At 64.7% G+C, this 115343-nt stretch carries 92 protein-coding genes, 1 tRNA gene and 1 pseudogene (1 of these 94 running past the window's edge); 50 read left to right on the forward strand and 44 right to left on the reverse strand.

Going from position 1 to position 115343, the window contains the following annotated elements:
- Positions 1-366: 366 nt before the first annotated feature.
- Positions 367-795, reverse strand: a complete 429-nt coding sequence (locus IPQ13_06855; protein ID MBL0210616.1) for a hypothetical protein — start codon at positions 793-795, stop codon at positions 367-369.
- Between the two features lie 154 nt (positions 796-949).
- Here IPQ13_06855 and IPQ13_06860 point away from each other — a divergent pair, with 154 nt between their 5' ends.
- On the forward strand, positions 950-1159 hold the full coding sequence (locus IPQ13_06860; GenBank protein ID MBL0210617.1) for a hypothetical protein: 210 nt from the start codon (positions 950-952) through the stop codon (positions 1157-1159).
- 578 nt (positions 1160-1737) lie between these two features.
- Here IPQ13_06860 and IPQ13_06865 read toward each other — a convergent pair.
- Positions 1738-2097 carry a hypothetical protein gene (locus tag IPQ13_06865; GenBank protein MBL0210618.1) on the reverse strand — a complete coding sequence of 120 codons (360 nt, stop codon included), beginning with the start codon at positions 2095-2097 and terminating at the stop codon, positions 1738-1740.
- Between the two features lie 275 nt (positions 2098-2372).
- Between IPQ13_06865 and IPQ13_06870 the strand changes: the two genes are divergently transcribed.
- Positions 2373-3521, forward strand: a complete 1149-nt coding sequence (locus IPQ13_06870) for an integron integrase (protein MBL0210619.1) — start codon at positions 2373-2375, stop codon at positions 3519-3521.
- Between the two features lie 290 nt (positions 3522-3811).
- Here IPQ13_06870 and folE read toward each other — a convergent pair whose 3' ends face one another.
- On the reverse strand, positions 3812-4354 hold the full coding sequence (folE, locus tag IPQ13_06875) for a GTP cyclohydrolase I FolE (protein ID MBL0210620.1): 543 nt from the start codon (positions 4352-4354) through the stop codon (positions 3812-3814).
- A gap of 64 nt (positions 4355-4418) precedes the next feature.
- On the opposite strand from folE, the gene IPQ13_06880 reads away from it, so the two are divergent.
- From IPQ13_06880 to IPQ13_06930, 11 genes are all read left to right on the forward strand, one after another.
- Positions 4419-5480 (forward strand): phosphoribosylformylglycinamidine cyclo-ligase, encoded by a 1062-nt coding sequence (locus IPQ13_06880; protein ID MBL0210621.1) that lies wholly within the window; start codon positions 4419-4421, stop codon positions 5478-5480.
- Positions 5481-5815: 335 nt separating this feature from the next.
- Complete coding sequence (creB, locus tag IPQ13_06885) at positions 5816-6493, forward strand: two-component system response regulator CreB (GenBank protein ID MBL0210622.1); 678 nt, start codon at positions 5816-5818, stop codon at positions 6491-6493.
- Positions 6494-6783: 290 nt separating this feature from the next.
- Positions 6784-8208, forward strand: coding sequence for a two-component system sensor histidine kinase CreC (creC, locus tag IPQ13_06890; GenBank protein ID MBL0210623.1), 1425 nt, complete (start codon positions 6784-6786; stop codon positions 8206-8208).
- A gap of 688 nt (positions 8209-8896) precedes the next feature.
- Positions 8897-10231, forward strand: a complete 1335-nt coding sequence (creD, locus tag IPQ13_06895) for a cell envelope integrity protein CreD (protein MBL0210624.1) — start codon at positions 8897-8899, stop codon at positions 10229-10231.
- 123 nt (positions 10232-10354) lie between these two features.
- Complete coding sequence (locus tag IPQ13_06900; protein MBL0210625.1) at positions 10355-11344, forward strand: acyltransferase; 990 nt, start codon at positions 10355-10357, stop codon at positions 11342-11344.
- Between the two features lie 148 nt (positions 11345-11492).
- Positions 11493-12059, forward strand: a complete 567-nt coding sequence (frr, locus tag IPQ13_06905; protein MBL0210626.1) for a ribosome recycling factor — start codon at positions 11493-11495, stop codon at positions 12057-12059.
- A 248-nt stretch (positions 12060-12307) separates the two neighbouring features.
- On the forward strand, positions 12308-13087 hold the full coding sequence (locus IPQ13_06910) for a TSUP family transporter (GenBank protein MBL0210627.1): 780 nt from the start codon (positions 12308-12310) through the stop codon (positions 13085-13087).
- Positions 13088-13108: 21 nt separating this feature from the next.
- Positions 13109-13405, forward strand: a complete 297-nt coding sequence (locus IPQ13_06915) for a hypothetical protein (GenBank protein MBL0210628.1) — start codon at positions 13109-13111, stop codon at positions 13403-13405.
- A 72-nt stretch (positions 13406-13477) separates the two neighbouring features.
- On the forward strand, positions 13478-14713 hold the full coding sequence (locus IPQ13_06920; protein MBL0210629.1) for an ABC transporter permease: 1236 nt from the start codon (positions 13478-13480) through the stop codon (positions 14711-14713).
- Positions 14710-15279 carry a 3'-5' exonuclease gene (locus IPQ13_06925; protein MBL0210630.1) on the forward strand — a complete coding sequence of 190 codons (570 nt, stop codon included), beginning with the start codon at positions 14710-14712 and terminating at the stop codon, positions 15277-15279. Before IPQ13_06920 ends, IPQ13_06925 begins: the two co-directional genes overlap by 4 nt.
- The gene (locus IPQ13_06930) at positions 15276-15932 is read left to right on the forward strand and encodes an ABC transporter ATP-binding protein (GenBank protein ID MBL0210631.1); all 657 of its coding nucleotides are present in this window, start codon (positions 15276-15278) and stop codon (positions 15930-15932) included. Before IPQ13_06925 ends, IPQ13_06930 begins: the two co-directional genes overlap by 4 nt.
- Positions 15933-16029: 97 nt before the next feature.
- Here IPQ13_06930 and IPQ13_06935 read toward each other — a convergent pair whose 3' ends face one another.
- Together IPQ13_06935 and ruvX are read right to left on the reverse strand one after the other, a co-directional pair.
- Positions 16030-16668, reverse strand: a complete 639-nt coding sequence (locus IPQ13_06935; GenBank protein ID MBL0210632.1) for a YceI family protein — start codon at positions 16666-16668, stop codon at positions 16030-16032.
- Between the two features lie 60 nt (positions 16669-16728).
- Positions 16729-17169 carry a Holliday junction resolvase RuvX gene (gene ruvX, locus IPQ13_06940; protein ID MBL0210633.1) on the reverse strand — a complete coding sequence of 147 codons (441 nt, stop codon included), beginning with the start codon at positions 17167-17169 and terminating at the stop codon, positions 16729-16731.
- Positions 17170-17190: 21 nt separating this feature from the next.
- Between ruvX and murB the strand changes: the two genes are divergently transcribed.
- The 4 genes from murB to ftsZ all read left to right on the forward strand — a co-directional run bounded on the left by murB (position 17191) and on the right by ftsZ (position 21890).
- The gene (murB, locus tag IPQ13_06945; protein MBL0210634.1) at positions 17191-18081 is read left to right on the forward strand and encodes a UDP-N-acetylmuramate dehydrogenase; all 891 of its coding nucleotides are present in this window, start codon (positions 17191-17193) and stop codon (positions 18079-18081) included.
- Positions 18082-18260: 179 nt separating this feature from the next.
- Positions 18261-19052: an FtsQ-type POTRA domain-containing protein gene (locus IPQ13_06950; protein ID MBL0210635.1), complete on the forward strand. Its 792-nt coding sequence runs from the start codon at positions 18261-18263 to the stop codon at positions 19050-19052.
- A gap of 369 nt (positions 19053-19421) precedes the next feature.
- Positions 19422-20633, forward strand: coding sequence for a cell division protein FtsA (ftsA, locus tag IPQ13_06955; protein ID MBL0210636.1), 1212 nt, complete (start codon positions 19422-19424; stop codon positions 20631-20633).
- 12 nt (positions 20634-20645) lie between these two features.
- Positions 20646-21890, forward strand: a complete 1245-nt coding sequence (gene ftsZ / locus IPQ13_06960) for a cell division protein FtsZ (protein MBL0210637.1) — start codon at positions 20646-20648, stop codon at positions 21888-21890.
- Positions 21891-21917: 27 nt separating this feature from the next.
- Here the strand turns inward: ftsZ and IPQ13_06965 are convergent, their stop codons facing one another.
- Together IPQ13_06965 and IPQ13_06970 are read right to left on the reverse strand one after the other, a co-directional pair.
- Positions 21918-22850, reverse strand: coding sequence for an NAD(P)H-binding protein (locus tag IPQ13_06965; GenBank protein MBL0210638.1), 933 nt, complete (start codon positions 22848-22850; stop codon positions 21918-21920).
- Between the two features lies 1 nt (position 22851).
- The gene (locus IPQ13_06970) at positions 22852-23427 is read right to left on the reverse strand and encodes a hypothetical protein (protein ID MBL0210639.1); all 576 of its coding nucleotides are present in this window, start codon (positions 23425-23427) and stop codon (positions 22852-22854) included.
- Positions 23428-23583: 156 nt separating this feature from the next.
- On the opposite strand from IPQ13_06970, the gene IPQ13_06975 reads away from it, so the two are divergent.
- From IPQ13_06975 to IPQ13_06990, 4 genes are all read left to right on the forward strand, one after another.
- Positions 23584-24762 (forward strand): hypothetical protein, encoded by a 1179-nt coding sequence (locus IPQ13_06975; protein MBL0210640.1) that lies wholly within the window; start codon positions 23584-23586, stop codon positions 24760-24762.
- A gap of 383 nt (positions 24763-25145) precedes the next feature.
- On the forward strand, positions 25146-28109 hold the full coding sequence (locus IPQ13_06980) for a DNA polymerase III subunit alpha (GenBank protein MBL0210641.1): 2964 nt from the start codon (positions 25146-25148) through the stop codon (positions 28107-28109).
- 95 nt (positions 28110-28204) lie between these two features.
- The gene (locus tag IPQ13_06985; protein MBL0210642.1) at positions 28205-28690 is read left to right on the forward strand and encodes a hypothetical protein; all 486 of its coding nucleotides are present in this window, start codon (positions 28205-28207) and stop codon (positions 28688-28690) included.
- Between the two features lie 167 nt (positions 28691-28857).
- Positions 28858-30351, forward strand: coding sequence for a DUF512 domain-containing protein (locus tag IPQ13_06990; GenBank protein ID MBL0210643.1), 1494 nt, complete (start codon positions 28858-28860; stop codon positions 30349-30351).
- Positions 30352-30645: 294 nt separating this feature from the next.
- Here IPQ13_06990 and IPQ13_06995 read toward each other — a convergent pair whose 3' ends face one another.
- From IPQ13_06995 to IPQ13_07020, 6 genes are all read right to left on the reverse strand, one after another.
- Positions 30646-31119, reverse strand: coding sequence for a biopolymer transporter ExbD (locus IPQ13_06995; GenBank protein MBL0210644.1), 474 nt, complete (start codon positions 31117-31119; stop codon positions 30646-30648).
- Positions 31120-31436: 317 nt separating this feature from the next.
- A complete protein-coding gene (locus IPQ13_07000; protein MBL0210645.1) occupies positions 31437-31910 on the reverse strand; it encodes a biopolymer transporter ExbD in 474 nt (157 codons plus the stop codon).
- Positions 31910-32407 carry a biopolymer transporter ExbD gene (locus IPQ13_07005; protein ID MBL0210646.1) on the reverse strand — a complete coding sequence of 166 codons (498 nt, stop codon included), beginning with the start codon at positions 32405-32407 and terminating at the stop codon, positions 31910-31912. Before IPQ13_07005 ends, IPQ13_07000 begins: the two co-directional genes overlap by 1 nt.
- 68 nt (positions 32408-32475) lie before the next feature.
- Positions 32476-33204: a MotA/TolQ/ExbB proton channel family protein gene (locus tag IPQ13_07010; protein MBL0210647.1), complete on the reverse strand. Its 729-nt coding sequence runs from the start codon at positions 33202-33204 to the stop codon at positions 32476-32478.
- 39 nt (positions 33205-33243) lie between these two features.
- Entirely contained in the window at positions 33244-33516 is a 273-nt protein-coding gene (locus tag IPQ13_07015) for a hypothetical protein (GenBank protein MBL0210648.1), read from the reverse strand.
- Positions 33517-33544: 28 nt separating this feature from the next.
- A complete protein-coding gene (locus tag IPQ13_07020; GenBank protein ID MBL0210649.1) occupies positions 33545-34327 on the reverse strand; it encodes a TonB family protein in 783 nt (260 codons plus the stop codon).
- Between the two features lie 266 nt (positions 34328-34593).
- On the opposite strand from IPQ13_07020, the gene tgt reads away from it, so the two are divergent.
- The 4 genes from tgt (at position 34594) to secF (ending at position 39032) form a co-directional block, all read left to right on the forward strand.
- Positions 34594-35745 (forward strand): tRNA guanosine(34) transglycosylase Tgt, encoded by a 1152-nt coding sequence (gene tgt / locus IPQ13_07025; GenBank protein ID MBL0210650.1) that lies wholly within the window; start codon positions 34594-34596, stop codon positions 35743-35745.
- Entirely contained in the window at positions 35745-36071 is a 327-nt protein-coding gene (gene yajC, locus IPQ13_07030) for a preprotein translocase subunit YajC (protein MBL0210651.1), read from the forward strand. Before tgt ends, yajC begins: the two co-directional genes overlap by 1 nt.
- A 97-nt stretch (positions 36072-36168) precedes the next feature.
- The gene (gene secD, locus IPQ13_07035; GenBank protein ID MBL0210652.1) at positions 36169-37806 is read left to right on the forward strand and encodes a protein translocase subunit SecD; all 1638 of its coding nucleotides are present in this window, start codon (positions 36169-36171) and stop codon (positions 37804-37806) included.
- Positions 37807-37832: 26 nt separating this feature from the next.
- Positions 37833-39032: a protein translocase subunit SecF gene (gene secF / locus IPQ13_07040; protein MBL0210653.1), complete on the forward strand. Its 1200-nt coding sequence runs from the start codon at positions 37833-37835 to the stop codon at positions 39030-39032.
- 100 nt (positions 39033-39132) lie between these two features.
- Here secF and IPQ13_07045 read toward each other — a convergent pair whose 3' ends face one another.
- The 5 genes from IPQ13_07045 to IPQ13_07065 all read right to left on the reverse strand — a co-directional run bounded on the left by IPQ13_07045 (position 39133) and on the right by IPQ13_07065 (position 44745).
- Positions 39133-40023: a 4-deoxy-4-formamido-L-arabinose-phosphoundecaprenol deformylase gene (locus tag IPQ13_07045; GenBank protein ID MBL0210654.1), complete on the reverse strand. Its 891-nt coding sequence runs from the start codon at positions 40021-40023 to the stop codon at positions 39133-39135.
- Between the two features lie 8 nt (positions 40024-40031).
- On the reverse strand, positions 40032-40751 hold the full coding sequence (locus IPQ13_07050) for a PilZ domain-containing protein (GenBank protein MBL0210655.1): 720 nt from the start codon (positions 40749-40751) through the stop codon (positions 40032-40034).
- A gap of 38 nt (positions 40752-40789) precedes the next feature.
- Positions 40790-41530: a metallophosphoesterase family protein gene (locus IPQ13_07055; protein ID MBL0210656.1), complete on the reverse strand. Its 741-nt coding sequence runs from the start codon at positions 41528-41530 to the stop codon at positions 40790-40792.
- Positions 41531-41541: 11 nt separating this feature from the next.
- Positions 41542-42693, reverse strand: a complete 1152-nt coding sequence (locus IPQ13_07060; protein ID MBL0210657.1) for a thiamine phosphate synthase — start codon at positions 42691-42693, stop codon at positions 41542-41544.
- Between the two features lie 261 nt (positions 42694-42954).
- On the reverse strand, positions 42955-44745 hold the full coding sequence (locus tag IPQ13_07065) for an ABC transporter ATP-binding protein (GenBank protein MBL0210658.1): 1791 nt from the start codon (positions 44743-44745) through the stop codon (positions 42955-42957).
- Positions 44746-44857: 112 nt separating this feature from the next.
- Between IPQ13_07065 and IPQ13_07070 the strand changes: the two genes are divergently transcribed.
- The 5 genes from IPQ13_07070 (at position 44858) to IPQ13_07090 (ending at position 52087) form a co-directional block, all read left to right on the forward strand.
- Complete coding sequence (locus IPQ13_07070; protein MBL0210659.1) at positions 44858-46627, forward strand: M28 family peptidase; 1770 nt, start codon at positions 44858-44860, stop codon at positions 46625-46627.
- Positions 46628-46631: 4 nt separating this feature from the next.
- Positions 46632-47669, forward strand: a complete 1038-nt coding sequence (locus IPQ13_07075) for a 3-dehydroquinate synthase (GenBank protein ID MBL0210660.1) — start codon at positions 46632-46634, stop codon at positions 47667-47669.
- Between the two features lie 8 nt (positions 47670-47677).
- Entirely contained in the window at positions 47678-49579 is a 1902-nt protein-coding gene (locus IPQ13_07080) for a tetratricopeptide repeat protein (GenBank protein ID MBL0210661.1), read from the forward strand.
- A complete protein-coding gene (locus IPQ13_07085; GenBank protein ID MBL0210662.1) occupies positions 49576-50094 on the forward strand; it encodes a hypothetical protein in 519 nt (172 codons plus the stop codon). The genes IPQ13_07080 and IPQ13_07085 overlap by 4 nt, the downstream gene beginning before the upstream one ends.
- A gap of 88 nt (positions 50095-50182) precedes the next feature.
- Positions 50183-52087 carry a TonB family protein gene (locus IPQ13_07090; protein MBL0210663.1) on the forward strand — a complete coding sequence of 635 codons (1905 nt, stop codon included), beginning with the start codon at positions 50183-50185 and terminating at the stop codon, positions 52085-52087.
- A 9-nt stretch (positions 52088-52096) separates the two neighbouring features.
- Here IPQ13_07090 and IPQ13_07095 read toward each other — a convergent pair whose 3' ends face one another.
- From IPQ13_07095 to IPQ13_07115, 5 genes are read right to left on the reverse strand one after another with little or no spacing between them, the layout of a single operon-like run.
- Positions 52097-52930, reverse strand: coding sequence for a hypothetical protein (locus tag IPQ13_07095; protein MBL0210664.1), 834 nt, complete (start codon positions 52928-52930; stop codon positions 52097-52099).
- 7 nt (positions 52931-52937) lie between these two features.
- On the reverse strand, positions 52938-53789 hold the full coding sequence (gene lepB, locus IPQ13_07100; GenBank protein ID MBL0210665.1) for a signal peptidase I: 852 nt from the start codon (positions 53787-53789) through the stop codon (positions 52938-52940).
- Position 53790: 1 nt separating this feature from the next.
- Positions 53791-54639 carry a signal peptidase I gene (gene lepB / locus IPQ13_07105; protein MBL0210666.1) on the reverse strand — a complete coding sequence of 283 codons (849 nt, stop codon included), beginning with the start codon at positions 54637-54639 and terminating at the stop codon, positions 53791-53793.
- Between the two features lie 8 nt (positions 54640-54647).
- The gene (locus IPQ13_07110) at positions 54648-55262 is read right to left on the reverse strand and encodes a hypothetical protein (GenBank protein ID MBL0210667.1); all 615 of its coding nucleotides are present in this window, start codon (positions 55260-55262) and stop codon (positions 54648-54650) included.
- Entirely contained in the window at positions 55259-57838 is a 2580-nt protein-coding gene (locus IPQ13_07115) for a helix-hairpin-helix domain-containing protein (protein MBL0210668.1), read from the reverse strand. The genes IPQ13_07110 and IPQ13_07115 overlap by 4 nt, the downstream gene beginning before the upstream one ends.
- A 219-nt stretch (positions 57839-58057) precedes the next feature.
- On the opposite strand from IPQ13_07115, the gene IPQ13_07120 reads away from it, so the two are divergent.
- The 6 genes from IPQ13_07120 (at position 58058) to IPQ13_07145 (ending at position 62873) form a co-directional block, all read left to right on the forward strand.
- Positions 58058-59167, forward strand: coding sequence for a CoA transferase (locus tag IPQ13_07120; protein ID MBL0210669.1), 1110 nt, complete (start codon positions 58058-58060; stop codon positions 59165-59167).
- Positions 59164-59556 carry a hypothetical protein gene (locus IPQ13_07125; GenBank protein ID MBL0210670.1) on the forward strand — a complete coding sequence of 131 codons (393 nt, stop codon included), beginning with the start codon at positions 59164-59166 and terminating at the stop codon, positions 59554-59556. Before IPQ13_07120 ends, IPQ13_07125 begins: the two co-directional genes overlap by 4 nt.
- 49 nt (positions 59557-59605) lie before the next feature.
- Positions 59606-59682, forward strand: a tRNA-Pro gene (locus tag IPQ13_07130).
- A gap of 1204 nt (positions 59683-60886) precedes the next feature.
- Positions 60887-61213, forward strand: a complete 327-nt coding sequence (locus IPQ13_07135; protein ID MBL0210671.1) for a divalent-cation tolerance protein CutA — start codon at positions 60887-60889, stop codon at positions 61211-61213.
- Between the two features lie 90 nt (positions 61214-61303).
- Positions 61304-62272 (forward strand): class II fructose-bisphosphatase, encoded by a 969-nt coding sequence (glpX, locus tag IPQ13_07140; protein ID MBL0210672.1) that lies wholly within the window; start codon positions 61304-61306, stop codon positions 62270-62272.
- A 139-nt stretch (positions 62273-62411) separates the two neighbouring features.
- Positions 62412-62873, forward strand: coding sequence for a DUF4442 domain-containing protein (locus IPQ13_07145; protein MBL0210673.1), 462 nt, complete (start codon positions 62412-62414; stop codon positions 62871-62873).
- Between the two features lie 5 nt (positions 62874-62878).
- Here the strand turns inward: IPQ13_07145 and IPQ13_07150 are convergent, their stop codons facing one another.
- The 3 genes from IPQ13_07150 to IPQ13_07160 all read right to left on the reverse strand — a co-directional run bounded on the left by IPQ13_07150 (position 62879) and on the right by IPQ13_07160 (position 66155).
- Entirely contained in the window at positions 62879-63781 is a 903-nt protein-coding gene (locus IPQ13_07150) for a divergent polysaccharide deacetylase family protein (GenBank protein MBL0210674.1), read from the reverse strand.
- A gap of 1 nt (position 63782) precedes the next feature.
- The gene (locus tag IPQ13_07155; protein ID MBL0210675.1) at positions 63783-64940 is read right to left on the reverse strand and encodes a PDZ domain-containing protein; all 1158 of its coding nucleotides are present in this window, start codon (positions 64938-64940) and stop codon (positions 63783-63785) included.
- 126 nt (positions 64941-65066) lie between these two features.
- Positions 65067-66155, reverse strand: coding sequence for a D-alanine--D-alanine ligase (locus tag IPQ13_07160; GenBank protein ID MBL0210676.1), 1089 nt, complete (start codon positions 66153-66155; stop codon positions 65067-65069).
- Between the two features lie 118 nt (positions 66156-66273).
- Between IPQ13_07160 and coaD the strand changes: the two genes are divergently transcribed.
- Positions 66274-66756 carry a pantetheine-phosphate adenylyltransferase gene (gene coaD, locus IPQ13_07165; protein MBL0210677.1) on the forward strand — a complete coding sequence of 161 codons (483 nt, stop codon included), beginning with the start codon at positions 66274-66276 and terminating at the stop codon, positions 66754-66756.
- A gap of 260 nt (positions 66757-67016) precedes the next feature.
- The gene (locus tag IPQ13_07170) at positions 67017-70043 is read left to right on the forward strand and encodes a DUF2135 domain-containing protein (protein ID MBL0210678.1); all 3027 of its coding nucleotides are present in this window, start codon (positions 67017-67019) and stop codon (positions 70041-70043) included.
- Between the two features lie 596 nt (positions 70044-70639).
- Here IPQ13_07170 and IPQ13_07175 read toward each other — a convergent pair.
- Positions 70640-71026 carry a nuclear transport factor 2 family protein gene (locus IPQ13_07175; GenBank protein ID MBL0210679.1) on the reverse strand — a complete coding sequence of 129 codons (387 nt, stop codon included), beginning with the start codon at positions 71024-71026 and terminating at the stop codon, positions 70640-70642.
- 98 nt (positions 71027-71124) lie between these two features.
- Positions 71125-73239: an ATP-dependent DNA helicase RecG gene (locus IPQ13_07180; protein ID MBL0210680.1), complete on the reverse strand. Its 2115-nt coding sequence runs from the start codon at positions 73237-73239 to the stop codon at positions 71125-71127.
- A 136-nt stretch (positions 73240-73375) separates the two neighbouring features.
- Between IPQ13_07180 and tadA the strand changes: the two genes are divergently transcribed.
- Positions 73376-74875: a Flp pilus assembly complex ATPase component TadA gene (gene tadA / locus IPQ13_07185; GenBank protein MBL0210681.1), complete on the forward strand. Its 1500-nt coding sequence runs from the start codon at positions 73376-73378 to the stop codon at positions 74873-74875.
- 422 nt (positions 74876-75297) lie between these two features.
- On the opposite strand, the gene IPQ13_07190 is transcribed toward tadA, so the two are convergent.
- The 8 genes from IPQ13_07190 to IPQ13_07225 form a co-directional block, all read right to left on the reverse strand.
- On the reverse strand, positions 75298-76392 hold the full coding sequence (locus tag IPQ13_07190) for an NAD(P)/FAD-dependent oxidoreductase (protein MBL0210682.1): 1095 nt from the start codon (positions 76390-76392) through the stop codon (positions 75298-75300).
- A 75-nt stretch (positions 76393-76467) separates the two neighbouring features.
- Positions 76468-77208, reverse strand: a complete 741-nt coding sequence (locus tag IPQ13_07195; GenBank protein ID MBL0210683.1) for an SIMPL domain-containing protein — start codon at positions 77206-77208, stop codon at positions 76468-76470.
- A 173-nt stretch (positions 77209-77381) separates the two neighbouring features.
- A complete protein-coding gene (locus tag IPQ13_07200; GenBank protein ID MBL0210684.1) occupies positions 77382-78737 on the reverse strand; it encodes a hypothetical protein in 1356 nt (451 codons plus the stop codon).
- 598 nt (positions 78738-79335) lie between these two features.
- Positions 79336-80025 (reverse strand): NAD(P)H-binding protein, encoded by a 690-nt coding sequence (locus IPQ13_07205; protein MBL0210685.1) that lies wholly within the window; start codon positions 80023-80025, stop codon positions 79336-79338.
- Between the two features lie 149 nt (positions 80026-80174).
- Complete coding sequence (locus IPQ13_07210; GenBank protein MBL0210686.1) at positions 80175-85565, reverse strand: PAS domain S-box protein; 5391 nt, start codon at positions 85563-85565, stop codon at positions 80175-80177.
- A gap of 140 nt (positions 85566-85705) precedes the next feature.
- Complete coding sequence (locus IPQ13_07215; GenBank protein ID MBL0210687.1) at positions 85706-87082, reverse strand: hypothetical protein; 1377 nt, start codon at positions 87080-87082, stop codon at positions 85706-85708.
- A 228-nt stretch (positions 87083-87310) separates the two neighbouring features.
- On the reverse strand, positions 87311-87916 hold the full coding sequence (locus tag IPQ13_07220) for a methyltransferase domain-containing protein (GenBank protein MBL0210688.1): 606 nt from the start codon (positions 87914-87916) through the stop codon (positions 87311-87313).
- Positions 87913-89010 carry a UDP-N-acetylglucosamine--N-acetylmuramyl-(pentapeptide) pyrophosphoryl-undecaprenol N-acetylglucosamine transferase gene (locus IPQ13_07225; protein MBL0210689.1) on the reverse strand — a complete coding sequence of 366 codons (1098 nt, stop codon included), beginning with the start codon at positions 89008-89010 and terminating at the stop codon, positions 87913-87915. The genes IPQ13_07220 and IPQ13_07225 overlap by 4 nt, the downstream gene beginning before the upstream one ends.
- Before the next feature lie 107 nt (positions 89011-89117).
- Here IPQ13_07225 and IPQ13_07230 point away from each other — a divergent pair, with 107 nt between their 5' ends.
- The 3 genes from IPQ13_07230 (at position 89118) to IPQ13_07240 (ending at position 92058) form a co-directional block, all read left to right on the forward strand.
- Positions 89118-90011 (forward strand): hypothetical protein, encoded by an 894-nt coding sequence (locus tag IPQ13_07230; protein MBL0210690.1) that lies wholly within the window; start codon positions 89118-89120, stop codon positions 90009-90011.
- A 276-nt stretch (positions 90012-90287) separates the two neighbouring features.
- Positions 90288-91034 carry an electron transfer flavoprotein subunit beta/FixA family protein gene (locus tag IPQ13_07235; protein MBL0210691.1) on the forward strand — a complete coding sequence of 249 codons (747 nt, stop codon included), beginning with the start codon at positions 90288-90290 and terminating at the stop codon, positions 91032-91034.
- A 46-nt stretch (positions 91035-91080) separates the two neighbouring features.
- The gene (locus IPQ13_07240) at positions 91081-92058 is read left to right on the forward strand and encodes an electron transfer flavoprotein subunit alpha/FixB family protein (GenBank protein MBL0210692.1); all 978 of its coding nucleotides are present in this window, start codon (positions 91081-91083) and stop codon (positions 92056-92058) included.
- A gap of 240 nt (positions 92059-92298) precedes the next feature.
- Here IPQ13_07240 and IPQ13_07245 read toward each other — a convergent pair whose 3' ends face one another.
- The 4 genes from IPQ13_07245 to IPQ13_07260 all read right to left on the reverse strand — a co-directional run bounded on the left by IPQ13_07245 (position 92299) and on the right by IPQ13_07260 (position 94902).
- Positions 92299-93231, reverse strand: a complete 933-nt coding sequence (locus tag IPQ13_07245) for a hypothetical protein (protein MBL0210693.1) — start codon at positions 93229-93231, stop codon at positions 92299-92301.
- 94 nt (positions 93232-93325) lie between these two features.
- Positions 93326-93559, reverse strand: a complete 234-nt coding sequence (locus IPQ13_07250) for a hypothetical protein (protein MBL0210694.1) — start codon at positions 93557-93559, stop codon at positions 93326-93328.
- On the reverse strand, positions 93556-94290 hold the full coding sequence (locus tag IPQ13_07255; GenBank protein MBL0210695.1) for a cyclic nucleotide-binding domain-containing protein: 735 nt from the start codon (positions 94288-94290) through the stop codon (positions 93556-93558). Before IPQ13_07255 ends, IPQ13_07250 begins: the two co-directional genes overlap by 4 nt.
- Before the next feature lie 78 nt (positions 94291-94368).
- Positions 94369-94902 carry a GAF domain-containing protein gene (locus IPQ13_07260; GenBank protein MBL0210696.1) on the reverse strand — a complete coding sequence of 178 codons (534 nt, stop codon included), beginning with the start codon at positions 94900-94902 and terminating at the stop codon, positions 94369-94371.
- Between the two features lie 121 nt (positions 94903-95023).
- Between IPQ13_07260 and lpxK the strand changes: the two genes are divergently transcribed.
- A complete protein-coding gene (gene lpxK, locus IPQ13_07265; GenBank protein MBL0210697.1) occupies positions 95024-96088 on the forward strand; it encodes a tetraacyldisaccharide 4'-kinase in 1065 nt (354 codons plus the stop codon).
- A gap of 77 nt (positions 96089-96165) precedes the next feature.
- Entirely contained in the window at positions 96166-96957 is a 792-nt protein-coding gene (locus tag IPQ13_07270; GenBank protein MBL0210698.1) for a class I SAM-dependent methyltransferase, read from the forward strand.
- 135 nt (positions 96958-97092) lie between these two features.
- Here the strand turns inward: IPQ13_07270 and IPQ13_07275 are convergent, their stop codons facing one another.
- The 3 genes and pseudogenes from IPQ13_07275 to IPQ13_07285 form a co-directional block, all read right to left on the reverse strand.
- Positions 97093-101412 carry a tandem-95 repeat protein gene (locus tag IPQ13_07275; protein MBL0210699.1) on the reverse strand — a complete coding sequence of 1440 codons (4320 nt, stop codon included), beginning with the start codon at positions 101410-101412 and terminating at the stop codon, positions 97093-97095.
- A gap of 226 nt (positions 101413-101638) precedes the next feature.
- Positions 101639-102925, reverse strand: a complete 1287-nt coding sequence (locus tag IPQ13_07280; GenBank protein ID MBL0210700.1) for a 4Fe-4S dicluster domain-containing protein — start codon at positions 102923-102925, stop codon at positions 101639-101641.
- A 14-nt stretch (positions 102926-102939) separates the two neighbouring features.
- Positions 102940-105428 (reverse strand): annotated as a pseudogene (locus IPQ13_07285) (glycogen/starch/alpha-glucan phosphorylase).
- Between the two features lie 112 nt (positions 105429-105540).
- Here IPQ13_07285 and IPQ13_07290 point away from each other — a divergent pair.
- From IPQ13_07290 to IPQ13_07300, 3 genes are all read left to right on the forward strand, one after another.
- On the forward strand, positions 105541-107115 hold the full coding sequence (locus tag IPQ13_07290; GenBank protein MBL0210701.1) for an AMP-binding protein: 1575 nt from the start codon (positions 105541-105543) through the stop codon (positions 107113-107115).
- A gap of 168 nt (positions 107116-107283) precedes the next feature.
- Positions 107284-108915, forward strand: a complete 1632-nt coding sequence (locus IPQ13_07295) for an ABC-F family ATP-binding cassette domain-containing protein (protein MBL0210702.1) — start codon at positions 107284-107286, stop codon at positions 108913-108915.
- A gap of 77 nt (positions 108916-108992) precedes the next feature.
- Complete coding sequence (locus IPQ13_07300; protein ID MBL0210703.1) at positions 108993-111170, forward strand: hypothetical protein; 2178 nt, start codon at positions 108993-108995, stop codon at positions 111168-111170.
- Between the two features lie 27 nt (positions 111171-111197).
- Here IPQ13_07300 and IPQ13_07305 read toward each other — a convergent pair whose 3' ends face one another.
- Positions 111198-111590, reverse strand: coding sequence for an AraC family transcriptional regulator (locus tag IPQ13_07305; GenBank protein ID MBL0210704.1), 393 nt, complete (start codon positions 111588-111590; stop codon positions 111198-111200).
- Positions 111591-111620: 30 nt separating this feature from the next.
- Between IPQ13_07305 and IPQ13_07310 the strand changes: the two genes are divergently transcribed.
- From IPQ13_07310 to IPQ13_07320, 3 genes are all read left to right on the forward strand, one after another.
- On the forward strand, positions 111621-112601 hold the full coding sequence (locus IPQ13_07310) for a 3-oxoacyl-ACP synthase (protein ID MBL0210705.1): 981 nt from the start codon (positions 111621-111623) through the stop codon (positions 112599-112601).
- Positions 112602-112690: 89 nt separating this feature from the next.
- The gene (locus IPQ13_07315) at positions 112691-114580 is read left to right on the forward strand and encodes an oligopeptide transporter, OPT family (protein MBL0210706.1); all 1890 of its coding nucleotides are present in this window, start codon (positions 112691-112693) and stop codon (positions 114578-114580) included.
- Between the two features lie 113 nt (positions 114581-114693).
- Positions 114694-115343: the 5' portion of a cation transporter gene (locus IPQ13_07320; GenBank protein MBL0210707.1), read on the forward strand. It continues 256 nt past the right edge of the window; only the first 650 of its 906 coding nucleotides appear in the window; the start codon lies at positions 114694-114696; the stop codon falls past the right edge of the window.

Raw genomic sequence — 115343 nt, forward strand, 5'->3', positions numbered from 1 at the left:
ATGATGGCGCTGCATTGAACAAAGGTCGTGCAGCATGATATCGCGCAATCAGCGAATGCCGACCGACGCCCGTGCGACGACTGATGAGGTAGGCCCTAACGTGGCCGCAGAACCGATTCTGAATTAAAGGAGAACCTGTCATATTATGACGCTCAGATAGAAAGAGACGAGACCGAGACCAAGAATGATGATCAGCAGGAACCTAAAAGGACCAATCAGAACGATCAATCTTTCAAGGTTACTCATGCCAGAACTCCGCCTTGGAACAGTGCAGCCTAACGAACAAAGTTAACCGGCCCAACCGAGAGCCGGAAATCTAAAGCATGAAGGTGGTCGCGCACGGTTGGGTCCGGGTTGAACGAGAGGTTAGGCGTCAATGTCGATTTGGCATAAGACAAAAATCAAATAATTCGGGGATCTCCATGGTCGCCTTAATATGATTTTTTTAAATCTCTTACCATTTCGATTTTTAAAGTAAGAGAGTTCTCCCTTAAGTTGATAAAGAGTCATTACATCTTCATGTCCAGTAAGCACTGTCATTGTAACGCTTCGACCAACCTTCTTTCCATTGATTTGATAGACTTGAGCATTACTGTCTTTTAGCTCACCGGAGATCGTTCCATTAGGTTTGAATTCGATGACGCCTGTTCCTTTAGGCCCAACGAGGTGTGATGTACCAAGCGATAACACAACAAACGACCAATTGTTCGATGTCTGGTTTTGTGCAATTGATTGTGGACCCGCCAATGCTAAGGTCATGCAAATTATGCTGCTGGGTAATTTTGTTGGATTCACCGCTGACGCCTAACGAACAAAGTTAACCGACCCGACCGTGAGCCGGGTGTTGAGTGGAGACGAGATATCCGAATGCCCGAAGGAGCTTGCAGCAACCCACGGTTGGGTCCGGTTGAACGAGAGGTTAGGCTGAGTACTGGACTGGTTTTGCGACATGTACCGACTCGATGAAATTTTTGACGCGACTACGGGAGAACGAATGATGGCCGACTTAAATGAAGATCGTGCCCACATGATACGACCAAAATACCAACTGACGACCGATGCCAGTGAGACGCCGGACGATGTTGGCCATGACGTGACCGCCGAAATTGGAAAGATCAAAGGAGCAGCTTTTGAAATTTGGACGCTACCAACCGCATGAATCGTATTGCCAGAGATCTGCCCGCTTGCAGCCTAACGAACAAAGTTAACCGGCCCGACCGTGAGCCGAGTGTTGAGTGGAGATGAGATATCCGAATGCCCATAGGAGCTTGCAGCAACCCACGGTTGGGTCCGGTTGAACGAGAGGTTAGGCAGAGATGGGGGCATTGGTTTTTGAACCATTGAACGAGAATACCGATCGAGCTTGACGAAACGATGCCAGAAACCCTGCCCCGTGCCTAGGAGCCGACGCGATGGCTGATGTACGGAAGAATGATCCCCTGCTTCCGAGCGGAACGGACCAATCGGGGCCTAGCGGAACCGCGGGAACCGAAACCGTGTACTGTGGCGGGCCCAATGACCATGTATGGCCAGGAGAAAGGTGCCTCGCTCCGCGATGGCCGAATGACCGCCGTTGAGCAAGAAGCTGGAACACAAAATCAATTTTGACAAAGATCCTGATCGTTGGCGCCTAACGAACAAAGTTAACCGGCCCGACCGTGAGCCGACTGTTTAAAGCATGATGGCAGCAACCCACGGTTGGGTCCGGGTTGAACGAGAGGTTAGGCCGAGGACAAATCATTGTTGGGCCTTTTGAACTCTTGACCAGATTGAGTCTGGGGTAGAGCTTTGCCAGACTCCTCGCAAAATCCGCTTGAAAGTCTCATTTCTTGCAGCTTCTCGTTCAACGGAGCTTATGAATTCAGCACCATGCATGGATAAAAGGGTTTCCAGCAGCCCAGCCCCAAGCATTGAGATCTGTTTATCTTTGAGGGTTCTGCCTGATATTTCGAGCAAGAAATCCCAAACGAGTTTTGGAGATTCTCTCACCCAATCGTCGAGTAGTTCGTCGGCGAAGAATCGACTTTCAGCTCTGCCCATTCCTGTACTTGGAAGACACAGCCAAAAATCAACCAATTGAGCAGGTGTCGGATCCATGGCGCCTAACTATGTATTGTGCGGAGGTGGAAAAGGGGGTGGTGGTTCGTATAAACCGGGAGGGGGGGCTCCGGGGAGGGAGGTGGTTGGGTACGGTGCGGTTGTGATGGGCGAACTCGGCGGGGGGCTTGACAGGCGAAAAAAAGGCGATAGATTGTGTTGTCCCTTATCTTTTGTGACTGTTGGAGCTGTCCGGAGTTTACCGCAATAGGTGAACTGCGGTGATTGGAGCGAGACCTGTGTTTGATCTGAATAGGCAGACGGGTGGAAAGCGGATGGAGACCCCTGAGCCGCAACCGCCAAGGCTCCTGGAGCAATTGCGGGAAAGCCTTCGCATCCGGCATTACAGCCTTCGGACTGAAAAAGCCTATTTCGACTGGGCGCGGCGCTACATCCTCTTCCACGGCAAGCGGCACCCCAGGGACATGGGGGCGCCGGAAGTGCAGGCCTTCCTGACCCACCTGGCGGTGGAACGGCAGGTGTCGGCTTCCACGCAGAACCAGGCCAAGGCCGCCCTGGTCTTCTTGTATCGGCATGTGTTGGACCTGGATCTGCCCTGGCTCGTCGAAGTCATCCATGCCCAGCGCCATCCGCGGCTGCCGGTGGTGCTCACGCCGAGCGAAGTGCGGGTGCTGCTGGACCAGCTGGAGGGCACCATGGCCCTGGTGGCGCAGCTGCTCTATGGAACGGGGATGCGGCTGATGGAGGGCCTGCGCCTGCGGGTGAAGGACGTGGAATTCGAGCGCCGGGAGATCGTCGTGCGGGACGGCAAGGGCGGCAAGGACCGCGTCACCATGCTGCCGGACCGCCTGGTGGAGCCGCTTCGGGCGCATCTCGAAAAAGTCCGCCTCCTGCACGAGAGCGACCTGGCGGAAGGCTTCGGCGAAGTCTTTCTGCCGGACGCGCTGGCGGAAAAATTCAAGATCGCGCCCCGGGCCTGGGGTTGGCAGTGGGTCTTCCCATCGAGCCTCCGCTCCGTGGACCCGCGCTCAGGGGCCGTCCGCCGCCACCACCTGCAGCCTGAAAGCGTGCAGAAAGCCATCCGGCTGGCCGCGCGCAGCGGCGAGATCGTCAAGCCCGTCACCCCGCACGTGCTGCGGCACTCCTTTGCCACGCACCTGCTCGCGGCGGGCCACGACATCCGCACGGTCCAGGAGCTGCTGGGGCACAAGGAGGTCGAAACCACCATGATTTATACCCATGTGCTGAACCGCGGCGGCAAGGGCGTGCCGAGCCCGCTGGACCAGATCTGCGAAACGCCGCTGCCCTACCAATGCCAACGGGAGCCCCGCTTCGGAAACGGTGAGCCCGGATCTCCCGGATCCCAGGAATTGCCTGGGCTCCCCTTCGCATCGATGGTGCATCCGATGTGGAGAGACACCCTCTTTCCAGATGCGCACGAACCCGTTTGCGTTCCCGGTTGATAGCAGGGGGGTTGGCGCTTTGGGGGGGGGGGGGGGAGGGGGGGGGGGGGGGGGGGGGAGGGGGGGTAGGTGGGGGGGGGGGGGGGGGGGGGGGGGGGGGGGGGGGGGGGGGGGGGGGGGGGGGGGGGGGGGGGGGGGGGGGGGGGGGGCTTCGTGTCTTGGTGGTGAATTTTATCTTTTCGAATGCAAATGCGTATGATTGCCATCCGCCAGGGAAGAGCGCGGACCAAAGGATTAACGAATTGAGCCTCGGGCCAGGCTCCCTGCCAAGGTGCCCCGGACCTTCCGGCCTACTGGAATTCCACCGGCGGATTGCCCTGCCAGGCGCCGCCCATCAGCATCGTCGTCACGGGGACTTCGGGGGTCTTGACGCCGCGGTGGCTCATGCAGGTGTGCTCGGCCACCACCTTCACGCCCCAGGCCGCGGGGCAGAGGTGGGTTTTCAGCGCATCGAAGATCTGCCGCGTCATGCGCTCCTGCACCTGCAGGCGCCAGGCGAAGGCCTGCACCACGCGCACGAGCTTGCTCAGGCCCACGGTGCCGCCCACGCCGGGCACATACCCCACCGTCGCGAGGCCCTGGAACGGCGCCAGGTGGTGCTCGCAGGTGGAGACGAAGGGGATGCGCGCCAGGATCACGGGCACCGGCGCCAGGGATCCGGGCAGCGCCTGCAGCTCCAAAGCCAGGTCAACTTCGTAGCCCGCGGTGCGCTCCGCCCAAAACTCCGCCACCCGCCGGGGCGTGGCCGCCAGTTCCGGCGCGTCCGGATCCAGGCCGAAACTTTCCAGCAGGGAGCGGATAGCGGCTTCGGCTTGGGATTCGTGGAGAGGCATGGGGGAATCCTATGCGAAAATCATAGTGCATTCGATCAACAAACCATCAGGTTCTGGGGACTTCATGAGCGACACCAAAGGCAATTCCAACGAAGTTCCAGGAGTCACCTATGCCGCGTCCGGCGTGGACATCAACCGCCAGGACGAGGCGTTGCGCCGCATCAAGTCCCATGTGAAGGCGACGAAAACGCCCGGCGTGCTGAGCGATCTGGGGTTGTTCGGCGGGCTGTTCGCGGCGAAGTTCGAGGAGGCCCGGCCCATCCTGGTGAGCTCCATGGATGGCGTGGGCACCAAGATGAAAGTCGCGCGGCTGGCGAACGTCTGGGACACGGTGGGCCAGGATCTGGTGAACCACTGCATCAACGACATCCTGGTGCAGGGCGCGCGGCCGCTGTTCTTCCTGGACTACGTCGCGGCGCAGAAACTCGAGCCGGAGATCATCGAGCAGATCGTCAAGGGCATGGCGGAAGCCTGCAAGGCCACGGGCTGCGCGCTCATCGGCGGCGAGATGGCGGAGATGCCGGGCGTCTACGAGGCCGGCGAAGTGGACGTGGCGGGCACCATCGTGGGCCTGGTGGATGAATCGGATCTGCTGCCCCGGCTCGGCCAGATGTTCGAAGGCGACGCGCTCATCGCCCTGCCCTCCAGCGGCCTGCACACCAACGGCTATTCCCTGGCGCGCAAGGTGCTGTTCGAGGTTGAAAAACGCACCGTGGATTCCCTGCTTCCAGCCACGGGAAAAACCGTCGGCGCCTCCCTGCTGGCGGTGCACCGCTGCTACCTGGACCAGCTCCTGCCCTTCGTGAAGGCCAAACGCATCCGCGGCATGGCCCACATCACCGGCGGCGGCCTGACGGACAACCTGCCCCGCGTCCTGCCCAAGCACCTGGATGCGGAGATCGACACAAATAGCTGGGAGATTCCTGGCTTATTCCGCCACCTCATCGAGGCGTCGAAAATGCCCATCGAAGACGCCCGGCGCAGCTTCAACCTGGGCGTGGGCATGGTGCTCATCGCCGGCGAGACCGAAGCCCAGAAGCTGGTGATCGAACTGCGGAACGGCGGCGAGCAGGCCTGGATCCTGGGCCGGCTGGCAAAAGGCGGCGGCAAGGTGGTCTATCGTTGAATAGGGGGAGATGAAAAGGGGGTGGGGGGGGGGGGGGGGGGGGGGGGGGGGGGGGGGGGGGGGGGGGGGGGGGGGGGGGGAGGGGGGGGGGGGGCGGGCGGGGGGCCGCCCGGGGCCGGGGGGGGGGGGGGGGGGGCTCCCTCCGGCCCGCCGGGGGGGGGGGGGGGGGGGGGGGGGGGGGGGGGGGGGGCCCCCCACCGGACCGGCGGGGCGGGGGGGGGGGGCGCGGCCCCCCCCTTCCCTCATCGCGAAATGGACGAGTACCTTCCGAAACCTAGTCCCAGATATGAATACGGGCTTTCAACCCCTAGCGGAGCAAACCAGCAACCGAGGAAGTGATGGAACCCAACATCCTGATCGTCGAGGACGAGCCCTCCATCGCGGACACCATCGCCTACGCCCTGAGCACCGAAGGGTTCCGGCCGAGCCGCACGGGTCTGGGGGAAGCGGCCCTGGCGCTGGTTCTGAAGGGCTCCTTCAAGCTGGTGATCCTGGATGTGGGGCTGCCGGACATCTCCGGATTCGAAGTCTGCCGCCGCCTGCGGACCTTCTCGGACCTGCCGGTGATCATGCTCACGGCGCGCTCCGAGGAAGTGGACCGCATCGTGGGTCTGGAGATCGGCGCCGACGACTACGTGGTGAAACCCTTCAGCCCCCGGGAGCTGGTGGCCCGGGTGCGCGTGATCCTGAGGCGGCTGGACCGCGCCCATCCGCAGGCTTCCTCCACGGCCTTCCGGGTGGACGAGGCCAGGCACCGCATCGAGTTCCGCGGCCTGGCCCTGGACCTCACGCGCTACGAATTCCGGCTGCTGAAGACGCTGCTGGCGCACCCGGAGCAGGTGTTCACGCGGAGCCAGCTCCTGGAGCGGGTCTGGCCCGAAGCCGAGGAGAGCGGGGACCGCACCGTGGACACCCACATCAAGACCCTGCGGGCGAAGCTGCGCACCGTGGACGCCGAAGCCGACCCAATCCAGACGCACCGGGGGCTGGGGTACAGCATTGGCAGGATGTGAGGGAAGCGATGGCGCGGGGTGAGTCAGGGGTTCAAGTCCCAAGTCTCAAGTCCCAAGTCCTGAGTTCAGAGTCGAGAGTCGAGAGTCGAGAGTCCAAAGACTTAAAACTAAAGCCCTAGCGATGAACCTGGACGCGGCCTTCGGCCGCGCGAACAGCAGGTGCGCCAAAGGCGCCGCAAAACCGCTTGAGACTTGAGACTTGGGACTTGAGACTCAGGGCTTGCGACCCGGGACTTGGGACTTGAGACTCCTGCGCGCAGCGTTCCCCGCGCTATCCTTCCGGAGCGCCCATGAGACTCAGCTACCGCATCTTCCTCGGCTTCTTCCTGCTGGTGGGGCTTGCCACCTACTTCGTGCTGCGCATCTTCATGCAGGAGGTCCGGCCCGGCGTGCGGCAGGGCATGGAGGTGGCGCTGGTGGAAACCGCCAACCTGCTTTCGGAAGTGGCCGCGCCGGAGCTGAAGGCTGGAACCCTGGACCGGGGCCACTTCGCGGAAGCCGTGCGCCGCGCTTCGGAGCGCACCTTCCGGGCGCGCATCTGGGACGTGGACCTGCGGAAGGCGGGGCTCCGCGTCCATGTGATGGATGGCAAGGGCATGGTGGTGTTCGATTCCGAGCGGCTCGACCAGGGGCTGGATTTCTCGAGGTGGAACGACGTCCGCCGCACCCTGCGGGGCGAGTACGGGGCCCGGAGCACCCGGAGCGATCCCGCCGACGCGGCCAGCTCGGTCATGCACGTGGCGGCACCCATCCTGGACGAGGGCCGGATCATCGGCGTCCTGAGCGTGGCCACGCCCACCGCCAGCGTGGTTCCCTTCGCCCAGCGCAGCCAGCAGCGGGTGCTGCGGGCCAGCCTGCTCATCATGGCGGTGGCGCTGCTGCTGGGCCTGGGGCTCGCCTTCGCCCTGACCCGTTCGGTGGAGAGGCTCCGGGACTACGCCATGGAGGTGTCCCGGGGCCGCCGGGCCGTCCTGCCGAAGCTGAGCGGGGGCGAGCTTTCGGACCTGGGCAAGGCCCTGGAGACCATGCGCGAAAAGCTCGAGGGCCGGCAGTACGTGGAGCGATACGTCCATACCCTGACCCACGAGCTGAAGAGCCCGCTCTCGGCCATCCATGGCGCGGCGGAACTGCTCCAGGAGGACATGCCCGAGGCGGACCGGCAGCGCTTTTTATCGAACATCCGCGAGCAGGAGGAACGGCTCCAGCGCCTGATCCAGCGCATGCTGGACCTAGCCTCCGTGGAGCAGCGACAGAGCCTGGAACATCCCGCGCGGATTTCGGTGTCGGCGCTCGTGGACGGCGTGCTGGAATCTCTGCATCCTCGCCTGGCCCTGCGAAACCTGAAAGCGGATGCGGATATCCCAGCCGATGCCTTCATCCTTGGAGAATCCTTTCTGCTGGAACAGGCGCTCACCAATCTGCTGGACAACGCCCTGGAATTCTCAGAAACCGGTGGCGTCCTTCGCCTCTCCTTGGAGTCTTCTAGTGGATTCCATACGCTGCTCATCCGCGATTCGGGGCCTGGAATTCCCGACTATGCGCTGGAGAAGATCTTCGATCCGTTCTATTCCCTGCCCCGCCCGGATAGCGGCAAGAAAAGCACCGGCCTAGGCTTGAGCTTCGTGCGCCAGGTGGCGGAATTGCACGGCGGCAGCGTCCGCGTGGGCAATGTGGAAGGCGGCTGCGAGGCGAGGCTGAGGCTGCATAAAGCGTGATTCGTCTAGAAAATCGGAACCGCGAATGACGCGAATCAACGCGAATAAAAGAAATAGGGGTGTCGGTTTGAGAGTAAAAAAAAAAACAAGAGGAAGAAAGGGGCGCGAAGCCGGGGCTAGAAGAGAGGCGGGCGGGCGGGCGCCCGCCCGGGGGCGGCGCGCCCGCCCCGGCCCCGGCCGCGGCCCCCCGCGCCCCCGCGCCCCCCGCGCACGGGCCGAACAGCCAGGGGGGGGGGGGCCCCCGCCTGGTGGTGGTTGGGGCCGCGGGGCATCCAAAGAAAGAGACCCCCGCGGCCCCAGGGGGCGCAGGGGGGGCCCGGCCGGGGGGGGGCCCCGCGGACGCAGGGGGGGGGGCCGGGGGGGGGGCCCCCCGGGGGGGGGGCCCCGCCGCCGGCCCCCCGGCGTCGGGGGGCCGGGGCCCCGGGGGCCCGGCCCGCGCCCGGCGACCCCCCTCGGGGCCCTGGGCGGCCGGGGGGGGGCGGGGCGCCTGGGGGGGGGGGGGGGGTTTGGTGGTTTATTTTTTTTTTCGAATGCAAACTCGTTTGAGAGACCATCGTATTTTTTTCGCGTTCATTCGCGACATTCGCGGTTCCAAAGCTATTTCAAGACTTCACGCTCCCTTCACACACCTTCATCTTCCCTTCGCGGAAGGCATCCAGCCTGGGCCCATTCCTGATGGAGGACATTTATGCGCTGGAACCTGTTCTTGAAAGCTTTCGCGGTGATGGCCATCGCGCTGGTGCTGGTGATCCCGCTCACCATGATCTACGGCCAAGTGGAGGACCGGCACAGGCGCCAGATGGAGGTGGAGGCCAACGTGGCCGGCAGTTCCGCGGGACCCCAGCAGATCATCGGCCCTCTGGTGGTGGTGGACTATTCCATCCGCCTGGAGAAACAGCGCAAGGACGAGAAGACGGGCCTCGTCGTGACCTACGTCGAGGATGAAGCCCGGCAGCGGATCTTCGTCCCAAAGGAGCTGGCCATCAAGGGGGACGCGAAGGTGGAGGAGCGCAACCGCGGCCTTTACAAGGCCCAGCTCTACCACCTGGATTCCAAGCTCTCGGGCCGTTTCGCCATTCCTGCGGACATGGGCCTGGGCGCGGAATGGAAGGCGGCCCGGGGCGCCAGGGCGCACCTGGTCCTGGGCATCTCGGACCTGCGCGGAATCCGCAACCGGCCCGTGCTCCAGTGGAATGCGCACCCTCTCGAATTCGAGCCGGGGGACCTGGCCACCCTGTCCCACGGCATCCAGGTGGCCTTCCCGGAGGCCGCTGCCCTGGAGGGCCGGGAATTCAGCTTTGAAATTCCGCTGGAGCTCACGGGCACCAAGCGATTTTCCGTGGCGCCGGTGGCGGAGCGCACGGAGATGTCGCTGCGGTCGGACTGGCCGGATCCAAGCTTCGGCGGGCGCTTCCTGCCCCTGTCCCATCAGGTCGGACCCGGCGGATTCGAAGCCCGCTGGCAGGTGTCCAGCCTCGCCCGGAACCTACCGAAAATCCTCGAAGGAGGCAAGGAGCGCTTCACCGAAGAAGCCTTTGAAGTCGCCTTCATCCGGCCCGTGAACCTCTACCTGCAATCCGAGCGGGCGGTGAAGTACGGCTTCCTGTTCGTGGGGCTCACCTTCGCGGCCTTCCTGATGTTCGAGCTGCTCAAGCGCCTCCGCATCCACCCCATGCAGTACCTGCTGGTGGGGCTGGGGCTGGCCATGTTCTTCCTGCTGCTCATCAGCCTGGCGGAGCACATCGGGTTCCTGAACGCCTACCTCGCCGCCAGTTCCGCCTGCATCCTGCTGCTGGGCTTCTACCTCGAACATGTGCTGCAAAACCGCCTCCGCGGCTGGGGCTTCGCCGGGGCGCTGGCCCTGCTCTACGGCGTGCTCTACGGCCTGCTGATTTCCGAGGACAATGCCTTGATCATGGGTTCGCTGCTGCTCTTCTGCGCCCTGGCGGCCGTGATGCTCGCCACCCGGAAATTGGATTGGTACGGGATCTCCCAGAAAGGCGAAGTGGCCGGGTCCGAATGAACCCGTGTGAAAATCAGGTTCCGGCCCCCCCGGCCGGGACCTGGTCCATGAGGGGTCCCCATCTCGCCAAGCACGCCCAACGCCACCGGCCGCATCCATGCCCTGGACATCCTCCGTGGATTAATGGCGCTGGCGGTGGTGGTCTACCACACGTCCCTCTGGACGGAGCTGTTCGCCCCGGCGGGTGGCGCCACGACGATGCTGGCGAAGCTGGGCATCTACGGCGTGCAGGGATTTTTCGTCATCAGCGGCTTCTGCTTCTTCCACCTCTACGGTGGAACGGTGTTCGATGGCCCCGCGCTGCGGAGGTTCTTCCTGAAGCGGTGGATGCGGCTGGCGCCGCTGTTCTTCGTGGTGGTGGGCCTGAACCTGCTGTTCCATCAAAAAGCGGGGCCTGATCCGAACCTCCGGATGATCGCGGAGAATCTGACCCTGGCTTTCGGATTCTTCCATCCCAACCACGCGCTCGTGGTGGGCGGATGGTCCATCGGCGTGGAGGCGGTGTTCTATGCGGCCCTGCCCTCGCTCATCCTGGCCACCCGCGCGCACAAGGGCTTCCTCTACGTGTTCGCGGCGCTCCTGCTCTGGGCCTCGACGCCCTGGAGCCTCCGCTGGGTCCTGGAGGCCGAGCCCTGGAACCGATTCCATGCCTATGTCCAGGTGTCCAACCATGCCTTCCTGTTCCTGCTCGGCGGGATTCTGGCGCACCTGCGGTCCAGGACCGCCTTCCGCCTGAAACCCTTGCCCTTCGCGATCTTGCTGGCGGCGCTGGCCGCGATCACCTTTGGCCTGCACCGCGGCTTCTACGATCACTTCGACATCATGGCGGGGCCCGCCCGCTACCAGTTCTCGGCCCTATGCGTGGCGGTGGTGGGTTGTTTCGCCTTTGCCGACGTGAAGGAATCCAAGGGTGTCCATCCCTTCGTGGTGCTGGGGGATCTGAGCTATGGCACCTACCTGCTGCATCCGTTGGCCAACGCCCTGCTTCTGTGGCTGGGCATGGCCAAGCAGGGCTGGACGACCTTCGGCCTGGGCCTGGGCCTGACGCTGCTGCTGGCTTATGTTTCGTACCGCTTCCTCGAGAAGCCCGCCATGGCCCTGGCGCGAAAGTAAGCGGCTATCAGCTATGAGCTCATGGCTCATAGCTCATAGCTCATGGCTCATAGCTGATAGCTCAAAGCTCATAGCTCTTCCCCGATCCTTGGGATCGAACTAACATTCGATGATTGCTCATTGATAAGGATCCCCCATGACCACGGCCATGACCCTCGACTCCATTTTCCAGGACGCCAGCAAACGCATGAGCGTCTCCATCGAGACGCTGCGCAAGGAGATGGCCACCATCCGGACGGGCCGGGCCAATGCCAGCATCCTGGACACGCTCCAGGTGGAATACTACGGCACCCTTTGCCCCCTCAGCCAGGTAGCCAGCATCAGCGTGCCGGAGTCGTCCATGCTGGTGCTGCAGCCCTTCGACAAGACTTCGATCAAGGCCATCGAGACCGCGATCCTGAAAAGCGATCTGGGCTTGAACCCGGGCAATGACGGCAATGTGATCCGCCTGCCCATCCCGCCGCTCAACGAGGAGCGCCGGCGGGATCTGGTGAAGGTCGTCCATCGCCTGGCCGAGGAGATCAAGACCGCCATCCGCAACGTGCGCCGCGATGCCAACGACCATGTGAAGAAGCTCGAAAAGGACAAGGCCCCCGGCGTGAGCGAGGACACCGCCAAGAAGCTCGCCGACGAGATCCAGAAGCTCACGGATGCCCGCGTGAAGGAAGTGGACGAGGCCGTGAAGCACAAGGAAGCGGAGATCATGAAGGTGTGAGGGCTGAGGGTGTGGGTTGAGAGTCGAAAGTTTAAAAGTTGAAAGTTTAAAAGTTGAATAGTTAAAAAGTTGAAAGTCGAGAGTTGAGAAACGCGGGCCGAGGTTCGCATAGGCCTTGATTGAAATAATGGCGCAGAGGACCTCTGGAAAATCGAGGCCTTCAACGCTTCGACTTTTCGACTCTTCAACTTTTCGACTCTTCGACTCTTCGACTTTTCAACAATGGATTCCGTGCTTAAACCCCACCCATGGCCGCCCCCACCCTAGCCCTGCTCGCTCTCGCCTCCCTCGCCGCCGGTTTCATGGACGCGGTGGTGGGCGGCGGCGGGCTCATCACCATGCCAGCGCTGATGTTGGGGCTGCCCGCGGGCACGCCCTTGCCGACCATCCTAGGCACCAACAAGGTGCTGGCCTGCACGGGCACCACCATGGCGGCGGGGAAGTTCCTCCGGAGCGGCGTGATGCGCTGGCAGGACATGGCGGGGCCGGTCTTCGCCTCCATGCTCGGCGCCTGCGGCGGCGTGGCCCTGGCGTATTTTCTTCAAGGCCGGTTCGAAGCGCTGCTGCGCCCGGTGATGCTCGCGGTCATGGTGGCGATGCTGGCCTTCACCCTGCTGAAACCCGGACTCGGCCATCTCCACGCGCCGAAATTCGGCCTGGGCCATCAACGGGGGCTGGCCATGGCCATCGCGCTCTGCCTGGGCTTCTACGATGGCTTGTTCGGCCCGGGCACGGGGTCGGTGCTGATTTTCCTGTTCGTGGCGGTGCTGGGCTTTGATTTCCTCCGCTCCTCGGCGCTGGCGAAATCCGTGAACTGGGCCTCCAACATCACCGCCATGACCCTGTTCCTGTGGCACGGCAGCTGGATTCCCGTGGTGGCGCTGAGCATGGCGGTGGCCAACGGCGTCGGCGGCTACCTGGGGGCCCATGTGGCGCTGGAGAAGGGCAGTTCCTGGGTCCGGGCCATGTTCATCGCGGTGGTGTCGGCCTTGATATTGAGACTGGGCTGGCAGGTCTGGTTCGGATGAAGGTGGGTTAGGCTTAACGGGATGCCTTCTCCGCGCCCCACTCCATTCCTGCTGGATGTCCTGATCTCCGGCGCGAGGTTTTTCTATCTGCTCTGGGGCGGCATGCTCCTGACGACGCTTTCTCTCTACAACCGCCTGCGCCCGCCAGCCTTCCTGTGGAGGTGGCCGGATGTGGCGCGTTTCTTCACGGGCTCCTGGGGGCGCGGGTTCTGCCTGGGCCTGGGCCTCGTCATGGCCGTCGCCGCGCTGCTGGAGGTGTGGACCCTGGTGGACAAGCTGCTGGTGCGGTTCCTGGCGGATCCGCACCGGGAGCAGTGAGGGATCTCGAATTATGAAGGATGAGCGGGCAACGATGATGGACTCCCGGCGCTGGGCTGAAAGGCGATACCCATGAGGTCCTTCGAGGCCTATGTGGCGAACCGCTACCTGACCACGCGCAAGAAGGGCGCTTTCGTGCGCGTGATGGTGCGCTTCGCGCGCTGGGGCATCGCGGTGGGCGTGTTCGCCATGGTCATCACCCTCGCCCTCATGAATGGGTTCCGGGAAGAAATCCAGGCCAATCTGTTTTCCGCCACTTCGCACTTCAGCGTGTTCCACCTGGCGGGCGACATTCCGGACACCGCCGCCGCGTTGAAGGCGGTGCGCGGCACCAAGGGCGTGCGGGCCGCCAGCCCCATCCGCCGCGAGAAAGGGCTGCTCAGGCTGCCGGGCGTGGATGGACCGCCGGCGGCGGTGGCGGTCAACGCCATCGATCCGGGTTCAGCCCGCTCCACGTCGAGCCTCCTGGATTCCGTGAAGCCAATCCGCATCGAAGACCTCCGGGAAGGCGAAATCGTGCTGGGCCGCGAACTGGCCAACAACCTGCAGCTGCGCGTGGGGGACACGGTCGCCATCGCGACGCTGCGGCTGCAGTTGGGCCTGTCGGGCCTCCAGCCCAAGCTGCAGGCCTTCAAGGTCGCGGGCATCTTCCAGAGCCACATCAGCGAATACGACACCAACTGGGTCTTCGTGCACATCCTCGACGCCGAGCGGCTGGCCCGCACGGACCAGGCGGAGACGATCGAGGTCCGCGCCGCGGATACCGAAGCCATCGGGGAAGCCAAGGCTGCGGTGCTCGCTGCCCTGAACCAGGAGGGCCGGGGCGGGTTCATGACCACGGACCTGCGGGACACCAACAAGGCCCTCTTCGAGGCGCTGAAAGTCGAGAAGTGGATCTTCACGGCCATCCTGTCCCTCATCGTGCTGGTGGCAGCCTTCAACATCGTGGCGAGCCTCGTGCTGTTCGTGACCGAGAAGCGCCGCGACCTGGGCGTGCTGCTGTCCTTGGGCGCCACGCCGCGCCAGATCCGGCGCCTGTTCGAATGGCAGGGCCTGCGCATCGGCGCGGTGGGGACCCTGTGGGGCCTGGGCCTGAGCGTGCCCTTCTGCCTGGTGGCGGACCGCTACAAGCTCGTGAAGCTGCCTAGCGCGGTCTACGATTTCATCACCTACATACCCTTCCGCCTGCACCTTTCAGATTTGCTTTTCGTCACCATCTTTCCGCTGCTGGTGGCCTGGTTGGCGTCCCGCTATCCCGCCAGGCGCGCAGCAGCCTTGAATCCCGTCGACGCGCTGAGGGCCGAATGACGCTCGCGAACTCCTATCTTTTCCTCGATACCGAAACCGGGGGCCTGGACCCGCGGAGCCACAGCCTGCTGAGCCTGGGACTCGTGGTGGGCGATGCGTCCGGCGTGGCGGACAGCTCGGAGATCCTGATCCGGCACGAGCCCTACGTGGTCACGGGCGGCGGCATGAAGGTGAACCGCATCGACCTGGCCGCGCACCACGAGGCCGCCCTGCCGCCCGCGGAGGCCATGGACCGGGTGGATGAATTCCTGAACCGCCATTTCCCTGAAAGGATGAGAGTCACGCTCGTGGGCCACAACATCGCCTTCGACCAGGCCTTCCTTTCGGAATTCCTGCTCTCGACGGGCCGCGACCCCGAAGGGCGCTTCCACCACCGCATCGTGGACACCCACAGCATCGCCTCGGCCCTGCGGGACGCGGGCAAACTGGACCTCCAGCGCCTCAGCAGCGACAGCCTGTTCGAGCATTTCGGCATCCTGGTCCCCGCGGAAAAGCGGCACACGGCCCTGGGGGATTCGCTGGCCACTTTCCACCTGTACTGGAAACTGGTGGAGCTGTGCCGATGATCGGCCGGGCGCTCTCCGTCCAGGGCCTGAAGAAGGCCTATGCCGACGCGGAGCATCCGGTCTTCGACGGGTTCTCCCTGGAGGTCGAGGCGGGCTGCCTCTGCGCGCTGGTGGGCGTGAGCGGCGTGGGGAAGACGACCCTGCTGAACTGCGTGGCGGGCCTGGACCGCTGGGAGGGCGGCAGCATCCGCATCGGCGGAACCCCGGTCCCGGAATCCGCCGGGGACCGCTCGCTGTACCGCCGGGAGCATGTGGGCCTGGCCTTCCAGCAGCCCCATCTGCTGCCGGAATTCACCGTCCGCGAGAACCTGGAAATGCCCTTCCGCATCGAGGGCGCGCTCACGGCGGGCCGTGAGGAGTGGATCCTGGAATTGCTTGAGATGGTGGGCATCCTCCATCTTTCCGAACGCCTCCCCAACCAGCTCAGCAGCGGGCAGGCGGCGCGGGTGGGCCTGGCCCGGGCGCTGGTGCGCAGGCCTTCCCTTTGGCTGCTGGACGAGCCCACGGGGAACCTGGATCCCGAAACGGCGGATGAGGCCTTCGCCTTGCTCCTGAAGCTCCATCGGGAGCTGCGCCCCACCACGCTCCTAGTCACCCACAACCCGGATCTGGCGGACCGCTGCGAACGGACGGTGCGGCTAGGGGGCCATTGAACAAAATGTAACCGTAGGGCCACGTCTGCCACGAAGGACCACACATAGATACCTTCGTGCCTTGTTCGTGTTCGTTCGTGGCCGGTCTTTTACTGGACTACTTGGCCTTCTTGCGCTTCTTGGCCGGAGCCTTTGCGGGGACAGGCTTGGCGGCTTCCGGTTCATGGAAGAATCCCACCAGCTGCAGATTCAATTCCACGGTGTCCTTGAGGCCGATCTTCGCGGCGATGCTGCCGGAACCGACGCCCCAGTTATTGCGGTCGATCTTGAGGCTGCCCTCGTAGCTCCAGGTGTCCGCGCCGGCGCCGTTCTTGCCGAAGGAGGGCTCGAAGGGGATGGTCAGCTCCTGCTTCACGCCGTGCATGTCCAGGGTGCCTTGCACCATCACCTGGCTGCCCTGCTTCCAGACCTTGGAGGACGTGAACAGGATCTTGGGGTACTTGGCGGCATCGAAGAAATCCGGTGACTTCAGATGCCCGTCCCGGCTCTTGTTCTCGGTGTTGATGGAGGCCACGTCGATTTCGAGCCTCACCTTCGCGTTCTCCAGGGTGTCCGGATCGCCGCTGATGTCCGTGGCGTATTTCCCGAAACTGCCTTCCACCTTGAAAAGGGTCTTGGCGCTGAAGCCGATGCGCGAATGGATGGTGTCCGGCGTGAAAGTCCTGTCCCCGGCGGTCAGGGCGAGGGACGGGGCGATCAGCAACAGCGCGGCGAGGACGATCGGGGTTCGGGACACAGGGCCTCCAAAGGGCAATGGGATTGGGATGGCCCGAGGCTATGTGTTGTGACACGTTTTTCAGGGGCCGGGTTCGGAGACGGGCGCCTTCGCCGCGCGGCGGCTTTCGATGAAATCGTTCAGGATGACAGCCGCCGCCGCCGCATCGAGCCTGGCTTTGCGGTCTTTGGGTTTCACGCCCCGCTGCGCCAGGAGCCTTTCGGCCTCCATGGAGCTCAAGTGCTCATCGCCGAAGCGCAGGGGCAGGCCCGTGAGCGAAGCCAACGCAGCGCCAAAACTCCTGGCCAGAGGAGCCGTCGCGCTCTCGGCGCCATCCTTGTGCCGCGGAAGACCCACCAGCAGGGCCTGGACTCCTTCCTCCCGGCACAGCCGCGCGAGTTTCCGCAGGGTGGCATCGCCTTCCTGGGGCCACACCTCGAAGGGGGAGGCGAGGATCTCCAGCTCGTCCGAAAAGGCGATGCCGATCCGCTTGGTGCCGTGGTCCAGGGCCATCCATCTCATTCTGCGATCATACTTGAACCGATGAGCCGCGCCCTTCCCGACGAGCTGCTGAAGCTCCCCCACCGCACCGATGTGCCCTTCCCCAGGCTCACCACGCTGGGCGTCGGCGGCCTTTGCCGTTGGCTGTTCGAGCCCACTACCGAGGGCGAAGCCCAGACCTTCGTCCGCGCCTGCGCCCGCGAAAACATCCCCTACCGCGTGCTGGGCGGCGGATCCAATCTCGTGGTCCTGGGCGATATCGGGATGCCGGTGTTGCGGCTGCGCTTTCCGGCGGAGCTGAAGCGGGAAGGCCTGAAACTCACGGCCCCAGCCAGCTTCGGCCACATCCGGATGGCCCAGGGCGCCGCCCAGGAAGGCCTCAGCGGCATGGAATACGCCAGCGGAATCCCCGGCACCACCGGCGGCGCCCTGCGCATGAATGCGGGCGCCTACGGCCGGGAGCTGGTGGACATCCTGGACACCTTCCGGTTCCTCACGCCCGAGGGCGAACTGGTGGAGAAGCGTCCCGACCCCGGCGAATTCAGGTACCGCTGGAGCTTCCTGTCCGGCGGCCATGTGGGGCTCGCCTACACCGTGAAATTGGCGGAAGGGGACCGCGACCGCATCCAGGCCCAGGTGCTGGAGAACATGGGCAAGCGCGGCAGCAGCCAGCCTTTGACCAAGCGCAACGCGGGCTGCATCTTCAAGAATCCGTCCGGAGCCAGCGCAGGGCGCCTCATCGACCAGGCTGGCTTGAAAGGATTCCGGATCGGGGATGCGGAAGTCAGCCCGGAACACGCCAATTTCCTCATCAACCACGGCCACGCCACCGCCGCGGAATTCGCGGAGCTGATGGACGTGGTGCGGAGCAAGGTGAAGGAGCTGCACGGCATCGAATTGGAGCCCGAAGTGGAGATCTGGCGGGATGTCTGAAACTGTGGGCGATTTTCATTCCGATGCCGCCGCGATCTTCGACTTCTTGACTCCTCGACTCTCGACTTTTTGACTCTTCGACTTTTTGACTCTTCGACTTTTTGACTCTTCGACTTTTCGACTCCTCGACTTCTCGACTCCTCGACTCTTGACTCTCGACGCCGCTAGACTTCATCCCAATGGCCTACCCCAACCACCTCCACGCGCATCGCCCCTGGCTCCCCTTCGCCAAGGCGGGCATCGTGCTGGTCGTGGTGGGCCTGGTGGCCTTCGGCCTCCTGGAAGTGGCGCAGCGCTACTTCGGATTGCAGAAGCTCACCATCGAACAGGTGAGCGTCAGCGGTTGCCGCGGCGACCGCCAGGCCAGGATCCTGGGCATCGTGGAGCCCATGACCCTGGGCAAGCCGCTGTTCTGGTTCGACGCGGACAAGCTGAGGACCAAGGTGGAGTCGGAACGGTGGGTGAAGGGCCTGATCATCCGCCGGGACCCGCCGGACCGCCTGAGCCTGGTCATCGAGGAGCGCAAGCCCCTGCTCTGGCTGGTGAAATCCTCCGGCGTCTTCCTCCTGTCCGATGATGGTGTGGTGCTGGACCGGATTAATGATGCGAATTCGACTCCTATTCCGGTGATTTACGATCCTTCGAGCCAGACCGACGAGAACCTCGTGAAGCTCATCCGCGCTGCGTCCGAGCTGCGGGACAAGCAGGCCGGTTTCTTCGGCCGGCTCACCGAACTGCGTTGGGCGGAACGCGGGCCCATTGCCTACATCGAGGGGCTCTCCGCCCCGCTTTACCTATCCAAAGTCGACATCCAGAAGAATATCCCCAATTTTCAGGGACTATTCCTGGACCAGTTGGCCAAAAGTCCGAATCTTTCGAAACTCCGGTACGTGGATCTGAGATGGGACGACGAGATCGCCGTGGGGGAGCCCCAGGAAACGGCCCCGCCCGCCCAGAAGGCGCTGCCCTAGAATCGAGGTTCCTCTTGGAACCACTGAAAAGAGGGTGATCCGGGCGATCTGCGGATTCCACGGAATTGCCCCGGGCCTGGTTCGGCCCCTGGTTTTATGGCCCTCGAGGTGCGGGCGGTAAAAGCCCGGCAACCGCACCTGGCGCAAAACCCCTTCGACCCTGTGGAACGCTCTGAAATGCGTGGAACACAAGATCCGTGTGATCAGAGGCCTTCCTAATCTCCTTTTCAATCGACAGCCTGCGCGCGGGTTTCCGTTCCCTGGCCATCGCAGGAATCAAAAAAATGCTCCATCCGGGTATTTTTTTCCGGCTGGCCCCTCCCGCAGGGCCGGACTGCGGCTATGCTTGGTTAACACAAGGGACAGTGCATGGTTCAACCTGCGGTACTTCTCGGACTCGATCTAGGTGCAAGCAAAGTCGTCTCAGTAATCGCAGTGCAGGATGAAAGCGGCGCCCTTCAAATCACGGGGGCGGCCCAGGCCAATGCCGAAGGCGGCATCCGCATGGGCGAGATCAACGACATGGAGCTCACCACGCGGGCCATCAACCGCGCGGTGGAGGAATCCATGCGTGCGGCCGGGCAGACCAAGCTGGAGGGCCTGCGCGTCTCCGTGGACGGGATCCAGTTCAAGGGCGAAAACCTGCGCGACTCCATCACGATCTCGAGCATGGACAAGATCATCACCGTTGCGGACCGGGACCGCGTGCTGGAGCAGGCTGCCAACGGCTGCAAGCTCGCGAAAGAGGAGACCGTCCTGCACCGCATCCCGCAAATGTTCCACATCAAAGGCCAGCGGGACATCCGCAACCCCGTGAACATGGTGGGCGAGACGCTCGAAGCGGAAGTGCGCATCATCGTCGCTCCCGGCTCGGTGCTGGGGAACATCAACCGCGCCCTCCAGCTTTCGGGCCTCCAGGGCGCCGACCTGCTCTATTCGCCCATGGCCTCCGCCGAGGCGGTGCTGACCCGCGAGGACAGCGAGAACGGCGCGGTGGTGGTGGACATCGGCGACGAGCTGACCCACCTCGGCGTATTCCTGCGCGGCGCGCTGTTCCACAGCGCGGTGATCCCCATCGGCGGCCGCCACTTCACCCGCGATCTCGAAATCACCAAGCACCTGGGCGGCATCAGCGTCGCGGAGCGCATCAAGCGGGTCTACGGCACGGCCCTGCCCACCCAGGTTCCTCCCGAAGAACACATCGAGCTGGAAGACGAGGGCCGCCAGGTCTCCCGCCGCGAACTGGCGGAAGTGCTGCATGCGAGGGCCGTGGAATTGCTCAACATGGTGCTCGCCGAGATCGGCCGCAGCGGCCTGATCCACGAGATCCACGGCGGCGTGCATCTCGTGGGCGGCGGCGCCCTGCTGCCGCACCTGCCCATCCTCGCCCAGAACATTCTCGGCCGCCCGCGGGTGGTGCTGGGCCGGGTCCACGGGCTCCAGGGCCTGCCCCAGGTGCTGTCCAATCCCCTCTACACCAACGCGCTGGGCGCCGTGAAAGCCCTCGCGCGCGAGCTCCAGGACAGCGGCCCCAAACGCGGCGGGGACGGCCTTCGCGGATTCTTCAAGAAACTCTTTTGACGGAGAACTTCCATGGCTGAAGTCCCCTTCCTGCCCAGCCCCGAACACCTGCCCGGCGCCAACATCAAGGTGGTGGGCGTGGGCGGCGCGGGCTGCAACGCCATCAACCGCATGCTCCAGAGCGGCATCGTCGGCGTGCAGTTCATCGCCATGAACACCGACCGGCAGAGCCTCGCCCAGAGCAAGGCCCACGTGCAGATGCCGCTGGGGCCCACCAGCTCCCGCGGCGGCCTGGGCGCCGGGGGCAACCCGGACCGCGGCGCGGTGGCGGCGGAAGAAAGCCGTGAAGAAATCCTCGCGGCGCTCTCCGGCGCGGACATGGTGTTCATCACCGCGGGCATGGGCGGCGGCACCGGCACCGGCGCCGCCCCGCTCATCGCCGCCTACGCGCGGGAACAGGGCGCGCTCACGGTTTCGGTGGTGCTCACGCCCTTCGCGTGGGAAGGCCCCCGCAAAGCGGAAAAGGCCTTGAACGGCCTGGCGAACCTGCGGGACACCTCAGATACGGTGATCGTCGTCTCCAATGAAAAGCTCATGAGCGTGTGCGAGCGCGGCACCAAGATGACCGACGCCTACCAGATGGCCGACGGCGTCCTGATCCAGGGCGTGCGCGGCATCGCGGACCTCATCCTGCGGCCGGGCCTCGTGAACCTGGATTTCGCGGACGTGGAATCGGTGCTCAAGGACGGCGGCGAAGCCTTCATCGGCACGGGCATGGGCCGTGGCGAGGAAGCCGTCATGGACGCTTTGCTGAAAGCCCTCGCGAGCCCCCTGCTGGACCGCGCCGCCGACGGCTTCGCCACCAACGTGATCGTGTCCGTCATGGCCCACCCGGACCAGGTGGGCTTCAGCGAATTCAGCACCGCCATGAACTACCTGCACGAACGCTTCGAGGGCCGCGCGGAGATCAAGCCCGGCCAGGTGCTGGCGCCGGAGATGGAGGACCGCGTCGTCGTCACGGTGCTGGCTTCGGGTTTCGAATCGGCCACGTCATCCACCAGCCTGAGCCTCTACCAGCGCACCGTGGCGCCGTCCATGGACAATGCTCCCCACAACACGCCCAGCGGCCGCGTCTACGGCGAAGTGCCGCCGGAGGCCCATCCCGGCCATCCGTCCAGCGGCCCGCTGCCTTCCGCCACGCCCACGCGCCTGATGCCCCAGGGCCCAACCCCCAGCGGCGAAATGGCCACCCAAGCCGAAGACCTGCACGTGCCGGCGATCATCAGGCTGAGCCAGGGAAGATTGCCGATCGAATAAAAGTGGCGGAAAGACTGGATTAATTGCTCAGTACGCCGCCCCGCGATCCACTCGCCGCGCCAGCTCGCTTGCATAGCTGCGGCCGAGCATGTCGGCATTCGCCTGGATCCATTCGCTCAGTCGGGTTTTGCCCGCAGGCGGCGACGGGGTGTACAGCAAGTCGGCCATCAGCCCTTCAATCTCTTCTTGCGTGATGGTCACGTCCCTGGCCAGCCAGCCGAGCGCCTGTCCGGCCAGCAGGCCCAGGCGCGGCGGCACGCTGAACACCGGGCAGCGCACATCGAGCAAACGGGCGATGGTCCGCACCAGTTCGCGGTAGGTGTAGGTCTCCGGTCCAATGGCGTCAATCACCTCATCCTCGCGCCCCGCGCCGCAGCGCACGGCCAGGTCCGCCAAGTCTTCGACGTAGATCGGCTGCAGGCGGTACCGCCCGTCGCCGAACACGCCGAACACCGGCAGGCGGCGCACCGCCCAGGCGATGTTGTTGATGAGGATGTCCTCCTTGCCGAAGATCACCGCCGGCCGCAGGATGGCGTAGGAAATCCCGCTTTCCGTCAATGCCCTTTCAAGCATCGCTTTGCCGCGGAAATACTCGAGCGGGGAGCTTTCGGAGGGGTTGGTGATGCTGACGTGGACGATGCGCCGCACCCCGGCCTGTTGGGCGGCTTTGAACAGCGCCAGAGTGTTCCGCACGGCCTCCTGGTGGCGGAACAGCTTGTGGTTGAAGCGCACCCAGTACGTGTTGTAGAGCACTTCGACCTTTTCCAGGGACCGCGCCAGCGCCGCCGGGTCTTCAAAGTTGAAGGGGACCGCGCGCACCTGCCCGCCGAATGGGTTTGGGCGCTGCCCCGAGTCGGTCAACGTGATCACCTGCTGGCCTTGGGCCAGCAGGCGGCTGGCGATGTATTTTCCGGAGTAGCCATACGCACCGGTGACGGCTTGAATCGTCTTGTCTGGCATCTCATTTCTCCTTGTCGCTGGTGCCGGGGCCGACTGCGGCGCCGCCCATCAGTTTCCGGAGCGCGCCGATGCGCAGGCTGTCGAAGGCCATCACCATCGCCACCAGCTGGTCCAGCGCCCGGAAGAAGGTTTGCATCGCATTCATTCGCTGGCGGTAAAATCCGGCCAACTCCATCTCTTCGCTAGAGAAGCCTTTGACGGCCTTGGGATCGAGCAGGGCCAAGCTGTCATCCACACTGCGCAGGGCCCGGTCGAATTCGCTCTTTTCGCGCTCCCGCAGGATGCCCTTGATCACCTTCCAGAAATCCGTTTCGGCAGTGTAGTAATCCTTGCGTTCGCCGATGCGCGCGATCTTGTGCACCATGCCCAGGCGCTCCAGGTGGCGCACGTTGGTGCTGACGGCGCCCTTGGTGACGTTGGCCTGCACCACCAGCTCATCCAGGGAGATCGCCTGGGACGAGAGGTATATGGCGCCGTAAATGGCGCCCATCGCCTTGGGAAAGCCCCAGAAGTGGCTGATCCGGGCCATGCCCAGGATGAAGTTGTCGCGGGATTGTTGGAGGGGAGTAGGGGTCATTATTTTCTTTCCGTACACTACATTTAGTTTCTACTAAATGTAGTGTACGTTTCGAACTATAATTGTCAAGATGCAGCGGAGACCCAGGATCCGTTTTTTTTCGCCTCTTGTTTTTCGTTTTTTATTCGCCATACTTGATACCCCCTGGAGGTATCCGTGCTGGCGATGTGGGTTCCCGAACTGCCGTTCCAACTGGCCTGCGCGCGGGATGCGGGCCTGCGGGACCGCCCCCTGGCCTTTTTGAATCCCGAAAGCCCGCGGAGCCCGGCGGTCTGGTTCGCCAACCGCCGGGCCCGGGCGGAGGGCCTGGCGGCCGGCGATCCCCTGGATCTCGCCCTGCGCCGCCTGCCCCAGTTGCGGGTGCTGGATGCCCAGCCCCAGACCTGGTGGGAGGCCCAGGCTTTCCTGGGGGATTTCCTGCAGCACTGGACGCCCCAGGGGATGCTTCTGCGCATGGGCGAGGCCCTGGTGGAGCTGGGCGGCACCGGCCGCCTCTTCGGACCGCCCCAGGACGCCGCGGCGCGCATCCGGCGGGAGCTGGACGAGCGCATGGGCTGGCTGAGCCACGGCGGGCTGTCCCGGAGCGCCACCGCCGCGCAGATGGCCGCGCACCTGGAACACCGCATCGAACAGGTGGCCGAAGGCTTCGAGGCCAGCTTCCTGGCGCCCCAGCCCCTGGCCCGCCTGCCGGATCTGGCGCCGCGCGTCCGCAGCCGCTTCCGCCGCCTCGGCCTGCGGCTCTTCCAGGACCTCCAGCCCATGCCTTTGCCGCTGCTCTGCGAACTGGTGCCCGAGCGCCAGGCTCCCAAGCTCCTGGCCCAGGTGCGGGGCGAAGACCGTCCCCGCCTGCCCCTGCTGACGGAGCCCGTCGGCTCCACGCGCACGCCCTGGCGCCTGGATCCGCCCCGCCTGCCGGAAGACGTGGGCTTGGCTTCCTGGAGCCTGCACCGCCTCTGGTCCGACGCCCGCAGCCCCCGCAAGCTGGCCCTGCGCTGGTGGGATGTGGACGGCGAGCCGCACCACTGGAAGGCGGAGCCCGAACACCTGCTGCAGCCGCCGCTGGAACTGGCGCGCACCGTGGAACAGGCCTTCCGCCAGGGCGCCACGCGCCGCCTCCTGGTGCGCCAGGTGGAGCTGCGCATCCACTGGGGCCTGGGCCGGGCCCGGGCCCTGTTCCAGGATCCCCGCAGCCAGAAGGTGGAGAACCTGGAGCCCGCCCTGGCGCACCTCCGCAAGCGCTACCCCGGAAACCCTGTGCGGGCTGGCTGGGATCTGGCGGCCGAGCACATGGATCACATCGAGAACCTGGAGGACCTCTACGCCAAGAGCAGCTGAGGCCGGCGATCTCTAAAAAATTACATCGCCACAGATGAACACAGATGAACGCAGATGCGGCGAGGAAGGAGGGCAAAGTCTGGCCTGAAACGAAAAGCAGATTACAGGGATGAAGGGGATGAAAACGGATCGCGAAAAAACTGAAGACCACTCCCACATGGAGTATGGGCCCGCCCCGGCGCAGCCGGGGCCGCGCCGGGGCGTCGTGCGGGTTTTCAGGGCGGCGGCTATTCCGCACGCCAGCGCAAGGTCGCCGCCGCCCTGAAAACCGGTTGGCCCATGCGGTGCCGAATGGAGGATCAATTCCATCAAGAATGACGCCCCATCCGCGTTTATCAGCGTTTATCCGTGTTCATCTGTGGTTTATTTTTGAAGGCTCACGCATGAGCTTCGCCCTCGGCATCTCCGATTTCTCCATCGGGGAAGGCATCTACCGGCCTGAGCAGTTGCTGCGGGTGGCGCAGCGCCTGGGCTATAGCGATCTGGTCCTGTGGGACCGGGGGCTGCAGGGCTATCCCAAGCTGCGGGAGGAGCTGGAATGGATCCTGGAAACGCAGCGCCCCGCCGTCCTTTCCGGAGCCGGCGGCCAGGCTGCCGAAGAGATGGGCTCGGGCGGAGCAGGCTTCCGCATCCACATCGGCTGCCGCTTCCGCTGGCGGGATCACGACTATGGCGCCCTGCCCTTCACGGACGCGGGCTACGCGGCCCTGAACCGCCTGCTCACGACCCAGGCCCACGAGCCCCGGCGATTGAAGGGCGAACCCACCCCCGAGAGCTGCCGCGCCGAGGAGCCCCCCGGCGGCTGCGTGCTGCTGGCCGATGATCTGGCTGGCCTCGACGCGCTGCTGCGGGAAGGCCTCTACGCCTCGCTGCTGGCCCATCCGCGCCGGGCGGTGGAAGCGCGGCGGGCCCTGGAGGCGGGCCTCCCGGTGGTGGCGCCACAAGTCCTGCGCTTCCGCAGCGAGGCGGGGCTCGGCCTGCACCGCCTCAAGCGCGCCATCGCGCAGCAAAGCACCGTGCCGCGCACGGAGCCCCTGTGGGATCTGCGGGACGCCGCCGTGCCCCGCGGGGAATGGGAGGCCCGGTTTCCTTTCGCCGAACCCGCCGTGGGGCTGGCCACGGACGCGCTGCTGGAGCGGATCTCGGGCTGGAAGATCCATTGGGGGGCCTGGGTCACGGCGGGACCCCTGGGGCTCGACGGCGCGTCCCTGGACGCGGTTCTGCGGGAACGCGTGCAGGCGGGCATCCGCGTGCGCTATCCGGAGCTGCAAGGCATCCACGAAAGCCGCATGGAGCATGAACTCGCGCTCATCCGGGAGAAGGGGTTCGCCAGCTATTTCCTGCTGGTGCAGGACCTCGTGAATGCCCTGAAACCAAGGCTTCCCACGCGCACTTGCGGCCGGGGCAGCGGCGCGGCGAGCCTCGTGAGCTACGCCCTGGAACTGAGCAACGTGGATCCCGTGGGCACCAACCTGATGTTCGAGCGCTTCCTCACACGCGAGCGCACGGACCCGCCGGACATGGACATCGACTTCGCCTGGGACGAGCGGGACGAGGTCATCCTGCGGGTCTTCGAGCGCTACGGCCGCGACCGCGTGGCCATGGTGGCCAACCACGCCTTCTACAAGGACCGCTCCGCCCTGCGCGCCGTGGCCATGGCCCACGGGCGGCCTGAAGCTGAATTGAAGCAGCTGGCGCGCTATGTCCGCGGCTGGGAGGGCGGCCTGGACCACGCGGCGGAAAATCCGGCCTGGACCGAGATCCTGCGGCAGGCCGCGGCGCTGGAGGGCCACTTCTGCCAGTTCTCCGTGCATCCCGGCGGCATCGTGGTGAGCCCCGGCCCGCTGTGGGAGCACGCGGCCTTCCAGCCGGCCCCCGCGAAGGAGGGCGTCAGCACCACCTCCTGGGACAAGGATGGCGTGGAGAACTACGGCCTGGTGAAGATCGACCTGCTGGGGAACCGCAGCCTGGCGGTCATCCGCGACGCCTACAGCGTGCTTGGAAACCGCGTACCCGAGCACATCGGCCCCCACTCGCGGGAGGATCCGGAAACGCAGGCGCTGCTGGCCCGGGGCGACAGCATCGGCGTCTTCTACGTGGAGAGCCCCGCCATGCGCCAGCTCCAGCAGCGGGTGAAGAAGGGCGACTTCGAGACGCTGGTGATCCACAGCTCGCTCATCCGGCCGGCGGCCTACCGCTGGGTGGACCGCTACGTGAAGCGGGCCCGCGGCGAAGAGGAATTCATCCCTTCGGATCCAGTCTTCGAGCGCCTGCTGTCGGACAGTTTCGGCGTGCTCATCTACCAGGAGGACGTCATCAAGGTCTGCGTGGAGCTGGCGGGCTGGAGCCACTTCGAGGCGGACCAGCTCCGCAAGGCCCTGGGCAAGCCCGGCAGCGAGCGGAAGCTGCCGCGGTTCCAGCAGCGTTTCTTTGACGGCTGCGCGGCGCGGGGCGTGAAGCAGGCCGTGGCCCTTGAAGCCTGGGACATGATCAACACCTTCCGCGGCTACTCTTTCTGCAAGCCGCACTCCGCCAGCTATGCGCAGGTGAGCTTCGAGAGCGCCTGGCTGAAGGCCCACCACCCGGCGGTCTTCTTCGCCTCGGTCATCACCAACCAGGGCGGCTTCTATCCCGCCTGCGCCTACCTGGGGGACGCGCGGCGCCACCGCCTCGCCGTGCGCGGGCCCGATGCCAACGCCTCGCTGTGGCGCTTCAGCGCCGAAGGCGAACAGGGCCTGCGGGTGGGGCTCATGCAGGTGCAGGGCGCGCTGGAGCCGGAAGTGAAGGCGCTGCTGGAGGAGCGCGAGAGGAACGGCCCTTTCGCGGATCTCGACGATCTGCTGGGGCGTGCGCGCCTGTCCATCCCCACGGCGGAAGCCCTGGCCAGCGGCGGCGCCTTCGATCTGTGGGCAACCGACGGCGACCGCACACGGCTGCTCTGGGCGCGGCTCGGCGGCGTTCCGCCCGGCGTGCGGCCCCGGCCCACGGATCCCTTCGAGCGGGCGGAACTGGAGTGGGAAATCCTTGGCCTCAGCCTGGAAATCCACCCGGCGGTGCTGGCGCGGCTCCGCAAAGGCAGCGGCCAACACCGCGCCGCGGACGTCCAGAAGCCCGGCCGCACGCTGCATTTCTGGGCCCTGGTGGTGGCGGAAAAGCGGGTGTGGACCGAGAAGGGCGATTCCATGCAGTTCATCACCTTCGAGGACGAGACCGCCCTCTGCGAAGCCGTGGCCTTCCCCGACGTCTTCGCCCGCCGCAAGCGGCCCTTCCGGGTGGGCGACATCATCCCTGTGCGAGGCAGGAGCGTGCGGCAGGACGGGCTCCCGGTGCTGGAAGTGCTGCCGTGAGCCTTTCTGCATAGGCCAAGGCGTTCCCTTGCGCTGACAATTAAAACATTCCGTGTTGGATGGACTCGAAGTAGAGTGCACTGCGGAGGTGCAGAATGCGGATTCTTTACGTGGTCGCGACAGCCTTCGGCACAATGCTCCTGACTCTCTACTGCTTGCCGCGCTACGGGAAATGGTCCCTCTGGGTCATCTTCCCTGTCGGTTTGTTGTTCTTTCTTGGTGGTAAAGCATTGTTCGCGGCCCGCATCCGAAAGGATCCTCCAGCAGGAGAACCAGCCATGCCAGCCTCGGCCCAATCGCTCGATGGTCCGGCCACGATCGAAGATGCGCTCGCAAGGATTGCCATGGCCCTGAAAACAGGAGGGGGCCAGGCGGCGGAGGCCGAAGTCGACCGCCTCTGTGAACAGCGCGTCCAATGTCATGACTGCGGGAACGAGTTTCTGTTCAAGGACGGCCTCACCCTGGGCCAACCACTGGCCCATCGGGTCCCATCGCCTGTGGATCGGGAACGGCTGTTCGGATACACGGTCGAGTGCCCGGCATGTCAGAAGGGCGGGTTCGTCGGCAAGCCCATCGCATGAGCATCATTCCCGGTTGCGCAATGCGGCGTTTTCCCGCAGTTGGTCCGGGACAGGCGCTGTGTGCCACTTGGTCCCATCAATAATTCGACGTTGGGTCGACCCCACTATCCGCAGCGATTCCTTGATCCACCTGGCTTTCGCTTCCACACTGGAGGGTCGGGGTGGAAATGGCGCAGCGCGGCGTATTGGTGATTTCGGTGGAGCCGGGGAGCTTGGCCGAAGGCGCCGGGATCCGGGCCGGCGACACGCTGCTGGAGATCAACGGCGAAAAGGTGCTGGACCAGCTCAATTACCAATTCCTGATGAGCCAGAGGGACGACACGGAGCTGCGCCTGGAGCGGCCCGACAAGAGCATCTACCAGGTCTCCGCCGAGAACGGCGGCGACGGCATCGGCCTGGATCTCGCCCAGGACGAGGTGAAGATCTGCAAGCAGAACTGCGTGTTCTGCTTCGTGCATCAAATGCCCAAGGGCTACCGCAAGAGCCTCTACTTGAAGGACGAGGACATCCGCCTGTCCTTCCTCTACGGCCATTTCAGCACCCTTTCCAGCAGCGATGACGCGGAGCTTGCCCGCATCGTGCGGGAGCGGCTTTCGCCCATCCACGTATCGGTCCACTGCACGGATCCCGAGGTGCGCGTGAAGGTGGTGGGCAACCCGCGGGAAGGCGACATCCTGCGCAAGATCGACCGCCTGCTGGAGGGCGGCATTGACGTGCATACCCAGGCTGTCATCGCGCCGGGGCTCAATGACGAATGGGTGTGGGAAAAGACGCTCCGTGAATTGTGGGAGCGCCGAGCCTACCAGACCAATGGCCCGTGGGCGGGCAAGGGCGGCGTGCTGAGCCTTTCCTGCGTGCCTGTGGGGCTCACGGCCCACCGCGAGGGCCTGCCAGACGTGCAGAATGTGAGCGATGAATATGCGAAGGCCTGGGTGACGCGTTGGACGAAAGAAGCGCGGCGCTACGCGGACGCCAACGAAGGCGAACCCTGGCTCCTGTTGGCGGACGAGTGGTTCACGCGCGGAAAGGTCCAGGTGCCGGGGCGCGAATTCTACAGCCAGTCCTGGGCGCAGCTTGAGAATGGCGTCGGACTGGTCCGCAAATTCCTGGAACACACCCGGCGCTTCATCAAGAGCGATAAGGCGAAGCGGTTCCAAGGCCGCAAGGCGCTATTGCTCACGGGCTCCAGCTTCGCGCCCATCCTCAACCATGCGCTTGCGCAGTTGAACCGCGAAGTGGGCAGTCGGCTCCGGGCCGTGGCCGTGCGCAACAACGATTTCGGCGAAAGCGTCACTGTGGCGGGACTCTTGACTGGCCGCGACCTCATGTACGCCGCCCACGCGGATCGCGATGCCAAGGGCCCCGTGGAGGCCGTGGTGGTGCCCAGCGCCAGCCTGCGCACCCACACCGGCCCTACGGACCAGTACACGCTGCACGGCGTCAGCGTGTCACGGGTCGAAGGCACCTTCCTGGATGACATGACCCTGGACCAGTTGACAGCCGATCTGCAGACCCCGGTGGTGCCCAGCGGCGCCAACCTCTCGCAATTGCTGGACCACCTGGAGGCGGCCGAGCGGTCGGCCGGATTCAGCGGCAGGGATCTGCAAAAAGTCTTCCACCAGGCTGGCCTGAACCTCCCCCAGGGCGCCTACAACCCCTGAGGATCAGCGATCCAGTTCGCCTAAAGCCGATCCCCGCGAAGGGCCGCGAAATCGCTGCGCTCTTTAGCCAGGGCCGCGAAAAATCTGTTTGTCTCGTGCATCGGCCTGGCCGATACTGAGAGGAATACCCATGCCAAAGGCACCCTCGGCATCGATTCTCACAGCGCTCCAGTCTGGATCGAGATCGCTTAGTAGGGCCCTGGCCGTCAGTACGGCAAAAGAATTTTCGCGGCCCTTCCTCCTTTTCCCTTCGCGGCCCTTCGCGGGCTGAACGTTTGGATGCATTCCGGACGCTCAGCCCGGCCGCTTCATGGTCATGGCGATCTTGATGTCATCCTCGTGCCGTTTGTCGCCATCATGCGGTTCCGGGAGGTACCCAGGCGTGCTGCGCCGAGCCTCGTCTCCCGCCAGGCGGATCGAATCCAGGATCTCCGTGGTGCGGTGCATGGGCACGGCCCCATCCACCTTGAGCTGGACACGCCGGGCCAGCCTCGGCTGGCGCAGCACCTCCGGCACGAGGCGGGCCACGAGCTGCTCCGAAGTGACCGGCTCACCCTGGAAAGTGCAGCTCCCATTCCTGGCAATGGTGATGACGGGAAAGTTGGGGGACCTGGAACTCCCAGGCACGGTGGCCGGAACCGCCACGGGATGGTGCCGCCCGGTCATGGGGACCATCACGATGAAGACGATGAGCAGCACCAGCACGATGTCGATCAGGGGCGTGACGTTGATCTCGGCGACGCGCCGAACTTGGCTTGCAGCCTGCATTTGAGCCTCCTGGATGGGATGCCCAAGGCTGCGTCCATCGCCCGTCACGCGCCATCACGGCCCTGTGAAATGTTCGTCATGGATGGCGCGAAGGTCACGGGTAGATCATCCCGGCTGCCGGTTATCGATTGACGGGCTCAGGGCGGAAAAAAGACACTCGCAAAAGCCGGTAGAAAATACAGAAATCCACAGAGCGGTGCCTTTTCTCTGCGGCCCTCGATTTCTTCCGCTTGCTTCTGCGAATGTCTGTTTTGCGTCCTGAACGAAAAAGCCCCGCGGAAGCGGGGCGATTTTCTTGAATGGCCGGTGCCTTGGAATCAGGCGCGGCGCTTGATCGAAATAGACACTTTAATGTCCCCGCCATCGGTTCCATCCGCGAATTTCTTCACGGATTCGACCTTGAGCCGGTCACCGGCGAGGCGGATCTGGTCCATGGCGTCAACAGCTTTTCCGAAAGGCATCTCCTCATCGACTTTCAGGTAGACCTTCCGGGAATTGCGCTCCTGCAGCCCTGCGGCCGCCTGGATCTTGTCCGCCAGCTCATCGAGCTTGATCTTATCGCTCTGCAGCATGTAGTTCCCCTCCTTGTCGATGGAAACGACCAGGGGCGGATTCAAGGGCTGTGTCGTGGGGGGAGGCGCCACGACCACCTGGGGCACCGTGACGTTCTGGGCCTTGGTGAGGCCCGGCACCATGACGATGAACACGATCAGCAGCACCAGCACGATGTCGATGAGCGGGGTGACGTTGATATCGGATTTGGCTTGGCCTTTTGGTCCACCAGCGTCCATTACTTACCCCCTTCCTTGTTTTCTTTGCTCTCTTTTTCCTCGGCCGTGACGATGGACGCCTCGTCGGCCCCGCCCTCGCGGCAGGCCTGGAAGAGCTTGTCCACGGCCGCGTAGGGAAGATTGCGGTCCGCCTTCACGAAGACCCGGCGGTATGAAAGCGCGGAGGTGCTCTTGGTCACGTAATCCACCAGAAGCTGCCTTGAAGCCGCGTCGTTGATCTTGAAGACGGTGTCCTTGGCCGCGGAGTCATCGATGATGATGTTGCCCGGGCCGTAGTCGCCAGCCGCATCCTTCTTGGCCTGGAACGTGATCTGCAGGTACTTCTCGCCTGTGTTCTTCTCCACCTTTGGGCTGTGCTTGGCGAGCGGCAGGCTGACGCTGTCGTTCACCGCCGGCGTGATCACGATGAAGATGATCAACAGCACGAGCACGATGTCCACCAAGGGAGTGACGTTGATGTCGGATTTGACACCACCCTTCTTGCCACCTACATCCATGGTGACCTCCTTTTTTGAAGGGGCGCGGGAGGTTCAGACCCCCGCGCCCCGGGGTTGAGGTGGATGGATCAGGCCTGGCTCTCGCGGCGGATGAACTCGTCGATCATCTGGGATGCGGAGTTGTTGATGTGGGTGATGACCTGGTCCTGCTTGTTGGTCAGCAGGTTGTACATCCACACGGCCGGGATGGCGACGATGAGGCCCAGCGCAGTGGTGGCCAGGGCCTCGCCGATGGAACCGGCCAGGGCATTGATGTCGCCGGCGCCCTTGGTCTTCAGGTCGCTGAAGACCTTGATGATGCCGATGACGGTTCCCAGAAGGCCGATGAAGGGGGACAGCGCGCCGATGGTGGCCAGCGAGTTCATGCCCTTCTTGAGCAGTTCGTGGACTTCCGCGGTGCCGCGGGTGATGGCGCGCTCGACGGGCTGGATCACGTCGTGGTTGGAGTTCATGGCCTTAAGCTGCTTCTCGTACTGGAAGATGTCCAGGCCGTGCTTGAGCACCAGGGCGACATGGCTCTTGTTGTGGGTGGTGGCGGCGCGCTTGGCGGCCTCGAAGTCGCCGCGGCGGAGGGTGTCCATGAAGAGCTTGAGGAACTTGTCCGAAGCCGAGTTGCTCTGGCGGTACATCACGGCCCGCTCGATGGCGGTGTAGATCTGCAGGGCCAGCAGGAGGAACAGGATCACGATGATGACCTTGTTCGGGAAGGAGGCCGAGGCCCAGATGTCGGCGGGGCCGAAGCCACCTGCGTGGGCGGTTTCTTGGAGGCCGAAATTCAGGAAGTTGAGGAGGTTCATGGTCATCCCTTCGAGGTGGGTTGGATGGAAGGAGGATTACTAGTTTGGACTAGTGGTTGAGGGAGCTTCGGAGGCCGGTTTGGATTCGGCCTTCGCAGGGGTTGCTTCGGGTGTCTGGGTGGTTTGATTGGTCTTGGCCTCGTCCGGCTTGTTCACGCCGTCGAGCATCGGAAGCGCCGCTTCCCCCGTGGGAGCGGAGATCGGCGCCGGGGCTGGCCTGCGGCCGCCCGTAAGGACCAGGATGGCCACCACCAAGGCGGTGGCGAGGCTGGTTCCGAAGAGGATCGTGCGTCGGGCGGGTGTGTTGTTCATGGTCGCTTTATTTGAATTCAACAATTGGCTAACGGAGGCGGAAGACGATGTTCAACTTGAAACGGCTGAACTGCGCGACGCCGTTTTCCTTCTGGGGCTCGAACTTCCACTGCATGGCGTAGTCTTCTGCGGCCTTGCGGAGCTGGATGGGGCCTTCTTTCGCCACAGCCTCGTTGGGAGTGCCATCGGGCTTGATGGTTATCTCCACTACGACCGTTCCCTGGATCTTCGCCATCTTCGCCAAGGGCGGGTACTGGAGGATGGGTGGCTGGTACCTGACCTTCACGGAGCTGAAGTCCACCTCCATGACCTTGCCGGTGCCGCCCACGACGCCGCCGACCACACCGCCGACCACACCGCCGACCACACCGCCGGCTTGGCCCACGACCTGGCCGACCGTGCCGCTCACCTTGGAAGACCGATCTTCCTTCGGCAACTCCTTCGGAGTGTCAGGCACGACATCGAGCTTGGGATCCACCGGCTTTTCCTCTTTGGCTTCAGCCTTGGAGACGATCACGGCCGGAGGAGGAGGAGGAGGAGGAGGCGGAGGAGGAGGAGGCGCGTCCTCGGGGTCCAGCATCACGTCGGCGATGGACTTCTTGATGGCCTGCCCCGCTTTGGTCTGGGAAGCCAGATAGACCGCCCCACCACCGAAGAAAGCGTAGGTGACAAGGGTTAGGGGGATGGTCACCAGCGGGCTGGCTCGCTGGACTTCGGAATGGCCAGCGGACAGCGATGATTTGTAGACCGCATCCTCCAGCGTCTCCGGCTTGGCAGCCGGGGTGGACGCAGGTTTGGAATCTTTGCTCATGCGGCTCCCTGAAAAGGTCCCGAGTGAAAAGGAATGAAGCCGGATCCGCTGAAAAAGCAGATTCGGCTTCGTTTGAGAAGGATAAAGATCTGGGGCAGGCCCGAAGGCTAAGATGACAACTGGAGTTCTTCCCGTCAAGGGCGAAATTCTTCGGAATTCCGCGCCACTGTTACATCTGGCGATTGTTCAATTCTCATGACATGAGCCGCCCCGAACGTCACAAACTCGTGACTTTGGCGGTTCCACCCAAAGGTTGTGTCACCGCTATGTCACAAAGTGCGAATTTCACTTTTTCCATTGAAGCGCCTTCCGCGTCCGTCACCCGGTCGAAACCTCGGGCTGGAAGATTCCAGACGTCCCATGGCGAGGTCCTCACCCCGGCCTTCATGCCTGTGGGCACCCAGGGAACGGTGAAAAGCATCACGCCTGCGCAGCTCCGCGACATCGGGCCGCAGGTGATTCTCGGCAACACCTACCACCTGGGTCTGAGGCCCGGAGATGAGCTGGTGGCGCGGCTTGGCGGACTGCACCGATTCATGGGCTGGGATGGACCGATCCTGACGGACAGCGGCGGTTTTCAGGTTTTTTCGCTCTCCTCCATGAGGAAAATCAACGAGGAGGGCGTCGCCTTTCAAAGCCATATCGACGGGTCCAGCCATTTCCTCAGCCCCGAACGCGCCATGGAGATTCAAGCAAATCTGGGCTCCGACATCGTCATGGCCCTGGACGAATGCCCGCCGGGCGGCATGGAGCGTGGACCGCTGGAACTGAGCATGGCGCGCACCACCCGTTGGCTCCGCCGCTGCAGGGACTTTCCGCTTGGGGCGCATCAAGGCCTTTTCGCCATCAACCAGGGCAGCACCCACCTGGATCTGCGGCGGGATCACCTGCAGCAGATCCTGGAAATAGATGCCGACGCGCCCTTCCAGGGCTTCGCCGTGGGAGGGCTCAGCGTCGGCGAGCCCAAAATGGCGATGAATGAGACGCTCTCGGAGTTCGTCCATGAGCTTCCCGCGGACCGGCCCCGGTATCTCATGGGCGTGGGCACCCCGGAAGACCTGCTCTTCGGCATCGAGCAGGGCGTGGACCTCTTCGATTGCGTCCTGCCCACCCGCGAAGCCCGGCATGGCAGGCTGCTCACGTCCCGGGGCCGCCTCAACATCAAGAATGCGCGCCACCGCGAGGCGGACATCCCCGTGGATCCGGACTGCGGCTGCTACACCTGCCGCACTTTCTCCAGGGCCTACCTGCATCATCTTTTCAGGGCCGGGGAGCTGCTGGCATTCACGCTCAACACGATCCACAACCTGAGCTACACTGTAGGGCTCACCCGCGCCGCACGCCTGGCCCTGCTGGACGGCCGATTCCCGGCCTTTGCGTCCGCGGCGCGGGAGAGATGGATCACAGAGGAGCCCTGATGTTTGAATTCGCCCTGCTTCAAGCCGCCGCCGGAGGCACTCCCCCGGCCTACATGCAGTTCCTGTTGTTCGGCGGCATGGCCGCGCTTTTCTACTTCCTTCTGATCCGGCCCCAGCAGAAGGCCCGCAAGGAGATGGAAGCCCGCCTCTCCAAGCTGAAGTCAGGCGACGAAGTGATCCTGAGCTCCGGCCTCTACGCCACCATCGACCGGGTCGAAGAAAAGGTCCTCTGGCTGAAGCTGGGCAGCGTCACCGTGAAGGCCAAGCGCCACGCGGTGGTGGCCCTGGCCTCGGAGCCGGATTCCAAGTCGGATTCGCCGAGTTGATTCCACGCGCCGGATCCGGACGCTTTGTCCCTGGACCCGCGCCCCTCGTACCGATTCGCGCCTTCAAGCCAGACGCCTGTTTAAAGGAATTCAACCCGTGAGCAAACGGTCCCTCATCCGCCTAGTCACAACGCTGCTCATCTGCGCGGCCTGCGGCTATTTCTTCATCCCCCTCTCCAAGGTCCGCCTCGGCCTGGATCTCCGCGGCGGCGTGCACTTCGAGTTGGAAGTCCAGGGCCATGAGGCCCTGGAAGCGGACCTGCGCGACACCAGGGACAGAATTTCGGAGCGGGTCCAGGAAAAATCCATCGCAGGCATCACCGTGAAGTCCGACACGACCTCGGTCCGGGTGGACGGCATCTCCCCGGAAAATCAGGCGGCCGTCACCAAGATCCTGGCCGCTTTCGGCGGCTATTCCATCGCCGAGCAGGGCGCCGCGCGGATCCTCACCCAGAAGGACCTCCACCAGAAGGCCTTGAAGGACGACGCCAACGCGCGCGCGCAGCAGATCATCGAAAACCGCATCAACCAGTTCGGAGTGGCGGAACCGGAGATCACTCCCAGCGGCGCCGAAGGCAACCGGATCATCGTGGAGCTGCCGGGCGTGGGCGAAGCCGAACGCGAACGCATCAAGGGCCTGCTCTCGACGCCGGGGCGCTTGGAAGTCCGCTTCCTCTCCAAGAAGCAGCCCAACCAGATCCCCGTGAAGACCGAAGCCGAGGCGCTCGCGGCGCTAGGCGGGCAGTTGCCCGAGGGCACGGAATTGTTCCCGGAGCTCGAAGAAGAGCCCGCGGTGGTCACCAATCAGATGAAAGCCGCCATCCGCGCCGCCAAGCCCGGAGAGAAGAAGGCCGACAACGTCCGGCAATGGGTGCTGCTGGAGAGCAAGGTCTACTACGAGGGCAGCGCCATCACCGACGCGAGCCGTTCCCAGGACCAGTTCAATTCCAACACCGTCAACTTCACCCTTAATCGCGATGGCGCCGAAGCCAACGCCAAACTCACCGAAATCGCCTCGAACGAAAACCGCCAGTTCGCCTTCCTGCTGGACCGCAAGGTGATCAGCGTCCTGCGCTCGGAACAGAAGATCATCGGCAGCGGCGTGGAGATCAAGGGCAACTTCACCCAGACGCAGGCCGACGACCTCGCCTTGAAACTCAAGAGCGGCTCGCTGCGGGCCTCCATGAAGTTCCTGGAAGAGCAGTCCATGGGCCCCAGCCTCGGCGCGGACTCCATCAAGCACGGCATCACCGCGGCCGTCATCGGCTTCGGCGCGATCATCATCTTCATGGTGCTCTGGTACAAGTGGTCCGGCCTGAACGCCATCGTGGCGCTCACCGTGAACCTCATCGTGATGCTCGGGCTGCTGGGGTCCTTCCAGGCCACGATCACGCTGCCGGGCATCGCCGGATTCGCCCTCACGCTGGGCATCGCCGTGGACGCCAACATCCTGATATTCGAGCGCATCAGGGAAGAACTGGATAACGGGCGGAGCGTGGCCGGCGCCATCCAGCTGGGCTTCGACAAGGTGTTCTGGACCATCGTGGACAGCCACGTGACCCAGCTCTTCGCCGCCCTCCTGCTCTTCATCTTCGGCACGGGCCCGGTGAAGGGCTTCGCCGTGTCCCTGACCGTCGGCGTGGTGGCCTCGCTCTTCACCTCGATCTACGTGAGCCGCTTCATCTATGACTGGATCCTCGAGCGGCATCCAGGCACCAAGACTCTTTCGGTCTAAGCGGCCGGCACCTCTCGGGATAAACAATGCACATATTCAAAAAGCTTCCCCACTTCGACTTCATGAAATGGAAGGGCGTGGCCCTCACCATCTCCTGGAGCATCATCGTCATCTGTTTCCTGCTGGCCAGGCCCTGGAGCAGCAACAGCCGCGTGAAGGTGGGCATGCAGTTCACCGGCGGCATCGACATGATGGTGCGGTTCACCATTCCCATGGGAGCCGACCAGATCCGCACCGCGCTCCAGCAGGGTGGCATCCACGATGCGGCCCTGGTGAACTACTCGGCGCCGGCGGGCACCGAGGACTACTCCATCAAGGTGAAGGCGAAAAAAGGCCAGGACTCCAAGGACTCCACCCTCCAGATCAACAAGATCGTGGATGTGCTCAAGAAGCTGGATCCCCAGAGCAAGACCGATCCCCGCCATGACCTCAACACTGAATCGGCCCTTGCCCTCTCGGGAAAGTGGTACGACGCGAACCTGCTGGGACTGAAGGGGGACGAGCAGTCGAAGCGCGCCACCTACGATGGATGGGCCGGGAAAGTGACCGAAGCCAGGGACATCAAGGGCTCGATTTCGAATTACAACGAGTTGCCGGCCGACCTGCCCGCTCCGCTGAAAGAGATGCTCCAAAAAGAATTCCGGCTGGGCCACGTGACCCTGCGCAGGTTCGAGAGCTTCTCCCCTTCGATCTCCGGGGAGTGGACCAACAAGACCCTGACCGCGGTGTTCTGGGCCAGCGTGGCGATCCTGTTCTATGTCATGTTCCGCTTCACCATGAGCTTTGCCGTGGGCGGCATCATCGCGCTGCTCCACGATATCCTCATGGCGCTCGGACTGTTCGTGCTGTTCGGCTATGAATTCTCGGTGCCCGTGGTGGCCAGCTTCCTCATCCTGATGGGCTATTCCATGGCCGACACCATCGTGGTGTTCGACCGCATCCGGGAAAACAGCCACAAGCCCGAATACCGCCGCGTGCCCGTCACAAAGCTGATCAACGACTCCATCAATCAGACACTTTCACGAACGATCCTGACCTCCCTGTCAGTGCTCTTCGTGGCCTTCTGCCTGTTGGTCTTCGGCGGCCCGGCGCTCCGCGACCTGAGCTTCCCCATCTTCGTGGGCGTCATCACCGGCACCTATTCGTCCATCTACATCGCGTCGCCTGTGGTGGTGTATTGGGACAGGTTCTTCGGCGGCAAAGACAAGCTCAAGCAGCACGCATAGGGCGAAGCTGAATTGAATGATTTTTAACCGCGAAAGACGCGAAATCACGCGAATGTTTTTTCGCGACTTTCGCGGTTCCTGGTTGAACTCGATCTGAATATCAGCTTTCGAAACTGAGCCACCCGGCCCTGCCCGGCACGTCGCGGCGGGTCATTTCCTTCGCGGGCGGATGGGCGGCTTTCAGTTCCGGGAGCCAGTCGGCGTGGGTGCGGGCGCGCACGTCGCGGTCCCGCAGGCCTTGCAGGAACGCGTCGAAGGCGCCATGCAGCATGCCGCCTTCCACTTCGGTGTGCAGCGCATAGACGTTCAGGGCGTCTTCCCGGATCAGGGACCAGACCCGTTCGTTCACTGCCCGCTCGCCCATGCCATCAAGTCCATAGAGTTCGTCCAGCGTCGGCAGCGTCGTGGGAATCTGCAGCGTCGCCAGGGTCCTGCCCTTCACGATGGGATAGAAGGGCGCGAGGCCGCGGCAGTCCCCGGCATAGTCGAGCCCATAGCGCTCCTGCAGTTCCAGCGTGGTGTCGTTGCTGCGCCAGGCCGGGCTCACCGCGCCCTTGGCCTTGCATCCGAAAACGGATTCAAAGGCCTGGTGGCTGCGTTCGTACCAGTCTTGCAACCACTCCCTGGATTTCCGGTCCAGCAGGTCGTGGTACTGCACGTGGTCCCAGGCGTGGATGCCCACTTCGTGTCCGGCTTCCCGCGCGGACCGCATCTGCTCCGCGGCACGTTTGTGAATGATCGGAGCCGGAAGCAGGACACCGTACATGAGGGTTTTCAGGCCGTACATCTGAGGCGCCTTGGTGCGGCGCATTTTTGCCAGGAAGCCTTTGCGGAAGATCCGGCGAAGGGCTTTCCCGCTGTTGTCCGGCCCGAAACTGAAGTAGAAGCTCGCCTGCATCCGGTGCTTTTCCAACAAGCGCAGCAGCGTGGGAATCCCCTTGAGGGAACCCTCCAGAGTGTCCACATCCACGCGCAGGGAAATGGTTTTCAATGTCTACCTCAATCCAGTTCCTCGGGCTCCCGCAGGCTCTGGGAACGGTCTGTGCGCCGATCCTGGATGAAGCGGCGCAAATCCTCCTGACCCTCGCCAGGCTGCCCCCAGAACACCACGCCGGCCCGCGTCGGAAGCGAATCGCCTTCCATGTGCATCAGGTGGCGGATCTCGCCGTGGCAGCTGAACACCGCGCCCCCGGGCAGGGTGGTCCGCACCTGGACCTTCTGCCTCAAAGGCAGGTTCGCCGAGGCGGGGAGCGCGAGGCCCATCCCGGTTTCGGTGAGGTTCAGCACTTTCACTTCCCAGGTCTGATCGAGGGCCGTCAAGGTGCCGTGCAGCGGAGCCTGGTCCGCCGAGGCCATGCGCATGTCCCGGCGCCGCTTCAGCTCAATGCCCCGGGTGGGCCAGGCGATGCGGAGGACCGGGGGAAACATCGTGTCGCCTTCGGCCGCCACCAACGGAGCCAGCACCGGGCTATCCAGGGACACCACCTGGTCGCCCAGGATGATGGATAGCGTCACCATGGTGCCTTCCACCGGCAGTTGGTCGCGCCGCTTGGCGCCCATCAGGTGCATGGCGATCCCCGGTTCGAGGCCCGCCAGGCGCAGATCCCCCAGCATGCGGTTGGTGCCCATGGCGCGCAGGCTCAAGGAGGCCTTCAGGTCTTTGGCCTCCCGGAGCATCGTTTCCAGCTCTTCATCGCTCGGGAAAATCGGATCGCTCATTTCTGACCTCTTTGGCTTGTGGATGCCTTAAACAATCGCTAGATTCCGTAGCCCAGCCGTTCCGCCAAGTGCGCGTGGAGTCCCGCCTGGCGGATGGCCCGGGCCGCGCCCCGGTGGTCATAGTCCAGCCGGTGCAGCCGCAGGCGGCGTTTGGACGGGTCGAAGGTCATGAAGGAAAGGCGCGGATCCCGGTCCCTCGGCTGCCCCACGGAACCCGGATTCACCAGGTAGCGACAGCCCTTGCGGAGGCTGAACCACTCGCCTTCCTGGAAGGTGATCCAAGTAAGCTGGTGGGCCTCCTCATCCAATTCGAAACTGCCCGGCAGATGCGTATGGCCAAAAAAACAAAGCTGCCCATCAAAGCAATCAAAGGCCATGAGGGCGTCCCGGGGATGCAGGAGGTAGGCGTCCTCGTCCAGGGGGGACCCGTGGGCCAGCACATAGTCCTCGCCCACCGCCAGAGGTCCCACAGGAAGGGATTCCAGAAAGTGCAGGTTCTCCCGGGAAAGCCGTTCCTGGGTCCATTCCGCCGAGCCCCGGGCCGGGCCGCTGAAGGCGAGGGCCGGTTCCAGCCCGGCGCAGACCTTGTCGTGGTTTCCCCGCACGCCGATGCGCGGCTTGAGTTCCCGGACCAGTTCCAGCACTTGGTTGGGCTGCGCGCCATAGCCCACCAGGTCGCCCAGGATCGCGAACCGGCTCACCGCCCGCCGCTTGGCATAGCGCAGCACCACCCGCAGCGCGTGCAGGTTGGAGTGAAGGTCGGAAAGGATGATGTCCATGGGCAGGTGGATCAGTCTAACCCGGCCGCCACCTTTCCTGCGATTTCCTCCGCCGGATGGCCCAAGGGCAGGATCATCGGGAGTCCGCCCCAGTCCGTCATGCGGACGCGGTGCCGTCGCAGGAATCCATCACGGTCTTTTGCAAGGGGCCGGGTTGGGTCCGCAGCAATCCGCGACCAGCAGGCCTGAGGCGTCTCCGCGATCCAAAGCACGGCGAAGCCTGCAACCTTCAGGGCATCCCGGACCTCGGGGCTTGCCCAGGCTCCGCCGCCCAGAGCCATCACCGATGGTTGATCCAGGTTTGAGCGCAGGTTTTCCGCTTCCAGGCGGCGGAATTCGGCCTCGCCTTGCGCTTGAAAGAAATCCGCGATGGTCAGGCCCGTTTTGGCTTCGATGAGGGCATCCAGGTCTAGCACCGGAAGTCCCAATCGCGGCCCCATCATGGAAGCGAGCGTGGATTTCCCGGAGCCGCTGCTGCCCACCAGGGCGATGCCCTGGCCGCGCCGGAATGGAGGTCTCGCCTTCCACCGCGAGGCCTGGGCTTCCCAGGCGAGGTCCGAAGGGTTGTGGCGGTCCAGCTCGCTGATGAGCGCGATGCATTCGGCGCCTGCGCCGAAGACATCATCAAAGTCGCCGTGGACGATTCCCCCGATGGCGATGGGAGCGATGTCCCTCGAGCGCAGCGCCGCGCATCCCTTTTCCATGCCTTCCAGGCCGATGGGTGCCGCATGGTCCGCTTTCGTGGCGGTGGCGCGGAAGGGGCCGAGGCCCGCATGGTCGCAGGCGGCATCCACTCCAGACCACTCGGACCCATCATGGGTGGACGTGCCGATATGAGCTTGTTCCAGACCCGGCAGCCGGCCTGCCTCGGCAGGTGGCAAGTCCCTCTGGCCGAGGTGCAGCCCCCAAGGCGTAAAGCCCTCCTGCGCCGCCAGCACCGCCAGATCCGCACGATCGTTCACGCAGATCATCGGCCAGCCACCGTTGTCATGGGCCTGCCGAAGCGAGGTGGTCAGTTCCACATATTGCGCCTTCGCATCCAGCGGCTTGCCCCGGAACTGGACAAGCGGCAATCCCGCTTCGCCGAAAGTCCGCACTTGTTCAGATAACGAAGCAACCCGTCGCGGGTCGGTGATCGGGTAGATGGGCGGGAGATTAATCATTCAAAAACATCACGCGGAGGGTAGCGGAGGTAGCGGAGGGTAGCAGAGAAAGAAATGATGGGATCTCATGCCGCTTCCTCCTGTGGCATTGGCATCGCCATAGGCGAGGCTACAGCAATCCTGGTTTTGTTTGGCTTCGCCCTCCCCAGGGAGTTTCGACTCATCAGGAATATTGTCCCCGCTGAGGGGAGCAAAGAATCCCCGTTTTCCTCAGCTACCCTCCGCTTCCTCCGCTACCCTCCGCGTGGTCAATTTTTCCCTTCACGCGGCCTCTTCCTCCTCGAACTGCAGCCGCACGAGCTTGGCGTAGTGGCCGTCGAGGTCCATGAGGGCGCCGTGGGTGCCGCGCTCGATGATGCGCCCCTGGTCCATGACCCAGATCTCGTCGGCCTCCTTGATGGTGCTCAGGCGGTGGGCGATGGTGAAGGTGGTCAGGCGGTGGCTCACGTGCTCGATGACGGCCTGGATCTTGGCTTCAGTCTCGGAATCGATGTTGGCGGTGGCTTCGTCCAGCAGCAGGACTTCCGGCTCCAGGTAGAGCATCCGCGCGAAGGCCAGCAATTGCCGCTCCCCCGCGCTGAGCTTTTGTCCGCGCTCTCCCACTTGCGTTTCGAGCCCCAGCGGGAGGCGGCCCACCAGATCCTTCAATTGGCTCTGTTCCAGCACTGAAGCCAGGCGCTGCTCGTCGCGCGGCCTGCCCAGGACGATGTTGTCTTCGAGGGTGCCTGAGAAGACGAACACATCCTGCAGCACCAGGCCGAAGAGCGCACGGTGGCCGAGGACTTTCAGTTCCCGCACGTCCACGCCATCCACCGTTATTTTTCCGGCACCTGCATCGTAGAACCTCATCAAAAGGTTTATGAGCGTGCTCTTGCCTGCGCCGGTGTGGCCCACCACCGCGATGCGGCGTCCTTTGGGGATGGCGCCGCTCAGTTCGTCCACGACGCGGCGGCCGCCTTCCTCGTAGGCGAAGGAGACCTCCTCGAACCGGATCTCCTGTTCGAATTTCACGGGCTTCGGCGCGCCGGCCTCGGGAATCTCGTCCCGGTTGTCCAGCAGTACGAAGATGCGTTCGCTGGAGGCCATGGCCGTCTGCATCACGTTGTAGCGTTCGGCCAGTTCGCGGATGGGCCTGAAGAAGCGCCCCGAGATCTGCACGAACGCGAAGAGCAGGCCCCAGGTGAGGGCTCCCGTTTCAAGTTTGATGCCGCCGTAGTAGATGATGGCCGCCAGCGTGGCGGAGGTGATGAACTCCACCACCGGGAAGAACACCGCGTACGCGAAGATCGTCCGCAGGAAGGCGTCCAGGTAGCTGCGGTTGAGCTGCTTGAACCCCTCGTTGCTGTCGGCTTCGCGGGCGTTCATCTGCACCAGGCTGATGCCCGAAAGCTGCTCCTGGAGGTAGGACTGGATGGCGGCATAGCGGCCCTGGGTTTCGCGGAAGGCTTCGCCGGCGTTGCGGCGGAAGACTTCCGTGGCGATCAGCAGCGGCGGCATGATGGCCAGGGCCACGATCGCCAGCCCTGCGTGCTTGGAGAACATCCAGACAACGATGGCCAGCAGAGACAAGGCGTCCCCCACGATGGCCACGAAGCCCGACGAGAACATTTCGTTGAGGTTCTGCACATCGCTCGTGACGCGGGTCATGAGCCTTCCCACCGGGTTGCGGTGGAAAAAATGGGTGGACCTGTTCATCAGATGGGAGAACAGCTCCATGCGCAGATCCAGCATGGCCCGCTGCCCCACCCAGGCCAGCAGCACGAAGCGGCCCATCTGCACGACAAAGCCCGCCGCCAGCACCCCCATGAAGCCCGCCACCAGGGGCCCGGTGCCCCGCATGGAGCCCGTCTCCATGAACCGGTTGATGAGCCACAGGGTGAATTGGGAGGGCATCACCTCGAGCGCGGCCCCGGCGACCATCAGCCCCAGCAGGCCGAGAAGGCCCACCCAGTAGGGTTTCAGGTACTTGAGGAGCCGGAGCAGCAGGGTGTGGCGCAGCCCGCGCCCGGAAACCTGGTCACTCTGGAAAAAAGGCTCGCCCTTGAACGCCATGGAGCGATTCTCCCACGGATGGCGGCAAGACCGTGCCGCTCCCTGCCGGACGTGGTGAAATGGAGTGTCCGGGCCATCAGCCACCCGCCCACGGCGCTCTGGGAGCAACCGCATGCATCGCGCAACGAAAATCATTCTCGCCCTTGTTTCCGCCTTCCCGATTCTTGGCGCCCAGACTCCCGCGGCCAGATCCCAGTCCGGAACCCGCATGAAGCGGGAAGTCGCGATCCTGTCCGCCCCTCGCATGGAGGGCCGGGGAAACGGCAGCGAGGGTCTTGCCCAGGCCGCGGACCACATCGAGCGCTACTACCGGTCGCTGGGAATCAAGACCAAGCGGCAGAGCTATCCGTACCTCACCGGCGTGGAGGTGAAGGAAGGCAAGGCGTACCTCGGGATGGGGGACGGCAAGCAGTCCCAGCTCCAATGGGGCAAGGATGTCGAGGCCTACAGCTTCAGCGGCAACGGCGTTTTCAATTCCAAGGCCCTGGTCTTTGCGGGCTATGGCATACAGGCGGGCGCCTACAACGATTTCAATGGGGTGGAATCCGTGGGCAAGGTGGTCATCATCGGCCGCGACCTGCCCGACATCCCTGCCTTCGCATCCTTGAGCGCCCAGGAGAAAAGCCTGCGCGGAAGGCTGCGCCGCTTCGAGACGGCCCGCATCGGCGGCCTGATCCTGCTCGAGGAGGGCGATGCTCCGCGGCCCCTCAAGCTGATTTCGGAATTGCCTACCCTTCCCTTTCCGGTCCTCAGCATGCCCTCCAGGGCCCTGGACGCGGTCTGCGGCGATCTGAAGGACCGGCTGAAAAAGATCCGCGAATCCGGCTCGCCGCAGAGCAAGGACTTCGTGTGGGCGCCCTGGTCCTACATGGGATTGACCCTCGAGCTGGAGCGCAAGCACAAGGATGTTCCCAACCTCATCGCGACCATTCCCGGACGGGATCCGAAATTGAAGGCTGAAGTCATCGTCCTGGGCGCGCACATGGACCACCTGGGGCGCGGAGAGCGGCACAGCCTGGGCAGCGCGCCCGCCGCGGGTTTGATCCATGCGGGCGCCGATGACAACGCGTCGGGCACCGCGCTGCTCATGGAGTTGGGCCGGCAGATGAAATCGGCGAAGCCGAAGCGCACCATCCTCCTCACCCATTTTTCGGGCGAAGAAGAAGGCATGCTGGGTTCCGCCTATTGGATCAAGCACCCGACGGTTCCGCTTGAGAGCGTGAAAGCGATGCTGAATTTCGACATGGTCGGCCGGCTGGATCCGAAGAAGCCCCTGTTGCTGCTGGGCGGCCTCGGCGCGCCGAAAGCGGCCTTGGAACGCGCGAAATCCCTGGCTCCGGCGGGGCTCGCCATCGGCGGGGACCTGGGCGCGGCCGCCGGTTCCTCGGACCACCTCACCTTCGCCCTGGCGAAGATTCCCACCTTTTTCTTCTTCACGGGGCTCCATGCCGATTACCACAAGCCCTCGGACACCGCCGACAAGATCGATGGCGCGGGGATGACCATGGTGGCGGCCTACGCCCGATCGGTCGCCATGGATCTCGCCGGCTCCGCCCAAGCGCCGGCCTTCGACCCCGAGACCGCCAAGCTCTCCACCGGAAAAGGCATGGGCGGCGTGAAGGTGAGCTTCGGCGTCATCCCCGATTACGCGGAGCACACCGACGGCTTCCACATCAACGGCGTCATGCCGGGTTCTTCGGCCGAAGCCGCCGGACTCAAGTCCGGGGACATCATCCAGATGTTCGCGGCGCGTCCGGTGAAGACGATCTACGACTACATGGATGCGCTGGCCGCAGGCAAGGCCGGAGACAGCGTGACCGTGAAATGGCTGCGGGACGGCAAGCCCATGGAGGGCCAGGCGGTGCTGAAAGCGAGACAATGAGCAGATGAGGCTCAACCTTCCGATCGATTTCCCCACCGAGGTCCTCGTCGCGGAAGCTCCGGGGGAAATGTTGCTCCCGGATCCGCGGAGCCGGTGGGTGCTGCTGGGCGATGAGTCCGTGAAGGAATTCTGGACCTTCGCGGAACTTCCGGAACCCGAGGGCAGCCTGTGGATCAGGACTTCGGAAGACGCCAAGCGATTGGACACGCTCATCCCGATCCTCGAGCATTGGGCGGCGATCCCCCTGCACCGCGATGCGGTGCTGGTCGCCGTAGGCGGCGGCGTCCTCACGGATATGGCCGGCCTGGCCGCCAGCCTCTATCTGCGCGGCATCCATTGGCATGCCTGGCCTACCACGCTGCTGGCCCAGGTGGACGCGGGCCTTGGAGGGAAAACAGCCGTCAACCTGTCCGCCGGCAAGAACCTGGCGGGCGCTTTCCATGCGCCCAGCCGGCTGGTGGCCTGCCGCAGCTTCCTGCGGACCCTCCCGGTCCGGCAATTGGAAGCGGGCCGGTGGGAGATGGTGAAAATCGCGGTGATGGCCGGCGATATGCCTTGGGCGGAAGCGATTCTCAACCATGACCTGCCGCCCGCGGAATTCATCCAGCGGACCCTCGCGGCCAAAGCCGAAATCGTCCACCGCGATCCGACCGAGCAGGGCGAAAGGCGGTTGCTGAACCTGGGCCACACCCTGGGCCATGCCCTGGAAGCCGCCAGCCGCTTCCAACTGCTGCATGGCGAGGCCGTGGGGCTGGGCCTCCTGGCGGCCTGTTTCCTGGCGGAAGAGCTGGGCCTGGAGCCCTTTCCCGTGCCCTTCCTGAGGCGCCTCGCAAAGGCGTTGAAACCATTGGCCCCCTTGGCCGCATCCTGGGAGGAGTGCAGGCCCTGGCTGCTGCGGGACAAGAAGGCCGCCCACGGCTTATCGCCATGGCCGGAGCTACACTGCATTCTCCCGCTTCCCTCCGAGCGGGCCAGGCAGATGGCCTTGAAGGCCGATGCCTGGATGATTCCCCACCGCCGCCTCCTCGCAAGCCTCAGCTAAGGATTTCCGTGCGCCGCTCCGCCGCCATTCCAACCGCCCTCCTGCTGCTGCAGCCAGGCCAAATCATCGCCCAGGCCCCGCAGGAGGATCCCCGCGCCCTGATGATGCAGGCCAGGGCCAAACAGCGCCGGGGCGGCGGCGATGATCCCTCGGGCGCGGCCCATATCTACCGTCGCGTGGTGGCCTTGGTCCCCCAAAGCGCCGAGGCGCATCTCAGGCTTTCGGAATCCATCGAGGAGACCGGCGACATGGACGGCGCGGTCCCGCCGGCCCGGAAAGCCCTTGAACTGGACCCCCGCAATGCCGAAGCCGCGGGGCACTTGGGATTGTTGCAGTACCGCCGGGCCATGGCCTCCTCCTCGGTGCTGCCGGAGGCCCGGGGGGACCTGCAGAAGGCCTCCGAATTGCTGCCTGGAGATGCGGAAGTCTGGGCTCGCCAGGGCGAGGTCTCCGAGCTGCTGAAGGATTCCGAACTGGCCCTGCGTTCCTGGCTGCAGGTGGGGCGGCTCCGGCCCTCCATCACGGTTGCCTGGGAGCGCGCGCTCATCCAGGCGAAATCCCTGGACCGCTATGATGCCCGGCGCGAGGCCGCCATGGCGCTTTGTTCCGGCAAGCATCCCGACCCGCGGCATCTGCGGATGCTCGATGAATTGTCCCGGGAGCAGATCAAGCTCGGCTATCTGGCCCACGCCGAGGATAGTTTCCGCCTGCTGAGCCGCCACCTGCCGGAATCGCCGGAGATTCTGGAAAATGTGGCGCTCGTCCAGGTGCGCACGGCCCGTTTCGACGAGGCCCTGAAGAGCCTGCGGCAGGCGGAAAGCCTGAAACCCTCGGACCGCATCTCCTTCAATCTGGCCCTGGCCCTCATGAACCTCGGGCGGTTCCGCGAGGCCGAGGACAGGTGGAAGCAGTTGTTGCCGCACCTGGTGGGCCGGAACGATGAAACCATCTCCCAGCAGAACGCCCGGATCCTCTACGCCAGTTGCCTGCTGCTCCAGGGCCGCGGCGCCGAAGCGTTGCCGATGATCAACGCGTGGCGGGTGACCCGGGATGATGGGGAGCTGGCGACGCTCCGCGCCGAGGCCCTGTTGGCCCAGGAAGACTGGAAGGGCACCCGTGCCGCCCTGCGGGAAGGCATCGCCAGATTCCCGAAAATGCCACTCTTCATCCAGGCCGCCGCGCTGCCGAAAAAACTTTTCAACGAAGGCTTCTTCGCGAAGAAGGAATCCAGGGGCGCCTTGATGCAGCTCTATTACGAAGGCATCGCCAACGCCTTCGCGGAATTCCGCCAGTGGGACCGCTGCCTTGACTACGCGGGCAGGGCCCGGAACGCATCCAAGCAGCGGGAGATCGAATTGCTGCTCCTCCAATCCAACGCGCTGGACCAGTTGGGCCGCGCCGATGAAGCCCTGAACGTGCTGCGGGAAGCCCAGAAGGTGGATCCCGCCAACAGCACGCTGCAGAACAACCTGGGCTACCTGCTGCTGGAGCGGGGCGGCGACCTCCAAGAGGCTTCGGAGCTCATCGAAGCCGCCGTGAAACAGGATCCGCAGAACGGCTCCGTGATGGATTCCTGGGGCTGGGTGCTGTTCAAGCAGGGCAAGTTCGAGGAATCCGAGAAGGCCCTCCGCCGCGCCTCGGAGCTGAACCCCTTCAGTCCCGATACGCGGGTCCACCTGGGCGAGGTGCTCCTGAAACTGAACCGGCCGGAGGAAACCGTGGAGCAGTGGGAACGCGCCTTGGCTTTCATCTTCCCCGGCCGCGCCGGGCTGGATAAACGCCTGGCCACCCTGCGCGCCGACATCGCCAAGCGCAATGCGTCGGCCAAAGGGCCGGCGCCGAAGGATGCCGCCAAGGATGCGAACCCGCCCGAAGACAAGGACGACGAATTCGATGAGGACGGCCATTGACCAGGTTGATCAGACTGACCGGTTTGCTGCCGCTGGCGCCCGCGATCCTCTCGATGGCCAACCTCCCTGCTGCCCAGGCAGCGCCTCCGTTGGATACCAGGGTCGTCCGGGCCCAGTACTCCTGGGGCTACCTTGGCCCTGATGGCGAGGGAAAAGGCACCCTGGCGGTGCTGGTGGATGCCGCCACGGGCCGTGTGGTGCTGGAGCTGCACGGACTCGGCGAACGGCTCATGCTCCTGGAAGGCGACCGCGCCAAGGGCTATCGCGTGCAGATTCCACGGCAGAAGCTCGACGAGCAGGCGCCCGGGCTGGGCGGCCTGCCCCTGCCCTTCCTGCCCCGGCTCGGCACGCCCGAAGCCCTCCGCGCGCTCATCACCGATGGCACCGGCGAAGGCGTGAAGGTCACCAAGAAGGATGCCAAGGGCCCCGTCAAACTCAAATACCAAGGCAAGGACGACTTCGGGAAAGACGTCCAGGTGTGGCTGGTGCGCACCCGCCTCGATGTTTCGGATTGAGCCTGCGGCCGCTGGGTTGCCCTGCCGCGGGGCGGTTGGACCTGGTCCTGCCTATGGGTAGAATGGGCGCTCCTTTGGAAACCCTGCCGTGATCCAACCCCTCGTCAGAAAGGCCGCCCTGGACCTCGCCATTGAGCGGGGCCTCGTCAGCGATGACGGTGGCGGACAAGAGGACTTGGGGGATTACGCCCGGCGCGGTGCCATCGATATCGAAACCATGAAATTGCTGGAGCGGGAGGCCGAACTCCTGCTCAACGGAAGGTATCCCGAGTACGGGAATGAGCCGACGGCCCTCATGCCCGACGGACCGGAGCCGCCGCCGATCCCTCGTTTGGGACTCTACCCCTGGAAGGACTGGAGCCGCTTCAAGCCGGAGGTGTTTCTCGGCGAAGGAGGCATGGGCCGGGTCTTCCGGGTGCAGGACATCCGCTTGAAGCGCCGGGTCGCCTTGAAATTCTTCAGGGCCGCCCTGGACAACGCAGCGAAGGTTTTCCTGCGGGAGGCCCAATCCCAGGCCCGCATCGACCATCCCAATGTGGCCAAGGTGTTCGAAGCCGGCGAACAGGAGGGCATCCCCTTCCTGAGCATGCAGCACATCCAGGGGCCGACGCTCTCCGAGGCCGCGCCCGGCCTGGATCTGCGGGAAAAAGTGGAACTGGTCCGGCAAGCGGCGCTGGGCGTGCATGCGGCCCACCGCCTGGGCATCGTCCACCGCGATCTCAAGCCCGGGAACATCATGCTGGAGCGGGACGAACAGGGCCACTGGAAGGCCTTCGTCATGGACTTCGGCCTGGCCCGCGACCTCGCCGACACCCCCACGGGAATGACCGCAGTCATGGGCACGCCGGCCTACATGAGCCCCGAGCAGATCGAGGGACCATCGGTCCTCGTGGGACCCCATTCAGACATCTATGCGTTGGGGGTGACCCTCTTCGGGTTGTTGGCGGGCTGCCTGCCCTTCGTGGGAAGCAACCAGGCCGAGATCTTCCGGCTGATCGTGGAGGCGGATGCGCCGTCCCTCCGCAAGATCGACCCCACCCTCCCGAAGGAGCTGGAAGGCATCGTCCAGCACTGCATGGAACGGGATGTCCTCCGCCGTTACGACAGCGCCCTGGAACTGGCCGAGGATCTCGAGCGCTTCCTGGCCGGACGGTCCGTCCGGGCCAGTCCCGTGGGCGCCTGGGAGCGCTCCCTGAAGCGCGTCCGCAGGAATCCGCTTCCGGTCCTGAGCCTCTCGGCCGTCTTGCTGCTCTCGGGCGGATGGCTGGCCTACGCGCTGGCGACCCGCTCGCGGGAGCGGGCGCTGGGGCTCCGCGTGGAAGCCCAAAGCCAGGATTTGAGCCGGATCCTGTTGGAACTCGAGCAACTGAAGTCCCGCCAGGCCGAAGAACGGAGACGGTCCGAAAACCTGCTCCGCGAGGTGGCGCAGGCGCCCACGCCCGCGGCGCGGCAGCAGGCCGAAGAATTGCTGCAGGCCAGCCAGCTCCGGGAGCAGGAGCTCGCCAAGCAGGTGGAGGAGGCAAAGCAGCGGATTCCAAGCCCAGCCAATTCCGAGGCCAATGGGCGTCCTTCCGCCGCGAATGCGGAGCCTGGGCGCGCCGCAGCCGAGCCTTCCCAGAAAGAACCGGACCCCAGGGTGGAGGCGAGCGCCGTGGATCAAGCGGGCCGGAACCCACCTGCGGCCGAAGCCCCTGCCTACGCCCCGCCCAGGGTCCTGTACCTGGCCTCGGGCCGCTATCCCAGCAGGGCCCTGTCGGATACGTGGAATCCCTACCGGCGGCACGAGGTTTCCATCCTCCTCCGGGTGCAGGTGGACGCGAATGGCAAGCCGGACAAGATCACCGTCCTCCAGGATGTGCCTGGCTCTCTCGGCTACAGCGAATCGGCCATGGACGTGATCCGCCGCTCCACCTTCGAACCGGCCATGAAGGCGGGAAAGCCCGTGCCCGGATCGATCGATATCCAGGTCAAGTTCACCAAAGCCGCCAAGTAGGGACCAGGGTTACTGGGCTGGAGGCCGGCCGGCCCTCACCCAGGCACTCAGTATGAGATCCCCCAAAGCTTCGGCGCTCTGTTCCATCCGCTTCAGGACCGTCTCGCGCTGCCCGGCCCAGAAGATCAGCCAGTACGCGCCCTCCCGGCGGGTGCCCCGGCGATCCATCGGTGTGGTGCGGTCGGCTGCCTTGTCGCGGGCCAGGACTTCCGGCACCAGCGCGTAGGATTCCGTCAGCCATCTCCAGGGAGCTTTCATCAAATCCGGATCCACCTTCGCCGGGCGCACGCCCAGGTCCCCCTCAACCACATAGCGCTCCACCAATCCAACTTCCCAGCGGCCGTGGACACCCCGCTGGCCCGACTCCCCGCCATCATGGTTGCGGGTGCTGTGCAAGGGCACGTGGGCATCGCCGACATAGTGGCCGAGGATGGCGGTGGCGAAGGCGATCCTGTCCCTGTCCCCGCTTTGGAAGGCCTCCACCAGGTCCTTCCAGCGATCTTGGACCACCCAGGGCAATTGGCCATTCTTGACGAAGGCGGCGCGGCCCACCTGCTGGATGGCCTGTTCGATCTCCAGCGGCACCTTGCCGGCGCCTCCGTAGATTTCAGTGTCCAGGTAGTGGCGAGAAGACTCCTTGCGGTCGTGGTCGCGCCAGGCGTCGGGATCGGAGGCGTGGTCGCGGAGAAACGCCTCCTTCCCCGCATACCAGGCCTTCACCTCCGGAGGCAGCGTCTTGAGCATGGTGCCGTTGATGATCCGGTGGCCTTTGTCGCCCCAGGCGCGGAGCAGGCTTGCGCCGCAGAACAGCAGCCCGACAAGCGACAGGGTACGCAGTTTCATATCCATATCAGCGCGGAATGGTGCCGGTGCGTTCCCACCGGGTCCACGTGAAGAAATGGCGGGTTCCGTCCATGAAATTCATCACCACATCCCCCGGACCAGCGGGTTCTTTGGCCCTCGTATCATCACTGCCACCTTCGCGAAAGCTCCACCACACGATGAAAGGCCGGCCTCGCAGCTGCTCTTGGGGAATGAAGCCCCAAAAGCGGCTGTCAGCTGACCGGTCGCGGTTGTCGCCCAGGCCGAAGATGCAGCCGGGAGGTACGGTGACGGGGCCCAAGTTGTCACTGAAACCATACGTCTCCGCGTGTCCCTGCATGTCTGCTTTGGCGATCTCAGGATCCAGAAAAGGCCAAATTCCAGGGGAGGGATCAGGGTCCTTAAGACCCATGTCCGCACCCTCCGGCCAAGGACCTTCCACAGGGCCTTTACCTGGGTTCAGAATGTGATGCTCGAACTCGCCGGTGACGAGCTTGCCATTCACGTACAGGTGTTTGCGGCGAATTTCCAGTTTATCGCCAGGCAGGGCGACGCAGCGTTTCACGTAATCCATGTTCCGGTCCATGGGGTAGCGGAACACGATAATGTCGCCGCGGTCCACCTTCCGCATGGGGAAAAGCTTGGCTTCCCAGCCCCACTGCGGCGTGGCGAAGATGAATTTGTTGGCCAGAAGATGGTCCCCGATCATCATCGTGTTCCGCATGGAAGCCGATGGAATCACGAACTGCTGCCCCACGAAAGTCTTGAAAAAAAGGATCATGGCCACGCCAAAGCAGGCCAATTCCAGATTGTCCCGGATCACGCCCCTGGCTACGCCTGCAGGCAGCGTGCGCAGATCTTTGGTTCCGTCCGCCTCCATGTCAGCGGGGGATCGTGCCCGTGCGCTCCCACCGGGTCCATTGGAAGAAGTGCTGGGCGCCATCCGCGAAATTTTTCAGCACGTCCGTGGGTCCCTTCACCTCGCGGGCCCCGGTATCGTCATTGCCGCCTTCGCGGAAGCTCCACCACACCAGGAATGGCCGTCCCCGCAGCTGCTCGATCGGGATGAACCCCCAATAGCGGCTGTCCGCGGAATTGTCGCGGTTGTCACCCATGCCGAAGATGCAGCCCTGCGGCACGGTGATGGGGCCCAGGTTGTCGCGGAAGCCGGAGGTCTGCGCGTGGCCCTGCATGTCCACCTTGACGATCTCGGGATCCAGGAAGGGCCAGATGCCTGCGGAAGGCTCCGGTTCCAGGGGGCCCACGTTGGCGCCCTCGGCCCAGGGGCCGTTCACCGGGCCGTCGTCCAAGTTCAAGATGTGATGCTCGAACTGGCCCGTGATGAGCTTGCCGTTCACGTACAGGTGCTTCCGGCGCACCTCCAGTTTGTCGCCGGGCAGCGCGACGCAGCGCTTCACGTAGTCCATGTTCCGGTCCATGGGATAGCGGAAGACGATGATGTCGCCGCGGTCCACTCTGCGCATGGGAAACAGCTTGGCTTCCCAGTCCCACTGCGGCGTGGCGAAGATGAATTTGTTGGCCAGCAGATGATCCCCGATCATCATGGTGTTCCGCATGGACGCTGACGGGATCGTGAACTGCTGGCCCACGAAGGTCTTGAAAAAGATGATCAGCAGCACCGCGAAGCAGGCCACTTCCAGATTGTCCCGGATCGCGCCCTTGGCCACGCCCACGGGCAGCTCGCGAGATTGCTTGGTATCGTCCGCCATGGTTTTCCTCAGTTCTTATTCTGCCGCGACGGCGAAATGGGCAAATCAGAGAAGCCATAGCTGAAGAGCCGGTTGACCACGATCCATCGGCCTTCCTGGAACTCCTGGGTCTCGATCTCCCCGAGCCGCGGCAGATAGAAGGTGCGGCGCCGCGGCCCCTTGCCATCCAGCGTTTCAGAAGCGACCCAGACGCCCACGCGGCCCAGCGTGTCCGGCAGCGCCAGGCCTGTCTCCGGCATGGCGGCCCGGCCCTCCACGCGATGGCGGCGGCCCCGTTCTTCCCAGGCCTGGACATCGGGGAAATGCGGAGGCAGCACCACCAAGGCCTTGGTCTTGGGATCCTTCATCAGGTCCACGCCGCCGTTCTCGCAGCAGAACAACACATCCATCTGGCCTTCAAACGTCGTGAAGGTCTTGGTCACGAACAATTTCGCATCCTCCTTTTCCACCTTGGCGATGCGCACCTGCATACGTTCCTGGCCGCGCCGGGGCTGTGGAAGGCTGGGGTTTTCATAGGCCAGGGTCAGGCCGGCCTCGGCGGGCGCGTAAAGCGTTTCGGGCGCGGTCCGCTCGCAGGCCAAGCCCGATCCCAACAGCGCAACGAGGAGGGCGAGCTGCCTCACTTGTGTCCCCGGTTGAATTTCGCCAGCAGATCCGAAAGGCTCGCGGGCTCGGTGGAACTTGCCGCCTTCTCCGGCGGCGGTTCGAAGAGCATGCGTTCGGGCCTCGACTCAGGCCTGGGACGATCGCTTTTGGAATGTTCCCGGCGGGGACGGTCGGGGCGGCTTCCATCCCGCTGTCCTTCCGGGCGCGGCCCGCGGCCGCCTTCCGGACGGGGGCCCCGCGGACCTTCCGGCCTGAAAGGCCTGGATTCGGGGCCTGGCCGGTCGGCGCGGTCCGGGCGCGGTGGGCGCTCGGATTTCGGCGTGCCCTCGCGGCGGGCTTGTGGGGCGGGTCTTTCACCCGGCGGCAGCGATGGCGGTGCGGGCCGTTGCGCCCGCTCGGGCCTCGGGCGGGGTTTTTTCTGCGCCGGCTCGGGCGGCGCCAGCATGGCCTTCATGGAAAGCGCGATGCGCTTGGCGGGATGGTCCAGGGCCATGACCTTGACCTTCACCACCTGGCCGACGCTGACAACTTCCGAAGGGTTCTTCACGAAGCGATGGCTCATTTCGCTCAAGTGGACCAGGCCGTCCTGATGGACGCCCACATCCACGAAAGCTCCGAAATCCGTCACATTGGTGATGACGCCCTGAAGCTCCATGCCGACTTCCAGATCCGCCGGCTTGTTCACGCCTTCCTTAAACTGGATGGCTTCGAATTTGTGGCGCGGGTCGCGGCCGGGCTTCCGCAATTCCGCGAGGATGTCCCGCACGGTTTCCGGACCGAACCGCTCGTCGGTGAACTGCGCCGCGGCCAGGCCGTTCAGCACGGCCTCGTTGCCGATGAGCTCCGCGACGGTCTGGTTCACGGCAGCGCAGATGCGCTCCACGATGGCGTAGCTTTCGGGGTGCACCGCGCTGGAGTCCAGGGGGTTGTCTCCCTCGCGGATGCGCAGGAAACCCGCCGCCTGCTGGAAGGCTTTTTCACCGAACCGGCTCACTTCGAGCAATTGCTCGCGGCGTTTGAAGGCCCCGTGCTCGAAACGGTGCTGCACGATGTTCTTCGCGAGGGTTTCGCCGATGCCCGCGACGTAGCTCAGCAGCCGATACGATGCTGAATTCAGGTCCACGCCCACGCGGTTCACGCAGGATTCCACCACGTCATCGAGCCCCTTTTTCAGGGCCGTCTGGTTCACATCATGCTGGTACTGGCCCACGCCGATGCTCTTGGGCTCCACCTTCACCAGCTCCGCGAGGGGATCCTGGAAGCGCCGGGCGATGCTGATGGCGCCGCGGACGGTGACGTCCAGTTCGGGGAATTCTTCCCGGGCCACGGGGCTGGCGCTGTAGACCGAGGCTCCAGCCTCGCTCACCGCCACGCAGGTGATGTAGGCGCGATCCGAATCCCGCAGCCATTCCTTGAGGAACAGCTCCACTTCCCGGCCCCCGGTGCCATTGCCCACCACGATGGATTCCAGCGGGTACTTGGTGGCGATCTGTTCGAGGATGGCCCTGGATCCATCAATATCGCGCTTGGGTTCCAGCGGGTAGATGGTGGCCGTCTCCATGAACGCGCCAAGGCGGTTGATCACCGCCAGCTTGCAGCCCGTGCGGATGCCCGGATCCACGCCCAGCGTGCAGACCTGGCCCGCGGGCGGCGCCAGCATCAGATGATCGAGGTTGTTCTGGAAGACCTTGATGGCCTCTGCATCGGCCTTCTTCTTGGCCTCGATGCGGACATCCACTTCGATGGAGGGCGCCAGCAGCCGGTCGAAGGCATCCTGGGCCACGTCGCGCAGGAACCGCAGGTAGCCCGAAGCCGGATCGCAGGGGATACGCACCAGCAGCTGGCTCACCAGGTTCTCCCGGTCCACGGCGAGTTTCACGTGCAGGATCTCTTCCTTCTCGCCGCGCCGCAGGGCCAGCAGCCGGTGGGATGGGATTTTCTTGATGGCTTCCTTGAAATCGAAGTAGGGCCTGAAGCGCAGGGCCTCCTTGCCCTCCTTTTTTTCATCGCGGATAAGGCTCACCAGCACGCCGGTATCGTGGAAGACCTGGCGCAGCCAGGCGCGGTTGCCCGCGTCCTCGGCCACGCGCTCCGCGAGGATATGGCCGGCGCCTTCCACGCATTCGCTGGGAGCGTTCAGGCCTTCTTCGCCTTCCTTCACGAAGGGCGCGGCCAGCAACAAGGGATCGGCGCCGCTGGTGTCGGCCAGCAGCGCGTCGAGCAAGGGCTCCAGGCCCCGCTCCCGCGCGACGGAAGCCTTCGTTTTCTTCTTGGGCTTGAAGGGCAGGTAGAGATCCTCCAGCTCCGCTTTGACCCAGGCTGCGTTGATCTTGGCCTTCAATTCGTCGGTGAGTTTGCCCTGGTCCTCGATGGACTTGAGCACCGCGGCGCGGCGCTCCATCAGATCCTTGTAGTAGGACGCGCGGTCCTCGATGGCGTGGATGGCCTCGTCGTCCAGGGACCCGTGGGCTTCCTTGCGGTACCGGGCGATGAACGGCACGGTGTTGCCTTCGTCCAGCAGCGCGATGACTGAGGCGACCCCCGCGCGGGGCAGCTTCAATTCGTGTGCGATTCGGTCGAGCACTGACTCCACGGGTGTCTCCTAGAACTTCCGCCTGAAATTTCGCGAGGATCCGGAGAGCTGTAGGTCCAGTACCGGCGCTTTCCAGATCAGCGCGACCGGACATGATAGCGCAGCAGATTCCTCCTGGTCATTCCATATGGGCTGTTCCTGCCTGGCCCGGTAATCTGGACGGTCCGGACCTCTCGAGTCCCGTACTTCCAGTCCCAGGTTTCCTCTTCCGAGCCCGGCATGCCCAAACCGCTTGAAAAATTCCGCATCATCGACCTGTCCCGCATATTGGCCGGGCCCTTTGCCGCGCAGTTGCTGGCCGACCTCGGAGCGGACGTGCACAAGCTGGAACCGCCGGAAGGCGATGCCACCCGCGGATGGGGCCCGCCTTTCGATGGCGGCGAGAGCGCTTATTTCCGCTGCTGCAACCGCGGCAAGACCACGGAGATCATCGACCTCCATACGGATGATGGCAAGGCGCGGCTCTTCGAGCTGCTCAAGGATGCGGACGTGCTGGTGGAAAACTTCCTGCCGGATTCGGCGGACCGGCTTGGACTCGGGTGGAAGGCGCTGCACGCGAAATTCCCCAAGCTGGTCCTCGCCAGCATCCGCGGATTTGCGAGCGATGTCACCAATTCCCGCCGCCCGGGCTACGATTTCATCCTCCAGGCCGAAAGCGGGTGGATGAGCATCACGGGCGAGGAAGGCGGCCGCCCCATGAAGGTCGGCGTGGCGCTCGTGGACGTGCTGGCGTCGCTTTACTGCGCCAACGGGATCCAGGCGGCGCTGCTCCATCGGGAGCGCACCGGAGAAGCGATGCACATGGAAGTCCCCCTGATGGAAGCCGCCCTCGCAGGCCTGGTGAACGTCGGCGCAGGCACGCTGATGACAGGCCAGGCCCCGAAACGCTATGGCAACGCCCACCCGCAGATCGTGCCCTACCAGACCTTTCCCTGCCGCGACGGGGAGGTGGCCATCGGCGTGGGCGGAGACCGTCAATTCGAAGTGCTCGCCCTCATGCTGGAACTGGATCTCGACCGCCATCCGGGCTGGCGCAAGAACCGCGGTCGGGTGGAGGACCGCGCCAGGCTCATCGAAGCCATCAGCGCCGCCCTCGCCTCGCGCAGCGTGGATGAGGTGCTCGCATTCTGCGAACAGGACGCCATCCCCGCCAGCCGGGTGCGCACGGTCGACGACGCACTGTTCAAGCAGGCCGGCCACCTGCATCAGCTCATCCAGCCCCTGTTCGACGAGGACACCAACATGATGGTGCCCACCCTCGCCAGCCCCATCCTGCTCAATGGCCAGCGGGCCTGCGCCTCGCTGCCGCCGCCGCGGTGGAAGCCGTGAAGGCGCCGCCGCCGCTGCGACCCATCGCCGAGGCCGGCCTTCGCGGCGCGGAATCCGCAGCCGCCAACCTCCGCGCGGAAGCAAAAATCCGGCGGGCATGGGCCCTTTCGGTCGGACCGTCATTGCAACGCCACACGGTCTTCCTCCGCCTGGTGCAGGGCCGTGTGGTGGTCGGCGCATGGGAACTGGCCATGATCCCGAGCCTTCGGATTTCCGCAGAGGCCGCCTGGCCTCAGGTGAAGGAGCGCCTGGAGCGTCTGACCGGCCTGCGGCTCGCCCGGCTGGAGCTGGTGCCGACGGACCCGCCCGTCCCCTCCGTTCCGCGTCCCGCCAGGCCAGTGGACGCCTTCGCCGAAGTCCTCGCCCGCCTGCAGAAGCCACCCGCATAGAATCAGCACTGGACGCAGCGGCCAGAACGAATTAGCATCAGAAGTCATTCGGGGCGTGGCTCAGCCTGGTAGAGCGCTCGGTTCGGGACCGAGAGGTCGGAGGTTCGAATCCTCTCGCCCCGACCAGTTAGCAATGAAACGGCACTCCACCCTGAGAGTGCCGTTTCCATTAATTGAGGAAGGATTCGAACCTCCGATCGGCAACGGCGCGGGAGTAGGAAAAGGCTGAGACGCGCGAGCGTCGAAGCCGGTCCGCGAAGCGGATTTCCGCCCGCAGCCGTGCCGCGGCAGATGGGTGGTGTTAGGTCCCAGTTGGAGGGCGAACCCAATCCTCTCGCCCCGACCAGTTAGCAATGAAACGGCACTCCACCCTGAGAGTGCCGTTTCCATTAATTGAGGAAGGATTCGAACCTCCGATCGGCAATGGCGCGGGGTTAGGAAAAGGTTGAGACGCGCGAGCGTCGAAGCCGGTCCGCGAAGCGGATTTCCGCCCGCAGCCGTGCCGCGGCAGATGGGTGGTGTTAGGTCCCAGTTGGAGGGCGAACCCAATCCTCTCGCCCCGACCAGTTAGCAATGAAACGGCACTCCACCCTGAGAGTGCCGTTTCCATTAATTGAGGAAGGATTCGAACCTCCGATCGGCAACGGCGCGGGAGTAGGAAAAGGCTGAGACGCGCGAGCGTCGAAGCCGGTCCGCGAAGCGGATTTCCGCCCGCAGCCGTGCCGCGGCAGATGGGTGGTGTTAGGTCCCAGTTGGAGGGCGAACCCAACCCGAAGCGCCCCGACCAGTTAGCAAGAAACGACACTCCACCTGAGAGTGCCGTTTCCTAATTGAGGAAGGATTCGAACCTCCGATTGGCAACGGCGCGGGAGTAGGAAAAGGCTGAGACGCGCGAGCGTCGAAGCCGGTCCGCGAAGCGGATTTCCGCCCGCAGCCGTGCCGCGGCGGATGGGTGGTGCTTAGGTCCCAGTTGGAGGGCGAACTAATCCCGATGCGCCCCGACCATCGCGACCGGTTCAAGGGAGAACTCGAGCCGGTCCTTTCCTTGTCCCAAAAGGGGGCGCGAGAGGATTCGAACCTCCGATCGGCAACGGCGCGGGAGTAGGAAAAGGCTGAGACGCGCGAGCGTCGAAGCCGGTCCGCGAAGCGGATTCCCGTGCGTAGCCGTACCGCGGTGGATGGATCGCGCCCAGATCTGGGGGGCGGAGCCAACCTACCCGCACCTCATTCCTCAAGCCTCGCAACTCATACCTCGCCACACGTGCCCTTCGCGCCATGACATTCCCGTGGCACACTTGGAGGCTCGCTTGAACGCGCGGAGCCGCCGACCATGACAGACGCCTGCACCATCATCACAACCTGCGGCAGCGAGGAGGCGGCACTCACCATCGCGGCGGCACTGGTGGACCAGGGCTTCGCCGCCTGCGTGAGCATCCTGCCGAACGTGAAGAGCTACTACAACTTCAAAGGCGAGACCCATCTAGATGAAGAGGTCATGCTGATGATCAAGACCACCACCGAGCTCTTTCCAAAGGTGTCTGAGATCATCACGGACCTGCACACCTACGAAGTGCCGGAAATATTGATGCTGCCCGTGCAGGAAGGCAGCGGGCCCTTCCTCGAGTGGATCCGCGACAGCGTGCGGCGCCTGGTTTAGGCGATCGGCTGTGGACGGTCGGCTGTAGGCTGTAGGCTGTAGGGATGAAGGATACGCCCAGGGCCTCGCGCCCCCAGCCTGGGAGAAGCCATGGAACAAACACTCAGCCTTGAATTCCTCCGCGTGGTGGAGGAGGCGGCCATCGCCTGCGCCCGCAGCATCGGGCACGGCCGCCGCAAGCACTCGGACAAGCTCGCGGTGGAGGCCATGCGCCACACCATGGAATCCGTCCGCATGGACGGCACCATCGTCATCGGCGAAGGGGAGCGGGACGAGGCCCCCATGCTGTTCATCGGCGAGAAGGTGGGCATGGGCGCCGGGCATGTGCCGGTGGATATCGCGGTGGACCCCCTGGAGGGCACCAACCTCTGCGCCACCGGCGCCGCCAACGCCATCGCGGTGCTGGCGGCATCGGACAAGGGCGGCCTGCTCCACGCGCCTGATCTCTACATGCAGAAACTCGTGGTCGGCCCGGCTTCCAAGGGCAAGGTGCATCTCGATGCGCCGGTAGCGGAAAACCTAGCCGCCATCGCCAAGGCGCTGGACCGGAAGATCGGCGATCTCACGGTGACGGTGCTGGACCGGCCCCGGCATGAGCAGCTCATCGCGGACATCCGCGCGGCGGGCGCCCGCATCCAGCTCATCGGCGATGGCGACCTGAGCGCGGCCATCAGCGCGGCGGTGAGCGGGACGGGAATCCATGCGGTCATGGGCATCGGCGGCGCGCCGGAAGGCGTAATTTCCGCTGCGGCCCTGAAATGCCTCAATGGCGAGATCCAAGCGCGGCTGGTGGTGGATACCAACACCGCATCCCGGGAGAACGCGGAAAAAATGGGTGTGGACTTCGACCGCATCTACAAGACCGAAGATCTCGCGCCCGGCAAACACATCGTCTTCGCCGCCTGCGGCGTGACCTCCGGAAACCTGCTCAAAGGCGTGCAGTTCTTCGGCCACGGCACCCGCACCAGCTCGCTCGTCCTGACCTATGAATCAGGCCTGGTGAGGTTCATCGACACCGTGTACAAGCACCAGGGCGAAAACATCACCGTGCGGTTCTGACCACGAAAACTCAATAAAAAATCACCACAAAGAAATACAAAAAATATTTTTCTGCTTTTCCCATTTGTGTCTTTGTGGTCCAAGTTTTTTATGTCTTTGTGGTCTTTTTTCGTCTTCGTGGTTCCTTGGAGGCTTGGTGGTGAGCGAATCCTGGCGAACGCGGTGGTTCCGCTGGACCATGAATTTCTGGCCCTGCTACCGGGGTTCCGGCGGGCGCATCACCTACATCGCCGGGGATTGGAAGGAAGTGCGCGTGCGGCTGCGGCTTTCTTTGCGCACCCGCAACTACGTGGGGAGCATCTTCGGCGGCAGCCTCTATGCTTGCGTGGACCCGATCTACATGCTCATGCTCATCAAGTGCCTGGGGCCCGGCTACGTGGTGTGGGACAAGGCGGCCTCCATCCGCTTCCGCAGGCCTGGCCGCGGCACGCTGACCGCGGCGTTCAGGCTCGGTGATGCCGAGCTGGACGAGATCCGGAGGCTGCTCGAATCCGAACCCAAACTGGACAGGTCCTACCGCGTTGAATTGGTGGACGCCAATGGCACTGTCCACGCCGAAATCGACAAGGTGATCCACATCAGCAAGAAACCGGAATCCTGACCGGCCTATTTCGCCAGCGCCCCGGCCTTGACGAATTTCACTTCGCCCTTGGTGCGCGGCACCAGCTTTTCAAGGGCTTCCACGGTTTCGGGGTAGATGTGGGCGATGATCAGGACTTCGCCTTCTTTTTTCGCGATCGCCAAGGCCCGGTCCCACTCCTTTTCCATCGCCGCGAAGGCCTTGTCGTCATCCAGGAAGACCTTGCGCTGCACGGATTGGACACCCAGTTCCTTGGCCACATCGAAGGCCACGCTCTCTTTTTCGGTGCGGCTGTCCACGAAGAAGGCGCGGCGGGCCTTGATTTCCTGGAGCACCCACGTCATCCGCGGCTTGTCCGGCGTGATGCGGCTGCCCATGTGGTTGTTGACGCCGGTGCGATGGGGGATGTCATCCAGCGCCTTGCGGACCCGTTCCCGGATTTCCTTCTCGGTCAGATTGAACATCACCGCATCGGGGCCGGGATTCGACTTGGGGAAGCCGATGGGCTCCATGGGCAAGTGCAGCATCACCTCCTTGCCTTTTTCAAAGGCGATGTTGGCGCTCTCCCGGGTGAATTCCTGATACGGGAGCACCGCCACGCTGAACGGGATGGGCTGGGCGCAAAGCCGCGTCACCAGCTCCGGCGCGGCGTAGCCGAGGTCGTCCACCACCAGCGCGAACCTCGGCAGCCTGGATTCCGGCTGCTGTTTCGCGCCCACCGGCTTTGCAGGCTCGTTGGGCCTTGGCGGGTTTTTGGGCGTGCGGGTGGGCCCCGGTTCCGGTTCAGTCTTGGCCGGAGCGGGCCTTTGTTTCCGTTCGCAGCTCGTCTGGCTCAGGAGCAGGCCCAGCCCCAGGCCCGCAAGCAGCATGAGGGCGCCCAGGCCCAGCAGGGCTTGAGTGGATGGACCAGCGCTTTTCCGGCGGGCCATGTCAGGCCGCGTTCTGGCTATCGTCCTTGGGCGTGGGCTTCTCGTTCAAGCCCGCCAGGATCTTGGGGATCGGATCCTCATCGGGCTTCAGCCCCTTCAACACGTGGTCGGGGACGATGCCAGCGCGATCCAGTTTCTCGCCTCCGGCGCCGATCCAACGCCTGGACACCAGTTCCACCGCCCCGCCCTGCCGCAGCAGCAGCCGGGTCCGCTCGACGCCGAGGCCCGGCGTCCGCTCGCCAAAGGTGGGATCTCCCGCCTTCTTGAGGGTGGAGGCCAGCGCCTCGGCGGGGCCCAGGGTGCTGGGGCCGACGAGCAGGATGACCTTGGCGAACGGGGCCTCGCCCGCACTCTTGAACTCCACAATGCGATCCTTCTGGCCGTGCTCCTGGATGGTCACGAAAGTCCCGCCCGCTGCGAAGAGCCCCGCCACCAAGGCCGCCTCGTCCAGGCTGCCCTCCGAGCACCGGCGAAGGTCCAGGATCAGCGGCAGCTTGCGGTCCAACGCGGACAGCGCGGACTTCAATTCAGGCGCGCGGCCCGGCAGGAGATCCGGGAGGCTGGCCATATGCGCCTGGCCGCCTTTCTGCAGCGTAATCTGCGCCTGCCCGGGCAGCTCGCGAGTGACGCTCACGGTCTTGAGCTGGGCTTCGCTGGTGGCATATCGGAGCAGGCTCACGGAGGTTCCCGCGGCCCCGCGGAGACTGCGCTCCAGGGCCCAGGCGCTGAGCGGTCCGACGGATTCCTTGTCGATCTTCCGGACCACATCCCCCACCTGGAGGCCGGCCTTGTCGCCGGGGCCGCCGGGCCGCACCGCCACTACCTGAGCGTAGATGCCGCGTTTCACCAGCCGGATGCCGAGGTCCGCCGGGCCGGGTTCCGGCAATCTCAGGTCCTCCGGGGTCAGGTAGGCATTCAGGGGATGGGCCCGTTCCAGCACAGCCTGGATGCCGCCGGAAATGACCTTTTCCATATCCGGGCGATCCACGTAGTTGTCCCGCACCAGGCCCAGCACATCCTGGATGTCCGCAAGCCCAGCCAGGGGATCCTGGGCCCGCGCTTCGGCGGCGGGTTTGCTGGGCGCCTGCTGGATGAGCGGGTAGGTGAACGTGGCCACGATGGGCAGCGAGATCAGGGAGAGCCAGGTGCGCTGATGCATGGAATAAGTGTGGCATGGGGGACGGGAAGATTCCCATGAAGGTATGGGCTATCAGCCATGAGCCATGAGCTGGAAAACCTGCCGATCCAAGCTCATGGCTCATAGCTCAACGCTCATAGCCTGCCATCATGCGTACCAGCTTGTCCCGCTCTTGAATCCCTTGTCCTTGGCTTTCATCTGCGCGTGGCGGGCCAGGGCCAGGTCGATGAGGCGCGTGAGCAGATCCCCGTAAGGGATGCCGCTGGCGGCCATCATCTTGGGATACATGGAAATGCTCGTGAAGCCAGGGATGAAATTCAGCTCGTTGAGGAACACCCGGCCCGTCAGGCGCTCCAGGAAGAAGTCCACCCGGGCCATGCCGTAGCCGTCGGACACGCCGAAGGCGCGGCCCGCGAGCTTGCGGATGAGGTCGCTCAGTTCCTCGGGGATCTCCGCGGGGATCCTGGTGCTGCTGCGGCCCGCGATGTACTTGTCCTCGAAGGTGTAGAACTCGTCGGCCACCAGCACCTCGCCGGGATTGGACACGAAGGGCTGGTCGCCGCCCAGCACCGCCACTTCGATTTCCCGCACGTCCAGGCCCTGCTCCACCAGCACCCGGCGGTCATAGGTGAAGGCCCGGTCCAGCGCCGCCGGAAGGTCCTCCGCCCGTTTCACTTTCTCGACGCCGATGCTGCTGCCGAGATTCACGGGCTTGATGAAGAGGGGCAGTCCGAAGGCCAGGGATTCCGAAAGGCAGACCTCGCGCTCCCGCTTCCAGCGTTCCTCGGTCAGGCCCACGTAGGGCACCACCGGCAGGCCGTCGGATTCCCACAGCCGCTTGGTGATCCATTTATCCATGCCCGCCGCCATGGCCAGCAGGCCCGCCCCGGTGTAGGGCCGGTGCAGCAGCTCCAGGTAGCCCTGGATCTGGCCGTCCTCGCCGCCGGCGCCATGCAGCGCATTGAAAAAAAGGTCCGGCAGGGGCGTGTCTTCGGCGCCCTTTTCCAAGGGCAGGAAAGGATGGCTGCTGCGCTTGGGAATTTCGTTCGCCGCCAGCCGCGCAAAGGGATCGCCCTTCAGCACCCACACCCCATTGCGGGCGATGCCGCAGGGCCTCACCTCGAAGCGCGCCGGATCCAGATGCTGCGCGATGCTCCGCGCCGTAACGATGGAAACCTCGTGCTCGGGGCTTTCGCCGCCGAAGAGCAGGCCGATGGAAAGGCGTGGCTGGGACATGGGAATAGGGTAAAGGGATTCTGCCTGGGGGCGAAGCGCCACCAGTCCCGGGGATCAATTGGATGCGGCCGTGAGCCCTTCGCCGCGCTACCCTAGGCGAATCCAATCCGGAGCAACCGTGCGCACGGCCATTTATCCCGGCTCTTTCGATCCCGTGACCCTCGGCCACTCGGACATCATCCAGCGGGCTGAAAAATTAGTGGACCGCCTGATCGTCGCGGTGCTGCACAACCCCGCCAAGACCTCAGCCTTCTCGGTGGAGGAACGCGTGCAGATGCTCAAGGATCTGGTGGCGCCCTTCCCCAATGTCGAGGTGACCAGTTTCCATGGCTTGCTGGTGGATTTCGCCAGGCAGCATGACGCGGACTGCATCGTCCGGGGCGTCCGGGCCTTCAGCGATTTCGAATACGAATTCCAGATGGCGCTCGTGAACCGTAAGCTGGCGCCGGATCTGGAAACCATCTTCCTGATGCCCAAGGAGAAATACTCCGCTGTGAGTTCCAGGCTGGTGCGGGAGATCGGCAGCATGGGCGGCGAATTGAAGGAACTGGTGCCTGAGCCTTTGCTGGAACGCATCATGACCAGGCTCGCGAAGGGTTAAGGGCGATACCGTTCAATCAATGCAGCCATGAAGGGACACGAATAAAGGCCTTCGTGTCCCATTCGTGTCTCTTCGTGGCTACTGTCTTTCCCGAAGCGGGCGGCACTGGGTTTGGGGGGATCCGTTCCGCGCGATCTCAACCTTTTCAACCTGCCGGGAACTTCTCCGGGGCTAGGCTTGTCCAATCCCTCAGACACTCAACCGGACCCAGGCGAGGCCTGGCCATTCCTTCAGGATTACCCAGCACCCAAGGAGTTCCCATGTTGATGCGCGGCCTGCTCGCCTCCAGCTTCCTGGCCTTTGCCTTGCTCGTTCCGCGCCAGAATGAGGCAACCAAGAGCCAACCACCTCCACCGCCACAGGTCACCACGGTCCAGCCTACCCGCCCGGCGATTTTCATCCCGGGCGAGGATGGCAAGAAAGCCCCGGCCCAGCTCCAGGCTCTGAAGATCGATGTGCAGGTCGTGGGCGCGCTGGCCACCACCACCTGGGACATGACGATCCACAACCCGCAGAACCGCCTGCTGGAGGGAGAGCTGGTGTTCCCGCTGGGCGAGGGCCAGACCGTTTCGCGCTTCGCCATGGATGTGAACGGCGTTTTGCGGGAAGGCGTGGTGGTGGAGAAAGCCAAGGGGCGCCAGGTCTTCGAGAGCATCGTGCGGCGGGGCGTGGATCCCGGCCTTCTCGAAATGGTGGCCGGCAACAGTTTCAAGGCCCGCATCTATCCCATTCCGGCGAACGGCGCCAAGCGGGTGGTCATCGCCTACGAGCAGGAACTGCCCTTCGTATCGAAAAAGGATGGTGACGCCCTGAAATACACCCTGCCCATGGGTTTCGACCAGCCCGTCGGCCGCTTCAGCCTGACCGTGGAAGTGCTGGAGCAGACCCAGCAGCCGCAATGCTCCTCCAGCCCCATCCAGAATTTCGAATTGAAGCCCTGGCAGCGCAGTTTCAAGGCCGAGGCCGTCCGCGAGCATTTCCAGCCGGAAGCCGCGCTCGTGCTGCTCGTGCCCAAGAGCGCCGAGGCCAGCGGATCCTACGTCCAGCGCTTCGGCGATGAACGCTTCTTCTATGTGAGCCTCCTGCCCCGGGCCTCCCGGGAACCGCGGCCCGCGCCCAAGAAACTGCTGATCGCCTGGGATGCATCCGCCTCGGCCTCCAGCCGCGACCGGAGCAAGGAACTGGAGCTGCTGGACCTCTACTTCAAGCGCATCGGAAGCTGCTCCGTGGAGCTGGTCGTTTTCCGGAACGCCCCCGAGAGTCCGCGCGCCTTCACGGTCGCCCAAGGGGGCTGGAAAGCCCTCCGGCAGGCCCTGGAAAGCGCGCCCCTGGACGGCGGCACGGCCCTGGGCGCGCTTGATTTGAGCGGCTCTGGCTGCGACCTGGCGCTGCTCTTCAGCGATGGCATCAACACCTTCGGCCCCGCGGCGCCCAAGTTCCCCCGCTGCCCGCTGCTGGCCATCAACACAGCGCTCACGGCCCAGCACGACCGGCTGCGCTTTCTCGCGGAATCCACCGGCGGCGAATACCTGAATCTTTCAGGGGAAACCGCCGAACAGGGCGCCGAAGCCCTGAAGACCCAGGCCCTGGCGCTGCTCCGCGCCACCTATGAACCCGGCGCGGTGCGGGAGCTGTATCCCAGCGGCGGCGCCCTCGTGCGCGGTTCCCTGGGCATCGCGGGCAAGCTGTCGAAGGACCGCGCGCGCATCACCCTGCATTTCGGCTACGGCAGCGCAGAACGCTTCACCCGCGTCGTCTCCGTGGGCGGCGAGGAGAGCAGCGCCGCGCCCGTGGCGCGGCTCTGGGCCCAGAAAAAGCTCCAGCAATTGATGCTGGAGCCGGACCTCCACCGCGCTTCGATCCTGAAGCTCGGCCAGGATTTCTCCATCGTCACGCCCGACACCTCGCTGATCGTGCTGGACGCCCTTTCCGACTACGTGCGCTACCACATCGTGCCGCCCGCGGAGATGCAGGCCGAGTATTTCCGCCAAGTGCGGGAGGAGCAGAGCGGAAAAAAGGAAGCCGAACAAAGGCACCTGGAATCGTTGTTGACCCAATTCAAGGAGCGCCAGGCCTGGTGGGAGAAGGAATTCAAGCCGCTGCCCCAGGTTCAGAGAACCCGCGATATGAAGGATGTCCAAGGCGCGGCGGGCGTCGTGGCGGGTGGAGCGCCGCCGCCTCCAGCGCCACAGCAGAACCAGCTCGCGCCCCGGGCGGAAGCGCCCCGGCCTTCCGCGGTTCCCGCGGAAGTGGTGCTGTCCGCCGGGGAGGACAAGGAGGAGCAGGACGCCGTCGGCCACCGCAGCAGGGATGGCGCCGCCTCGATTTCGAGATCCAAGAAGGAGAGCGCCAAGCCCGATGCGGAGCCCGAAGCCAGAGGCACCATCACCCTGAAGGCCTGGAATCCCGACACGCCGTACCTGAAATCCCTCGCGGGCACGCCCAAGGCCGACCGCTACGCGGCCTACCTCATGCTCCGCGCCGAATACGGCTCTACGCCGGGCTTCTTCCTGGATGTCTCGGACCTGTTCTTCCGGGAGGGCGACGTCGACCTGGCCCTGCGGATCCTCTCCAACATCGCGGAACTGAAGCTCGAAGATGCGACGCTGCTGCGGGTGCTGGGCTACCGGCTGAAGCAACTCGGCCGGCACCGCCTGTCCGTGTGGGCTTCCGAGGCGGTGCTCCGCATGCGGGAGGAAGAACCCCAAAGCACGCGCGATCTGGCGCTCGCCTGCGCCGCGAATGGCCAGGAACAACGCGCCGCGGACTTGCTCTGGGGAGTGGTCCGGAAGCCATGGGACGGCCGTTTCAGGGACGTGAACCTCATCGCGCTGGGAGAATTGAATGCGCTCATCGGCACCGCCAAGGCCAAAATCAATACGGGAAGCATGGATTCCCGCTTCATCCGCAACCTGCCGGTGGATGTGCGCGTGGTGCTGAACTGGGACACGGACAATAGCGACATGGATCTCCACGTCATCGATCCCCGCGGGGAGGAGTGCTTCTACAGCCACTCCCGCACTGAACTGGGGGGCCGCATCAGCGTCGACGCGACCGGGGGCTATGGACCCGAAGAATTCCTGCTGAAGAAGGCTGTTCCGGGCACCTACAAAGTGCGGGCCAACTACTTCGGCACCCGGCAGCAGACCGTCATCGGCGCCACCACCGTCGTGCTGGAGCTCTACCTCCGCTATGGCAGCGGCAGGGTGGAGAACAAGTCCGTCATCCTGCGCCTCACGGGCGGCAGCCGGCTCGCGGATGTGGGGGAATTCGTGTTCGTGAAGTGATGGGGTCGAATCAATCCGGCATAAAAAACCACGCGGAGGAGGATTCCCGCCTCTGCGAGTGGAAGGAGCAGGAGCGCGTACACGCGCGATAGGCGGGAGCGGAGGAGCGGATGGAAGCTGAAAAAAGAAAATTATTCCTGATTACCCACGAGCCTCAGCCGAAAAAAGCACCCCACGAAGGGCCGCGAATAGCTGCCATGGCCCATGTATGAGCTAGGCTGATACCGAGAAGGGGTGAAGGAAGGGCCGCGAAATCTCTATTGCCGCACTAGCTCTTTGGCGACCAGGAGACTCATCATGGGCCAGCCTCGCGGATGGAATTCAGGCGGCCCGGCGCGGATCACACCTTGGTGCGAGCCCGTCGCCGGGCCGCCTGAATTCGCGGGCCCAGAGGCCCGCGGGCGCTACGCGCCCCCGCGAAGCGATACCGGGTTGAATTCACTTTTCGCGGCCCTTCGCCAGAGCGCAGCGGCTTCGCGGCCCTTCGCGGGCACGCTTCCTCGGCTGAGATTGGGGGATAACCAGGAAATTATTTCTCAGCTTCCCTCTGTCTCTCCTCCGCTACCCTCCGCGCGGTTCTATTCAATAATTTCGCCCTAAGCCATCAATTTCGCGACGGTGGGACCGGGATCCCAGAAGGCGCGGAGCTCGGCGATGCGGCCGGAAGCATCCAGGCGGATGACGTCGATGCCTTCGAAAACCACGTCGGCGCCGTTGCGGCCCCTGCCCTCCCCGCGGAAGGCGATGGCCCGCTCGGAGCCCGCGCCATGGACCTCCCGGGGGCTGAGCCGCACCGAGGCGAAAAGCGAACCAAGGCCTTCAAAAAATTGCTTCACGTCCGCTGGTGAGGTGTTCACGGGGCTGCCGATGGGGTCCTGGTGATGGCAGGGCGTCGTGAAACAGGCCGAGGCCTTTTCGAAATCCATGGCTGTAATGGCATCGAAGTAGGCCTGGACCATCGGGGGCAGTTCGGATGAGCTCACGGGATCTCCTGGATCGTGGATGGCTGGTAATCCACCTTGGATGCCAAGAAGCGTTCGCGGTGTGACGAAGCGCCAGGCGCAGGCACCCCTTTCCGGGCTCATACCACCTCGGCCAATTTCAGCCGCTCCCGCTCCCGTTGCAGCCATTCGCGCTGGGCCTCGGTCAGGCCCACCGCAATGGACCTGGCCGCCGCCTCCCGGCAGCTCTGCAGGAGTTGGCGGTCCTTCACCAGATCCGCCACCTGGAACTGCGGCAGGCCCGCCTGCCGGACGCCGAAAAATTCGCCGGGGCCGCGGATCTCCAGGTCCCGCTGCGCGATCCTGAACCCGTCCTGGGTTTCCACCAGGATGTGGAGCCGTTCGGTTTCAACGCTTGAAATCATCACGAAAAAGCTGCGATGGGCGCCGCGCCCCACGCGTCCCCGAAGCTGATGCAGTTGGGACAGCCCGAAGCGCTCTGCATGGTCCACCACCATCACCGTGGCGTTGGGAACATCCACGCCCACCTCGATGACCGTGGTGGCCAGGAGCAGCTTCGCATCCCCCTGGACAAAGCGGCCCATGCGCGCGGCCATGTCCTCGGGTTTGAGGCGCCCATGGACGACCTCCATGTCGATGCCCGGAAAGCGCGCGCGGATGAGCTTCTCCATGGCCTGGATGTCGCGCAGCTTCACCTTGGTCTCATCGGCGGGATCGATGGCCGGACTCACCACGAAAACCTGGCGCCCCCCCTTGATCTCCGTCCCGACGAGGTCCCAGGCCCGCTCCGCGGCGCCGGTCTCCAGCAGGCGGGTGGTGATGGGCTGGCGGCCCGGCGGCAGCGCATCGAGCACCGACTGGTCCAGATCGCCGAACAGCGAAAGCGCCAGGGAGCGGGGAATCGGCGTGGCGCTCATCACCAGCCAATGGGGGTCGCCGCCCTTCTGCTTCAGGGCCTCGCGCTGTTTCACGCCGAACCGGTGCTGTTCGTCCACCACCACCAGGCGCAGGTCCTTGAACGCCACGGCCTCCTGGAACAGCGCGTGGGTGCCCACGAGGTAGCGGGCCTCGCCGTTGGCGATGCGCGCCAGGGCCTCGCGCTTTTCAGCCGCCTTCATGGGCCCCAGGAGCAATTGGATGCGATGGGCTTCGTCCCCCAGCAACCGCTCGAAGCTCTGGGCATGCTGGCGGGCCAGGACCTCCGTGGGTGCGAGCAGGGCGCCCTGGCCACCCGTTTCGGCGACCATGGCCATGGAAAGAAAGGCGACCAGCGTTTTTCCGCTGCCCACATCCCCCTGCAGCAGGCGATGCATGACGCGCCCGGAGGTGAGATCGTCCACGATCTCCTTGAACACCTTGCGCTGGGCGCCGGTGAGGTGGAAGGGCAGGAAGGCTTTCAGGCGTTCCCGCAGGTCCGGCGACGTGGGCACCACCAGGCCGCGGCGTTTCATCCGCCCCGCGCGGCGGAGTTCGACGCCCAGGGCGAAGGCGAACAGCTCTTCCGTGGCCAGGCGCTGGTGGGCGGGCGTTTCGCGCTGGTTCAACAGCCGGCCGTCGCTTTCGTCCGGCGGCTGGTGCAGCAGCCGCAGCGAAGCCAGTGCATCCGGCAGGTGCCGGCAGAGCTCCGGAGGCAGCCACTCTTCGGGGGGATGGGCCCGGAGCAGGGCCTCCTCCACCAATTTTTTCCGCACCAGGCTGCTGATGGGCCCCAGCTTCCGGTAGAGCGGCAGGTAGCGGCGGACCCAGAGCCCATCGGCCCCTCTGGCCTGTTCATTCCCGGCCCGGCCCATGAGTTCGATCTGCGGCCCGCGCATTTCCAGGCCATGGCGGCCCTCCACCAGCGGCCCGAAGGCCAGCAGCCGGTCGCCGATCTTCAGGCTGCGTCCGAGGTAGGGCTGGTTGAAAAAGACCAACTTCAACACGCCTGTGCCATCGTTCAGCAGCACCTCGGTCAGGGCCATGCGCTGGATCCGCGTCAGGCTCTGGCGAAGATCCTGGACCTGGCCGAGCACCGTGATGATCTCCCGGTCTTCCAGGTCCGGTTCGAAACCGCGCATATCCAGATCGCCGAGCGGCTTGATGGAGCCCCGGTCCACGTAGCGGTAGGGCAGGTGCATCAACAGGTCCCGCAGGGTGTGGATGTCCGCTTCCTGCAGGGCCGCCGCCCGCGCAGGCCCCAGGCCACGGAGCACCGAGACCTGGGTGCTCAGGGGCAGTGGCGCGAGAGTGGACATGGCACTAAGCGTATCGGCTCCCTCGGAAAGCCATGAGTCCAGAGCTTCGGCCCCTGCCTCTCGGCTTTTCTGCCCATCGCCCAGGCTTCGGCCTATCATTAGCCTTAATTATCCAAATCGTGTTCTGGAGTGATGCATGGCGAAGCTGGACAAGTTCCTGGCTCAGATGGTCGCCAAGGGCGCGGCCACGCTGCACCTGGACCCGGGGCAATTCCCGACCATGGAACTCCCCGGAGGCCATCGGGTGACCCTGAGCTCCCAGGAGCTGGTGGGGGCGGTGCTGGACGGCCTGGCCAAGGAGATCCTGCCGAACGAGATGTCGACCAACTACCTCCGCGGTGAGCAGGTGCGGTTCGACTACACCTTTGAAACCGAACCCTTCCAGTTCCTGCTCCAGCGCAGCACCATCGGGACGCGCATCCTGGCCGGCCGGCTGCGGGCCCTGACTTCAGACGCCATGCCGGCCCCCAAGGAGGCCAGCACCGGGGATTTCCTGATCCCGAAAGGCCCCGCCCCCGCCAAGGTGCTCAGCATGGACAGCCTCATCAACTGGATGCTGGACCTCGGCGGCTCGGACGTCTACCTGAACGCGGGGGAATCGCCCCTGCTGCGGCACCAGGGCCGCATCGGCTCCGTGGAGGGCTTCAAGCCCATCCCCGCGCAGGAACTCTCGGACCTGCTCAAGGGCATCACGCCCAAGGCCAACTGGGATGCTTTTGAAAGGGGCATGGACACCGAATTCGCCTATACGGACGATGTGCGGCACTGCCGCCTGCGGGTATCGATCTTCCACGATGCGCTGGGCCCCGCGGTCGCCATGCGCATCATGCCCAAGGAGGTGCCGGACGCGGACACGCTCGGCTTGAGCGTTCCCATCCGCCGGCTGGTCCAGTTCAACCATGGCCTCGTGATCATCGCCGGGCCCAGCGGCAGCGGGCGCACCACCACGGTTTCGGCCCTGGTGGCCATCGCCCACGAATCCCGCCACGGGTTCATCGTGACCATCGAGGACGCTGTCGAGTTTCCCTTCCTGCAGGGGAACGCGCTAGTGCGCCAGCGGGAAGTGGGCCGCGATCCGGCCCGCCAGAAACAGGCCATCCGTGCGGCGCTGCGCCAGGCCCCGGACATCCTCATGGTGGGGGAACTGCGGGACGCGGAAACCGTAGAGCTGGCCCTCGACGCGGCGGGCTCCGGGCGCCTGGTTTTCGCGATGCTTTCGGCTACCTCGGCCCTGGACGCCATCAGCCGCCTGAGCGAGGTCTTCGGACCGGACCACCAGCCCTTCATCCGGGCGCGGCTGGCGAGTTCGTTGAAGGCCGTGCTCTGCCAGACCCTGCTGAAGAAGAACGGCGGCGGACGGGTGGCGGCCATCGAGACCATTTTCAACAACCCGCAGATCATGGGCCTGATCCGCAAAGGCGACATCGAAGAGATCCCGGCCGCCATGAAGACCGGCCGCCAATACGGGCAGATGCTGCAGAACGAGGTGCTCGTGAAGCTCATCAAGGACAAGGTCATCGAGCCCATGGAGGCCTACCGGAAATGCCATGACCGCGAAACCTTCATCCAGGCCTGCAAAAAGGCCGCGATCCCGTTCGACCCCAGGAAGGATGGCGAAGAAAAACCCGGGGACTGATCTCGAATCGCCACAAATTGCAAAAAACATAAAATAACAATTATATTCCTGTAACCACGGATTAATACGGATTAACACTGATAACTAAAACGACACCGCGCGGAGGGCAGCGGAGAAAAGCCAAATTAATATATCCTTATCCGTGTTAATCCGTGGTTGAAATATTTTTTCTTTTCACTCCCTTAGGCATCCAGTTGATAAGTTTTTAAAACTACGGATTGATACGGATTTTCAACAAATTTTCCTAAGAGTGCTTGTTTTAATATCTACGCTACGTGAATCCGTCTTAAGTGATAATTGGCCACAAAGGGGCACAAACATCGCAAAGAAAAACAAAATTTTTCTTTGTGCCATTAACGTCAAATTATGATTAATTATTATTAATTATCTATTCAGTTAATTCACTTTTTTAACAGCCATTTTTAATTCCGTTCCATTGCGTATTGCGCGATGGCCAGGCAGGCGGTGAGTCCTGGGGAATCGATGCCGAAGAAATTGGTCAATCCCGGCACGCCATGGTCGGCTTCGCCCTGGATCAGGAAATCCCGGGCCGGCTCGCCGGGCCCCTGGAGCTTGGGCCGGATGCCCGCGTAGGCAGGTTGCAGGGAAGCCTCCGGCAAGCCCGGCCAATAGCGCCGCACCGCCGCATAGAAGGCCTCGGCTCGGGCCGGGTCCACGCCATAGTCGATGGCCTCCACCCACTCGGCGTCGGGTCCGAACCGCGCCTGCCCCGCCAGGTCCAGCGTCAGGTGGACGCCCAGCCAATCGTCCACGGGCACTGGATAGACCAGCCGTGAAAAGGGCGCAGCGCCCGGCAGTGAAAAATAAGTCCCCTTGGAGAGATGCAGGGGCGGGATCGCCTCCGGGCGGATGCCGTCGATGCTCATGGCCAGGGCCTGGGCGCCCAGGCCCGCGCAGTTGAAGCAGCGATCCGCGAGAAGGCTCGAGGGCTCCGGGCCGCCCACCTCGAAAAGGACGCCTTCCCGCAGCGAGCAGCCCCGCAGCACCGGGCTCCGCAGGACGAGCTGGGCGCCCTGCTGTTCCGCGTCCAGCAGCAGGGCCCGCATCAGGCCGTGGCTATCTACGATGCCGGTGGCGGGCGAATGCAGGGCCGCGGCGCAGCGGAGCTTGGGCTCCATTTCGAGGGCGGCGGCGGAGTCCAGCCATTCCAGTTCGACGCCATTGGCCGACGCCTGGACCTGGACACCGCGGAGCGCGGCGATCTGATCCGCTTCCGTGGCCACGATCAGCTTGCCGCAGCGCTGGTGCGCTACACCCCGGCTCGCGCAGTAGTCGTAGAGCAGGCGGTTTCCGGATACGCACAGCGAAGCCTTGAGCGAGTCCTGCGGATAGTAGATCCCCGCGTGGACCACCTCGCTGTTGCGGGAACTGATGCCCGTGCCGATGCGGTCCCCGGCTTCCAGGATCAGCACCTCATGGCCCGCCTTCGCCAGCGCCCGCGCCACCGCCAGGCCCACGACCCCAGCACCTGCCACCACGCATTCGACCCGGTCCATGCCACCAGTCTAAGAGAGTGTCTTTAAAAACACCCGCGCCGCGCAGAGCGAGCAGACTTATGGAGCCGGCGTCCTCTACTCCAGATCGAAAGTGATGGTCACGTTGCCGCGGACGCTCAAGGTGCCGGGCGCCAAGGGGCCGTCCTGGCTTGAACTGGAGCCTCCGGCGGATTGGGAGATGTTCTGGGACATGCCCTGGTAGCCGCGGCCCCACCAGCCGCCGTAGCTGGACCACCAGCCGCCCGAGCCCTCTTGGATGGACCGCGGCTTCCCGACCTTCTGGCCCAGGGCGCCCGCCAGCGCGATGGCCTTTTCCTTGGCGGCCTTCATGGCCAGCGCCCGCGCCTCGTCGCGGTGCTTCCGCAGCTCGCTGGTGCGGAAATCGATGCCGTGGATGTATTCGACGCCGGCCTGCAGCACCGAGGTCAGCAGGGCTTCGAACTTCGAGACATCCCGGAGCGTGACGACGATGGTGGTGCGCTGGATGTATTCCACGAAGGTCCTGCGGTGGTTCTGGTGGTCGTACTCGGGCGCGAGGTTCAGGTAGTCGGTGCGGATGTCCTTGCCCGCGACGCCCGCCGCCAGCGCCGCCGCCAGCACCTCCTTCATGCGCTGGTCGTTCAGCCGCCTGACTTCCGCCAGTTCCTTGTGCCGCGTCTCCACGCCCAGCGTCAGGATGACCTCGTCCGGCGCCACCTTCATCTCCGCTTCGCCCGAGACCGTGATGGTGCGCGGCGCGGGCTCTTCAAGCGCCAGGAGTGGTGCCTGGGCGCTCATGAGTCCTATTGCCAAGGCCGAAGCCAGAAAGCGTTTCATGGAACCCTCCTGCGGATTCATAGGGGAAAAGTTCAACTTCAATGGTTCTTTGGTTTCCACCCAGGCCACCAGAAGGAGGGCCGGGCCCCCGGAGGGTATCGCCATCTGATCGTTCCAGGCTGTGAAGATATTTCCTTTGATGAAAGCATCGGGTCGGAATTGGAGAGACTTTTTCAAGGATAGAAAACTGAAACTGTGCTGATCACCGTGTTGTAAGGCATTCCGGAGAAGACGACGCGGCCGTCCGGCAGAAGCCCAATGGTGCGTTGGGTCTGCCAAGTCCCGCCTGGAAAACCACCGGAATGGAAGGTCCCCAGAGCGGGATCGAATATCTCAGCGCTGCCGTCGGCCCGCCCCCCGGCGACCGCCATGGCCATGCCGTTTGGAAGGAGCACCATCCCGAAGGCGTAGCGGGGATTGGACATCCCGCCCGTCGGCTGGAATTGGTTGGTCGCAGGATCGAACAGCTCCGCAGAAGTCAAACCGGAAATAGTGGTGGTATTGGAGGGGATATACCCACCGGCCACAAGGACCTTCCCCGAGGGCAGCAACACCGCGTTGTGCCTGGCCCTCGAATGGGCGAGCGGAGCGGAGGCGGTGGACGCCTGGGCGTTGAAATCCCAGATCTCAGCTCCAGAAAAAACATCGGTGGGGGCATTCGGGCCGTTCACGCCCCCCGTGATCAGTACCCTGCCATCCTTCAGGGCTGTTGCCGAATGCCAATATCGTGCAGTCGCCAGCGCACTCAATGTCTGGAACTGCCCTCGACCGCCATCCGCACTGGGATCAAAAACCTCCACCTTGGCCGTCGGGGAATTGAACGATTGCCCATTCCAAGGGCCTGGTGAGAGCCCTCCAGTAATGAGCACCCTTCCGTCCTTCAGGAGGGTCGCCTGGTGGCCCACACGTGGAATCGCCATGTTGCCTGAGGCCGTGAAGGTGCTTGTCTGGGGATTGAAAAGCTCGGTGGAAGCCAAGATGTTGGATCCGCTGGTTCCGCCAGTCATGAGCACGCGCCCATCATTCAACAGGGTCGCAACGTGGCCCCGCCGCGCTTGGGCCATGGGGCCGGTGGCCTGGTAGCGGCCCAGCCGATCTCCCGTCTGTAGATCCAGAAGGTCGGCCGAGGCAAGAGCAGGGCCGAAGAATTCGCTCCCGCCGGCAATCAAGCATTTCCCGTTGGCGAGCACCGTGAGGGTCGGCCCGGTGATCGTGTACCAGTAGTCCGAGTACCCGTCTCGAAAGGTCGGGAAACCCCTGACCCCACCCCAGACCCCACCGCTGGCTTTCACCTGGATGGAGGCGGTAGCTGTGCTATTCGGGTCTTTTGGATGGGTGGCTTTGAGTTGAAATGTGCCTTCCAGGGCTGGGGATTGGTAAACGACCGAATTGGAATATTGCCAAGTCGTGACTGAGCCGCCATTGGGTTGGGCGATCTCCCAGTCAAGGGTGGCCCCATCCGACGCTGAGCCCACGAACTCGACACCACCCCCGGCCACAACAGTGGCGTTGGGGGGAGAGATGGACACTTTGAACAGCGGAGGCGGGGGCTCCTGTTTCCCGCCTCCGCCACAGTGGAAGGAAAGGAGGGTGATTGCCGCAACGAGAAACAATTTGGGATTCATGGATGTTTCTTCCGTGAAAGTCCCCCGGATTCGCTCAGACGAGATTGGCCTCGTCTGCACGGGGATGTTTTCAATCATGGCCCAAAAGGTGAAGCAGCCAAAGCCGGGATGAGGCGTGATACGAATTTGCATTCGAAAAAATAATATTCACCACCAAGACACCAAATTCCAATTTGTCCCGCGTATCGGATACTCCGATACCGAGAAAAAGCGCCAACCTCCAACATGCTTGATTTCGACTCAAAATCGCTTCGCGAGGCGCGTAGCGCCTGCGGGCCGAAGGCACGCAAATTCAGGTGGCCCGGCGCGGATCACACCTAGGCGTGAGCCCGCCGCTGGGCCACCTGAATTTCATCCGCGAAGCTCGCACTTGACGGGTCTCTTTGTGCCCTTTGTGGCTTGGTGGTTCATATCTTTGAATGCAACTTGGTATGAACCTGCGTTTTGTCGGCACAAGCCAAACGCATGAAATCACATTTACCGAGAATGGGCGCTTCCAATTTTAACTTCCCGCCCCGTAGGCCAGCGCCGACGGCGTCCGGCAACCGACGATGGCTGGGGCCTCATGGACGAGCGCATCATCCTCGAGGGCCGCGACCATGAAGAGGGCGAAATCCACCCGGCGCGTGAGGTTGCTTGCCAGGACGGGATCACCCACATGCCTGCTCCAGACGGGCAGGCCCTGGCTCTCCCCTTCCTCCAGATCGCTCCCCCGCACGACGGTCCACCGGGTGTCGCTGGCGAACACTCTCCGGCAGGCCTCCACTTGGTCGTCGAGCTCCACCAGGCGCAGTCGCCGGGCAATCCATCCGAACGCCGCAACGAAGGCCTTGAAGGTCCGCGAGTACACGTCCTTCCCGTCGCGGGAGATGTGCCAGCCGCAGGAAAAGACCAGGCGCGCGCCCGGCCGCGCGTGATCGAGCACCGCCTGCACCGTCCCGGACGAGTACTGCTGGACCCCCCACGGCACCAGCACGGTGAGCACCCCGTCGCACCCTTCGACCGCCCGCTCGATGACCTGTGCGTCGTTGGTCGCTCCGGGGAAGATCGCGATGCGGCCCTTGAACGGGTCGAGTTTGCCCACGCTGCGCTCCCGGCAAACGCCGACCACTTCGTAGCCCCGATCCAGCGCATGCTGCACCATGTACCGCCCGAGCTTTCCGGACGCGCCGACAATGCAGACTTTCTTCATCGCCTCCCTCTCCCGGTGCAGCGCGTGGTGTTGGCTGCAGCAACTATACGTGGAATGGCGGATGCGCGGAATTCCTTGACCAAGGAGCCCTTTCTAGGATCATTGGTGTCTTATTTGTGTTTTTCTATCATTATTTAAATCAATCTGTATCAACCTTGCGCGGATTCCCGGGTGACGAGGTTCTCCAGCACGGCGAAGGCGGCTTCCACGATCCGGAGCGCCCCGGCCACCAGGTGGCCCTCTCCTGCGCCGGCGCGGGATTCCAGGAGAGCCGCCGCCTCCGCCAGGGGCCCGGCTCCCACCATCCGGCTGGCGCCCTTGATCCGGTGGGCCCCGCGCGCCGCTTCCGCCAGATCCCCCCGATCCACTGCCAGCCGCAGGCCCGCCAGGTCGATCCGGCAGGTGTCCCGGAAGTCCCGCAGGATTTCCAGCGTGGCGGCGCGGTCGCCCTGCGACAGACCCTCCAGGACGGCGAAGTCCACGGGAGGCGCCCCCGGAGCTTCCATGGCCGCTTGCAAAGGTTCCGCATCCGGGTCGACGGGCCTCGGGGCCATGAGGCCTGCCGCTCCCGGAAGCCATTGGCGCAGCTTCGCGTCGAGGCCGGGGATGCTCACCGGCTTGATGATGCAATCGTCCATGCCCACCGCCTGGCAGCGCTCCAGTTCGCCGTGCAGGGCGTTGGCGGTCAGGGCAAGGATGGGGATGCGCGGGTTCCCGGTCTCCGTTTCGATCCTGCGGACCTCCGCGGCCACCTGGTAGCCGTCCATGTGGGGCATCTGGATATCGGTGAGCAGCAGCCCGTACTTCGTCTGCCCCAGGGCTTCCAGGGCCGCCAGCCCGTCCTCCACCGCATCCACCTGGTAGCCTGCGAGCTGGAGCTGCCGCGTCAGCACCATGCGGTTGGTGGCATGGTCTTCCGCCAGCAGGATCAGGCACCCCGCAGCCAGGGCCGCTTCCCGGCCGGGCGGCTCCACGGGCTCCCAGACGGCGGCCTGGGCGGCGTTGCCCAGGTCCGCGGGATCCGCCAGGGGGAAGGCCGCGATGAAGGACATGGTGGTGCCCTTGCCTTCCTCGCTGTCCATGGTGATGCGGCCGCCCATCATCTGGGCCAGGCGCAGGCTGATGGAGAGCCCCAGGCCGGTGCCGCCGAAGCGTCGGGTGGTGGTGGACTCCGCCTGCACGAAGGGTTGGAAGAGCCGCTTCTGGTTTTCCGGCGAGACGCCGATGCCCGTGTCCCAGACGCGGAAGGCGAGGGTCTGGGCCTCCGCGTCGGAGCCCAGCAATTCGGCGCGGATGCCCACCTTGCCCTGGTGGGTGAACTTCAGGGCGTTGCTGAAGAAATTGTCGAGGATCTCCCGGAACCGCACTGGATCCGCCACGTGGGCCTCGGCGATCCCCGGGTCGATCTCGCAGGCCACCTGCAATCCCTTGCCGGCGGCGGCTCCGGAGTAGCTGGCGAATTCCTCTTCCACGATTCGCCGCAGGGAGACCGCCACGGGTTCCAGCTCCAGTTTTCCCGCCTCGATCTTGGAGAAGTCCAGGATGTCGCCGATGATCCCCAGCAGGGCGCGGGCGGAGGACTGGATGGTGCCCAGGGCGCTGCGCTGATCAGGATCCAGCTTCGTATGCGACAGGATCTCCACCATCCCCAGCATGCCGATCATGGGGGTGCGCAGCTCGTGGGTCATGGTGGCCAGGAATTCCGACTTGGCCTGGTTGGCGGCCTGGGCCTCCTCCGCGCGGATGCGGAGCGACAGGTCCGCCATGGCGCCCACCATCCGGGTGATCCGGCCGTCGGCGTCCTTCACCACGCACCCGCGGTCGAGCACCTGGGTGTAATGGCCGTCCATATGCCGGAACCGGTACTCGTCGGACCAGACGGTGCCGCCTTCCTCGATGGTGGCCCGGATGCCGTCGAGGGCCCGCTCCCGGTCCTCTGGATGGATGCGGTCGATCCACCACTGCCGGGTGGCGGGGACTTCCGCGATGGGATACCCGAAGGTGGCGGTGATGGTGTCGCTCCAGGCCAGGGTGTCCGTGGCGATGTCCCGGACCCAGATCACGTCACTGGTGGCCCGCTGGACCATCAAGTAGAGGTCGTTCTGGTCCCGCAGCTCCTGCTCGGCCTGCTTGCGTTCAATGGCCACGGCCACCTGGCCGGACACGAATTCGAGCAGGGCCTTGTCCCGGCTGGTGTAGGCGATGTCCCCGGAGTAGCTCTGCAGCACCAGGGCGCCGAGGGTGCGCGACCGGGACTTGAGGGGCACGCCGACCCATTCCATGGAATCCGAGCCCACCACCGGCAGCAGTAGTCCGGTGCCATCTTCCCGGGTCTCCCGGGTCAGGAGCAGCGCCTTTCCCGTGCGGATCACCTGGCCGGTGAGGGTGCCGTCGTCGAGCTTCCGGATCCCCGGCGGCGGGTCCTGTTCGTCCACGAAGTAGGGGAAGGTCAGTTCATCCTTCCGCTCGTCATAAAGCGCCACGAAGAAGTTCGGAGCCGGCAGCAGCCCGCCGATGATTTCGTGGATCCGGCGGAACAGGTCCGGGAGCGTCGCGGCGGAATGGGCGGCTTCGGAAATGCTGTGCAGCGCCTCCTGCGTCTTTTCGGCCTGTTTGCGTTCGGTGAGGTCCATGCAGGCGCCGCCGATGCCCTTCAGCAGGCCTTTTTCATCAACGAGCACTTCCGCATAATCGAAGATGACCCGGACTGCGCCATCCGGCCGGACGATCCGGGACTCGTGGCTGAAAGGTTTCAGGTCGACCTTGGCCTGCTCCACCAGCCGCTCGATCTCCGCCCGGTCCTCGGGATGGACGCGCTGAAGGAAATCCTCGAAGGACGGCTTGTGGCTGTCCGGGTCGACCCCGTAGATGCGGCATAGCTCGTCGGACCAGACCAGCACCTGGGTGGCCAGATCCCAGTTCCAGCTTCCCAGGTGGGCGAGCCGCTGGGCCTCCTCCAGTCGGGATTCGCTCACGCGCAGCGCTTCCTGGTCCCGGACGAGTTCGGTGATGTCTTCGGAAATGAAACAGAACCGCGGATTCCCGCCGGCGGTCGTGCCAAGGGGGGCGATGGTCACCGAGAGGCTGCGTTTGCGGTCCCGCATCTGGCCGGCGAGAACGAAGTGGATGGGATGCCCCGCCGCCTCGGCTTCCCTGTAGTGCTTCAGCCAGGTGTCGTGGTCCCCGGGCCTCATCCCGACCTGGCGGGCGGTGGCCCCGGCGATTTCGGACGCCGGCCTGCCGAAACTGCGGGCCATAGCCTCGTTGATGGACACCGCGAGCATCTCCCCCTCGGGAGTCACCTCGGAGACGCCCATCATCATGGGCGCCCCATCGTAGAAGGCCCGGAGGGTGGCTTCCCGCTCTTCCAGGTCCCGGGCCAGCCTGTGGCGTTCGGTCACATCCTCCACCAGGTAGGCGAAGCGCGGACGGCCATGGGGGCCCGGCCCGATGTAGGCGAGCGTGATGGCCCAGCGAAGGTTCAGGCCCGCGAGGGACAGTTCCCTTTCAAAATGCACCGGCTCGCGGGTTTCCAGGGCCCGGCGGTACTCCTCCACCCAGACGCCCCGGTACGGCCCCGTGAAGCCAAGGTCGCCGATGCGCAGGCCCGGGGCGTCTTTCACGCCGATGCCCATGGAATCTGCGGCGGCGGTGTTGACGGAGACCAGGACCACATCCTGGTCCTCGGTGAATTCCGTGACGCCCATCTGGAAGGGGGCTCCATCGAAAAATCCGCGGAGGATGCCCTGGCTGTTCTTCAGGGCCGCTTCTGCATGTTTCCATTCCGAGATGTCCCGCATGAACACCCGGGCTGCCACTTCCCCCTGGAAACGGACCCGCGTGATGGTGACCTCCACGGGCGTGACGCGGCCGCCATGGCCCACCACGCGCAGTTCCTGGGCCGGCATCATGGCTCCGGTCTCAAGGAAGCGCCAACCCCTCTCCTCCATCATGATGCGGTCCTTGGGGTGGAGGAAATCCAGCACGGACTTGCCGAGGACCTCCTCATCGGACTCCACTTCGAACAACTTCAGGCCCGCGGGGTTCACATAGCGGAACACGCCGCCATTGGCCACGAAGATGCAGTCTGGCGAGTTCTCCACGAGCTGCCGGTAGTTCTCCTCGCTTTCGGCCATGGCCTGCCAGGCGGCATTGCGTTCGGTGATGTCGCGGAGGAAGACCCGGCCTCCCACGCCCCCTTTCCAGGGAATGGGGGAGGTCATGGCTTCCACTTCCACCACCTTGCCGTTAGGCCGATGAAGCCGCAGACCCGTCCGGCGGAGGGCCTCGGGATGTTCCTGGAAGCCCTGCACGCGCTCCTGGATGCGGGGTTTGTCGTCCTCGTGGACATTCTCCAATACCGAATGGCCGATCAATTCTTCGGCTGAATGCAGGCCGAAGAGTTCCACCGCGGCTGGATTCAAGTAATCAAACCGGCCTTCGAACTCGATAAAGATCGCCTCGGGCGCGGTCTGCACCAGCTGCCTGTAACGGTCTTCACTCTCGGTCAGGGCGGCGGTGCTCCGCTCCACCCGCCGCCGCAGCAGATAGATCCAGGCCAGGAAAACGAGGATCACCCCGGCCACGATCATAGCCGTGAGGATCAGCCGGTCCTTGGTCCGGGCGGATCTCAGCCGGTCGGGGTCGAACAGGAATCCATCCAGGCGCATGGTGGCGGGCAGGATCCCGAGTTGTTTGTAGATCGCGAGGGTCCTGTCCCATCGTTCCTTGTTGATCGAGCCCACCGGGACGATGTCTGGAAGGATGAGGATCTTCATGGCTTGGGCCTCGGCAACCATATTTCCTGGACGGAGGCCTCGCTCCTTGGCTCCTGGCATTGCGAGGATCCAGCCGCTGACCTCTTCCGGGTGCTGCAAGGCGTAATTCCAGCCTTTGGCCACCGCCCGGCGGACCGCTTCCACCCGCTCCGGATGGTCCCGCGCCTCCTCAGTGGTCGTGAAAAGGCAATCGCCGTAGAAGTCGATGCCGTGCTCCGCGGGCCGGATCAGCTTGACCGGGATCCCCGCCTGCTCCAGTTGGTAGGGCTCCACGCCGTAGTACCCGGACATGGCGTCCGTGCGGCCTTCCTGGAGGTCCCGGAAATTCCAGGACTGCGGCAGGAAGGTGATGCTGGAAGGGTCGATGCCCTCGTGCATGAACATCGCCCGGGTCTGGATGTCTCCCTGGTTGAATTCCACCATCACCCGTTTGCCCACCAGATCCTTGGGCTCGATCAAACCGTCCGCGGCGCGGGTCATCAGCACGTAGGGCGAGTGCTGGAAGATGGCCGCCACCACCACCACCGGCAGGCCCTGGGCCCGGGCCACCAGCAGATCCGAATCGCCGATGCCGTAGGCCGCCTTGCCCGCCGTCACTTCCCGGACGGGGTCCCGGTGCGGGCCGCCCTCCACCAGGTGGACGTCGAGCCCCTCAGCGGTGAAGTACCCCATGCGCTGGGCCGCGTAGTAGCCCGCGAACTGGAACTGGTGTTTCCATTTGAGCTGGATGGCGACTTTTTCCGGTTTGGGCGCTGCCTGCAAAGGGGGGCCACCCCAGGAGGACCAGGACCGCCAGGAAGCCCCGGGCCAGCCTAGAAATGGCCCACGGCTCCACTGGATGAGCCAAGCTCGCAGCGGCAGGGGTGGATGGTGCGTGTGGGCCCAAACCAAGTCTCCCAATGCTACTGAAGCCTACTCCTCAATTTTGATTCTGTTAGCAAATTATCGAGGCGCGATTGAACTTTACAATCAAATCGCATTGCCCCAGTTCCTCGTGCTTCGAACCCATACAAGTAGCCATCATCGCTGCCGCCGATGGCGAAGCCGCCGTCGCGGGAAAGCTGGAAGGGCCAGTTCATGGCGGAGGTGTCGAAGCTGCCCAGGCCCGCGCCATTGTTGGCATCCAGCACGTAGAAGTGGCCGGGCGTCAGGCCGCCGCCTTTTTTGGGTTCCCCGGTGCCGAAGGACACCAGGTTGTCCTGGCCGCCCAGGATGTGGTTGCTGGGATTGGGCCAATATTCCACATCCGTTTTCCAGGCCAGGGTTCCGCTGGCGCCGGCATCGTCCACGCGGTAGGCATACCCCACCAGCGGCGCGCTGCTGTTGCTGAGGCCCACCACGAAGGAACCGTCTGCGGACATGCCCACGCAGCTGGAGGTGGAGATGCCTGGCTGGACGTACTGCCACTGGGAAGCGCCGGTGCTGATGAAGGTGCCCCGGTCGAAGTAGTAGATGCCGTTGGTGCCGCTGATGGCCGCGGCGAATCTGCTGCCGTCCGCGGACATGGCCACGGATTTCACGTAGGCGCCGCCGGAGGTGGATTCCGCCTTCAGATTGCGGCTGGCCAGGGCCGCGAAGTGCTCCTTCACGAAGCCCCGCGGATCAGCGCCATCGGGTTCCGCCGCCGAGCCGCCGGCGGGGATGGACCAGGTCTGCGACTGCACCAGCCCTGTCGAAGTGATCTGGAACAGGATCAGCGCCGGCGCCGAGCCGTTGGGGTAGAAGCCGGCCACCAGCCATTTTCCGTCCTCGGACATGGCCAGGCTCTGCACGCTGTTGTTGGCGGACGTCAGGCCCGTGAGCGCCTGGTAGGCGCCGCCCTGAAGGTTGTACAGGTAGATCTGCTGGCCGCTGCCGCTGTAGGTGGCGCCGCATCCGGCCGCGAGGATGGTTCCATCCTTGGACATGGCGATCTGGTTCACGCGGGAGCCTGTGGATTGCGTCAGCAGCGCGCTGCCGTCGGCCACGGAGATGGCGCGCAGCTGCCCGGTGTAGGTGCTGGTGAGCCAGCCGCCGCCCGCGGCGATGGTGCCGGCCGCGTTCAGCTTCACCCAGAACACGCCTTCGTAGGCGCTGTCCCACACGTCCGACTGGAGCACCGCGCCCGCCCGGTTCAGCACGTAGAATCCGAAATCCGCCGTGGTATCGAACTCGAAGGTCCCGCCCGCCAGCACCGTCCCATCCTGGGAGGCATCCGTGGTGTTGAACCAGAGCCCCGGGGAGCTTTGGGGATAAGTCCAGGACGAAGTCATGGTGGGCGGTTGGGCCGGTCCGGTCATCGATAGCTCCTTGAGGGGTGCAGCCAGCATAAACGAGGGCGGAGGTTTGAGCTATGGGCTTTGAGCTTTGAGCTTTGAGCTTTGAGCTTCGAGCTTTCAGGTTGCGGCTTTAGGCCCGGATCATGGGTCCAGAGTTTCAATTCGGATCCGGCCTTCGGCCGCGCATCAAGGTGCGCCAAAGGCGCCACCAGATTTGCTCATAGCTCATAGCTCATAGCCCATAGCTCTTTATTGCCGCTCCAGGAGGATGCTCCGGAACGTGCGGCCTAGCATCACACCCTGGTCGGAGATAGTCCGCAGGGGCAGGCCCGCGACCAGATCGCCGAAGCGGCGGTTGATGTCCGTGAAGGGGAGCACCAATGCCTGGAGGCCCTTTCGCCAGAAAGGGACGCGCGCCTGGCCATCGGGCAGGAATTTGTCCACCACCGCGAGGCGGCCGCCGGGCTTCAGGACGCGGCAGGCCTCCGCCAGCACCGCATGGCCATCGGGCGCCACGGCGACGATGAGGTGCAGCAGCGCCGCATCGAAACCCGCATCATGCAAGGGCAGCGCCTGGGCATCCATGGCCGCGAGCCGCACGTTGGCCAGGCCCAGCCGTGCGCGCCTCCCACCGGCCCTGGCGAGCATGGCCGGCACCAAGTCCCCGCCCAGGACGTCCACATCGCGCGGCAGGAAGGGAAGATCCAGGCCTGTGCCGATGCCCGGAATCAGCAGTTTTTCGCCGGGAGCCAGCTTCAGCGAGGCAATGGATTCCCTCCGGATGCCGCGCATCAGGCCCGCCATGGCCAAGTCGTAGAAAGGCGCTCCCAGGTGGTAGACCAGGTCCCGTTTCACGGTCGGCCCGGATCGCCCAAGGCCCTCGCGAGGTCATCCAGGCACAGTTCCACGGCACGGTTGGGCTCGGGCGCCTTGCCGAGCTTGATGCGGGCGTAGGCGTTGGCCATGTGGCTGGCGGCGTGGGCTTCGATGTGGTCGGCCAGATTGGGCTGCTGGCTCACAAGCACGGCGCGGTTCTCCAGCCCCAGCGCTTCGGCATTCTTCTTCTGATGGTCGTGGGCGGAGTTCGGCAGCGGGATCAGGATGGCGCCCCGGCCCGCGGCCTTCAGCTCCGCGCAGGTGCTGGCGCCGGCCCGGGAGACGACCAGGCTCGAGGCCTCCATGGTTTGGTCCATGGCCTCGATGAACGGCACGAGCTGGTGCCGCTCATGGCGCGGTTCCGATTTGATCCGTTCGTATTCGGCGGCGCCGGCCTGGTGCAGGATCTTCCAATCCGGGAATTGCTCCAGCAGCGGCGGCGCGGCCAGCAGCATCGCGTCGTTGATGGCCCGCGCCCCGCCGCTCCCGCCCAGCACCAGCAATTGGAAGGGCGGCTGCAAGTCCTTCACCCTGCTGAATTCCCGCAGGAAGGAAGACCGGATGGGCGTGCCCACCGTGAGGCAGTCGGCTTCCGGCAGCAGGGGCCTGACCGCGTCCATGCCGCACCACACGCGGCTGGCGCCCTTGGAGACGCGGCGCACCAATTCGCCCGGGGCCGCGTTGCTTTCGTGCAGGAAATAGGGGATGCCCAGGGAGCGCGCCGCCAGCAGCGCAGGCGCCGCGCCGTAGCCGCCGGTGCCAATGACCGCCCTGGGGCGATGCTGTTTCCACGCGGCTTTGAGGGCCGATTCCGCGCGCCACAATTTCCAGGCGGCGCGAGCGATCTTCAGCGGCGAACGCCCCAGGAAGCCTTCCACGTCGAAGAGCAGATGGGGCCAGGACGACTGGGGCAGGAGGATGCCTTCGATGCCGCGCAGGGCGCCCACGAAGGCAATGGTCAGGTCCGGCCAGCGCGCCTTCGCGCCCTCGGCCAGGGCCACCGCCGGGAAGAAATGCCCACCCGTTCCGCCGCCGGTGAAGACCATCGCATCCTTGAATCCAGGTTCTGCCATGCCTTCAAGACTAGCGGAGAGCAGAGCCTACCTTGAAACGGGAGCACGAGGAGTCCCAGGAAAACCCGCGGGGGCATTCAACCGGAATCCGGGTTAAATTGGGTGGCATGCAAGCCCGCCGATGCCAGAGCTGCGGGGCCCCGCTGCCGGAGGCCGCCGCGGAAGCCTCGATCACCTGCGATTTCTGCGGCACGACCTACGATCCCCGGTCCGCTTTCCTGCTTCCCCTGAAGGTGAAGGTGGCCCCAGGAACCTGGAAGCGGATCCTCTGGATCCTCCTGGCAGCCATCCTCGTTCCATTGCTCGGCATTTCCGCCGCCACCTGCGCGCTCATGGTCTCGGCGAAAAAAGCCATGGACGGCGCCAGGACCGGCGGGCGGATGCGCGCCGCCGAGGTCCGCGCCCCGCGCAGCGGGTTGATCAAACCTTCGGCGCTGGCCGACCTGGATTCGGGTGGCTGGCAGAGGTTGGACTGTGCGCCGCCGCCGGGCGGCGCCGGAAACCTGGAGGCGGTCGCGGCCATCCCTTGGGCCCTCTCCCTCGCCCAGGCCTGGCGCAAGGACGCGCGGCTGGACCGGGTGGACGTGGAAAAACTGAGGCCCGACGGCCTGGTGAACGCACAGGATGACGAATCGGCATCCGTGACCTACCGGTTCCTCTCGCCCTCCCAGTTGGAAGAACAGCGCCGACAGGCGGACCTCGCCCGGAGCGACGCGAAGACTGGCCTCTTCATCGAGATCAGGAGCGGCAGCGCGCGGGCCCTCCTGACCGGCGGCCACCGCCGGGACGGACTTTTGCCGCCCCATCCGGCCAGCCTTCCCCTCCAGCGGATCCTCGGAGGCCTGGAACGCGCGGGGAGCCTGCCTTCCAAACCCTTCTACCGGGGCTACCTGATCCACCTCGAAGGGGAAGGTTGGGTCTGGTATCTCAGCACTCTTTCGAAGCAGGATTCCATTCCCAGGGCGAGGGCCACCGACGGAAGGCCGTATCCGTATCGGTGAAGGCCGGGGGTGCAGGCGGGTTTAGAAGCAGTGGGCGGGACAGCAAAATGGAGCCCGAAGATGCTACCCGCGGTCAGGGCCGCCGCGACGGAAATCACATTTCCCTTGCCTGCCGCGCGTACCCGAAGAACCGCAAAGGAGTTAGGGTTTGGCGGGTCCGTGGAGGGCGGGATCCGGGGAATTCTTGGCAAGACGATGCCCGGGCTCCGCGATAGGATAGGGGCGATGCTGAACTGAAGTTTTCCAAGTCCAGACGGACCCTTTTTCGGAGTCTCCATGAAGATCCTCGTCGCTCTAAAACAGGTGCCCGACACCGAAACCCGGATCAAGGTGGCTGCGGACGGCAAGTCCATGGATCCCGCGGACGTGAAATGGATCACCAGCCCCTACGATGAATACGCGCTGGAGGAAGCCATCCGCCTCAAGGAGAGCAAGGGCGCGGAAGTCACGGTGGTGAGCCTGGGCGCGGATAGCGCCAAGGATGTGCTGCGCAACGCGCTGGCGCTGGGGGCCGACAATGCCGTGCTGCTCAAGAGCGACGCCTCGGACCCCCTGGCCATCGCGTCGGCCCTGGCCGCCTGGGCCAAGGACAAGGGCTTCGACCTCATAATGGCCGGCAACAAGGGCATCGGCGGCGACAACGCTTCCGTGGGCCCCATGATCGCCGAGCTGCTGGGCATCGCCCAGGCTAACGTGGTCGTCAAACTGGAAATCGGGGACGGCGCCTTCCGCGCCGAGCGCGAGATCGAAGGCGGCTCCGAGGTGGTCGAGGGCAAGCTGCCCGCCGTCATCACGGCGCAGAAGGGCCTGAACGAGCCCCGCTACGCCAGCCTGAAGGGCATCATGGGCGCCAAGAAGAAGACCATCGAAGAGCTTGATGGCGCCGCGCCGTCCGGCTCCACTTCCGTGGTGGGCATGGTGATGCCGCCGGCACGCCCCGAAGGCCGCAAGCTGGACGGAGAACCCGCCCAGCAGGCCGCGGCGCTCCTGAACGCGCTCAAGGACGAAGCGAAGATTTTCTAGGCCCTGCACTTTTCCGATTGAAAAAACGCAACTAATTGACTCGGGGATTCCAATGATTCTGGTTTTTTGTGAATTGAAAGACGGCAAGCTTCGCAAGCCCTCCACCGAAGCCCTTTCCGAGGGCCGCCGCCTGGCCGACGCTTCCGGCAAGAGCCTGGGCGCGCTGTTCGTGGGCGCCTCCAATGCCGGCGCCGCGGACGCGGCGAAGTACGGCGCCGATGCGATCCTGACCTGCGAGGCCGCGCATCTGGCCTCCTACAGCAGCGATGCCTTCGCCAGCGCGATCACGGACGCGGTGAAGGCCAAGGGCGCCACGGTGCTGCTGGGCGGCGCCACGGCCATGGGCAAGGACGCCCTGCCCCGCGCGGCGGCGAGGCTCGGCGCGGGCTACGCCGGCGACGCCACCAGCCTCTCCATGGTGGACGGCAAGCTGCAGGCGGTGCGCCCCATCTACGCGGGCAAGGCTTTCGCGACGACGGCTTTCAGCAGCGCCGTGCAGGTAGCCACCACGCGGCCCAATGTATTCACCGCCACGGAAAAAGCCGGCGCGGGCGCCATGGAATCGATCCCGGCCCCCGCAGGCGACTTCAAGGCCATCGTGAAGGAAATCCTGGCCAAGGGCACCGGCAAGGCGGACCTCACCGAAGCCAACATCATCGTGAGCGGCGGCCGCGGCATGAAGAACGGCGAGAACTTCTCCATCCTGGAAGAGCTGGCGGATGCCCTCGGCGCCGTGGTGGGGGCCTCCCGGGCCGCGGTGGACGCGGGCTGGGGCATCTCCCACAGCATGCAGGTGGGCCAAACCGGCAAGGTCGTGAGCCCGACGCTCTACATCGCCTGCGGCATCAGCGGCGCCATCCAGCACATCGCCGGCATGAGCGGATCGAAGTACATCGTCGCCATCAACAAGGATCCCGAAGCGCCGATCTTCAAGCTGGCCTCCTATGGCATCGTGGGCGATCTCTTCGAGGTCGTCCCGGAGCTGACCAAGGCCGCCAAGGCGATGGGCCTCGCCACGCAGTAGCCGCGTTCACGGCCTGGAGCCTCATACGAATTCGCATTCGAAAAGATAAAAATTCACCACCAAGACACAAAGACACCAAAAAAGCACCAAGCTCCAACATGGCTGATTTCGGCTCAAAATCGCTTCGCGAGGCGCGTAGCGCCCGCGGGCCGAAGGCCCGCAAATGACGAGTCCCTTTGTGCCCTTTGTGGCTTGGTGGTTCTATATCTTTGAACGCAACTTGGCATCAAAGGCCAATGGTTAGGCCTCGTCTTCATCGCCCGTCGGCAAGACTTCGAACATATCCCCGTCCAGCCCGTCGTCCTTCGCCTTCGGCGGCGGCTTGCGCTCGGGGGCATCGCCCTTGTTGGCGTTCCAGGCGTGGATCTTCAGGAAATTGTCGTGGGTGATGCGGCCTTCGAAGAGGTTCTTGTTCCAGCGGAGGAGGCAGAGGGACTTGCGGCGGCCGGGCTGGGGATCGTCCGCGACGGTCTTCAATTCCCCCCGCTTCACGACCTCCACCCGGGTGCCGTCCACAAAGGCGACGAGGGCCCACGGGCCGTTGAAGCACACGCGCCAGACGCCGTGATACTCGGCGTCCAGCTGCAGGTAGAGCTTCCAGTTCTTCAGGGTCGCGGGCACGGTCGTGAACTCGGCCCAGGGGTCCTCGAAGGTCGGCGATCGGTCCAGGGCCGGAGCCAGCAGCTCCTCGATCTGCATGACGTGGTCGATGGGCGCCGGCTTCGCCAGTTGCTCGGCATGGAGGCTCTGGCGCTGGATGCGGCGCCGCCAGTTGGGGAACTGCTGCACGTAGTAGAAGGCCGGAAAGAGGATCGACAGCCAGGGGAACACCGTGTTGATGGTGGGCAGGCCCGGGAGGTCCAGCGGCATCACCTTCCAGATTTCCATGAACGCGATGAAGCCCAGGAGCAGGCCATTGATGGGGTAGGCGAGGATGGCGATCCGGTAGGTGGACAGCGTGCCTTTCGGCATCAACCTCGGCAGCGCGAGGGGCCCCAGCACGAGCAGCAGGAGCAGGAACAGGAACCACGGCACGCTGGCCTTGCGGGGAAAGGCGAAGGAGCACGCGGCCCCGATGGCCAGCGTCAGGAGGCCGCCCAGGTGCGTATGCTGCACCTCGGTCTGGGAGCGCAGGTAATCCGCGGCGGGGACGGCTTCTTCGAGGGTCAGCATGGGTGGAGGATTTCCTGAAGCCATGATGCCAGGGATCCCGCGGAGCAGGGTGATTTGTCGGAGGCGGAATCCGGGCCGGGCCGGCCGGCGGGCATCAATCCACGGGATCGAAGCCTTCGCTGCGCAGGAAGGTCCGGCCATCCTCCGGATCCCCGAACCTCGCGATGACTTGGGCCCCCTCGCGCGCGTCCCCGTCGGCCCGGTCCAGGGACGAAAAGCATTCGCGGATGACGCAGGCGCCGCCGATCTCGTCCAATCCGAGCTGCACGAGTTCCCAGGTGACGCCGTGGCCGTCCCGCCAGACTTCCACGCTCATCATCGCGATCACTGCTTTTCGAAAAACATCACCACCATGCCGAAGCCTACGCGATCGCCGGGCATGGTCTCCCGGGCGTCTCCGGCCTGCAGGCGGTCGCCCTTCACGTAGGTGCCGTTGGTCACGCCGGGTTCTTCGACGATGAAGAAGCGGCCATGCTCGCAGAGGATCCGGGCATGGCGGCGGCTGATGCTGAGGTTCGGATCCTCGTCGGTCAGGTCGATGTCCGGATACAGTCCCGTGGCCGGATCGAAGCGCCCCACCAGGGCGCCATGGCTGTTGATCGGATAGCGCTTGCCGGTGATCACCGACACCAGGCTGGAACCGAAGGTCGGGGCCGCAACGGCCTGCGGGCTCTTGGCAGGGTCATCGACGACGCTCTCGACGCGGATGGACAGTTCGCGGTTCCGCTGGGCCAGGCGCTGCATCATCTTCACGGAGACTTCAGGGTTCTGCCGGATCATGCGCAGGAAGGTCCCACGGGTGATCGCGATGAGCTCCGTGTCTTCCAGGGCTACGGCGGTGTGGGCGCGGGAAATGGCTTCCAGCAGGCTGCCCTCGCCGAAAAATTCCCCCTTGGCCAGCTCCTCCGTCCAGTCCCCCATGGGCTTGTCCCCGGTGTAAAGGCGGACCTTGCCGTTCAGGATCACATACATCTGCTGGGCCAGATCCCCCTTGGTGTAGACCACTTCACCTTCGCGAAAGCGAAGCTTGCTCTGGTCAATGAAACTGGAATCGGCCATCAGGGGTCCAAGAGAATGAACTAGGTTAGCCTGCCCCGGCCTGGAATGGGAAAGAGGCTTCGAAAAGCTTTCATGGGCTCAGGCCCCGCCGATGGGCCGGGGGGCGCCAAAAACCTTGTGCAACAAGGCCTGGAGCAGGTCGGCTTCCCCATGGGAAAAACCATCGGGTGCCGCGCAATCCAGATCCAGCACCGAAAAGAGCCTGCCCGCGCGGTCGAACACCGGCAGCACCAACTCGGAGCGGGTGGCGTCATCGCAGGCGATGTGGCCGGGGAAGGCCTCCACGTCTGGCACGAGCTGCACGGCCCCCGTCCGGGCGCAGGCTCCGCACACCCCGCGCAGGAAGGAAATCCGCAGGCAGCCCATGCCGCCCTGGTAGGGGCCCACGGCCAGCTCATCCTCCGCCACACGCCGGTAGAATCCGCACCAATTCGTCTGGACCAGGGTCTCCCAGAGCAGGCAGGCCAGCGTGGCTTCCAGGGCCACCTCATCCGTCTCCCCCTCCACCGCCGCGAGGATCTGCGGCAGGGCGGCTTTGAGCCGCGCCACACGTTCCAGGGGCGGCAACAGCGTGCCGCGATCGAGCCGGGGGAGGAGGATGCCTTCGGACATGGAACGATTGTAGGTCCGATTCCCGATGGAGAACCGGGGCGAGGTGGAGGCCCAGGTCCCTCCGATCGAAATATTATCGGAACGTCTGCGGATTCCGCAGCCGAGGACTTATGGTTATTGCATGACCCTGCTCCGCTGGCTGGCTGCGCCGCTCTCGCCGTTCTACGGCGCCGTGGTCCGGCTCCGGAACCGCGCCTTTGATGCGCATCCGGAGCGGGCTTCGCGAGCGGGCGCGCCGGTCATTTCCGTCGGGAACCTCAGCACCGGCGGCACGGGCAAGACGCCCCTGACGCTGCTGCTGGCGGAATCGCTCCAGGCCGCCGGCTGGGCCAACGCGGTTATCTCCCGGGGCTATGGCGGCAAACGGGCCTTCGATGTGATGGACGTGAATCCGGATTCAAAGGCCGCGGAAACGGGCGATGAACCGCTCCTCATGGCCCGGCGCCTGGGCGCAGGCCGCGTGGTGGTGGCCCGCGAGCGCGCCGCCGGGGCCGCGCGAGCCCTGGCGCTGAATTCCGCCGCCAGAGTGCTGCTGCTCGACGATGGCTTCCAGCACCGGGCCCTGCACCGCGATCTGGACTTGCTGGTGCTGGATGGCGTGCGCAGGTGGGGCAATGGAAAAATGCTGCCCATGGGCGATCTGCGCGAGCCCCAGGACTCCGCGAAACGCGCCCATGCGCTGGTGGTGACCCGTGGCGGCCTGGCGCCGAAGGATGAGATCGAGGCCTGGTGGAAGCAGTACGGCAGCGGCGGACCGGCCTTCTACGTGGACTTCGCCATCGGCGCCCTGCGCGCCTTCAACCCCAAGGACGGCCCCCGGCGCCTGGAAGTTCCCGCCAAGGGCCAGGGCCCGCTGTTCGCATTCTGCGGCCTCGGCCATCCCGAGGCGTTCTTCGCGGATCTGCTGGTGGCTGGCCTTTCCTGGGTAGGCACGAAAGTGTTCAGGGACCATCATGCGGTCCGTCCCAGGGAGTTGTGGCTGGTGCAGGAGGCCGCGGCGAAGGATGGTGCGGCCGGCCTGGTCTGCACTGAAAAAGATGCCGTGAAGTTCGGCCCCGAGCACCTCGAGGTGTTGCAGATGCCCCTCTGGATCGCGGAGCAGAAAGTCACCGGCGCCGATACCCTGCTGGCCTGGGTCCAGGAGCGGCTGGCAAGCCTCGCGCGCGCCCAGGAAATTCGGGCCTGAAGGATCTCGGGGTCCCTGGCGTTCAGGAGGCGCATCCCATCGCGCCCGGCGGAGTATGCTCGGTCCCGGAGGACACTGTGGACAACAGAGGACCGGAGGACGCCTACGGGCAGATCCAGTACCGGGGGCTCATCGCCTGGCCCGAGCGCCTGCGGCGGGAGGCTCCGCTGCTGGAGCGGGTCCTCGGAACGGCACCGGTGAAGGCGATCCTCGATCTCGGCTGCGGCACGGGTGAGCACAGCCGTTTCCTGCGGTCGCTCGGTTACCAGGTGACGGGGGTCGACGCTTCCGAGGCGCAGATCCGGACGGCCCGGGAAGCGGATCCCGAGGCGGGGGATCCAGGCCCGGCGAAGTATGTCCTCGGCGGGTTGGACCGCCTTGAGACCCTCGTCCCGGAGGGATACGGAGGGGCCATCTGTCTGGGCAACACCCTGCCGCACTTCACGGAACCAGACATCCTCCAGCGGGTCTTCACGGAACTGGCCAGCCGTCTGGTTCCAGGCGCGCCTTTCCTGCTTCAGCTTCTGAACTACGACCGGATCCTGGACCGGGGCGAACGCGCCTTCCCGCTGAACCTCCGGCCCGGCGGGACCGATGGCGGGGAAATCGTGTTCTTGCGCCTGATGACCTCCCGGCCCGATGGATCCGTCATCTTCACCCCCGCCACCCTGCGCTACCGGCCAGGGATGGAACCGCCCCTGGAGCTGGTCTCCGCCCAGAATGTCCACCTCCACGGGTGGCGCCGTTCCGAGCTGGAGGAGCCCCTCCGCAACGCGGGATTCGAAATGCGCGGCGCCTTTGGCAGCGTGGGCGGGGATCCCTGGCACACCGAGGCTTCGGACCTGGTCCTGTGGGCGGCCAAGGTCTGATCTCGACTCGCGATCAGTGGCTCCGCCGGCATGGCCGGCCTGGATCGCAGAGCAGAAAATGGATGGAATGACGCAGGCCCCGCCATGAAAAAGGGCCGCCCGGGAGCGGCCCTTCTTTGCGTCATTCCGCCAGGCTCAGTAGACCTTGAACTTGCGGAAGCCTGAATTGCCGGTGCCCGACGGATTGGTCACGGTGATGGGGCCGTAGGTGGCGCCCGCCGGGACGATGGCCTTAAGTTGCGTCGCGGACACCAGGGTGAATGCGGCGGAAACGCCGTTGAACCTCACCGCGGTGGTGCCGGTGAAATTCGACCCCAGGATGGTGACTTCCGTGCCGACCGGACCTGAACTGGGCGAGAAGGATGTGATCACAGGCGCCAAGGAGACGACCGTGAAGGCCTCGGAGGTGAACCCGTAGCAGGTGGCGGTGGTGAGCAGGATCCGGCCCGAGGTGGCCCCAGCGGGGACCGTGGCCTGGACCTGCGTGGGCGAGAGGACGGTGAAGGCCGCGAGCAGGCCGTTGAACCGCACCGCGGTCAGGCCCGTGAAGTTGCCGCCCGTCAAGGTGACAACCGTCCCCGCCGGGCCGGAGCTGGGCGAGAAACCGCTGATGTCCAGGGCGCAGGCGGGCAGGAGATTGACATTCAGCGTCACGGTGGCGAGGTTGGAGGTCAGGCTTCCATCGCTTGCCCGGTAGGTGAACGTATCGGTGCCGCTGAACGTGGAGGACGGGGTGTAGGTGAAGCTGCCGTCCGAAGCCAGGGACAAGGTTCCGTGGGCGGGTCCAGAGACCAGGATCGCGCTCAGGGCGGGGCCGTCCACATCCGTATCGTTCCCGAGCACGCCCGGGGCAGGCACAGTGAAGGCAAAGTAGGTTGGCACCGCGTAGACGTCGTTCCCCGCGATGGGAGCGTCGTTCACCGGATTCACGGTCAGGCTGATGGTGACCGGCAGCGAATCCAGCGCGCCATCGTTCACCTTGAAAGTGAAGCTGTCCGGGCCGCTGTAATTGGCGGAGGGCGTGTAGGTCAGGTTCGGGACCGTGCCGGCAAGGGCGCCATGGGTGGGATTCGTAACCACTGTAAAGGCAAGGGCGGAGCCTTCGGGATCGCTGCCGGTCAAGGTGATTGGCAGAGCTGTGTCTTCATCGGTGCTCAGGCTCTGGGCGCCTGCCACGGGCTGGCCATTCACGGTGAAGATGAAGTTGTCGCTGGCGCTGGCGCCAAAGGCATCCGTGACGGTGATGGTCACCAGGCTCGTGCCGGACTGGTCCGCGACCGGCGTGAGGGTTAGGGTCGGGCTCCCGGCGCTGCCACCGAAGATAATGCTGGCCGCCGGAATCAACGATGGGTTCGACGAGGTGGCCGAGAGCGCGAGGCTCAGAGGTAGTTCCGTGTCGTTCACTGTGAAGGCCACGGAGCCCAGGACCGTGTTGGTGTTGGTGGTCTGGGAGGGGATGTCCGAGATGGTCGGCGCGTGGTTGTAGATGTGCACGCCCAGCCGGTCGGTCAGGATGGCCGTCCCGCCTGCGTTCACGGCGGCCAGGGAGGTGGTCGCCGGAGGCGGATTCCCGGGAGTCACGATGGTCCATTCCGAAAAGGTGTAGGTGGGGTTGGGTGTCGTGACCGCAAAATTCCGGAAGTAAGAGGTGTCCTTGCCCTGGGAGGTAACGCTTGGACCCGAGGCTGTGGTGGTCGTTCCCACCCACGCCACGGTGGGCTCGCCGACAACATCGGTGCGTGCGAGATAGCCCGCATAACCCTTCACTTGCTCTGTCGTGATGAAGAAGATGTCATCCCCATTGAAATTCGCCACGCTGCTGGCGTTGGTGGGGGTGCCCGTGACGTTCGCCGCGGACGGAGTGACCGTCGCGGTGTTCTTAAAGAGTCGTGTCTCACCCGCGGCCATGGCCGGAATCGGGAAGGTCGTCTGGAAGGCAGAATCGAGCGGAGCGGCCGGCTTGGGGGAGGCATTCACCCAGCCCTGGGGGTTCGACCAGAGGCCGATGTACAGGATGTTGGTGACGCCGTCGTAGGCGCCGGTCCCCACATTCGTGATCTCGATCCACTTGTTGGTGCCGCTGCTGCCCTCGTAGAACTGGGTGATGATGAGCTTGGATTGCCCGCTGGACGCGCCCACGGTGACAGCCACATCCCGGAAGGAACTCAGGCCCTCGGGATCCGTGACGGTCACGCGCACCGTGGCGCTGCCCGTCAGATCCGGCGCCGGTGTGATGTCGAGGGTGAGCGAGGCGCTGGAGCCGCCCAGCGCCAGATTGGCGTTGGGGATCAGCGTGGGGTTGACGGTGGTGACCGCCGTGACCGTCAAGGCGCTGGCGGCGCTCTCGGCGTCTCCAACGGTGAACGGAATGCCGAGGATGGGCACATTCGGCTGGGTGATCTGGGCGGGGATGGCGGTGATGGTGGGGGCGGTGTTGGATGCCGCGCTGGGATTGACGATCACGAGGCGTGTGGCGCTGCCCGTGGCGCCCAGGTCGTCCGTGGCCGTGTAGGTCACGGTGAAGGTGGTGGGTGCGGCGCCGCCATTCACGAAGGTGTGGTTGACGCTCGGGCCGGTGCCCGTGCCGCCGTCGCCAAAGGTCCAGTCCTGGTTGGTGATGGATGTGTGGGTAGTTGTGGCTGATCCCGTGAACGCCACATTGGTGCCCGTGGCCACCGTCACGGTGGCCGAAGGGGAAGTGATGGAGGCGCTCACGGCGCCCGCCGCCTCGCTCACCCAGATGGGGGCCGACCAGAGCGAGTCGCCGTTGTCCTGGATGATGGATGCGTAATAGAAGTGCTCGCCTGCAGTGGGCGTGATGGTGAGGGTGCTCAGGCCGTCGCTGAGCTGGGTCACCGTGCCGTTGCGGCCGGGCACGCCTTCCCAGATCTTGATGCTGCTTGCGCTGCGGAGGACATTGGTGCTGCTGAAATAGACATTCAGGGTCAGGGATCCGCTGTTGTTGATGCGGTCGCCCATGATGGCGCTGCCCGCCGTGAGCATGATCTGGCTGCTCTTGTCCATGGTCGCGAAGGCGTGGCGGGCCTTCAGGGCGTTCACGAAAGCGTTCAGCGTCAGGGTCGTGCCGGTGGGCAGCAGCACGCCGGTGCGGTTGGGGTAGCTCAGGCCCCAGTTGGAGCAATGGTTGTCCTGGTCCGTGGTGGGCGCGACGTGGTAGCCGGCCTCCAGGATCTTGTTCCAGGTGCTGGTGTAGAAGCTGCGCCTGGTCTCAGATTCCGTGGTGTTCGGGGAGAACGCGTTGGTGTTCATCACTTCGCAGAGCGCCATCACTTCATCGCCATCGGCGGTATAGACCAGGGTTCCGAACTGGCTCGAGGAGGGGTGGTTGAATTGCCCCACCCAGCCCTTGGATTTCATGAAGGTATAGAGAGGGGGATAATCACTCTTGGTGGTGAAGTAGTCCCCAAGGAGCTGGCCGCTCGCGTTGTATTCCCAGGTGGCCAGGCCATCGGGGTTGATGATGTTTAGGTGGCCGCCATTATTGATGACGCCCCACTCCATGCCATACATGGCGAGGAAGCCGGGGTGGTCCGTCCGGTAGGTCGAGGCGGCGGCCAGGCCCGAAGCGAAGAGCGCCGATCCATGGTTGGGATCCGCAGGGTCCATGGCGGTGTTGGTGCCCGTGGATCCGTCGAACATGTGGTTGTGCTCGGAGGTCAGCAGGAAGTCTCCGCCAGCCTGGACGCGCATCATTTCATAGGCGATCGCGGGTCCCGAAGTGCCCCCCTGCGGGACTTCCGAACCGCTGCAGGATGCGGGAGCCGTGCCGCCATCGCTGTGGTTGGTCTGGCTGTGCATGTTGCCGAAGTAGATCGTGTAGGGCAGCGAGGCCGGGGCCGGGGCCGAACCTGGCGCCAGGGCCGGGCGGAAGCCGCCGGCGCTGACGGGCAGGTCGAGGGCGGGCACTTTCAGGCGCGGCGCGGGGCCGACGCAGATCGTGGTTTCCTCGGTTGCGGCCTCGTCGATGCTCGTGGCGAGGTGGGCCTCCACGCGGTCCGGCTGGTTTCCACCGGGATAGTAGCGGTAGGCCGCCTGGGCCATGGGTTTGGAGGTCAGGCGCAAGGTGTAGAAACCTCGCTCCAGGGCGCGGCCGGCGGCATCCTTGCCGTCCCACGCGATGCGCTGGGATCCAGAGCCGCCCACCAGGAAAGTCTCGCCGTGCCAGGTACCGCGCACGAGGCCCTGGGTGTCCACCAGCTCCAGGCGCCAGGCGCCGACGGTCAGGGCTTCGGCGTCCAGGAAGCCAAAGCCCACTTTGAAGGTCCGCGCTTCGCCCAGTTCACCCACGAAGGGCGCCCAGAGCGCTGCCTCGAATTCATGGTGGTCGGGATGGGCGATGCGCACACCCGGCGCCAAAGGCACCTGGGCGGTGAGGGAGACCCACGCCAGCAGGGCAAAGAGGCAACGGGACAAATACCGCCGGAAGGGGTTCATGGAAACTCCGAAAGGGTGGGCTGGATCAAAGGTCAGACTGTCTAGAGTCTCTAAACCGTCGCCGAAAAACAGTGAAATTTGCGTCACATTTCCACGTATCCAGGCGCACCCTCGAGGAGGCTCAGCCACGGCGCGGATTCGATATGAAAATCCGGGCCGAGGTTTGATCCGCGGTTATCAGGTGAAGGTGCTTCGTCGCCCGATGCCTCCGTGTGGACTGGCCTGTTCAATGGCCGGCCAGCAACCGTTCGAGGTAGCGCGACTTCACCTGCCGGGACGCTAGGGCTTGTTTTAGAGGCGGAAGTTTCAGCACCGCGCCGAGGATGCCGGCCACGGCGCGATGTCCGTAGGAGGACTGGCCGTCCACCAGCAGCTCCGCAAGCTGGCCTCGTTCGATGGCCATCATCACCACGCGGTGAGCGGTATTCGCTGGAGTCAACACCCGGATCGCCCGTCGCCTGAGTTTGATGGCGCTGCGGGAACACGTCCTTACGCAGACGCCGCATCCCAGGCAGGGTTCCTCGTCTAGTTTCGCGGCCTTCATCTGCGGGTGGCTGGGATCGTGGGCCGAGACCAGGCTGAGCGCCTCCACCGGGCAGGCGGCGACGCACTTCCCACAGCCATTGCAGCGCGCCGCATCGAGTTCCGGCAGGTAGTTGGTGGTGTGGACCGGCCGCATGAACCCGAAGCGCCGCGCGGCCACCATGGCTTCGCAGCAGCACCCGCAGCAATTGCAGATGAACCCGACCTTCTCGCGGACGTTCTCGCCGAACTGGACGAGGCCCCGCTCCCGCGCCTGCTGCAACAGGTCCAGGCATTCCGCGGCCTCCACCCGGCGGGCGTTGCCGTGTCGGACGAGGGAATCGGCGCTGTTCCCGAAGGTCATGCAGATGTCCATGGGGGCGTCGCAGGCCCGGCCCAGATGGGACATCTTGTGGCGGCAATAGCAGAGGCCGATGCCGATGGCCCTGCTGCCCGCCACCACGCCGCTGGCGCGTTCATAGTCCAGCACGGTCAGGGCGCCGTCCGTTTCTGGAATGGCCGTTTCGTCCACGAAGACGCGCCCCAGTTGGGTCTCGCCGGTGGCAAAGAGCTTCCGGACGAAGTCCTCCTCCACGTTCAGGTACTGGTGGAAGAGTTCAGACAAAGCCTTCTGGTCCAGGTCGCCCCGGACCCGCATGAGTGAGAATTCGAAGAACCCTGCCATGGGCGGCGGCAGCACGTAGCGCGTCTCCTCGCCATGCTGGAGATCCAGCAGGAAAGCCCGGCCGGCGAGGCCATCGAGCACCTTCCGGGCCTCCGCCTCGGGTACCTTCCAGAGCTCCGACGCGCGCTTGGCGGTGAAGGGACGGATGGGCAGCCGGGCCAGCAGCGCCGCCTCCCGCTCGCTCACCAGCAGCTTCAGGATCCGGAACAGCAGTTCCGACGGTGGCGCGCCTTGGGGGAACCTGTTCAGCCGCTCGGCGAGCTGTTCGAAGCTCCCGTTTCCACCTTTCAAGGTCCGATGTCCCATGGCGTCGTCGCCTCCTACCTTGCGGGAATCTCCACGGGCGACACCTTCCAGATATCGCGGCAATAGTCGCGGATGGACCGGTCGGAGGAGAAGTGGCCCATGCGGGCGACGGTCAGGATCGCTCGGCGGGTCCATGCGGCAGAGTCGCAGAAATCCTTGGAGGCCTGTTCTTCTGCCTCGACATAGGCCCGGAAGTCGCTTAGCACCATGTATTCATCCCAGCCCAGCAGCGAATGGATCAGCGGCGCATACCGCTCGCGGTCGCCGCCGGAGAGGCGGCCCGATCCGATCAGGTCGAGCGCCGCGCCCAGCTCCGCGTCGCGCTCCGCCAGCTCCCGCGGCCGGTAGCCCCGGGCCTTGGCCTCGCGCACTTGCTCCGCGGTGAGCCCGAACAGGTAGAAATTCTCCGCGCCCACCTGCTCGCGGATTTCCACATTGGCGCCGTCGAGCGTGCCGATGGTCAAGGCGCCGTTCAACGACAGCTTCATGTTGCCTGTGCCGGACGCTTCCTTTCCGGCCGTGGAGATCTGCACGGACAAATCCGCCGCGGGGTAGATGCGCTCGGCGATCTTCACGTTGAAGTCCGGAACGAACACGACCGAGATCCACTGTCTCGCCGCAGGATCAAGCCGGATCCAGGCCGCCACATCATGGATCAGCCGGATCACGAGTTTGGCCATGAAGTAGCCTGGAGCGGCCTTTCCGGCGAACACGAAGGTGCGCTTGACCGGGGCAGAAGCCCGGCCTGGATCCGCTGGCAGGAGGTGATGACGTTCAGGAGGTTCAGGACCTGCCGCTTGTATTCATGGATCCGTTTCACCTGGACGCTGACCAGCGTGTCCGGGTCCAGGTCGAGCCCCGTGGCCAGGGCCACGTGCTCCGCCAGCAGCCGCTTGTTTTCCTGTTTCGCGCGGCGAAAGGCCTCCCCGAAGGCGGCATCGTCCGCCAGCGGCTCGAGCTTGCGCAGCCGGTCCAGGTCCACCTGCCAGCCATCGCCCACGGCTTCCGTGACCAGCCGGGCGAGGCCTGGATTGGCCAGGGCGAGGAAGCGCCGCGGGGTCACGCCGTTCGTCACGTTCGAGAACCGCTCCGGATACATTTCCGCGAAGTCCCGCAGAATGGTCTCGCGCAGCAGGTCCGAGTGCATCTCGGCCACGCCGTTCACCGCGTGGCTCCCGACGCAGGCCACATGCGCCATCCTGACGCAGCGGTCGCCGTGCTCGCCGATGAGGGACATGCGCTGCACGCGGGCCTCGTCGCCGGGGTACTTGGCGCGCACCGCGGACAGGAAGCGCTGGTTGATCTCGAACACGAGCTCCAGATGGCGCGGCAGGAGGCTTCCGAACAGGGGCAGCCCCCAGGTCTCCAGCGCCTCCGGCAGCAGGGTGTGGTTCGTGTACCCGAAAGAAGCTGTCGTAATCTCCCAGGCCTCCTCCCAACCCAGGAAGTACTCGTCCACCAGGATCCGCATCAATTCCAGGACCGCGAGCGCCGGGTGCGTGTCGTTGAGCTGGATCGCGTATTTTTCGTGGAAGAGGTGGATGGCCGGCACCCGCTGCAAGTAGATGCGGACCATGTCCCGCAACGAGCATGCGACGAGGAGGTACTGCTGCTCCAGCCGGAGCTGCCGGCCCGCAAGCACCACATCGTTGGGATACAGCACCTTGGAGATGGTCTCGCTCCGCACCTTGTCCTCGACCGCACGGTAGTAGTCGCCAGCGTTGAAGGCCTGGAAGTCGAAGGACTCCGAAGCGACTGCGTGCCAAAGCCGGACGAAATTCGCGTTTTCCGTGCCGTATCCAAGCACCGGCGTGTCATACGGCATCCCGTTGACGATCCGGGCGGGCGTCCATTTCACGCGCAGGTTGCCTTGTTCGTCCGTGTGGTGGTGCGTCGACCCGCCGAATCCAACGGGGTGGAGGATTTGCGGGCGCGGAATCTCCCATGGGTTGCCGTAGCGCAGCCATTTATCAGCGATTTCAACCTGCTGTCCCGCTTCGATCTTCTGGTCGAAGATGCCGTATTCGTAGCGGATCCCATACCCGATGGCGGGAATGTCCAGGGTCGCCAGGGAGTCCATGTAGCAGGCTGCGAGCCGGCCGAGCCCGCCATTGCCTAATCCCGGCTCCTCCTCGTGGGCCAGCAGCGCGTCGAGGGACAGGTTCAAGGGCGCGAGGGCTTCGCGCACCGCAGGTTCGATCTGGAGGCAGAGGATATTGTTTCCCAGCTGCGGCCCAAGCAGGAACTCCGCGGAAAGGTACGCCACGGTGCGGCAGCCCTGCTCGAAATAGGTCCGCGCGGTGCGCGTCCAGCGCGAGAGCAGGCGGTCCCGCACGACGTAGGCGAGGGCGAGGTAGTGGTCGTTGAGCGTAGCGACCGCGGGGAACTTGGCCTGCTGGTAGAACAGTTTTTCGATGAAGTCCCGCCGCAGCGAATCGGCATCGACGGGGATCACCGCGTCGTCGAAACCAACCCGTGAGGAAAGGGGAGGCAGGCTTTCCATGGTTTCCTCCGCACTACGGAGACTTTGCCCGCCGAGTGTACGCTCTCGAATGCGGGATGGACGCACAAAAGACGCGGGAGCGGGTAATCTGGAGAACCAACCCCGGTGCCCCATGATCATCCGCAGCGCCCATCCCGCGCCCGTCCTGGGGCGTGGTCCGCTTCAAGACCTCGTGCTCGGCAGGGCGCGCGATCTGCCCGGCAAGCTGGCCCTGGTGGACACCCGGAGCGGGACGCAATTCACGTTTGGGGAGCTGAAGGCCTCCATCCACCGCGTGGCCGGCGGTTTGGCGGCCCGGGGATTCACGTTGGGCGATGTCTTCGCCATCGCCTGCGCCAACTGCGCGGAATTTGTCCTGGCCTTCCACGCCGTGGGACTTCTCGGCGGAACGGTCACCACGCTCAATCCCGCTTACACCACCGAAGAGATGGCGAATCAACTTTGCGACTCCGGCGCAACGTGGCTGCTGGCGGATGCGGCCATCCTGCCCAAGGCCTTGGAGGCTGCGGCCGCGGCGGGGATCCAGAGGGTCTTCGCCACCGGCGGAGCGGATCTGTCCGCCGCGGAAGCCTTCGGAACCTTGGATTCCGGAAGCCGCACCGTGCCTTCCGTGGCGCTGGACCCGGCCACGCATTTGATGGCGCTCCCCTATTCCAGCGGCACCCTCGGGCTGCCCAAGGGCGTGATGCTCACCCATGACAACCTCAGCGTCAATGTGCTGCAGAGCGCGGTCTGCGGCCTGAAGGAGGACGACGTCATCCTGGGCATCCTGCCGCTCTTCCACATCTTCGGCATGAACGTGATGATGAACACGGGGCTTTCCATTGGCGCGACGCTGGTGCTGCTGCCCCGCTTCGACCTGGAGGAATTCCTCGGGGCCGTCCAGCATTACAAGGCTACCTATGTCTTCCTGGTGCCGCCCATCCTGCTGGCCCTGGCGAAGCACCCGCTGGTGGACCAGTTCGATCTCAGTTCGCTGCGCTGCCTGTTGAGCGGCGCGGCGCCCCTGGGGGAGGCCGTGGCCAGGCAGGTGGAGGAGCGGCTCGGCTGCGTGGTGCTGCAGGGCTACGGCCTCACCGAGACCAGTCCTGTGGCCATGGTCTCGGCCAAGGACGGGAGCATGCCCCGGGCCTCCGCCGGCGTGCCGGTGGCGGGCACGGAAGCGCGGGTCGTGCATGTTGAAACCGGCGACCCCGTGGAAGAGGGCGAGCGGGGCGAATTGTGGATCCGGGGCCCCCAGGTGATGAAGGGCTATCTCAACCGCCCCGAAGCCACCGCCGAGGCCATCGACCCGGAAGGATGGTTCCGCACCGGCGACATCGCCCGCGTGGATGCGGCTGGACACATCTACATCGTGGACCGCCTCAAGGAGCTCATCAAGGTGAATGGAATGCAGGTCGCGCCCGCGGAACTCGAGGCCCTCCTGCTTTCCCATCCTTCGATCGCAGATGCGGCCGTGATCCCGATCCACGATGACAAATCGGGGGAGAGGCCCAAGGCCTTCATCGTGCTCAAACCCGGTGAACCCCCGGATGCGGAAGCCATCATGGCCTATGCGGCGGGGCGTGTGGCTCCCCACAAGCGCATCACCGCAGTGGAGTTCACGGCGCAGATCCCCAAATCGCCCTCCGGAAAAATCCTGAGGCGGATCCTAGTGGAACAAGAACGGGAGAAGCCGGCCACCTGAGGCGCTCCAGCCGGCAAACCTGGCCGGTCCGGCGATTCTGGAGGGCGGCGGCCTTGCGGAAAGTAGGGCATCGAGAGTCGGCTCCCCGGCGATAGACTAGAGGATTGCCTTTGGCGCGGGTCCTCCCGATCGGCTGGAACCACGCCTGCGCCTCCCCGATGGAGCTCCATGATCACGTTTTCAGATGTCAGCAAACAGTACGGCAGGCAAGTGCTCTTCATTGATGCCGGGTTCCAGCTCAACACCGGCGAGAAGGTCGGTCTGGTGGGCCCCAACGGCGCCGGAAAATCCACGCTTTTCCGCATGATCATGGGCGAGGAAGTGGCCGACGACGGCACCGTGAGCCTGCCGAAAAAGATCTCCGTGGGCTACTTCCGCCAGGAAGTGGACGAGATGTCCGGCCGGCCTGTCCTGGATGAGGCCATCGCAGGGAGCGGCCGCCTGGGCGACCTGCACCACGAATTGATGGACCTGCAGCACGCCATGTCGGACCCCGGGCGAGGCGATGAGATGGAAGCGATTCTGGACCGCTTCGGCCACGTGCAGGAGGAGTACCAGCACCTGGGCGGCTACGAGCTGGAGGCCAGGGCCCGGGCTTGCCTGCACGGCCTGGGCTTCGAGGATGAGCAGATCGATGGCGACGTTGGCGCCTTGTCCGGCGGATGGAAGATGCGCGTCTCCATGGCCAAGGTGCTGCTGGGCAAATTCGATGTGCTGCTGCTGGACGAGCCCACGAACCACCTGGACATCGAGTCCATCATCTGGCTGGAGGGCTTCCTGAAAAGCCTGCCCTCCACGCTGCTCATGACTTCCCACGACAAGGATTTCATGAACCGCATCGTCACCAAGGTCATCGAGATCGACGGCGGCGACATCATCACCTATTCGGGCAACTACGACTTCTACGTGACGGAACGGGAGCAGCGCGAGGCCAACCAGGAAGCGGCCTACGCGCGGCAGCAGGCCAAGCTCGCCAAGGAGCAGCGTTTCATCGAGCGCTTCTCGGCCCACGCCGCCAAGGCCGCCCAAGTGCAGAGCCGAGTGAAGGCTTTGGACAAGATCGAACGCATCGAGCTGCCGAAAAAACGCAAAGTCGGGAAATGGGATTTCCGCATCCCAGGCCGTTCCGGCGACGACGTGGCCATGCTCAAGGGCCTGTCGAAAAGCTACGGCAAGCGCGTCCTGTACGACTCCTTCGATTTCCATGTGCGCCGCGGCGAGCGCTGGTGCGTCATGGGCAAGAACGGGACCGGCAAATCCACGCTGCTCAAGATGGTGGCGGGCGTCGTCGAGCCCGATGCGGGCACGGTGCGCCTGGGCGCGAGCCTGAAGGTGGGTTATTTCTCCCAACAGGCCCTGGACCTGCTCAATCCCGAGCTCACGGTCCAGGAGCAGTTCCAGCAGGATTTCCCCATGGAGGGCATCGGCGTCATCCGCAACCTCCTGGGCGCCTTCCAGTTTTCCGGCGACGAAGTCGAAAAAAAGATTCGTTCCCTCTCCGGCGGCGAGAAATCCCGGCTGGTGATGGCGCGCATGCTCTTCGACCCGCCCAATTTCCTGGTGCTGGACGAGCCCACCAACCACCTGGATCTCGCCACGAAGGAAATGCTCATCGAGGCACTGAAGGACTTCGAAGGCACCATGCTCTTCGTCTCCCACGACCGCACCTTCCTGCGCGGCCTGGGCAGCCGCGTGCTGGAGCTGGCGCCTGACGAACACAAGGGCCCCTTGGCCTACCAGGGCTCCTACATCGAATACGTCGAAGCCACCGGCCGAGAAGCGCCCGGCGCGCACAGCTAGGCCGAGGCGCCACACATCTAAACCGCCTCCACCTTCCTTCGTAGTCCCCTCCACACGCTGCCGTGTCGAGGTGAATCTTGCGCGTACCCGCTTTGGCCTTCGCCTGCTCGGCCCTCGCCGTGGCCCAAGTTCCGAACCCGCCCCATCTGGCAATTCCGCATCTCTCCAAGGCGCCCTCCATGGCGCGGGACTCGGATCTCTCCACCTGGGAGGGATCGTTGCCCGTCAGCGATTTCGGCATGGTCATGCCGGACGACAAGGGCGCCAACCGCTGGCCCACCCTTGCGCATCTCGCCTGGGGACCGGACGCCTTCTATGCCGCCTTCGAATGTTCCGACCCTGAACCGTCCAAAGTGCGCGCTGTGCTCCACAAGCGGGACGATTTCAGCGCCGATCTTGATTTCGTTGGCCTCGACATCGATGCGTCCGGCAAGGGGCAGAGCACCATCCGTCTGCTGTCCACACCCCTGGGGGGCCAATTCGATGCCATCGTGACGGATGCATCAGGGGAGAACTACGCCTATGACTGCGCGTGGGACTCCGTGGGCGTGTTGACCCCGAACGGCTATGTGGTGAAGATCCGCGTGCCCTACAGCAGCCTGCGGCGGCGCCCGGGCGAGTGGGGGCTGCGCTTCCTGCGCGTCATGCCGAGGGAGCGCCGCTACGGCGCCGTGTGGCCGCGCATGAGCAAGGACATCCAGTGCGACATCTGCCAAGTGGCGAAGGTTTCAGGCGCGCCGGTGGATCGTCCCGGATCGCCCTTCATGATCATCCCCTTCGCATCCTACGCCCGCGCCCAGTCCGCCGGCGCGGATCCGGCGCTGCCCGCGGATTCGCGCGCGCGGTTGGGTCTGGATCTTCGGTATTCGAGCACGTCCATCACCCTCGAAGGCACCTATCGCCCCGATTTCAACACCGCGGACGCGGATGTGGATCCGTTGCAGATCAACAGCCGCTTCCGCGTGGCCTATCCCGAGCGGCGGCCCTTCTTTCTGGAAGGCATGGAACTGCTGGGCATCACTGGCGTCCAGCGCCAGTTCTTCAGCCGCGCCATCCAGGAGCCGCTCTACGGCGTCAAGGCCTCGGGCCAGTCCTCCTGGGCGAGCTGGACCGTGTTGAACGCCAAGGACCAGGAGGGCGGCCAGATCCTGGGCGCCAGCGGGGCCGAAGGGGTGGATGCGCTCCCCACCCGGGACACAGCCGTAGCCGCGCGGTTCCGCCTCGATGGACGGGGCTCCGGGGTGTCGCTGGTGGGTACAGACAAGGTGCTCGTGGGCGGGCCCGGAGGATCCGGCGGCCAGAGCGGCGGCATCTACTGGGATCAATATCTGGGGCCGCATTTCCACTTCATCGGCAGTGGCGTGCGCTCCGTGGCGCACCTCCCGAAGGCCGATGGGACCGTGAGGTCCATGGACGGCACCGCCACCTCGCTGCGCCTGGACTGGAACACCAGGCACTGGTTCGCTTCCGCTTCGCGGCAAGCCACGAGCCCAGGTCTGGTGCTGGTCTCGGGTTTCACGGACCTCCAGGGCTACCGCCAATCCAGCGCGAATTTCGGTTGGCAGGGCACCTGGAACGATGGGCGTTTCGCGCAGGCCAACGCGAGCCTCCGGTGGCGGAACCTCCAGTGGTGGACCGGCAATCCCTTCGATCGCGCAGTCGGGTTGGACGCCTACATCGAGACCGCCGGCCGCTGGGCCTGGAGCCTGAACTGGGACATTTCGGGGCGCGCGTGGAGCAACGATCAGGTTCGTTCGAACGCCACCCGCAATATCAACATGGCCCTGAGCTGGAAGCGGCTGTCCTGGGCGCAGCTGCTCATCCGCGCCACCACGGGCCGGACCATCGACCTGTCTTCCGGCGCGCCGGCGCGGTTGCGCACCCACGAGTTCAGCAGCAGCGGCGGCATTCGGAATGTGAGCTACCAACTCTCCGCCCTGCAGGCCGAGTTGGACCGGGAAGCCGACGGTCTGCGCCTGCTGCGGGCCAGGGAGCTTTCCACCACGGCCATCTGGCAGATGCCCCATCACTTCTACCTGAAGAGCCAGGCCTTCGTGGTGCGCTACGATGGCGACGGGCCGGACACCGTCGACAAATACCTGAAGGCCTTCTTCGGCTGGCAGCCCAACGCCTTCACCAGCGCCCACATCGGCTGGTCCGGCCAGCGCCGCCGGGATCCCCACGCAAGCATTCCCGCCGAGCGGATGGTGGAACGGGGCATCTTCGCGAAGGTGGCCTACGCGATGCAGTTCTAGGATCCGGCTGCCTCAGAGGACTCCGGATCAGCGCGCCTTGATGATGGAAGTTCTGAATTCCCTGGGGCCCGAACCGCTTCCGCGTTTGAAGAACTTGGCGAAGTTGGTGGCTTCGCTGAAGCCGAGATAGGCGGCGATCTGGGCTACGGAAAGATCAGTGTGGGCCAGCAGCCGCTTGCCCTCCAGCAGCACTCGGCCGTCGATGAACGCCTTGGCGGTCACGCCCGCCAAATCCAGCGTGGCCCGGTTCAGGGTGGCCGCGGCGTAGCCCTTCTTTCGTTTTCCATGAAACGGCTCTGGCTGAATCCAAAGTCGTTGTGAATCCCGCCCGATGGTCCGGGCTATGCTGGGGCTCCAACCGCGGCGAGGGAAACGATGGGAAGTGTGATCACCGGAACGGGAATCGGGCTGGCGCCCCATGTCGTGACGAATGAGGATCTGGCCCGGATCATGGATACCTCCGACGAATGGATCCGCGCCCGCAGCGGCATCCAGCAGCGGAACTACGCCGCGCCCGGCCAGGGTTCCGCCGAGCTCGGATCCCTGGCCGCCTCCGCCGCCATCGCCAACGCTGGATTGAGGCCCGCCGACATCGACGCGGTGGTCTTCGCCACCATGACGCCCGATCATGTGCTGCCCGGCAACGGGCCGCTGCTGCAGGCCGCCCTTGGCCTCCGGAACATTCCGACTTTCGACATCCGGCAGCAGTGCAGCGGCTTCCTCTATGGACTGGAACTGGCCGACCTCCTGGTCCAGAGCGGCCGCTACCCGCGCGTGCTCCTTGTCGGTGCCGAATTGCACACGGGTTTCATGCCCTGGCACCTGGGCTGGGATACGGTCATCGGGATGTCGGACCGGGAGGTCACCGAGGCGGAAAAGGCTGAGAACACCATCTCCCGGGACCGCACCGTGCTCTTCGGCGACGGGGCGGGCGCGGTGGTGCTGGAGGCCCGGGAAGGCCCGGCCGGCTTGCTGAAGACCCAGCTCTACACCGACGGCACTGGAGCCGGCGTGCTCACCATGAAGGGCGCGAGCTTCAAGAGCCGGCCCTTCGTGACCCCGGCCCAGATCCAGGCCGGCGACACGATCCCGGTGATGCAGGGCAAGGAAGTGTTCCGCTCCGCCGTGACCCTGATGCCCCAGGCGGTGCGCGAGGTCTGCGCCGCCGCGGGGGTGGCCGTGGAATCGCTGGACTTGGTCCTCGTCCACCAGGCGAACCTCCGCATCATCGAAGGCGTGCAGAAGGCCCTGGGCCTCCCGGCCGAAAAGGTCCCCCACAACATCGAGCGCTACGGCAATACCACCGCGGCCACGCTGCCGATCCTCTACCACGAGTGCCTGGAGAACGGCCTGGTGAAGCCCGGCATGCTCATCGCCTTCACGGCCCTGGGTTCGGGCATGCACTGGGGCGCGGCCCTCTACCGCGCCTGAGCCACGGCCCGCCCGCATGCCACGATTAGGGGCCGTGCCATTTCCATGACCACGTTATTTTGACGCGACGGCTTGCTCCAGGAGTCTCCATGAAGAATCCAGCTTCGAGCCCACTAGCCGAACTCACCTGGAAGGCCGTCGCGGCGGGCGTGGTCCTCGGCGTGGTCTTCGGCGCCGCCAATGCCTACATCGGATTGCGGGTGGGCCTGACGGTCGCGGCCTCCATTCCTGCGGCGGTCCTCACCGTGGCCCTTTTCAAGCTGTTCGGCGCCAAGGGCACGATCCTGGAAGCGAATCTCTCCCAGACCATCGGTTCGGCTTCCACGTCCCTGGCCACCGGCACCATCTTCACGATCCCGGCGCTCTTTCTCTGGGGCATGGCCCCGCCCTATCTGCAGGTGGTGGCCCTGTGCTTTCTGGGCGCCGTGCTGGGGCTTTCGGCCATGGTTCCGCTGCGCCGCCTGCTCATCGTCGAGTCCCACGACGAACTGCCCTACCCCGAAGGCACGGCCTGCGCGGAGGTCCTCCGGGCCACCGCGGAAGGTTCCAGCGACAGCGCCTGGATCTTCCGCGGCATGGCCGTGGGAGCGGGCGTAAAGCTGCTGGTGGCGCTCCTCTTCCTGGTGCCTTCGGAGATGAGCCTTTCCCTTTCCCGGGTGCTCCCCAATGGGTCCCTGGCCCTGGAATTGGCTCCCGCATTGCTCGCGGTGGGCTACATCCTGGGCTACCGCCAATCGGGCGTCATCGTCTCGGGCGCGCTGATCTCATCCATCGTGCTCATCCCGCTCATCACCTTTTTCGGATCCTCGCTCTCGGCCCCGCTGTACCCGGAGACCACGCGCCTGGTGTCGCAGATGGACGCGGGCGCCATCTGGTCGAAGTACGTGCGCTACATAGGCGCGGGCGCGGTGGCAACGGCGGGCATCCTCACGGTGCTCAAGAACCTGCCTTCCATGGTGGGAGCCTTCGCCGCCATCGCCAAGGGCGTCTCCCGGGACGCCACCGGCATCCCCGTCGAGCGTTCCGAAAAAGACCGGGACCTGCCCGGCTCCTTCGTGATCGGCGGCATCGCCTTCGTGGTGCTGGCAGCAGCCTTCGTGCCGGGGATCTTCGCGGGCGGCATGGGCCTGGTGCCGCGCATGGTCTGCGCGGCGGGCGTGGGCGTGTTCGGCGTGCTCTTCGTGGCGGTGGCGGCGCGCATCGTGGGCATCGTGGGCGTTTCCTCCCAGCCCACCTCGGGCATCACGTTGGTGACGCTGCTTGGTGTGGCATCCATTTTCGCAGCGGCGGGATGGGTGGATGGAAACGCCCGGGCGGCTGTGCTCACGGTAGGCACCATCGTCGCCATCGCCGCCTCCAAGGCCGGTGACATCTCCCAGGATCTGAAGACCGGATTCCTGGTGGGCGCGACGCCCGCCAAGCAGCAGTTCGGCCAGCTCATCGGGGCTTCGGTGGCCTGCTGGGCCGTGGCGGCCACGGTGATCCTCATGGGCCATGCCTTCGGCTTCGGCAGCAAGGAGATCCCCGCGCCCCAGGCCATGCTGATGAAGACCATCATCGAAGGCGTGCTCTCCGGCGCGCTGCCCTGGACGCTGGTGCTTTCCGGCGCGGGACTCTCCCTGGGGGCGATGCTCTGCGGCGTGTCGGGACTAGCCTTCGCCATCGGCGTCTACCTGCCTTTGTCCTCCATGGCGCCGATCTACGTGGGCGGCTGCGTGAGGGCGCTGCTTGACCGTCGGCGCGGGGAAGGCGAAACCAAGAGCGAGAGCGATCCGGGCATCCTGGCCGCTTCGGGCCTCGTGGCCGGGGAAGGCCTCGCGGGAATCCTGGTGGCCGGGCTCGTTGTCGGCGGAGTGGCGCCGAAATCCATGGCTCCCCGGATCGTCGGCCTGGCCGGAGAATTGGGGACCGTGGCGCTGGTGCTGGCCGTCTGCGGCTTCCTCTACCTGGCCGGGCGGGCAAGGAAGAAGACCGTTTGATACGAGTTTGCATTCGAAAAGATAAAAATTCACCACCGAGACACGAGGACGCCGCGCTGGCGGTGGGTGGTAGTTTTGTTATTGGTTGCCGATATTAATCCGGGGGGAAGGACATGGAGCAGCGCGCCAAAGGCATCAGCAAGGTCCTTTGGCAGATCCTCGCCCTGAATATCCTTGTGGCCCTGGGCAAAGTCGCCTGGGGACTCGTCAGCGGGTCCACGGCCATGTTCGCCGACGGCATCCACTCCTTCACCGACGGCTCGGGAAACATCGTGGCCCTCATCGCCATGAAGGCCGCCAGCAAGCCTCCCGACGAGGACCATCCCTACGGCCACCACAAGTACGAATCGTTCGCCAGCGCCGCCATCGGGATCATGCTCTGCCTCGCCGCATGGAAGGTCGTCAGCGGATCCATTTCAGCGCTGGTGGCCTTCGCCAAGAGCGGCATCCACCCGAAGGTCGAGGTCACGCCCACCTCTTTCGCGGTCATGGTCGTCACCCTCGGCATCAATGTCTTCGTGGTGTGGTTCGAAAACCGCCGCGGAAGGGAATTCGGCAGCGATGTGCTGCAGGCCGACGCGAAGCACACCCTGTCGGACATCTGGGTGACCCTGGGCGTGCTGGGCTCCCTCGTCCTGGTGAAATTCGGCGTGGCCATCGCCGACCCGATCGTGGGCCTGTTCGTGGCGGTGGCGATCGTCTGGGCGGCCATCCAGGTGTTCAAGGGCGCGCACACGACCTTCTCGGACCAGCAGCGGCTCGA

This window comes from Holophagaceae bacterium, assembly GCA_016720465.1.
Taxonomy (GTDB): domain Bacteria; phylum Acidobacteriota; class Holophagae; order Holophagales; family Holophagaceae; genus JANXPB01.

What these genes read in the sequence shown, in the direction of transcription:
- IPQ13_06865 (MBL0210618.1), bottom strand. Translation starts at nt 2,097, where the DNA reads ATGGATCCGACACCTGCTCAATTGGTTGATTTTTGGCTGTGTCTTCCA.
- IPQ13_07120 (MBL0210669.1), top strand. Translation starts at nt 58,058, where the DNA reads ATGCCCAAACCGCTTGAAAAATTCCGCATCATCGACCTGTCCCGCATA.
- folE (MBL0210620.1), bottom strand. Translation starts at nt 4,354, where the DNA reads ATGCCTCTCCACGAATCCCAAGCCGAAGCCGCTATCCGCTCCCTGCTG.
- IPQ13_06980 (MBL0210641.1), top strand. Translation starts at nt 25,146, where the DNA reads ATGAGCTTCGCCCTCGGCATCTCCGATTTCTCCATCGGGGAAGGCATC.
- IPQ13_07180 (MBL0210680.1), bottom strand. Translation starts at nt 73,239, where the DNA reads ATGTCCACTCTCGCGCCACTGCCCCTGAGCACCCAGGTCTCGGTGCTC.
- IPQ13_07070 (MBL0210659.1), top strand. Translation starts at nt 44,858, where the DNA reads ATGCATCGCGCAACGAAAATCATTCTCGCCCTTGTTTCCGCCTTCCCG.
- IPQ13_06950 (MBL0210635.1), top strand. Translation starts at nt 18,261, where the DNA reads ATGGCCTACCCCAACCACCTCCACGCGCATCGCCCCTGGCTCCCCTTC.
- ruvX (MBL0210633.1), bottom strand. Translation starts at nt 17,169, where the DNA reads ATGAGATGGATGGCCCTGGACCACGGCACCAAGCGGATCGGCATCGCC.
- IPQ13_07190 (MBL0210682.1), bottom strand. Translation starts at nt 76,392, where the DNA reads ATGGACCGGGTCGAATGCGTGGTGGCAGGTGCTGGGGTCGTGGGCCTG.
- IPQ13_06985 (MBL0210642.1), top strand. Translation starts at nt 28,205, where the DNA reads ATGCGGATTCTTTACGTGGTCGCGACAGCCTTCGGCACAATGCTCCTG.
- IPQ13_06910 (MBL0210627.1), top strand. Translation starts at nt 12,308, where the DNA reads ATGGCCGCCCCCACCCTAGCCCTGCTCGCTCTCGCCTCCCTCGCCGCC.
- yajC (MBL0210651.1), top strand. Translation starts at nt 35,745, where the DNA reads ATGTTTGAATTCGCCCTGCTTCAAGCCGCCGCCGGAGGCACTCCCCCG.
- creD (MBL0210624.1), top strand. Translation starts at nt 8,897, where the DNA reads ATGCGCTGGAACCTGTTCTTGAAAGCTTTCGCGGTGATGGCCATCGCG.
- lepB (MBL0210665.1), bottom strand. Translation starts at nt 53,789, where the DNA reads ATGGAGGCGGACGGAACCAAAGATCTGCGCACGCTGCCTGCAGGCGTA.
- IPQ13_06925 (MBL0210630.1), top strand. Translation starts at nt 14,710, where the DNA reads ATGACGCTCGCGAACTCCTATCTTTTCCTCGATACCGAAACCGGGGGC.
- IPQ13_07075 (MBL0210660.1), top strand. Translation starts at nt 46,632, where the DNA reads ATGAGGCTCAACCTTCCGATCGATTTCCCCACCGAGGTCCTCGTCGCG.
- IPQ13_07010 (MBL0210647.1), bottom strand. Translation starts at nt 33,204, where the DNA reads ATGAACCTCCTCAACTTCCTGAATTTCGGCCTCCAAGAAACCGCCCAC.
- creC (MBL0210623.1), top strand. Translation starts at nt 6,784, where the DNA reads ATGAGACTCAGCTACCGCATCTTCCTCGGCTTCTTCCTGCTGGTGGGG.
- IPQ13_06900 (MBL0210625.1), top strand. Translation starts at nt 10,355, where the DNA reads ATGGCGCTGGCGGTGGTGGTCTACCACACGTCCCTCTGGACGGAGCTG.
- IPQ13_07245 (MBL0210693.1), bottom strand. Translation starts at nt 93,231, where the DNA reads ATGCTGACCCTCGAAGAAGCCGTCCCCGCCGCGGATTACCTGCGCTCC.
- secF (MBL0210653.1), top strand. Translation starts at nt 37,833, where the DNA reads ATGCACATATTCAAAAAGCTTCCCCACTTCGACTTCATGAAATGGAAG.
- IPQ13_07055 (MBL0210656.1), bottom strand. Translation starts at nt 41,530, where the DNA reads ATGGACATCATCCTTTCCGACCTTCACTCCAACCTGCACGCGCTGCGG.
- IPQ13_06870 (MBL0210619.1), top strand. Translation starts at nt 2,373, where the DNA reads ATGGAGACCCCTGAGCCGCAACCGCCAAGGCTCCTGGAGCAATTGCGG.
- IPQ13_06995 (MBL0210644.1), bottom strand. Translation starts at nt 31,119, where the DNA reads ATGCAGGCTGCAAGCCAAGTTCGGCGCGTCGCCGAGATCAACGTCACG.
- IPQ13_07170 (MBL0210678.1), top strand. Translation starts at nt 67,017, where the DNA reads ATGTTGATGCGCGGCCTGCTCGCCTCCAGCTTCCTGGCCTTTGCCTTG.
- IPQ13_07060 (MBL0210657.1), bottom strand. Translation starts at nt 42,693, where the DNA reads ATGATTAATCTCCCGCCCATCTACCCGATCACCGACCCGCGACGGGTT.
- IPQ13_07235 (MBL0210691.1), top strand. Translation starts at nt 90,288, where the DNA reads ATGAAGATCCTCGTCGCTCTAAAACAGGTGCCCGACACCGAAACCCGG.
- IPQ13_06880 (MBL0210621.1), top strand. Translation starts at nt 4,419, where the DNA reads ATGAGCGACACCAAAGGCAATTCCAACGAAGTTCCAGGAGTCACCTAT.
- IPQ13_06915 (MBL0210628.1), top strand. Translation starts at nt 13,109, where the DNA reads ATGCCTTCTCCGCGCCCCACTCCATTCCTGCTGGATGTCCTGATCTCC.
- IPQ13_07155 (MBL0210675.1), bottom strand. Translation starts at nt 64,940, where the DNA reads ATGCATCAGCGCACCTGGCTCTCCCTGATCTCGCTGCCCATCGTGGCC.
- IPQ13_06920 (MBL0210629.1), top strand. Translation starts at nt 13,478, where the DNA reads ATGAGGTCCTTCGAGGCCTATGTGGCGAACCGCTACCTGACCACGCGC.
- IPQ13_07315 (MBL0210706.1), top strand. Translation starts at nt 112,691, where the DNA reads ATGAAGAATCCAGCTTCGAGCCCACTAGCCGAACTCACCTGGAAGGCC.
- IPQ13_07290 (MBL0210701.1), top strand. Translation starts at nt 105,541, where the DNA reads ATGATCATCCGCAGCGCCCATCCCGCGCCCGTCCTGGGGCGTGGTCCG.
- IPQ13_07065 (MBL0210658.1), bottom strand. Translation starts at nt 44,745, where the DNA reads ATGGCGTTCAAGGGCGAGCCTTTTTTCCAGAGTGACCAGGTTTCCGGG.
- lpxK (MBL0210697.1), top strand. Translation starts at nt 95,024, where the DNA reads ATGACCCTGCTCCGCTGGCTGGCTGCGCCGCTCTCGCCGTTCTACGGC.
- IPQ13_06970 (MBL0210639.1), bottom strand. Translation starts at nt 23,427, where the DNA reads ATGACCCCTACTCCCCTCCAACAATCCCGCGACAACTTCATCCTGGGC.
- IPQ13_06990 (MBL0210643.1), top strand. Translation starts at nt 28,858, where the DNA reads ATGGCGCAGCGCGGCGTATTGGTGATTTCGGTGGAGCCGGGGAGCTTG.
- IPQ13_07000 (MBL0210645.1), bottom strand. Translation starts at nt 31,910, where the DNA reads ATGGACGCTGGTGGACCAAAAGGCCAAGCCAAATCCGATATCAACGTC.
- IPQ13_07160 (MBL0210676.1), bottom strand. Translation starts at nt 66,155, where the DNA reads ATGTCCCAGCCACGCCTTTCCATCGGCCTGCTCTTCGGCGGCGAAAGC.
- frr (MBL0210626.1), top strand. Translation starts at nt 11,493, where the DNA reads ATGACCCTCGACTCCATTTTCCAGGACGCCAGCAAACGCATGAGCGTC.
- IPQ13_07150 (MBL0210674.1), bottom strand. Translation starts at nt 63,781, where the DNA reads ATGGCCCGCCGGAAAAGCGCTGGTCCATCCACTCAAGCCCTGCTGGGC.
- IPQ13_07095 (MBL0210664.1), bottom strand. Translation starts at nt 52,930, where the DNA reads ATGAAACTGCGTACCCTGTCGCTTGTCGGGCTGCTGTTCTGCGGCGCA.
- IPQ13_07225 (MBL0210689.1), bottom strand. Translation starts at nt 89,010, where the DNA reads ATGGCAGAACCTGGATTCAAGGATGCGATGGTCTTCACCGGCGGCGGA.
- IPQ13_07135 (MBL0210671.1), top strand. Translation starts at nt 60,887, where the DNA reads ATGACAGACGCCTGCACCATCATCACAACCTGCGGCAGCGAGGAGGCG.
- IPQ13_07195 (MBL0210683.1), bottom strand. Translation starts at nt 77,208, where the DNA reads ATGAAACGCTTTCTGGCTTCGGCCTTGGCAATAGGACTCATGAGCGCC.
- IPQ13_06930 (MBL0210631.1), top strand. Translation starts at nt 15,276, where the DNA reads ATGATCGGCCGGGCGCTCTCCGTCCAGGGCCTGAAGAAGGCCTATGCC.
- lepB (MBL0210666.1), bottom strand. Translation starts at nt 54,639, where the DNA reads ATGGCGGACGATACCAAGCAATCTCGCGAGCTGCCCGTGGGCGTGGCC.
- ftsA (MBL0210636.1), top strand. Translation starts at nt 19,422, where the DNA reads ATGGTTCAACCTGCGGTACTTCTCGGACTCGATCTAGGTGCAAGCAAA.
- IPQ13_06860 (MBL0210617.1), top strand. Translation starts at nt 950, where the DNA reads ATGTACCGACTCGATGAAATTTTTGACGCGACTACGGGAGAACGAATG.
- IPQ13_07280 (MBL0210700.1), bottom strand. Translation starts at nt 102,925, where the DNA reads ATGGGACATCGGACCTTGAAAGGTGGAAACGGGAGCTTCGAACAGCTC.
- IPQ13_07005 (MBL0210646.1), bottom strand. Translation starts at nt 32,407, where the DNA reads ATGGATGTAGGTGGCAAGAAGGGTGGTGTCAAATCCGACATCAACGTC.
- IPQ13_07255 (MBL0210695.1), bottom strand. Translation starts at nt 94,290, where the DNA reads ATGGCCGATTCCAGTTTCATTGACCAGAGCAAGCTTCGCTTTCGCGAA.
- IPQ13_07015 (MBL0210648.1), bottom strand. Translation starts at nt 33,516, where the DNA reads ATGAACAACACACCCGCCCGACGCACGATCCTCTTCGGAACCAGCCTC.
- IPQ13_07260 (MBL0210696.1), bottom strand. Translation starts at nt 94,902, where the DNA reads ATGTCCGAAGGCATCCTCCTCCCCCGGCTCGATCGCGGCACGCTGTTG.
- tgt (MBL0210650.1), top strand. Translation starts at nt 34,594, where the DNA reads ATGTCACAAAGTGCGAATTTCACTTTTTCCATTGAAGCGCCTTCCGCG.
- IPQ13_07215 (MBL0210687.1), bottom strand. Translation starts at nt 87,082, where the DNA reads ATGACCGGACCGGCCCAACCGCCCACCATGACTTCGTCCTGGACTTAT.
- IPQ13_07295 (MBL0210702.1), top strand. Translation starts at nt 107,284, where the DNA reads ATGATCACGTTTTCAGATGTCAGCAAACAGTACGGCAGGCAAGTGCTC.
- tadA (MBL0210681.1), top strand. Translation starts at nt 73,376, where the DNA reads ATGGCGAAGCTGGACAAGTTCCTGGCTCAGATGGTCGCCAAGGGCGCG.
- glpX (MBL0210672.1), top strand. Translation starts at nt 61,304, where the DNA reads ATGGAACAAACACTCAGCCTTGAATTCCTCCGCGTGGTGGAGGAGGCG.
- IPQ13_07205 (MBL0210685.1), bottom strand. Translation starts at nt 80,025, where the DNA reads ATGAAGAAAGTCTGCATTGTCGGCGCGTCCGGAAAGCTCGGGCGGTAC.
- IPQ13_07020 (MBL0210649.1), bottom strand. Translation starts at nt 34,327, where the DNA reads ATGAGCAAAGATTCCAAACCTGCGTCCACCCCGGCTGCCAAGCCGGAG.
- ftsZ (MBL0210637.1), top strand. Translation starts at nt 20,646, where the DNA reads ATGGCTGAAGTCCCCTTCCTGCCCAGCCCCGAACACCTGCCCGGCGCC.
- IPQ13_07305 (MBL0210704.1), bottom strand. Translation starts at nt 111,590, where the DNA reads ATGGGGCGCCAGCCCGATTCCCGTTCCGGTGATCACACTTCCCATCGT.
- IPQ13_07310 (MBL0210705.1), top strand. Translation starts at nt 111,621, where the DNA reads ATGGATACCTCCGACGAATGGATCCGCGCCCGCAGCGGCATCCAGCAG.
- IPQ13_07275 (MBL0210699.1), bottom strand. Translation starts at nt 101,412, where the DNA reads ATGAACCCCTTCCGGCGGTATTTGTCCCGTTGCCTCTTTGCCCTGCTG.
- IPQ13_07050 (MBL0210655.1), bottom strand. Translation starts at nt 40,751, where the DNA reads ATGAGCGATCCGATTTTCCCGAGCGATGAAGAGCTGGAAACGATGCTC.
- IPQ13_06965 (MBL0210638.1), bottom strand. Translation starts at nt 22,850, where the DNA reads ATGCCAGACAAGACGATTCAAGCCGTCACCGGTGCGTATGGCTACTCC.
- murB (MBL0210634.1), top strand. Translation starts at nt 17,191, where the DNA reads ATGAGCCGCGCCCTTCCCGACGAGCTGCTGAAGCTCCCCCACCGCACC.
- IPQ13_07230 (MBL0210690.1), top strand. Translation starts at nt 89,118, where the DNA reads ATGCAAGCCCGCCGATGCCAGAGCTGCGGGGCCCCGCTGCCGGAGGCC.